Annotated in this window: 114 protein-coding genes, 2 tRNA genes and 1 other annotated feature (2 of these 117 running past the window's edge); of the genes, 57 read left to right on the top strand and 59 right to left on the bottom strand. The window is 62.7% G+C overall.

The window, feature by feature from the left end; all coding sequences use genetic code 11:
- The 3 genes in view from hydA to NN662_RS01540 are tightly spaced (each overlapping or abutting the next) and all read left to right on the top strand, a layout consistent with a single transcriptional unit that may run on beyond the window.
- Positions 1–536: the 3' end of a dihydropyrimidinase gene (hydA, locus tag NN662_RS01550; protein WP_261928560.1), read on the top strand. Its footprint begins 925 nt before the window's first position; 536 of the gene's 1461 nt are visible here — the last part of the coding sequence; the start codon falls outside the window, past its left edge; it ends in the stop codon at positions 534–536.
- Positions 533–1195 carry an aspartate/glutamate racemase family protein gene (locus NN662_RS01545; RefSeq protein ID WP_261928559.1) on the top strand — a complete coding sequence of 221 codons (663 nt, stop codon included), beginning with the start codon at positions 533–535 and terminating at the stop codon, positions 1193–1195. The genes hydA and NN662_RS01545 overlap by 4 nt, the downstream gene beginning before the upstream one ends.
- Positions 1192–2121 carry a LysR family transcriptional regulator gene (locus tag NN662_RS01540; RefSeq protein WP_261928558.1) on the top strand — a complete coding sequence of 310 codons (930 nt, stop codon included), beginning with the start codon at positions 1192–1194 and terminating at the stop codon, positions 2119–2121. Before NN662_RS01545 ends, NN662_RS01540 begins: the two co-directional genes overlap by 4 nt.
- A gap of 57 nt (positions 2122–2178) precedes the next feature.
- Here the strand turns inward: NN662_RS01540 and NN662_RS01535 are convergent, their stop codons facing one another.
- Both NN662_RS01535 and NN662_RS01530 read right to left on the bottom strand, forming a co-directional pair.
- Positions 2179–3033 carry a D-amino-acid transaminase gene (locus NN662_RS01535; protein ID WP_261928557.1) on the bottom strand — a complete coding sequence of 285 codons (855 nt, stop codon included), beginning with the start codon at positions 3031–3033 and terminating at the stop codon, positions 2179–2181.
- Between the two features lie 16 nt (positions 3034–3049).
- Positions 3050–3829 carry a LamB/YcsF family protein gene (locus NN662_RS01530; protein WP_261928556.1) on the bottom strand — a complete coding sequence of 260 codons (780 nt, stop codon included), beginning with the start codon at positions 3827–3829 and terminating at the stop codon, positions 3050–3052.
- 188 nt (positions 3830–4017) lie between these two features.
- Between NN662_RS01530 and NN662_RS01525 the strand changes: the two genes are divergently transcribed.
- The 10 genes from NN662_RS01525 to NN662_RS01480 all read left to right on the top strand — a co-directional run bounded on the left by NN662_RS01525 (position 4018) and on the right by NN662_RS01480 (position 13345).
- Complete coding sequence (locus tag NN662_RS01525; protein WP_261928555.1) at positions 4018–4998, top strand: TRAP transporter substrate-binding protein; 981 nt, start codon at positions 4018–4020, stop codon at positions 4996–4998.
- Between the two features lie 75 nt (positions 4999–5073).
- Positions 5074–5616, top strand: a complete 543-nt coding sequence (locus NN662_RS01520; protein ID WP_261928554.1) for a TRAP transporter small permease subunit — start codon at positions 5074–5076, stop codon at positions 5614–5616.
- Positions 5616–6920 carry a TRAP transporter large permease gene (locus NN662_RS01515; RefSeq protein ID WP_261928553.1) on the top strand — a complete coding sequence of 435 codons (1305 nt, stop codon included), beginning with the start codon at positions 5616–5618 and terminating at the stop codon, positions 6918–6920. The genes NN662_RS01520 and NN662_RS01515 overlap by 1 nt, the downstream gene beginning before the upstream one ends.
- Positions 6921–6930: 10 nt before the next feature.
- The gene (gene pxpB, locus NN662_RS01510) at positions 6931–7641 is read left to right on the top strand and encodes a 5-oxoprolinase subunit PxpB (protein WP_261928552.1); all 711 of its coding nucleotides are present in this window, start codon (positions 6931–6933) and stop codon (positions 7639–7641) included.
- Positions 7638–8588: a biotin-dependent carboxyltransferase family protein gene (locus NN662_RS01505; RefSeq protein WP_261928551.1), complete on the top strand. Its 951-nt coding sequence runs from the start codon at positions 7638–7640 to the stop codon at positions 8586–8588. Before pxpB ends, NN662_RS01505 begins: the two co-directional genes overlap by 4 nt.
- Positions 8585–9229 carry a GntR family transcriptional regulator gene (locus tag NN662_RS01500; RefSeq protein ID WP_261928550.1) on the top strand — a complete coding sequence of 215 codons (645 nt, stop codon included), beginning with the start codon at positions 8585–8587 and terminating at the stop codon, positions 9227–9229. Before NN662_RS01505 ends, NN662_RS01500 begins: the two co-directional genes overlap by 4 nt.
- Positions 9226–10173 carry an NAD(P)-dependent oxidoreductase gene (locus NN662_RS01495; protein ID WP_261928549.1) on the top strand — a complete coding sequence of 316 codons (948 nt, stop codon included), beginning with the start codon at positions 9226–9228 and terminating at the stop codon, positions 10171–10173. The genes NN662_RS01500 and NN662_RS01495 overlap by 4 nt, the downstream gene beginning before the upstream one ends.
- Positions 10170–11435, top strand: a complete 1266-nt coding sequence (locus NN662_RS01490; protein WP_261928548.1) for a hydantoinase/carbamoylase family amidase — start codon at positions 10170–10172, stop codon at positions 11433–11435. The genes NN662_RS01495 and NN662_RS01490 overlap by 4 nt, the downstream gene beginning before the upstream one ends.
- Positions 11432–12070: a GntR family transcriptional regulator gene (locus NN662_RS01485; protein ID WP_261928547.1), complete on the top strand. Its 639-nt coding sequence runs from the start codon at positions 11432–11434 to the stop codon at positions 12068–12070. Before NN662_RS01490 ends, NN662_RS01485 begins: the two co-directional genes overlap by 4 nt.
- 108 nt (positions 12071–12178) lie before the next feature.
- Complete coding sequence (locus tag NN662_RS01480) at positions 12179–13345, top strand: M24 family metallopeptidase (RefSeq protein WP_261928546.1); 1167 nt, start codon at positions 12179–12181, stop codon at positions 13343–13345.
- 28 nt (positions 13346–13373) lie between these two features.
- Here the strand turns inward: NN662_RS01480 and NN662_RS01475 are convergent, their stop codons facing one another.
- Both NN662_RS01475 and NN662_RS01470 read right to left on the bottom strand, forming a co-directional pair.
- Positions 13374–14723, bottom strand: coding sequence for a sensor histidine kinase (locus NN662_RS01475; RefSeq protein WP_261928545.1), 1350 nt, complete (start codon positions 14721–14723; stop codon positions 13374–13376).
- A complete protein-coding gene (locus NN662_RS01470) occupies positions 14720–15397 on the bottom strand; it encodes a response regulator transcription factor (RefSeq protein WP_261928544.1) in 678 nt (225 codons plus the stop codon). Before NN662_RS01470 ends, NN662_RS01475 begins: the two co-directional genes overlap by 4 nt.
- Before the next feature lie 429 nt (positions 15398–15826).
- Here NN662_RS01470 and NN662_RS01465 point away from each other — a divergent pair, with 429 nt between their 5' ends.
- The 6 genes from NN662_RS01465 to NN662_RS01440 are packed head-to-tail and all read left to right on the top strand — an operon-like array spanning position 15827 to position 20654.
- Entirely contained in the window at positions 15827–16408 is a 582-nt protein-coding gene (locus tag NN662_RS01465) for a thermostable hemolysin (RefSeq protein WP_261928543.1), read from the top strand.
- Complete coding sequence (locus NN662_RS01460) at positions 16392–17852, top strand: AMP-binding protein (protein WP_261928542.1); 1461 nt, start codon at positions 16392–16394, stop codon at positions 17850–17852. The genes NN662_RS01465 and NN662_RS01460 overlap by 17 nt, the downstream gene beginning before the upstream one ends.
- Before the next feature lie 23 nt (positions 17853–17875).
- The gene (locus NN662_RS01455) at positions 17876–18544 is read left to right on the top strand and encodes a TenA family transcriptional regulator (RefSeq protein ID WP_261928541.1); all 669 of its coding nucleotides are present in this window, start codon (positions 17876–17878) and stop codon (positions 18542–18544) included.
- A complete protein-coding gene (locus tag NN662_RS01450) occupies positions 18534–19346 on the top strand; it encodes an SDR family NAD(P)-dependent oxidoreductase (protein ID WP_261928540.1) in 813 nt (270 codons plus the stop codon). Before NN662_RS01455 ends, NN662_RS01450 begins: the two co-directional genes overlap by 11 nt.
- The gene (locus NN662_RS01445) at positions 19333–19995 is read left to right on the top strand and encodes a tetratricopeptide repeat protein (RefSeq protein WP_261928539.1); all 663 of its coding nucleotides are present in this window, start codon (positions 19333–19335) and stop codon (positions 19993–19995) included. The genes NN662_RS01450 and NN662_RS01445 overlap by 14 nt, the downstream gene beginning before the upstream one ends.
- Complete coding sequence (locus NN662_RS01440; RefSeq protein ID WP_261928538.1) at positions 19992–20654, top strand: class I SAM-dependent methyltransferase; 663 nt, start codon at positions 19992–19994, stop codon at positions 20652–20654. The genes NN662_RS01445 and NN662_RS01440 overlap by 4 nt, the downstream gene beginning before the upstream one ends.
- A gap of 44 nt (positions 20655–20698) precedes the next feature.
- On the opposite strand, the gene NN662_RS01435 is transcribed toward NN662_RS01440, so the two are convergent.
- Positions 20699–21172 (bottom strand): SH3 domain-containing protein, encoded by a 474-nt coding sequence (locus NN662_RS01435; RefSeq protein ID WP_261928537.1) that lies wholly within the window; start codon positions 21170–21172, stop codon positions 20699–20701.
- A gap of 328 nt (positions 21173–21500) precedes the next feature.
- Positions 21501–22409 carry a LysR family transcriptional regulator gene (locus NN662_RS01430; RefSeq protein ID WP_261928536.1) on the bottom strand — a complete coding sequence of 303 codons (909 nt, stop codon included), beginning with the start codon at positions 22407–22409 and terminating at the stop codon, positions 21501–21503.
- A 194-nt stretch (positions 22410–22603) separates the two neighbouring features.
- On the opposite strand from NN662_RS01430, the gene NN662_RS01425 reads away from it, so the two are divergent.
- The 13 genes from NN662_RS01425 to NN662_RS01365 all read left to right on the top strand — a co-directional run bounded on the left by NN662_RS01425 (position 22604) and on the right by NN662_RS01365 (position 38030).
- Positions 22604–23728 carry a BMP family ABC transporter substrate-binding protein gene (locus NN662_RS01425; RefSeq protein ID WP_261928535.1) on the top strand — a complete coding sequence of 375 codons (1125 nt, stop codon included), beginning with the start codon at positions 22604–22606 and terminating at the stop codon, positions 23726–23728.
- A gap of 26 nt (positions 23729–23754) precedes the next feature.
- Positions 23755–24864, top strand: a complete 1110-nt coding sequence (locus NN662_RS01420; RefSeq protein WP_261928534.1) for an ABC transporter permease — start codon at positions 23755–23757, stop codon at positions 24862–24864.
- Complete coding sequence (locus NN662_RS01415; protein WP_261928533.1) at positions 24861–25784, top strand: ABC transporter permease; 924 nt, start codon at positions 24861–24863, stop codon at positions 25782–25784. Before NN662_RS01420 ends, NN662_RS01415 begins: the two co-directional genes overlap by 4 nt.
- Positions 25785–25803: 19 nt before the next feature.
- The gene (locus NN662_RS01410) at positions 25804–26505 is read left to right on the top strand and encodes a cysteine hydrolase family protein (RefSeq protein ID WP_261928532.1); all 702 of its coding nucleotides are present in this window, start codon (positions 25804–25806) and stop codon (positions 26503–26505) included.
- Positions 26502–28037, top strand: a complete 1536-nt coding sequence (locus tag NN662_RS01405) for an ABC transporter ATP-binding protein (protein WP_261928531.1) — start codon at positions 26502–26504, stop codon at positions 28035–28037. The genes NN662_RS01410 and NN662_RS01405 overlap by 4 nt, the downstream gene beginning before the upstream one ends.
- A complete protein-coding gene (locus NN662_RS01400) occupies positions 28037–28696 on the top strand; it encodes a cysteine hydrolase family protein (protein WP_261928530.1) in 660 nt (219 codons plus the stop codon). The genes NN662_RS01405 and NN662_RS01400 overlap by 1 nt, the downstream gene beginning before the upstream one ends.
- Positions 28696–29040 (top strand): cupin domain-containing protein, encoded by a 345-nt coding sequence (locus tag NN662_RS01395; protein ID WP_261928529.1) that lies wholly within the window; start codon positions 28696–28698, stop codon positions 29038–29040. The genes NN662_RS01400 and NN662_RS01395 overlap by 1 nt, the downstream gene beginning before the upstream one ends.
- A gap of 14 nt (positions 29041–29054) precedes the next feature.
- Complete coding sequence (atzF, locus tag NN662_RS01390; protein ID WP_261928528.1) at positions 29055–30866, top strand: allophanate hydrolase; 1812 nt, start codon at positions 29055–29057, stop codon at positions 30864–30866.
- A 393-nt stretch (positions 30867–31259) separates the two neighbouring features.
- Entirely contained in the window at positions 31260–33662 is a 2403-nt protein-coding gene (locus tag NN662_RS01385; RefSeq protein ID WP_261928527.1) for a glucan 1,4-alpha-glucosidase, read from the top strand.
- 39 nt (positions 33663–33701) lie between these two features.
- Positions 33702–34706: a phosphogluconate dehydrogenase (NAD(+)-dependent, decarboxylating) gene (gnd, locus tag NN662_RS01380; protein ID WP_261928526.1), complete on the top strand. Its 1005-nt coding sequence runs from the start codon at positions 33702–33704 to the stop codon at positions 34704–34706.
- Between the two features lie 18 nt (positions 34707–34724).
- Positions 34725–36095, top strand: a complete 1371-nt coding sequence (gene zwf, locus NN662_RS01375; RefSeq protein ID WP_261928525.1) for a glucose-6-phosphate dehydrogenase — start codon at positions 34725–34727, stop codon at positions 36093–36095.
- Positions 36096–36123: 28 nt separating this feature from the next.
- Positions 36124–36819, top strand: a complete 696-nt coding sequence (locus NN662_RS01370) for an ROK family protein (protein WP_261928524.1) — start codon at positions 36124–36126, stop codon at positions 36817–36819.
- A gap of 110 nt (positions 36820–36929) precedes the next feature.
- Positions 36930–38030 carry an FAD-dependent oxidoreductase gene (locus NN662_RS01365; protein WP_261928523.1) on the top strand — a complete coding sequence of 367 codons (1101 nt, stop codon included), beginning with the start codon at positions 36930–36932 and terminating at the stop codon, positions 38028–38030.
- Between the two features lie 86 nt (positions 38031–38116).
- Here NN662_RS01365 and NN662_RS01360 read toward each other — a convergent pair whose 3' ends face one another.
- From NN662_RS01360 to NN662_RS01330, 7 genes are all read right to left on the bottom strand, one after another.
- Entirely contained in the window at positions 38117–39112 is a 996-nt protein-coding gene (locus NN662_RS01360) for a Gfo/Idh/MocA family protein (RefSeq protein WP_261928522.1), read from the bottom strand.
- Positions 39109–39990 carry a sugar phosphate isomerase/epimerase family protein gene (locus NN662_RS01355; protein WP_315972574.1) on the bottom strand — a complete coding sequence of 294 codons (882 nt, stop codon included), beginning with the start codon at positions 39988–39990 and terminating at the stop codon, positions 39109–39111. The genes NN662_RS01360 and NN662_RS01355 overlap by 4 nt, the downstream gene beginning before the upstream one ends.
- A gap of 35 nt (positions 39991–40025) precedes the next feature.
- The gene (locus tag NN662_RS01350; protein ID WP_261928520.1) at positions 40026–40859 is read right to left on the bottom strand and encodes a carbohydrate ABC transporter permease; all 834 of its coding nucleotides are present in this window, start codon (positions 40857–40859) and stop codon (positions 40026–40028) included.
- Positions 40856–41779, bottom strand: a complete 924-nt coding sequence (locus NN662_RS01345) for a sugar ABC transporter permease (RefSeq protein ID WP_315972607.1) — start codon at positions 41777–41779, stop codon at positions 40856–40858. The genes NN662_RS01350 and NN662_RS01345 overlap by 4 nt, the downstream gene beginning before the upstream one ends.
- 95 nt (positions 41780–41874) lie before the next feature.
- Positions 41875–43074 carry an ABC transporter substrate-binding protein gene (locus tag NN662_RS01340; protein ID WP_261928518.1) on the bottom strand — a complete coding sequence of 400 codons (1200 nt, stop codon included), beginning with the start codon at positions 43072–43074 and terminating at the stop codon, positions 41875–41877.
- A gap of 30 nt (positions 43075–43104) precedes the next feature.
- Entirely contained in the window at positions 43105–44091 is a 987-nt protein-coding gene (locus NN662_RS01335; RefSeq protein WP_261928517.1) for an alpha/beta hydrolase, read from the bottom strand.
- Positions 44088–44810 (bottom strand): GntR family transcriptional regulator, encoded by a 723-nt coding sequence (locus NN662_RS01330; protein ID WP_261928516.1) that lies wholly within the window; start codon positions 44808–44810, stop codon positions 44088–44090. Before NN662_RS01330 ends, NN662_RS01335 begins: the two co-directional genes overlap by 4 nt.
- 66 nt (positions 44811–44876) lie before the next feature.
- Here NN662_RS01330 and NN662_RS01325 point away from each other — a divergent pair, with 66 nt between their 5' ends.
- A complete protein-coding gene (locus NN662_RS01325; RefSeq protein WP_261928515.1) occupies positions 44877–45950 on the top strand; it encodes an ABC transporter ATP-binding protein in 1074 nt (357 codons plus the stop codon).
- A 187-nt stretch (positions 45951–46137) separates the two neighbouring features.
- On the opposite strand, the gene NN662_RS01320 is transcribed toward NN662_RS01325, so the two are convergent.
- Positions 46138–46211 (bottom strand) — tRNA-Met (locus tag NN662_RS01320).
- A gap of 252 nt (positions 46212–46463) precedes the next feature.
- On the opposite strand from NN662_RS01320, the gene NN662_RS01315 reads away from it, so the two are divergent.
- Positions 46464–47450, top strand: coding sequence for a P1 family peptidase (locus tag NN662_RS01315; protein WP_261928514.1), 987 nt, complete (start codon positions 46464–46466; stop codon positions 47448–47450).
- An 18-nt stretch (positions 47451–47468) separates the two neighbouring features.
- On the opposite strand, the gene NN662_RS01310 is transcribed toward NN662_RS01315, so the two are convergent.
- The 5 genes from NN662_RS01310 to NN662_RS01290 form a co-directional block, all read right to left on the bottom strand.
- Entirely contained in the window at positions 47469–48953 is a 1485-nt protein-coding gene (locus tag NN662_RS01310; protein ID WP_261928513.1) for a SulP family inorganic anion transporter, read from the bottom strand.
- 65 nt (positions 48954–49018) lie between these two features.
- Positions 49019–49074: a sequence feature (sul1 is cis-regulatory element that is thought to sense ions involved in sulfur or methionine metabolism; They are found in Alphaproteobacteria), on the bottom strand.
- Between the two features lie 94 nt (positions 49075–49168).
- The gene (locus NN662_RS01305; RefSeq protein ID WP_261928512.1) at positions 49169–50569 is read right to left on the bottom strand and encodes an efflux transporter outer membrane subunit; all 1401 of its coding nucleotides are present in this window, start codon (positions 50567–50569) and stop codon (positions 49169–49171) included.
- 122 nt (positions 50570–50691) lie between these two features.
- Positions 50692–53832, bottom strand: coding sequence for an efflux RND transporter permease subunit (locus tag NN662_RS01300; RefSeq protein ID WP_261928511.1), 3141 nt, complete (start codon positions 53830–53832; stop codon positions 50692–50694).
- Positions 53833–53878: 46 nt separating this feature from the next.
- On the bottom strand, positions 53879–55081 hold the full coding sequence (locus NN662_RS01295) for an efflux RND transporter periplasmic adaptor subunit (RefSeq protein WP_261928510.1): 1203 nt from the start codon (positions 55079–55081) through the stop codon (positions 53879–53881).
- Between the two features lie 126 nt (positions 55082–55207).
- Positions 55208–56155 (bottom strand): phosphoribosylaminoimidazolesuccinocarboxamide synthase, encoded by a 948-nt coding sequence (locus NN662_RS01290; protein WP_261928509.1) that lies wholly within the window; start codon positions 56153–56155, stop codon positions 55208–55210.
- 155 nt (positions 56156–56310) lie between these two features.
- Here NN662_RS01290 and NN662_RS01285 point away from each other — a divergent pair, with 155 nt between their 5' ends.
- Positions 56311–56958, top strand: coding sequence for a LysE family translocator (locus tag NN662_RS01285; protein ID WP_261928508.1), 648 nt, complete (start codon positions 56311–56313; stop codon positions 56956–56958).
- Here NN662_RS01285 and NN662_RS01280 read toward each other — a convergent pair.
- The 6 genes from NN662_RS01280 to NN662_RS01255 all read right to left on the bottom strand — a co-directional run bounded on the left by NN662_RS01280 (position 56942) and on the right by NN662_RS01255 (position 61686).
- Positions 56942–58210, bottom strand: coding sequence for an RNA polymerase sigma factor (locus tag NN662_RS01280; protein ID WP_261928507.1), 1269 nt, complete (start codon positions 58208–58210; stop codon positions 56942–56944). The genes NN662_RS01285 and NN662_RS01280 overlap by 17 nt on opposite strands.
- Entirely contained in the window at positions 58210–58563 is a 354-nt protein-coding gene (locus NN662_RS01275) for a YciI family protein (RefSeq protein WP_261928506.1), read from the bottom strand. The genes NN662_RS01280 and NN662_RS01275 overlap by 1 nt, the downstream gene beginning before the upstream one ends.
- A gap of 119 nt (positions 58564–58682) precedes the next feature.
- A complete protein-coding gene (rlmN, locus tag NN662_RS01270; protein WP_261928505.1) occupies positions 58683–59921 on the bottom strand; it encodes a 23S rRNA (adenine(2503)-C(2))-methyltransferase RlmN in 1239 nt (412 codons plus the stop codon).
- A gap of 244 nt (positions 59922–60165) precedes the next feature.
- Positions 60166–60669, bottom strand: coding sequence for a DUF1176 domain-containing protein (locus NN662_RS01265; protein ID WP_261928504.1), 504 nt, complete (start codon positions 60667–60669; stop codon positions 60166–60168).
- A gap of 248 nt (positions 60670–60917) precedes the next feature.
- A complete protein-coding gene (locus NN662_RS01260; protein ID WP_261928503.1) occupies positions 60918–61298 on the bottom strand; it encodes a YkvA family protein in 381 nt (126 codons plus the stop codon).
- A 91-nt stretch (positions 61299–61389) separates the two neighbouring features.
- On the bottom strand, positions 61390–61686 hold the full coding sequence (locus NN662_RS01255) for a 4a-hydroxytetrahydrobiopterin dehydratase (RefSeq protein ID WP_261928502.1): 297 nt from the start codon (positions 61684–61686) through the stop codon (positions 61390–61392).
- A 57-nt stretch (positions 61687–61743) separates the two neighbouring features.
- Between NN662_RS01255 and NN662_RS01250 the strand changes: the two genes are divergently transcribed.
- Entirely contained in the window at positions 61744–62217 is a 474-nt protein-coding gene (locus tag NN662_RS01250) for a low molecular weight protein-tyrosine-phosphatase (protein ID WP_261928501.1), read from the top strand.
- Here the strand turns inward: NN662_RS01250 and thpR are convergent.
- Together thpR and NN662_RS01240 are read right to left on the bottom strand one after the other, a co-directional pair.
- Positions 62157–62744 (bottom strand): RNA 2',3'-cyclic phosphodiesterase, encoded by a 588-nt coding sequence (gene thpR, locus NN662_RS01245; protein WP_261928500.1) that lies wholly within the window; start codon positions 62742–62744, stop codon positions 62157–62159. The two genes, NN662_RS01250 and thpR, sit on opposite strands and share 61 nt — an antisense overlap.
- 77 nt (positions 62745–62821) lie before the next feature.
- On the bottom strand, positions 62822–63457 hold the full coding sequence (locus NN662_RS01240; protein WP_261928499.1) for an arylesterase: 636 nt from the start codon (positions 63455–63457) through the stop codon (positions 62822–62824).
- A 77-nt stretch (positions 63458–63534) separates the two neighbouring features.
- Here NN662_RS01240 and NN662_RS01235 point away from each other — a divergent pair, with 77 nt between their 5' ends.
- From NN662_RS01235 to NN662_RS01220, 4 genes are all read left to right on the top strand, one after another.
- Positions 63535–64248, top strand: coding sequence for an ABC transporter ATP-binding protein (locus NN662_RS01235; RefSeq protein ID WP_261928498.1), 714 nt, complete (start codon positions 63535–63537; stop codon positions 64246–64248).
- Positions 64245–66791 carry an ABC transporter permease gene (locus NN662_RS01230; protein ID WP_261928497.1) on the top strand — a complete coding sequence of 849 codons (2547 nt, stop codon included), beginning with the start codon at positions 64245–64247 and terminating at the stop codon, positions 66789–66791. Before NN662_RS01235 ends, NN662_RS01230 begins: the two co-directional genes overlap by 4 nt.
- A 209-nt stretch (positions 66792–67000) precedes the next feature.
- Entirely contained in the window at positions 67001–67768 is a 768-nt protein-coding gene (locus NN662_RS01225) for a Bax inhibitor-1/YccA family protein (RefSeq protein ID WP_261928496.1), read from the top strand.
- Between the two features lie 128 nt (positions 67769–67896).
- Entirely contained in the window at positions 67897–68655 is a 759-nt protein-coding gene (locus tag NN662_RS01220; protein WP_261928495.1) for a sulfite exporter TauE/SafE family protein, read from the top strand.
- Positions 68656–68711: 56 nt separating this feature from the next.
- On the opposite strand, the gene leuC is transcribed toward NN662_RS01220, so the two are convergent.
- From leuC to rplS, 4 genes are all read right to left on the bottom strand, one after another.
- A complete protein-coding gene (gene leuC, locus NN662_RS01215) occupies positions 68712–70121 on the bottom strand; it encodes a 3-isopropylmalate dehydratase large subunit (RefSeq protein WP_261928494.1) in 1410 nt (469 codons plus the stop codon).
- Between the two features lie 234 nt (positions 70122–70355).
- Positions 70356–71213 (bottom strand): amino acid ABC transporter permease, encoded by an 858-nt coding sequence (locus tag NN662_RS01210; protein WP_261928493.1) that lies wholly within the window; start codon positions 71211–71213, stop codon positions 70356–70358.
- Between the two features lie 25 nt (positions 71214–71238).
- Positions 71239–72036 (bottom strand): transporter substrate-binding domain-containing protein, encoded by a 798-nt coding sequence (locus NN662_RS01205; RefSeq protein WP_261928492.1) that lies wholly within the window; start codon positions 72034–72036, stop codon positions 71239–71241.
- A gap of 157 nt (positions 72037–72193) precedes the next feature.
- Positions 72194–72730 carry a 50S ribosomal protein L19 gene (gene rplS, locus NN662_RS01200; RefSeq protein ID WP_261928491.1) on the bottom strand — a complete coding sequence of 179 codons (537 nt, stop codon included), beginning with the start codon at positions 72728–72730 and terminating at the stop codon, positions 72194–72196.
- 274 nt (positions 72731–73004) lie between these two features.
- On the opposite strand from rplS, the gene NN662_RS01195 reads away from it, so the two are divergent.
- A complete protein-coding gene (locus NN662_RS01195; protein WP_261928490.1) occupies positions 73005–73748 on the top strand; it encodes a sulfite exporter TauE/SafE family protein in 744 nt (247 codons plus the stop codon).
- Between the two features lie 13 nt (positions 73749–73761).
- On the opposite strand, the gene trmD is transcribed toward NN662_RS01195, so the two are convergent.
- Both trmD and rimM read right to left on the bottom strand, forming a co-directional pair.
- On the bottom strand, positions 73762–74436 hold the full coding sequence (gene trmD, locus NN662_RS01190) for a tRNA (guanosine(37)-N1)-methyltransferase TrmD (RefSeq protein ID WP_261928489.1): 675 nt from the start codon (positions 74434–74436) through the stop codon (positions 73762–73764).
- Positions 74433–75005, bottom strand: a complete 573-nt coding sequence (gene rimM / locus NN662_RS01185) for a ribosome maturation factor RimM (protein ID WP_261928488.1) — start codon at positions 75003–75005, stop codon at positions 74433–74435. Before rimM ends, trmD begins: the two co-directional genes overlap by 4 nt.
- Positions 75006–75125: 120 nt before the next feature.
- On the opposite strand from rimM, the gene NN662_RS01180 reads away from it, so the two are divergent.
- Positions 75126–75491 (top strand): YigZ family protein, encoded by a 366-nt coding sequence (locus NN662_RS01180; protein ID WP_261928487.1) that lies wholly within the window; start codon positions 75126–75128, stop codon positions 75489–75491.
- Between the two features lie 59 nt (positions 75492–75550).
- On the opposite strand, the gene rpsP is transcribed toward NN662_RS01180, so the two are convergent.
- From rpsP to NN662_RS01155, 5 genes are all read right to left on the bottom strand, one after another.
- On the bottom strand, positions 75551–75925 hold the full coding sequence (gene rpsP, locus NN662_RS01175) for a 30S ribosomal protein S16 (RefSeq protein ID WP_261928486.1): 375 nt from the start codon (positions 75923–75925) through the stop codon (positions 75551–75553).
- Positions 75926–75977: 52 nt separating this feature from the next.
- Positions 75978–76286, bottom strand: coding sequence for a chorismate mutase (locus tag NN662_RS01170; protein ID WP_261928485.1), 309 nt, complete (start codon positions 76284–76286; stop codon positions 75978–75980).
- A gap of 12 nt (positions 76287–76298) precedes the next feature.
- Positions 76299–77864, bottom strand: a complete 1566-nt coding sequence (gene ffh, locus NN662_RS01165; RefSeq protein WP_261928484.1) for a signal recognition particle protein — start codon at positions 77862–77864, stop codon at positions 76299–76301.
- Positions 77865–78083: 219 nt separating this feature from the next.
- Positions 78084–78515 (bottom strand): DMT family transporter, encoded by a 432-nt coding sequence (locus NN662_RS01160; RefSeq protein WP_261928483.1) that lies wholly within the window; start codon positions 78513–78515, stop codon positions 78084–78086.
- Positions 78512–79003 (bottom strand): DMT family transporter, encoded by a 492-nt coding sequence (locus NN662_RS01155; protein ID WP_261928482.1) that lies wholly within the window; start codon positions 79001–79003, stop codon positions 78512–78514. Before NN662_RS01155 ends, NN662_RS01160 begins: the two co-directional genes overlap by 4 nt.
- Positions 79004–79287: 284 nt before the next feature.
- Here NN662_RS01155 and NN662_RS01150 point away from each other — a divergent pair, with 284 nt between their 5' ends.
- The 6 genes from NN662_RS01150 to NN662_RS01125 all read left to right on the top strand — a co-directional run bounded on the left by NN662_RS01150 (position 79288) and on the right by NN662_RS01125 (position 85409).
- Positions 79288–80283, top strand: coding sequence for an MBL fold metallo-hydrolase (locus NN662_RS01150; RefSeq protein ID WP_261928481.1), 996 nt, complete (start codon positions 79288–79290; stop codon positions 80281–80283).
- Between the two features lie 76 nt (positions 80284–80359).
- On the top strand, positions 80360–81268 hold the full coding sequence (gene dapF, locus NN662_RS01145; protein ID WP_261928480.1) for a diaminopimelate epimerase: 909 nt from the start codon (positions 80360–80362) through the stop codon (positions 81266–81268).
- Positions 81265–82539, top strand: a complete 1275-nt coding sequence (mtaB, locus tag NN662_RS01140; protein WP_261928479.1) for a tRNA (N(6)-L-threonylcarbamoyladenosine(37)-C(2))-methylthiotransferase MtaB — start codon at positions 81265–81267, stop codon at positions 82537–82539. Before dapF ends, mtaB begins: the two co-directional genes overlap by 4 nt.
- A 23-nt stretch (positions 82540–82562) precedes the next feature.
- The gene (gene ftsY / locus NN662_RS01135) at positions 82563–84107 is read left to right on the top strand and encodes a signal recognition particle-docking protein FtsY (RefSeq protein ID WP_261928478.1); all 1545 of its coding nucleotides are present in this window, start codon (positions 82563–82565) and stop codon (positions 84105–84107) included.
- Positions 84108–84168: 61 nt separating this feature from the next.
- Positions 84169–84822 (top strand): septation protein A, encoded by a 654-nt coding sequence (locus tag NN662_RS01130; RefSeq protein ID WP_261928477.1) that lies wholly within the window; start codon positions 84169–84171, stop codon positions 84820–84822.
- Positions 84819–85409: a DUF2585 domain-containing protein gene (locus NN662_RS01125; RefSeq protein WP_261928476.1), complete on the top strand. Its 591-nt coding sequence runs from the start codon at positions 84819–84821 to the stop codon at positions 85407–85409. The genes NN662_RS01130 and NN662_RS01125 overlap by 4 nt, the downstream gene beginning before the upstream one ends.
- A 4-nt stretch (positions 85410–85413) precedes the next feature.
- Here the strand turns inward: NN662_RS01125 and NN662_RS01120 are convergent, their stop codons facing one another.
- The 5 genes from NN662_RS01120 to ccmA form a co-directional block, all read right to left on the bottom strand.
- Positions 85414–86031, bottom strand: a complete 618-nt coding sequence (locus tag NN662_RS01120; protein ID WP_261928475.1) for a DsbE family thiol:disulfide interchange protein — start codon at positions 86029–86031, stop codon at positions 85414–85416.
- Position 86032: 1 nt separating this feature from the next.
- Positions 86033–86203, bottom strand: a complete 171-nt coding sequence (ccmD, locus tag NN662_RS01115; RefSeq protein ID WP_261928474.1) for a heme exporter protein CcmD — start codon at positions 86201–86203, stop codon at positions 86033–86035.
- A gap of 13 nt (positions 86204–86216) precedes the next feature.
- Positions 86217–86978 (bottom strand): heme ABC transporter permease, encoded by a 762-nt coding sequence (locus tag NN662_RS01110; protein WP_261928473.1) that lies wholly within the window; start codon positions 86976–86978, stop codon positions 86217–86219.
- A gap of 69 nt (positions 86979–87047) precedes the next feature.
- Positions 87048–87707 (bottom strand): heme exporter protein CcmB, encoded by a 660-nt coding sequence (gene ccmB / locus NN662_RS01105; protein WP_261928472.1) that lies wholly within the window; start codon positions 87705–87707, stop codon positions 87048–87050.
- A gap of 184 nt (positions 87708–87891) precedes the next feature.
- Entirely contained in the window at positions 87892–88533 is a 642-nt protein-coding gene (ccmA, locus tag NN662_RS01100) for a heme ABC exporter ATP-binding protein CcmA (protein ID WP_261928471.1), read from the bottom strand.
- A 289-nt stretch (positions 88534–88822) separates the two neighbouring features.
- Between ccmA and acnA the strand changes: the two genes are divergently transcribed.
- Complete coding sequence (gene acnA / locus NN662_RS01095) at positions 88823–91510, top strand: aconitate hydratase AcnA (RefSeq protein ID WP_261928470.1); 2688 nt, start codon at positions 88823–88825, stop codon at positions 91508–91510.
- A gap of 132 nt (positions 91511–91642) precedes the next feature.
- On the opposite strand, the gene NN662_RS01090 is transcribed toward acnA, so the two are convergent.
- Positions 91643–92176, bottom strand: a complete 534-nt coding sequence (locus tag NN662_RS01090; RefSeq protein ID WP_261928469.1) for an SRPBCC family protein — start codon at positions 92174–92176, stop codon at positions 91643–91645.
- Positions 92173–92541: an ArsR/SmtB family transcription factor gene (locus NN662_RS01085; protein ID WP_261928468.1), complete on the bottom strand. Its 369-nt coding sequence runs from the start codon at positions 92539–92541 to the stop codon at positions 92173–92175. Before NN662_RS01085 ends, NN662_RS01090 begins: the two co-directional genes overlap by 4 nt.
- A gap of 263 nt (positions 92542–92804) precedes the next feature.
- Here NN662_RS01085 and NN662_RS01080 point away from each other — a divergent pair, with 263 nt between their 5' ends.
- Positions 92805–93683, top strand: coding sequence for a GGDEF domain-containing protein (locus NN662_RS01080; RefSeq protein WP_261928467.1), 879 nt, complete (start codon positions 92805–92807; stop codon positions 93681–93683).
- A 3-nt stretch (positions 93684–93686) separates the two neighbouring features.
- On the opposite strand, the gene NN662_RS01075 is transcribed toward NN662_RS01080, so the two are convergent.
- The gene (locus tag NN662_RS01075) at positions 93687–94232 is read right to left on the bottom strand and encodes a cupin domain-containing protein (protein ID WP_261928466.1); all 546 of its coding nucleotides are present in this window, start codon (positions 94230–94232) and stop codon (positions 93687–93689) included.
- 115 nt (positions 94233–94347) lie between these two features.
- On the opposite strand from NN662_RS01075, the gene NN662_RS01070 reads away from it, so the two are divergent.
- Both NN662_RS01070 and NN662_RS01065 read left to right on the top strand, forming a co-directional pair.
- Positions 94348–95076 carry a DUF1223 domain-containing protein gene (locus NN662_RS01070; RefSeq protein WP_261928465.1) on the top strand — a complete coding sequence of 243 codons (729 nt, stop codon included), beginning with the start codon at positions 94348–94350 and terminating at the stop codon, positions 95074–95076.
- A 298-nt stretch (positions 95077–95374) separates the two neighbouring features.
- Positions 95375–95773 (top strand): DUF2794 domain-containing protein, encoded by a 399-nt coding sequence (locus NN662_RS01065; protein WP_261928464.1) that lies wholly within the window; start codon positions 95375–95377, stop codon positions 95771–95773.
- Between the two features lie 14 nt (positions 95774–95787).
- Here the strand turns inward: NN662_RS01065 and NN662_RS01060 are convergent, their stop codons facing one another.
- Positions 95788–96618 carry an aldo/keto reductase gene (locus NN662_RS01060; protein WP_261928463.1) on the bottom strand — a complete coding sequence of 277 codons (831 nt, stop codon included), beginning with the start codon at positions 96616–96618 and terminating at the stop codon, positions 95788–95790.
- A 163-nt stretch (positions 96619–96781) separates the two neighbouring features.
- Between NN662_RS01060 and NN662_RS01055 the strand changes: the two genes are divergently transcribed.
- The gene (locus NN662_RS01055; RefSeq protein WP_261928462.1) at positions 96782–97288 is read left to right on the top strand and encodes a SixA phosphatase family protein; all 507 of its coding nucleotides are present in this window, start codon (positions 96782–96784) and stop codon (positions 97286–97288) included.
- Between the two features lie 6 nt (positions 97289–97294).
- On the opposite strand, the gene NN662_RS01050 is transcribed toward NN662_RS01055, so the two are convergent.
- Positions 97295–97858, bottom strand: a complete 564-nt coding sequence (locus NN662_RS01050; RefSeq protein ID WP_410010954.1) for a L,D-transpeptidase — start codon at positions 97856–97858, stop codon at positions 97295–97297.
- 136 nt (positions 97859–97994) lie between these two features.
- Here NN662_RS01050 and NN662_RS01045 point away from each other — a divergent pair, with 136 nt between their 5' ends.
- Together NN662_RS01045 and NN662_RS01040 are read left to right on the top strand one after the other, a co-directional pair.
- Positions 97995–98678 carry a response regulator transcription factor gene (locus NN662_RS01045; RefSeq protein WP_261928461.1) on the top strand — a complete coding sequence of 228 codons (684 nt, stop codon included), beginning with the start codon at positions 97995–97997 and terminating at the stop codon, positions 98676–98678.
- A 12-nt stretch (positions 98679–98690) separates the two neighbouring features.
- Positions 98691–99146, top strand: coding sequence for a cyclic nucleotide-binding domain-containing protein (locus NN662_RS01040; protein WP_261928460.1), 456 nt, complete (start codon positions 98691–98693; stop codon positions 99144–99146).
- Positions 99147–99158: 12 nt separating this feature from the next.
- Here the strand turns inward: NN662_RS01040 and xth are convergent, their stop codons facing one another.
- The 6 genes from xth to tesB all read right to left on the bottom strand — a co-directional run bounded on the left by xth (position 99159) and on the right by tesB (position 106839).
- On the bottom strand, positions 99159–99962 hold the full coding sequence (gene xth / locus NN662_RS01035) for an exodeoxyribonuclease III (RefSeq protein WP_261928459.1): 804 nt from the start codon (positions 99960–99962) through the stop codon (positions 99159–99161).
- Between the two features lie 125 nt (positions 99963–100087).
- Positions 100088–100726 (bottom strand): outer membrane lipoprotein carrier protein LolA, encoded by a 639-nt coding sequence (locus tag NN662_RS01030; RefSeq protein WP_261928458.1) that lies wholly within the window; start codon positions 100724–100726, stop codon positions 100088–100090.
- Between the two features lie 94 nt (positions 100727–100820).
- The gene (locus tag NN662_RS01025) at positions 100821–103529 is read right to left on the bottom strand and encodes an FtsK/SpoIIIE family DNA translocase (protein WP_261928457.1); all 2709 of its coding nucleotides are present in this window, start codon (positions 103527–103529) and stop codon (positions 100821–100823) included.
- A 295-nt stretch (positions 103530–103824) separates the two neighbouring features.
- The gene (locus NN662_RS01020) at positions 103825–105165 is read right to left on the bottom strand and encodes an ammonium transporter (protein ID WP_261928456.1); all 1341 of its coding nucleotides are present in this window, start codon (positions 105163–105165) and stop codon (positions 103825–103827) included.
- Positions 105166–105193: 28 nt separating this feature from the next.
- Positions 105194–105544, bottom strand: a complete 351-nt coding sequence (locus NN662_RS01015; RefSeq protein WP_315972606.1) for a P-II family nitrogen regulator — start codon at positions 105542–105544, stop codon at positions 105194–105196.
- 410 nt (positions 105545–105954) lie between these two features.
- Complete coding sequence (tesB, locus tag NN662_RS01010; protein ID WP_261928454.1) at positions 105955–106839, bottom strand: acyl-CoA thioesterase II; 885 nt, start codon at positions 106837–106839, stop codon at positions 105955–105957.
- An 82-nt stretch (positions 106840–106921) separates the two neighbouring features.
- Between tesB and NN662_RS01005 the strand changes: the two genes are divergently transcribed.
- Positions 106922–108136 (top strand): ubiquinone biosynthesis hydroxylase, encoded by a 1215-nt coding sequence (locus NN662_RS01005; RefSeq protein ID WP_261928453.1) that lies wholly within the window; start codon positions 106922–106924, stop codon positions 108134–108136.
- Positions 108137–108141: 5 nt separating this feature from the next.
- On the opposite strand, the gene NN662_RS01000 is transcribed toward NN662_RS01005, so the two are convergent.
- From NN662_RS01000 to NN662_RS00985, 4 genes are all read right to left on the bottom strand, one after another.
- A complete protein-coding gene (locus NN662_RS01000; protein WP_261928452.1) occupies positions 108142–108330 on the bottom strand; it encodes a Trm112 family protein in 189 nt (62 codons plus the stop codon).
- Positions 108331–108337: 7 nt separating this feature from the next.
- Entirely contained in the window at positions 108338–109021 is a 684-nt protein-coding gene (locus NN662_RS00995) for an LON peptidase substrate-binding domain-containing protein (protein WP_261928451.1), read from the bottom strand.
- 125 nt (positions 109022–109146) lie between these two features.
- A complete protein-coding gene (trxA, locus tag NN662_RS00990) occupies positions 109147–110106 on the bottom strand; it encodes a thioredoxin (protein WP_410010893.1) in 960 nt (319 codons plus the stop codon).
- Positions 110107–110152: 46 nt separating this feature from the next.
- Positions 110153–110674: a prolyl-tRNA synthetase associated domain-containing protein gene (locus NN662_RS00985; RefSeq protein WP_261928450.1), complete on the bottom strand. Its 522-nt coding sequence runs from the start codon at positions 110672–110674 to the stop codon at positions 110153–110155.
- 248 nt (positions 110675–110922) lie between these two features.
- Between NN662_RS00985 and NN662_RS00980 the strand changes: the two genes are divergently transcribed.
- Positions 110923–110997 (top strand) — tRNA-Gly (locus tag NN662_RS00980).
- A gap of 139 nt (positions 110998–111136) precedes the next feature.
- Here NN662_RS00980 and NN662_RS00975 read toward each other — a convergent pair.
- Positions 111137–111924, bottom strand: partial view of a CaiB/BaiF CoA transferase family protein gene (locus tag NN662_RS00975; protein WP_261928449.1) — the 3' portion only. The gene runs 382 nt beyond the window's last position; only the last 788 of its 1170 coding nucleotides appear in the window; the start codon falls outside the window, past its right edge; its stop codon occupies positions 111137–111139.

Here is a 111924-nt window from a genome sequence, read left to right as displayed (position 1 = left end):
CGTTCGAAAGCGTGTCCTCCGATCACGCCCCCTACCGCGCCGATGAGACCGGCAAGTTCCTGAACGGTGCGAACGCGCCCTACCCGAAGATCGCAAACGGCATGCCGGGCATCGCCATGCGGCTGCCCTACCTGTTCTCCGAAGGCGTCCTCAAGGGCCGGATCACGCTGCAGCAATTCGTCGGCCTGTCGTCAAGCAATGCGGCAAGGACGTTCGGGCTGACAAAGAAGGGCGCCATCGCCCCCGGCTTCGACGCGGACATCGCCATCTGGAATCCCGATGAAACGCGCACTGTCACGGCCGCCGACCAGCATGACAACATGGACTACACCCCCTTCGAGGGACTTGTCGTGACCGGCTGGCCGGAAACGGTCATCAACCATGGTGAACTGATCGTCGACAAGGGCACCCTTGTCGCAAGCCGCGGACGCGGGCGCTTCATCGCCAGGGCGCCGACCGATCTTGGCGGTCGCCCCGGTTACAAGGCGAAGGAAATGCAGGTTCTTGAGGCGCTCGGAATGGATATTCACTCATGAAACGCCCAATCGTCGTCATCAATCCCAACAGCTCGGAAACGGTAACCGAAGGCCTGCGCGAGGCCCTTGCCGGCTTCATGCATCACCCCGGCATCGCCATCGAATGCCTGACGATCGCCGAGGGGCCACCCGGCGTGATCACACAGCGCCACCTCGACGAGGCGGCGCTCAATGTCGGCAAGGTCGTCGAGGCACGGCCGGATGCCGGCGCCTTCGTCATTGCCTGCTATTCGCAGCCCGGGCTGGATCTTGCCCGATCGCTGACCAAGGTCCCGGTCTACGGCATCCAGGATGCCGGCGCGCTGACCGCGCTTGCCGCTGCCGACAGTTTCGGCGTGATCGCCGTCTCTCCGGCATCCATACCGCGTCACCTGCGCACCCTTCGCCGGCTGGGCGTCGAGCAAAGGCTTGCCGGCGAAGTCGCGCTCAGCGGCAATATCAGCGTTGCCGATAGCGGTCATGGCGAGGAAAGCTTTGCCGGCCTGCTGGAAGCCGGCGAAGAGCTGAAAAGGATGGGGGCCGGCGCGATCGTTCTCGGCTGTGCCGGCATGTCCGGACATCGCCAGAGGCTCGAAGCCGCACTGTCGCTGCCCGTCATCGATCCGACGCAGGCTGCGGTCGCCGTGGCCTTCGGCGACATGGTAACCAGGCTCCCATGAAGGACGATACCCCGGACACCGACGTTTCGCTGAGACTGCTCGAAATCTTCGGGGCGATGATGCGCTGCGAGACGACGGTGGAGGCGGCCGAACAGCTCGGCATTTCCCAGCCGGCCGTTTCGAACGGCATCCGACAGCTGGAAAGCCAGCTCGGCGTCACCCTGTTCGAACGCCTTCACCGGCGCCTGCAGCCGACGGAAGAAGCGCTCCAATTGTATGAGGAAGTGCGGCCGGTCTTCGGCCTGCTGCGATCGTTTTCGAACCGCGCGCGCAGCATCCGCCAGGGTCTTTCCGGCCGCCTGAGGATCATCGCCACGCCGCCGCTTGGGCATACGGTCGCGCCGCTTGCGCTCAAGCACTTCCTCTCCACCCGTCCGGACGTGATGGTGTCCTATGACGTCCGTCGGCTGGAGCATGTCATCGAAGCCGTGCAGAACGGGACGGCAGACCTCGGGCTCGGGCTGGCGCTCGACCGGAAGAACCCCTCGGTCAATATCGAGCAACTATCCACGGGACATCTCGTCGCGCTGGTGCCGAAGGAGCAGCCGCTCGCCGGGGAAAACAGCATTTCGGCCAGGAACCTCACCTCCGGGTCCTTTATCGGCCTCGAAGCGGAATCCCGCATAGGCCAGATGCTGCGGCAGGCGTTTGAACACGACGAATCGATCTACGATCCCCGGGTGGAGGTCCGCTACTGCTCTACGGCCACGGTCCTTGCCGGCGCCGGGCTCGGCATCGCGGTCGTCGATCCCTACAGCGCCGCCGCCCGCGACGCCGACCGGGTCACTCTCCTGCCGTTCCAGCCACCGGTCGAAGTCGCCGCCTGCCTGATCACCCGCAAGGGCGTGCCGCGCTCGCGTCTGGTCCACGCCTTCATCGCCGACCTCAAACGGACGATGGCGGAAGCGACGAGCTTCGGGCACTGACGGTCTTCGCATGCATTCGGACGTGTCACCGCCGCCCGGGGACGACGGCGACAGTCGTCAGATAGCCCCCCTGCGGCGGCTTTCGATGTAGAGATTGCGGAGGTTTGCCGCCGCCTGTCCGGGCTTTCCGGTGCCGATCGGAACACCATCGATTTCGACGACGGGAAGCACGAAGTTGGTCGCCGAGGTGATGAAGGCTTCGCCGGCGCTTTTTGCCTCGTCTGGTGTAAACGCGCGTTCCTCGACCGGCATCCCGGCCTCACGGGCGAGATCGATCACGGATGACCTTGTGATTCCAGGCAGGATTTCCCGTCCCAATGGCCGCGTCACCAGCCGTCCGTCGCGGGTGACGATATGCGCGGTCGCCGAGCTCGCCTCCGTCACCAGACCATCGGCGACGAGCCAGGCGTCGTCGGCGCCTCGGCGCTTTGCCTCCATCTTGGCAAGGCTCGGATAGAGCAGCTGAACCGTCTTGATGTCGCATCGCTTCCAGCGCTGATCCTCGAGCGTCACGACGGAAATCCCGGTCTTCGCCTTGGGATTGTCGATCACCGACTTTGCCTGGGTGAAGAGGCTGAGCGTCGGCTGCATGTCTTCCTCGAAGACGAAATCGCGGTCGGCAACCCCGCGCGACAGCTGCAGGTAGATAAGGCCTTCCCGCAGGCCGTTGCGTTCGACAATCTCGCGGTGCACGGCCAGCATGTCGTCGTCGGATAGCGGGCTGCTGATGCCGATTTCGCCCAGCGACCGCTTCAGGCGGGCGGCATGGCCGGCGTAATCCAGCAGCTTTCCGTCGAGCACGGCCGTCACCTCGTAAATGGCGTCGGCAAACAGGTAACCCCGATCGAAGATCGAGACCTTGGCCTCGCCTTCGGCCAGCCAGTCACCGTTCAGGTAGACGATACGCGTCATGGAATATTCTCTTTTCTTACAGTGTTGAAGGCAATGCGAACGGCTTGATGTCTATGCCTTCGGCTTCGAATGAGGTGCGCAACATGCGGGCGGTGTCAACCGCGCCGGGCGTGTCCCCATGGACGCAGACCGTTGCCGCCTCCACCGGCAGGCGGGTTCCGTCCGTGGTCGGGATGTAGCCGTCCTTGACCATCGCGAGCGCGTGGTCGGCACTGCGTTGCGGATCATGGATCACCGCGCCTTGTACCTTGCGGGAGGTCAGCATGCCGTTGGCGGTATAGGTGCGGTCGGCGAAGACTTCGCAGGCGATCGTCAGCCCGGCCTTCTGCGCAGCCTTCATCGTCTCCGAATAGGGGAGCGTGACGAAGACCAGGGACCGGTCGACCGCCGCGATGGCGCGCACGCAGGTCTCGGCGAGACCTTGGTCTTCCGCCGCCATGTTGCCAAGCGCGCCATGCGTCTTCACATGCGTCATCGGCCAGCCGAGCGCTTGCGCCATGCCCTGCATCGCGGCGATCTGATAGATGAGCTGCGCTTCCAGATCCTCGGGACTGTCGCCGATGATGCGCCGGCGCCCGAAACCGTAGAGATCCATGAAGGAGGGATGCGCGCCGACGGCAACGCCTCTCGCCTTTGCCGCCAGAATGGTATCGCGCATCACGACGGGATCGCCGGCGTGGAAACCACAGGCAACATTGGCCGTCGTGATGATGTCGAGCATGGCCGCATCGTCACCCATGGTGTAGGCGCCGAAGCTCTCTCCCATGTCGCAGTTGAGATCAACCGTCCGTGTCATGCCGGCTCCTTTCAAGGGCCACGCCCGCAGGGCTTCCGCATATTTTCTATGCACCCTATTGCATTGAACAAAAAATCACCTTAGCGTCTTTCCCTATTGGACATACAAGCGGTATACCGAAATCGCAAGTCCATAGTTTTCCCATGACGCATTCATGCAAACAAAAATTATCGAGGGGTAGATATCAGATGAAGAACAGCTTCCGCGCGCTGCTGACGGCAGCGGCACTTGCGTTGACCACGCAGGCACACGCCGAAACCAATTGGGACATGTCGGTCGTCTGGCCGGAAAGCAATTTCCACACGCAGGACGCGATGAAGTTTGCCGGGGCCGTGAAGACGGTCACGAACGGCGACGTGGTGATCACCGTGCACGCCGGTGGCGCGCTCGGCATCAAGGGGCCGGAGGGAATGACCGCGGTCCGCGACGGGCTGGTCCCGATTGCGGATATCCTGATGAGCCAGCAGGTCGGCGAAGCGCCGATCCTGGGCATCGAAAGCCTGCCCTATCTCGCCCCGACGATGGCCGACCTGGCACTGCTGCACAAGTTCTTCCGGCCCAAGGTCGAGGAGGTTGCAGCCTCCATGAACCAGAAGCTTCTCTACATGGTGCCGTGGCCGGGCCAGGCCGTCTACTCGAAGAAGCCGATCAACACGATCGACGATCTCGCCGGCCTCAAATTGCGCGTCGTCGACGCCAACGGCCAGGCATTCTTCACCGCGCTGGGCGCTGCTCCGCTGCAGATGCCCTGGGGTGAAGTCGTGCCTTCGCTTGCGGCCGGCACCATCGAAGGCGTGACCACCTCCTCCTCGTCCGGCGTCGACGGCTCGTTCTGGGAATTCCTGAAGAACATGAGCGCCTTCAACTGGCAGGCCTCCAGCAACATCGTCACGGTCAATCTCGACGCCTGGAATGCCTTGTCGGCCGAGGACCAGAAGGCGATCGAAGAGACCGCGAAGAAAATGGAAGGCGAGTTCTGGCTCGCCAGCCGCGCCGAAGACGACGCCAAGATCGCCATCCTCAAGGAACACGGCATGGAGGTCACCTCGCCGTCTCCGGAGCTGAAGGCCGAACTGATCAAGCGCGCCCAGCCTCTCTGGGAAGCCTTCAAGCAGCGCGTGCCGGACGCCGCCCCCTACATCGACGCCTATCTCAAGGCCAAGAACTGAGCCCCAGGCCTGCCCGCGCCAAACGGTGCGGGCAGGCCCTTCAACACGATTGCCCCTGCCAGTTGGAGACGGATCATGCACTCACGCGAGGACCGGAAATTCGGCGCGATCATCGAGCCGATCGACCGCCTGACCTTTGCCGCAGGCGTCGTCGGCGGCATTTGTCTCGTCGGTATCTTCGCCTTCATCTTCGCGGAGATCATCAGCCGGAACCTCGTCGGCGTCAGCCTGCCTTTCAGCTGGGACTACGCCGCCTACATGATGGGGGCGTGCTTCTTTCTCGCCGCCGGCGCAACCCTGAAAAGCGGCGGTCATGTGCGGGTCACCGCGATCCATGACTACCTGCCGCGCCGTGGCGTCCTGCTGCTGGACGCCTGCGCAACCATGGTCGGCCTGCTGATCGCCTGCGCGATGGTCTTCGCCATCGGCGACATGGCCTACCTGTCCTTCATGCGAGGCTCGGTCGCCTCTTCGGTGGTCAGAACTCCGCTCTGGATTCCGCAGGGCGTCATGACGATCGGCGCGGTCGTCTTTGCCCTGCAGATGCTCGCACAACTTCTCGGCATCCTCGGCGGAACGCCGCTTGCAGGCGAAGCCGCCTCTGAGGATCAATTGTAATGGGTAAGCTTTCACTGACACTTCTCGGGCTGCTTGCCCTGCTGCTGGGCGCCGGCGTCTGGGTCGGACTGGGCTTGATCGGTTCCGGCATTATGGTCCTGTCGATCTTCCGACCCAACATGCCGGTCGAGAAGCTCCTGGCCCAGCAGATCTGGAATTCGGCCGTCAGTGCCGAAATGCTGGCCTTGCCGCTGTTCATCCTGATGGCCGAGATCCTGTTCCGCACGAAGCTCTCCGAAGCGCTGTTCAGCGGACTGGCCCCCTGGACACGCAGGCTTCCCGGCCGCATGAGCCACATCACCGTGCTGGCATGCACCCTCTTTGCCGCGGTATCCGGCTCCTCCGCGGCGACGACCGCCACCGTCGGACGCATCACCGCGACCGAGCTTTTGAACCGGGGCTACGACCGCAAGATGGTGATCGGCAGCCTCGCGGGCGCCGGCACGCTCGGCTTCCTGATCCCGCCATCGGTGATCATGATCATCTACGGCGTGCTGGCGGAAGAATCGATCCTGCGCCTCTTCATGGCCGGCATCATTCCCGGGGGTCTGCTGGCCGCTTCCTACATGATCTACCTAGCCGTCAGGTCCATCCTCGATCCGACGCTGGTCGGCAAGGCGCCGCCGTCGACGGGATGGTCGGAAAAGCTCGCGGCACTGCGCGGTCTCGGCCCGGTCCTCTTGCTGATCCTCAGCGTCATAGGCTCGATGTACGGCGGCATCGCCTCGCCGACAGAAGCCGCGGGCGTCGGCGTCGCCGGATCGATACTGATCGGACTTTTCCAACGATCGCTGACCGTGCGCAATCTGGCCGAAGCGGTCTATCACGCCGCGCAGACCTGCGCGATGATCGGCTTCATCATCATTGGCGCCATGTTCCTGTCGGTCGGCCTCGGCTATCTCGGCCTGCCCGCCTATATCGCCGCCAGCATCCAGTCGCTCAACCTCTCGCCCTTCGTGCTGGTGATCGTTCTCCTGATCTTCTACGCCATCCTCGGCTGCATCATGGAAGGCATGTCCGCGATCGTGATGACATTGCCGATCACCCTGCCGCTGATCCTTGCCGCCGGCTACGACAAGGTCTGGTATGGGGTCTTCCTCGTTCTTGTTGTGGAAATGGCGCAGATAACACCGCCGGTCGGCTTCAATCTGATTGTCATCCAGCGGCTGACGGGGGACAGGATCGGCACGATTGCACGCGCGGCCTTGCCATTTTTCTTCATCATGGCCGCATTTGTGCTTCTCATTGCAGTCTTTCCGGGCATAGTCACATGGCTTCCGGATACGTTGTCACAACGAAACTAGGTCCTTGATAATGCGCATACTACCGGCCGGCGACCAAGCGCTGACTGTAGAACTTTCCGATCAGGTGGACGACGCCACGAACCGGCGCGTGATCGCGCTTGCCGAAAGTCTCGCGGCTCGACCCGTCGACGGCATAACCGAAACGGTTCCCACCTACCGCTCCCTGCTGGTCTGCTACGATCCCGCAATCGTCCGCGCCTCCGCACTTGCCGACACGCTGGCAGAAAGACTGGCATCGCTCGATGTCGAACACACACCCTCGCGCCACTGGACCGTTCCCGTCTTCTACGGCGGTCCGGCCGGCATGGACCTCGAAGAGCTGGCGCGCATGAAGGGCATCGACGTGGACGAGGTGATCAGGCTTCATTCCGGTGCCGAGTACCGGGTCTACATGATCGGCTTTGCGCCCGGCTTCGCCTATCTCGGCGGGTTGCCGGAAATCCTGCACACGCCGCGGCTGACGACGCCGCGCCAGCATATCGTCGCCGGCTCCATCGGGATCGGCGGCAAGCAGGCCAGCATCAATTCGCTCGCCGGCCCGAGCGGCTGGCGCTTCATCGGCCGCACGCCGGTGCAGCTCTTCGACCCGCAGCGTCAGGAGCCCGCTCTGTTCCGGGCCGGCGATACGGTGCGCTTCGAGCCCGTCAACGAAGCCGAGTTCGAACGGCTGGAGGCGCGTGTCGCGGCCGGCGAGACGATCGCGGAGCCCGTGCTGCCATGAACAAGCTTCACATCGTCAAGGCCGGCATGATGGTCTCGGTTCAGGATCCCGGCCGAAGGGGAATGCTGCACAGCGGCATCTCCGCCTCCGGCCCGATGGACCCGGCGGCCTTCGCCTTCGCACAGGCGCTGGTCGGCAACGCCCCCGCGCTCGCCGCGCTGGAGTTTGCGCATCTCGGCGGCAGCTACCGGGTCGACGCGCCAACCCGCATCGCAGTGACCGGCGGACAGGTTGACATCCGCATCGACAGCAGGCAGGTCGCTGCCTGGGAGAGCCATTGGCTGCAGCCCGGAGAAACGCTTGCCGTCGGCGCCATGGTCGGAGCCGTATGGGGCTACATCGCCTTTTCCGGCGGCATCGACGTGCCCCCGTTGCTCGGCTCGCGCTCAACCCATCTTCGAAGCCGCATCGGCGGCCTTGACGGGCGCACCCTACAGGCTGGCGACGCCCTGTCGCTCGGATCGTCCACCGATGCCCCCTGCCTTCGCCTTGCCCTGCCCATTCATCGCGGACGCGGACCGATCCGCGTCGTTCCCGGCCCGCAGGACGACTATTTCGACGGCGCCACATGGGACATGTTCCTGCGGTCGGACTTTCGGGTCTCCTCCAAGCGCGATCGCATGGCGACCATGCTGGACGGTCCCGTAATCAGGGCATTCCGGGGTCATGACATCGTCTCGGACGGCACCCCGCTCGGTTCGATCCAGGTGCCGGGCTCCGGCCAGCCGATCGTGCTGACTGCGGAGCGGCAGACGACGGGCGGCTATCCGAAGATCGCGACCATCGCATCGGTGGATCTGCCGCGGCTTGCGCAGACGCCCTCCGGCGCCAGCATCCGTTTCGCACGCATTTCGCAGGCGGCAGCCGAAGATCTCCTTGTCGCCGAGCGACTTCGTTTGAAGGCGAGCCTTGAAAACCTTCAGCCCGTGGACACGGTGACGCCATGACCGAACCCCTCGCCAAACGTGCTCATGCCCGCATCATCGGCATGATCTTCTCCGGCGAACTGGTCGCCGGCGACGCCCTGCAGGAAGCAAAGCTCGGCGAAGCGCTCAACATGTCGCGCACGCCGGTGCGCGAGGCGATCAAGAGGATCGAGGCCGAAGGCCTAGCCGAGCGTGACGGCCGCTTCCTGCGCGTGCGACAGCTCAGCGCCGAGGAAGTGGAGGAGATCTTCTTCCTGCGCGAAACGCTCGAGGCGCACGGTGCCCGGATGGCGACGAGACTGCCGAAATCGACGCTGGAAGCGATGAAGACGCGCATCCACGCCCTGATGCAAGCCGGTCCTGGCGAAGGCGAGGAACACTGGCGCGTAGACAACGATTTCCACCGCATGCTGGCCGATGCCGCCGGCAACGAGACGTTGATCCGTACGATCGACGACCTCAGACTGCGGACCTGCATCTTCGACCATACGAGGGTGCCGCAACGCTTCCTCAAGGGGTGCGAGGAGCATCTCGCGATTATTGCGGCTCTGGAAAGTGGAGACGCCGAGCAGGCCGGCGAGCTGATCGCTGCGCACATACGAAATGCCCGCGACGCCATTCTGGAATGGCTTACGGTCTTCAATGAAGGAAAAGCCCCATGAAGTGCCTGATCGTCCAGCCGATTCACCAGGATGGCATTGCCATGCTGCGCGACGCCGGGATCACGCCGGTCCTCTGCCCGACGTCAGACATGGAAACCGCAAGCCGTCTCGTCCCGGGTTGCATCGCTGCCATCACCCGTGATGCCGGCTTTTCAGCGCAGGCCTTCGCCGCCGCCGACAGCCTGAAAGTCATCGTCGTCCACGGCGCCGGACATGACGCCGTCGACAAGGAGGCCGCGACGGCCAGGGGGATATTGGTGTGCAACACACCGGGGGCCAATTCCCGTTCGGTGTCCGAACTGGCGCTGGGGCTGGCACTCGCCGCCGCGCGCCTGATCCCGGCCGCCGACCGTGCCGAACGCGATGGCCATTCCGGTTTCCGCGAGCGTGAAAAGACGCTCGAGCTCTTCGGCAAGACCGCCCTCATCGTCGGCTGGGGCAATACGGGTTCCGAACTCGGCCGCATGCTGAGTGCAGCCTTCGGCATGCGCCTGCTGGTTCATTCTCCCCGCGTTGCCGACATCGGCGATTTCGAACGCGCGGCATCCCTTCACGATGGCCTCGCACAGGCAGACCTCATTTCGCTGCACACGCCGATGCGCCCCGAGACGAAAGGGCTGATCGGCAGGGAGGCGCTGGCGGTGGTGAAACCGGGCGCAATTCTGGTCAACACGGCACGCGCCGGTCTGGTCGACGAACAGGCGTTGGCAGAAGCCATCGCCTCCGGCCGGCTGTCCGCCGCAGCGCTCGACGTCTACAGCCATGGCGCACCGCAAGGACCGCTCGGCAAAAGCGGCCGGGTGATCTTCACTCCGCATCTGGGCGGCGCAACCGAAGAAGCCTTGCAGCGCATGGCGGTCGCCACCGTTCGCAATGTCCTGACTGCACTTTCTGGAACAAGACCGGCGACCGCGCTCAATGATCCGGCAACGGTGGCCGCATGAGCGACGTGATCCAGGAAACCATCGACCGCCTGCTCGAAGCCGTGAACGCATTGAGCGAACCCGGCCCCGGCTTCACGCGGCCGTCCTACAGCCCGCTGGAGAGCGCCGCCCACGCCATCGTCGAGCGGGAAGCCCTGGCGCTCGGCCTGGAGGTCTGGCGCGACGCGGCGCTCAATCTCTTCGCCCGCCTTCCCGGCCGCGATCGGCATGCCGTGCCCGTCTATATCGGCTCGCACCTCGATACGGTCGCCATGGGCGGCGCCTATGACGGAACAGCGGGTGTCGCCGGTGCAATGGCACTGGTGACAGCCTTTGTCAGAAACTGCGAGACGCCGCCGGTCGACCTGATCGTCACCGTCACACGGGCCGAGGAAAGCGTCTGGTTCCCGGTCTCCTATGCCGGCTCACGCGGCGCGCTGGGACGTCTGACATCGGCCGAAATGCACGCGCCCCGCAGCGATACCGGCCGCAGCCTCGCCGACCACATCCGCGACGAAGGCGGCGATCCGGAGAAGATCCTTGCCGGGTCGGACCTCGCGCCTGCCAACTTCATAGAACTGCACATAGAGCAGGGGCCGGTCCTTTTCGACGCAGGCGAACCCTTTGCACTTGTTTCAGGCGTACGCGGCGGACTGCGCTACCGCAATGCCACGATCAAGGGCGTTTGGGCGCACTCCGGGGCCGCGCCGCGCGCCAGCCGGTCGGATGCCGTCTTCGCACTCGCCGATCTGATCACCGCGATGGACAGGGAATGGGAAGCCGTGCTCGCCGCAGGGCACGATCTGGCGGTCACCTTCGGCCGTGTCGATGCCGCCACCCCGGAACATGCCTTCGCCAAGGTTCCCGGCCGTGTCGACTTCTGCGTCGACCTGCGCAGTGACGATGAGGCTGTGCTCGACCGGATCGACGCCTTCATGGCGGAAACGATCGCCACCATCGAAGCCCAGCGATCGGTTAGATTTCAGATGGGCACGCAGTCACGCAGCAAGCCCTCGGCACTCTCGCAACCGCTTGCCGACCGGATCGCTGAGGCGGCCCATGAGATAGGCTATCGGCCGCGGCGCATGCTGTCTGGCGGCGGCCACGACGCGGCCGCCTTCGCCCAGGCCGGATGGTCATCGACCATGGTGTTCCTGCGCAACTGGAACGGCAGCCATAATCCGGACGAAGCCATGGACACCAAGGATCTGGCCGCTGCGGTCCGCGCAATTCACGCCGCCTTTGCCGACAGGCAGGCCCTGCCGGGGACGCAACGGACATGAACGACAAGGAAACACTGGCGCAGAAGGCCTATCAGTCGATCAAGACCCATATCCTGGAAGCCGGCTTCGCCTCAGACCAGATCCTGACCGAGAGAAATCTCGCCGCCGCCTCGGGCATCTCGCGCACCCCTCTTCGCTCGGCCATCTCGCGGCTGGAAAAGGAAGGCGTCGTCGAACGGCTCGACAATGGCGCGCTTGTGGTCCGACGCGTCTCCGTCGAGCAGCTGCTGGAGATCGTGCAGATGCGACGCCTGCTCGAAGGCGCCGCCGCCGCCCGCGCCGCCGAACGGGGCATGACGGAAAGGCTTCGCAGCGCGCGCGATTTGATGCAGGGCTACGCCGACGGCAAGGATGCGGCCTTCGACGATTTCTGGGCGCATGACGACGACTTCCACACGGCCGTCGTCGAAGCGGCCGGCCTGCATCTTCTCCCCGACATGATAAAGGAAATGCGCGCCATCGCCAGACGCTGCACGATCACGCGCGTCCATGATCGCTTCGCCGACCAGGCTCGCGAGCATATCGCCGTCATCGATGCGATCGAGGCCGGCAACCCCGGAGAAGCGCAGAGCGCGATGGAAACCCATTTCGACAGCGTGCGCGCCCGCTTCCTTGCCTGGCTTGCCGGCCAATAGAGACCGTTCCCAATTCCGGGCGCCGGATCGGGCGCCTGCCAGCAACCGGCTTCAACCTCCCCGTGGCGCCGCGTGGCTCACACCGACACACCGACACAAGGACAACCTGTGACAGAACTCGATATTCTCAGCGGTCGTGAAGCCGCCTTTGCCGCCGGCGAATTCGAACGGCGGCAGGAACTGGCCCTTGAGAGCGTTCGGCAGGCGGGGCACGAGGCCCTGATCGTCACCTCTCCCGAAAACATCTACTGGCTGTCCGGTCGCCAGACGGCGGGCTATTTCGCCTTTCAGGCTCTCGTCCTGTCAGAGGCGGCTGCGCCCTTCCTTCTCGTCCGCCAGTTGGAAATGGCCGGTTCCCTGGCCAACACATGGCTCTCGGATATCCATGCCTATCAGGATGCCGATGACCCTTCTGCGATCCTCGCCGGACTACTGAAGCAGAACGGCATCAGGCGGCCCGCCCTTTCGCGCGACGGCTGGTTCGTCTCGGCCGGCTTCCTCGATCGCCTCGAGGCAGCCATCGGCATGGGCAGGCTCCCCGATGGCAGCGGCCTGGTCGAGGGTTTGCGGGCAGTCAAATCGGAAAGCGAACTGGACGCCATCCGTCTCGCAGCCAGCTATGCCGAAGCGGGCCTGCGCGCCGGACTGGACGCCTGTGCGCCCGGCAGCACCGAAAACACAGTGGCCGCAGCAATGCTGTCGGCCGCCGTCACGGCCGGTTCGGAAACCATGGCGATGGAGCCGCTGGTCTCCTCGGGCCCCCGCTCCGGACTGCCGCACATGACGTGGCGGCGGCGGGTGCTCGAAACAGGGGATCCGATCTTCCTCGAGATGGCTGGAAGCCATGCCCGCTATCATTCGGCCCTGATGCGCAGCGTGTGGATGGGCAATCCGCCGGCCGAGGCGCAGGCGATGATGGATTGCGCCGAGCGAGCGCTCGATGCCGCCCTGTCCACAATGCGGCCCGGAGTCTCCTGCGCTGCCGTTCACGATGCGGCACAAGCGATTATCGATGCCGCCGGATACCACGATGCGTTCCGCAAGCGCATCGGCTACTCGATGGGCATCGCCTTTGCGCCCGACTGGGGAGAAGGCGCCATCCTCAGCCTGTTTTCCAATGTCGGCCGCGTTCTCGAACCGGGCATGGTCTTTCACCTGCCGGCAACGCTGCGCCGCTACGGCCACTGGACCGTCGGCGCGTCAGAAACCGTCATCGTCACGAATACGGGCATCGACATCCTCTCCAGCCTGCCAAGATCGCTGACGGTCCGGTAGGCCGGTCTGCAGCAGGAAGGCGCCGCCGTTAGCCTGCGCCATCATCCAGCTTGAACCGCATCTCGGCGCGCGCGCCGCCTTCGGGCGGGTTCGACAGTTTCAGCTGGCCGCCATGCGCCTGCATGGTTCGCTCGACGATCGAAAGACCCAGGCCGGCCCCTTCGCGGCGATCGCTGCGCAAGGTGCCACTGCGCCGCCGTTCATCGTCCAGCGCATGCGGCGGAAAGCCGTTGCCCCGATCGGTGACGACGATTGCCGGCGTGTCGGTGATGGTGACCGAAACGAGACCGCCCTCCGGCGAATGCTCGACCGCGTTCTCGATGAGGTTTCTAACCGCGCGGAAGAGATCATCCTGACCGCCCGCCACGATCATCGGCTTGCCCGGAGCGATGACCTCGATCGTCCGCCCCCGGGCGACGATCCGCGGAGCAAGAAAGGCCGCCGCTTCGCGCGCAACCTGGTAGAGGTCGACAAAATCGCCCGGCTCGATCTTCAGCTTTCCCAGCCGCGCGCGGTCGAGAAGCTGCTCGACGAGACGACCCATCGAATCGAGGTCACGGGACAGGATCGTCGCGACGGGCACATGCAATGGTGCGAGTTGCGCCTTCATGACGGCGATCGGCGTGCGCAGTTCATGCGCCATGTCGGCGACGAACTCTTCCTGCGTCCGGATTGCCAGTCGCAAACGCCCGAAGGCCTCGTTGACGGTGCGCACGACGGCCAGAATGTCCTGCGGCAATCCCTTTTCGCTGAGGCTCACCGTGACCCCTCCCGGCTGAATGGCCCTCGCCTCTTCGACGGTCGCCGCAAGCGGGCGCAAGGCCAACCGCACCACGATGACGTTGGTGATCAGGATCAGAAGCAGGAAGGGAATCCAGAGCCAGGCGATATCCTGCATGAACTCGTGCAGGACGGATTCGAATATGGCGTGGCCGATGGGCAGTGCCACCTGTACGAAAACAGGCACATCCGCATTCCCCGCCTGGGCGGAAATGCCGAAAAGCTCCGGCGACGCGGCCGTCTTGGGAATCCAGAAAAAGCTCTCGTCCTGGTTCTGCGGCGAGACGAATGCGCCCGTCGTTCCCTCTGAACCCGCAAGCTTGGTGCCGTCGAAATCGACGATGACGAAACGGCCGCCGCGGCCGAGAATGCGCTGGATTGTCGCCTGCCTGACGGTCGGGACGGCCTTGCCGTCGACGATCTTCACATCGCGACGGATGTCTCCAGCGAAGCTTTGCAGCGTGCCTTCGTAGAAGAACGAGTGCTTGTCGTGAAAGCGCGTATACAGAAAGGCCGTGGCGAGCGCCACCGCGCAAATGCTGACGATCACCAGTCCCAGCACCAGTCTGCCGAAGACGCTGTTGGGCATGATCCTCATGCAGGTCGCTCTGCAAAGAGATAACCGATGCCCCTGAGCGTATGGATCTCGCAGTCCGCCCCCGCACCCACCAGTTTTTTCCGCAACCGGTGAACGAGCACCTCGACAGCGTTCGAGCTCACCTCTTCGCCATATCCGTAGAGGGTTTCCTCAAGCGCCGTCTTCGAGATCACCCGTCCCGGGCGTCGCATCATCGTCTCCAGCGCGGCGACTTCGCGTCGGCTGAGATCCATGACCGTTTCGCCGACGGTGGCGCGGCGCTCCGTCGGGTCGAATGCGATGTTTCCCTGCTGAAGGACGGTCTGAAGCACGGTCCCCGGCCGTCGCAACAAGGCCCGGATGCGCGCGATCAGTTCGTCGTTGCTGAACGGCTTTCTGAGATAATCGTCGGCGCCGCCGTTGAGACCGTGAACGACCGACGAAATATCGTCGCGCGCCGTCAGAAGCAGAACCGGCGTCGCGCTGCCGCCCTGGCGCACCAGCGTCAACAGCTCCATTCCGTCGCCATCCGGCAGCCCGAGATCGAGAATGAGACAATCATATTCCTGCGAGGCGAAGGCATCGCGCGCATCGCGGACGGTCGCGAACGCGTCAACGGCAAAACTCGCTCCGCCGAGAGCCTTGGCCGTCAATGTCCGCAGGCGGTGATTGTCTTCCAGAAACAGAAGCCGCATGAAATCCCCTCGAATGTCTTTCGGCCGCCCGCCTGATCCAGCCCCGCCTGCCGGTTCATGCCGCTCCCTATGTTGCGCGTCGATGCTGAACTTGCTGGAAAGGGAACGTGTCAAATAGAAGGCAGTGCCGGAACTGGACAAAGGTGAAATCGAACGGTGCGACACTTTGTCTGAGAACAGTTACCCTCAAGTCCGATGAAATGGGCCTTTTTCAAGTACAGTACGCATGTATTCCTGATTTTTATCTTCATATTATCGGCGCGTGCAAGAAAGCTGCTTGGACACATGGCATTCGAATGCTCCGGCGCCTTTTGAACCACCGCGACATCCCCGACGTGCCCAGAAAACGTCACAGCAATACCTGCATGTTGTAAGTCGTCTGTAAGCTAAGCTGCGCAGATTTGCCCCGACATCAACGAGGGGCAAGCCATGCAGGCCATCCAAATCCTGCGTCCGCAGGATCCGCAGCGCGCCGCTGCAGAAGAGCTGATCGCACGCATATTCCACGATCGCTACGGCGCGACCATCTCCACATTCCCGAGACTGCTGATCGCAGGTTTCGGCCTTGACGGACAGCCGCTTTGCGCAGCCGGACTGCGCTTTGCCGACGACGGCTTCTTCTCCGAGCAATATCTTGACTGCCCCGTGGAAGAAGCGATTTCCCGGAGCCATGGCATCGCCGTCGAACGGGACCGGGTTTTCGAGGTCACCTCGCTTGCGAGCCTCGTGCAGACGCAGACGGGCAGCTTCATCAAGGCCATCATCCGGCATGGCCAGGCGACCGGCCACGACTGGTCCTTCTTCACCCTCACCCATCTCTTCTGCCGCCGGCTTCTGCAGATCGGCCTTTTGCCGACCTACCTCGCCCGGGCCGAGCGTCACCGCATATCCGAGGCCGAGGCATGGGGCTCCTATTACGACCATGCACCCGCCGTGTTTGCGGTTCGCAATCCCTCCCATCTCACGACACCTGCCGCGACCAAAGGAACGGAACATGCAATTTCTCTTTGACAGGATTGGCGAAGAGGCCAGCCGCCGGCCCGAGACCATCGTCATGCGCGACGACGCGAACAGCCTGACCTGGGCCGAGCTTCGCAACGCCGTCGCCCATCATGGCCTGGTTCAGCAATCACTCGGCCGCCGCCTGGGTCTCCTCTGCAGCAACAACTGCGAATATGTCGTCGCGCAGCTTGCCGCCGCTTTTTCCGGTCTGACGCTGGTGCCGCTGCCGGCCTTCTTCTCGAACCAGCAGCTGATCGCAATCACTGAGAATGCCGGCCTTGACGCCATCCTCGTCGATGCGACGATGGAACCAAGGGCGGCAACACTGAAGCTGCCCTCCGCCCGCATCGCCCTCAACGAAGAGGCTGCTCCCCGCTCGAGATATCAGCCGGGCTTCGAAATCGTCACCTACACATCCGGCAGCAGCGGCACGCCGAAAGGCGTCTGCCTTGGCGAAACCCAGATCGAAGCAGCCGTTCGCGGGCTTGCCTCCGCTTCCGGCGGCAACGCCGAGGATCGCTATCTGTCCGTCCTGCCGTTGCCGATGCTGCTCGAAACCATCTGCGCGATCTTCGTCCCCCTGTTTTGCGGAGCGACCGTCCGGCTGGCGACAGCAGTTGCAGAGGAGGTGTCGCGCGGCAATCCGCAAGGCATCCTCGGCGTTCTTGTCAAGGAACAGCCGACCGCGACCGTTCTCGTGCCACAATTGCTCAAGGCGCTCCTCTTCCAGATGAAGGCAATGAATGTGGCGACACCGCAATCGCTGCGCTTCGTCGCCGTCGGCGGGGCCTCCGTCCCGCCCGCCGTCCTCGATCTCGCCGAACACATGGGCATGCCCGTCTACGAAGGATACGGGCTCTCCGAATGCGCATCGGTTGTGACCCTCAACAGGCCAGGCAACACCAGGCAGGGCACCGCCGGCACGCCTATCGGCGATGTGCAGGTGCTGATCGAGGACGGCGAAATCATCGTCGCAAGCCCGACCGTCATGAACCATTATCTGGGCGGGCCGCCGGTTGCCGGCCGCTGGCGCACCGGCGACCTCGGTTCGCTCGACGAAAGCGGGTTCCTGACGATCCACGGGCGAAAGGACAATCTCATTGTCACCGCCTTCGGCCGCAACGTCTCGCCCGAATGGGTCGAAACGGCGCTGACGGCCGACCCACGCATTGCTGTCGCCGTCGTTTCGGGGTCCGGCCGTCCCGCTTTGCATGCGCTGATCATCCCGTCCGCCTATGGCGAACAGTGGTTCACGTCCGCCGGCGCGGCGGAGATACGCGCTCTGGTCACGTCCCTTTGCACCTCGCTTCCCGATTACGCCGTCCCTGCCGATATCCAGGTCCTCGACATGCGGCGTGCGGCGGAAGCCCTGCTCATCACGGCCAACGGCCGCCCCATCCGCTGCCGCGTGCACGATTTCGTGGAGACATCGCGCGCAGTCACCACCCGCTGATCACACCCTCAAAGGAGAAAACCATGACCTTTTACGATCGCCTGAACGCGGAAACCGCCGCCGAACGCAACGCCTTCCTGCAGATCCCGCTGGTCTCCAGGGCAACGACGCAGGGCGCCGCCCGCGAAACCTATCTGGCCTTTCTCGAACAGGCCTATCACCATGTGAAGCACACATTCCCGCTTCTGGCGCTGGCCGCATCGCGGACCACCGACGAACGCTACCAGGACGCGCTGGTCGAATACATGGAAGAGGAGCGCGGTCACGAGAAGTGGATTCTCGACGATATCCGGTCACTCGGCGGCGATGCCGATGCCGTGGCAAAGGGGCAGCCGGGCCAGGCCTGCGCCATCATGGTCGGCTATACCTATTATGCCATCGAGCGCGTCAGCCCTTATGCCATGCTCGGCAGTTCGCATGTTCTCGAAGGATTGTCCGTCCTTCTCGCCGACAAGCTTGCCGATGTTCTCAAGACGCAGTTCTCGCTGAAGGACGACACCGGATTTTCCTATCTGCGGTCGCACGGGTCGCTCGACCAGGAGCATGTGGCCTTCTTCGCCAATACCGTGAACGCTCTCACGGAGCGGGCGACGCAGGATCTCATCATCGCCCAGTCGAAGATCTTCTACCGGCTTTACGGCGGCATTTTCCTCGATCTCGGAAATCGCCCGGAAGTTCGCCATGCAGCTTGAGGGGCGATCGATCCTGATCACCGGCGCCGGGTCCGGCATTGGGCGCGCGCTGGCGGTGGAAGCCGCCAGACGCGGGGCCAGTGTCTGCCTTGTCGGCCGGCGCGCGGACAAGCTCGAGGAGACGCTCCGCCTCCTCGATCGCCGCGGCACCCATCTGGTCGTTGCCGCCGATATCACCCGGGATGACGGGATCGAGCGGATACGGCAGACGGTCGCCTCCTCCTGGAAGAGGCTGGACATCCTGGTCAACAATGCCGGGCGCATCGATGCCGGCAGTCTGGAATCTGCGGCGGCGCAGGACATCGCCGACCTGTTCAGCACCAATATTGTCGGCCCCATGCTGCTGACGCAGCGGCTGCTGCCGCTGATCCGGCAGGGGCGTGAACCGCGGATCGTCAACATCGGCTCGATGTTCGGGGAAATTCCGTTCGCGCAGTTTGCCGCATACTCCGCCTCCAAGGCGGCGGTCAAAGGTTTCTCCGTCGCTCTGCGCCGCGAACTTCTCGACCAGGGCATTGCCGTCACCTATGTGGCGCCCCGCGCCACCGACACCGCCGGCGCCGCAGGCGTCGCCGATGCCATTGACGGCGCTGGCCTCGATGATCCCGCACGTGTGGCGGCAAAGGTCTGGAACGCAGTCCGCTTGCGCAAGGACCATGTCTATCCCTCGCCAAAGGAGCGGGTCTTCATGACCCTGCAGGCGATCGCGCCCCGCCTGGTCGATCGCGCGACGACACGCAAGCCGGCGAGTTCCGCTTTCAACACTCCCTCTCTCAAGGAAACAGCTCATGCAGAGAATTAAGATCCTGTTGGCCGCATTGCTGGTCTTCGCCTCCTTCGGGCTCGCCCCCGCCTTCGGCGATGACCAGTCGGCGATGATGACCGATGTCACGAAGGTTCGGAGCGAATGGGAACGGCTGAAGTTCACCATTCCTGAGGGCGCCAAGCTGACCGAGCTTATGGACCAGTTGGGCACGGTCGCCGACCAGCTGCCCCAGAAATATCCAAATAGTGCCGAAGCCTATATCTGGGACGGCATCATCACCAGCGAGCGCGCCTCCATGGCGAGCGCCTTCCATGCGCTTGGCCTTGCCAAGACAGCCCGCGACCTGTTGGAGAAGGCCTATGCGATGGATCCCAAGGCGCTGGATGCCGGCGCACCGACGAGCCTCGCGGTGCTCTATTATCGCGTGCCCGGCTTCCCCTTGGGCTTCGGCGACAAGAAGCGGGCGCGAGCCCTGTTCGAGGAAGCCATGCAATCGGCCCCGCAAAGCCTCGACACGCATTACTTCTACGGCGACTTTCTGGCCGGGGAGCACGAATACGCCCATGCCCGTCAGGTGTTGCAGGAGGCGCTGACATTGCCTCAGAATCCGGACCGGCCGCTCTGGGATCACAACCGTCGTCTCGTCATCCAGCGCCTGCTGGATACCATCCAGGCCAAGTCATGACCGCACAGCTCCCACTTCAGCGGCTGTGGTCAAAGACAGGCGAGCAACTGCGCCATCCGCAAGGCGCAGCCGGCCGTCTCATCGGACACCTCATGGCATCGATCAACTGGCGACCCTACCAGCTCGCCTTCGATGCCCTGGAGGTGCGGCCGACGGACCGCGTGCTCGAACTGGGTTGCGGTGGCGGACGAAGCCTGGGCCGACTGTGCGATCTGGCCAGCAGAGGCCAGGTCGACGCCGTCGATCACTCCAGGGCAATGATCGACATGGCCGCGCGGCGAAACGCGAACCGTGTCGCCGGAGGGCATCTCCGCCTCCACACTGGACCGTTTTCACCCCTGCCGTTCCAATCGAACACCTTCGACAGGCTCCTCGCGGTCAACGTCCTCTACTTTTTCGACAAGGAAGGACACGACATCGCCGAGTGTCACCGCATGCTCAAGCCGGGCGGCCGAATGGTGGTTTACGTCACCGACCGCTCGACGATGAGCACCTGGCCATTCTGCGAACAGCAGACGCATCGGACCTTCGACGAAGTCGATCTGCGTGCCCTTCTCGTCCAATCCGGGTTTCGCAATGATCGAATTCGCATCGAGCGGGCAAAGCTGCCGCTCAACATCAGCGGCCTTCTGGCCGTTGCCGTGAAGCAGGCGGAATAACAGCTTCCCGGGCATCCGAAGCTGGGCCCGGAAAGCTTGGCCTGTTAATGGTGATCGCGCCACCATTTGCGGCGGCGGTCGTCCCGATGTCTGCCGTCGTGGTGGCGTCGACCGTCGTGGTGACGCGGGTCCCAGTGATGGCGATTGTGATAGAAGGAACGGTCGCGATAATGACGGTTCCAGTAACTTCCGAACGAGAAGGTTATCCCGGGGATTCCGAGGGACCTGTAGGCCGGCGCCGCCAGCGGAATGCGGCGATTTCCATAATTGGCCTGAAGGTAGTTTTCGGACATCCAGCCGCGTGCGCCAGCAAACCCGACATCGCACCAGCTTCTGCCGCGAATGCAGCCGTAAATGGTGACGCGGGCGTTGTCCGGGATGACATCGATCACCGGGTAATTGGTTCCGGGTCCGCCGCGCAGATTCACATCCGCCGTCGCATAGCCGGTAGCGGCCTCAGCCACCGCCGGCGTCAGCAGGCCTGCACCGAGTGCCAGAGCCAAGAATTGCATTTTCATGACGGAACTCCCTTTTCCTGTCCTGTATTTTTTCAGTTGAAGCAACCTATCCTTCGTAACTCGGTTGACGCCGAGTTGTTCCGGCGATCTGAATGCCATCTCCAAAGAATGATGTGTCGGGCCACAAAATATACGGCGGGAACATTTACCGCTCATACTGGCCGCAGCGCAGAAAAGGAGGTCGAGTGACCATCGGCGCACGGGCGCGCTTCGCCGGAAACCGGTGACCGGGCCTCGCTGCCACGAGATGTGCTTCAAGCCTTGTTTCAAGACGTCCGGAAGATCTGATGCTACGACCATGATCTTTCGCAACCGGTCTTTCGCGCGATCAGGAGACCTCGTATCGCGCGGCTAGCGAGGCCGAAAGCTGCGCGGCAAAGCGTGCGGCGGCGACGGGAAGCGTTCGCCCCTTCAACTGCCCCATATAGAGGATCCCGGCCGGCACGTCGCGCCGATCGAGCGGCCGGGACACCATCTCGCCCGTCATTGCGCGGTCGCCAAGCCCGATCGGGATCTGAAACGTGATGATGTCTTCCGCCACCGCGTGGTTGCGAAGGAATTCGAAATTGTCAGACAGGATCACCGGCTCCAGTTTCAGCGAGGCCGACTGGACGGCGATGTCGAGAAGATGGCGGACGCCGTAGGATGCGGTCGGCAGCGAGATCGGATAGCTCAGGCAGTCGCTGAGCCGGATCGTTTCCTTCCTGGCCAGCGGATGGCCGACGGCCATCACCACGTGCACCGGCTGGTGGACCCGCATCAACGTCATGAAATCGGCAAGCCGCACCGGCTCGAAGACGATGGCGATGTCGGCCGTATGGTCGACCAGCGCCTGTTCGGCCGCTTGCCGGTCGCGCACCTGCACAGAGAAGGTCACGTTCGGGTGTCCCTTGCGGTAGAGCGCGATCTCGCTTGGCAGGAAATACGGCACCAGCGCTTGACTGCAGGCGATCGACACATGACCGCGCCGGACACCGGACAGGTCGGCGATCTGCGATCTGACCCGCTCCATATCGGACAGCTGGTTGCGGATGTGATGGATCAGGATCTCGCCGGCGGCCGACAACCTGACGCCATGCGGCAACCGCTCGAAGATCGGAACCCCCAGCTCCTCCTCGATCGACAGTATCCGGCGATTGAGCGCTGTCGAGGTGATGGCGAGCGATTCCGCCGCGCCGCGAATGGACCCCGCCTTCACAACGGCATCGATAAAACGGATCGAATTCAGGTAGCGCATCGACACTCCTAGGCTGATGCAAATTTTGCAGCGGGCTGGCCAAAACATAGCACAAGACAGAAGCACAAACATCTGGATTAGTGAGGTCCGGACTTCGGCGCGACGGGAACGAGAAAATCTGCCAGCCGCGCAATCAACAAGCATCGGTGATGAGCCCGAAGCCGGGCGACATCCTCAAAATGGGGAACTCTGACATGACGAAATTCCTTATGCCCAGCCGCCGGCAATTTCTGCAGACATCCGCCGGCCTTGCCGGACTGGCTGCCGCTTCCGGCTTTCTTCCCGCAGGCGCGGCCCGCGCCGCCGGTCTGACAGTCGGCTTCATCTACGTCGGCCCGAAGGACGATTACGGCTACAACCAGTCCCATGCAGAGGGTGCCGCCGCCGTCAAGGCGATCGAAGGCGTGACCGTCGTCGAGGAAGAGCAGGTGCCGGAAACGGTCGACGTGCAGAAGACCATGGAAAGCATGATCAACTTCGATGGCGCGACACTGCTCTTCCCAACGTCGTTCGGCTATTTCGATCCCCATATCCTGACCATGGCGCCGAAATATCCGGATGTGCGCTTCGAACATTGCGGCGGCCTCTGGAAGGAAGGCCTTCCGACCAATGTCGGCTCCTATTTCGGCTATATCGGCATGGGGCAATATCTCAACGGCATCGTCGCCGGCCACATGTCGAAGACGAAGAAGATCGGCTTCGTCGCTGCAAAGCCGATCCCGCAAGTGCTCCTGAACATCAACTCCTTCCTGATCGGCGCGCGAAGCGTCGACCCCACCATCTCCTGCCAGGTGATCTTCACCGGCGAATGGTCGCTGGCGGTCAAGGAAGCGGAAGCGACGAACGCGCTCGCCGACCAGGGCGTCGACGTCGTCACCTGCCACGTCGACAGCCCGAAGGTGGTCATGGAAACCGGTGCCGGCCGCGGCATGTATCTGTGTGGCTACCACGCCAACCAGAGCGCACTAGCGCCCGACAAATACCTGACCGGCGCCGAATGGAACTGGGGCAAGGTCTATACCGACTTCATCAACACTACGCTTTCCGGCGGCACGATCCCGAATTTCGTGCGCGGCGGGCTGGCAGAAGGCTTCATCAAGATGAGCCCGCTCGGCCCGGCGGTCACGCCGGAAGCGGCCAAGCAGTTCGAAGCCACGAAGGCGGAAATCCTCAAGGGCGGCTTCGCCGTCATCAAGGGGCCGATGAAGGACAACAAGGGCAATGTCATTGCGACGGCAGGCCAGGCCTTCGCCGAGACCGACGTTGCGCTTGAAAGCATGAATTATCTCGTGGAAGGGGTAATCGGCTCCACCTCCTGATCGAGCCAAACGAGGGGTGACCTGTCATGAGCGTGCAAGCTGAAATGGCGACGGTAATCGCCGATAAGTCCGGCTTTTTCACCGAAGCCATGGCTCGAAAGGTGCAAGCCATCCTGCTGCCGCTGGCGGCACTGGTTGCCGGGATGATCGCTTTCGCGGTCTTTCTCCTGCTGATCGGCAAGTCGCCCCTCGAATTCTACCAGCTCGTCTACAAGGCCGGCTTCGGCACGGCCTTCTCGTGGACCAACACCCTTGCGCGCGCCGCCCCGCTTCTGCTGGCGGCACTCTGCGTGGCGCTGCCCGCCAGGCTCGGTCTCGTCGTCATTGGCGGGGAAGGCGCGATCGTGCTTGGCGGCGTGGCGGCGGGAGCCGTCGGCATGCTCGTCCCGGGCCTGCCCGGTCCGCTCGGTATCCTCGCAATGGCAATCGCCGGCGGCCTGACGGGTGCGATCTGGATCGGCGGCATCGGCGCTCTCAGACATTACCGCGGGGTCAACGAGACGATCTCGAGCCTTCTGCTCGCCTATATCGCGATCGCCCTGATGAACCATCTGGTCGAGGGCCCGCTGCGCGATCCGGCGAGCCTCAACAAGCCGTCGACGGCACCGCTGCCGGACGCCTACCGGATCGGTGATATCCCGGGCGTCGGCGTGCATTGGGGGCTGACGGTCGGCATCGTTGCCTGCATCCTCGCCTGGGTCCTCATCGAAAAGACCACGTGGGGCTTTGCCGCCCGCATCGTCGGCGGCAACGTCAAGGCAGCCCAGGTGCAGGGCCTGCCCGCCGGCCTGCTGATGATCGGCTTTACCGCCCTTGGCGGCGTCTTTGCCGGGCTTGCCGGCATGTTCGAGGTCGCTGCCGTGCATGGGTCGGCCAACGCCTCGCTCGCTGCAGGCTACGGCTATACCGGCATCCTGATCGCCTTCCTCGCCCGCCATAACGGGCTCGCAATCATCCCGGCCGCCATCCTCTTCGCCGGCTTCGAGGCGTCGAGCGGTTTGATCCAGCGCCGCCTCGACCTGCCAGACGCGACCGTCCTGGTGCTGGAAGGCATGGTGTTCATCGCCATCCTGCTTTCCGACACGCTGCAGGACCGGTTCGATCTCTTCAGCTTCATCAAGGGGAAACGGACATGACCGCCGACATCGGGCTCTGGGGTGTTCCGCTCGCGATCCTTGGCGGCGCGATCCGCGTCTCCACACCCTTCATCTTCGTCAGCGTCGGCGAGTGCCTGACGGAACGTTCCGGTCGCATCAACCTCGGCCTCGAAGGGACCCTCGTCTTCGGCGCGATGAGCGGATATGCGATCGCTTATCATACGGACTCGGCATGGGCCGGCACTCTCGCCGCGGCCTTCTTCGGAACGCTCTTCGGCCTGCTGCACGGCTGGATCTGCAAGCTGCCGAAGGTCAACGACATCGCGATCGGCATTGCGCTGATGATCTTCGGAACGGGCCTCGCCTTCTTCTTCGGCAAGCCCTACGTGCAGCCGGTCGCGCCGGACCTGCCCGCAATTTCGCTCGGGTTCTGGTCCGACATTCCGCAGGTTCAGGCCGCCCTGCACGTCAACGTCCTCTTCCTTGCCGGCATCGCGCTGTCCTTTGCCGCCTCGTGGATGTTCAAGAATACCCGCATCGGACTGACTATCCGGGTCGCAGGCGACAGCGCCGATGCCGCCCGCGCGCTCGGCATCAACGTCAACCGGGTGCGCCTGTGGTCGACAGCCGCCGGCGGCGCGCTTGCCGGGATCGGCGGGGCCTACCTCTCCCTCTACTATCCCGGAAGCTGGAACGAGGGCATTTCGTCGGGCCAGGGCCTGATGGCTGTCGCACTCGTCATCTTCGCCCGCTGGAGCCCCATCAACTGCCTGTTCGCCTCGCTCCTCTTCGGCGGCGCGGGTGCGCTCGGCCCGGCGCTGCAATCGGTCGGGGTGACCGAAGGATACTACCTGTTCTACGCAGCTCCCTACGTGCTGACGCTCGGGCTGCTGATTGCAACCAGCTCAACGACCCGGGCCATGACGTCGGCACCGGGCGAGCTCAGCATCACCAAATGAGAGACGGGAGAACCGCCACATGCTCACCATGGAGAAGAAGCCGATGACGACCGTTCAGGCCGACCCGTATCTCTGGCCCTATAATGGCGACCTGAGGCCGGACAATACGGCGCTCATCATCATCGACATGCAGACGGATTTCTGCGGGGTCGGCGGCTATGTCGACAAAATGGGCTATGACCTGTCGCTCACCCGCGCGCCAATCGAACCGATCAGGAAGGTTCTGAGCGCCATGCGCGAGAAGGGCTACCACATCATTCACACCCGCGAAGGTCACCGGCCGGACCTCGCCGACCTGCCGGCCAACAAGCGCTGGCGTTCGCAACAGATCGGCGCGGGCATCGGTGATCTCGGCCCGTGCGGCCGCATTCTGGTGCGCGGCGAACCGGGCTGGGACATCATTCCCGACCTCTATCCGCTCGATGGCGAGCCGATCATCGACAAGCCCGGGAAAGGGTCCTTCTGCGCGACGGATCTCGAACTGATCCTGCGCACCCGCGGCATCGAGAACATCGTGCTGACCGGCATCACCACCGACGTCTGCGTCTCGACCACGATGCGCGAGGCGAACGACCGCGGCTTCGAATGCCTTCTCCTCGAAGACTGCTGCGGGGCGACCGATCCCGGCAACCATGCCGCCGCGATCAAGATGGTCAAGATGCAGGGCGGCGTGTTCGGATCGGTTTCCGACAGCGAGAAATTCGTGAGCGCCCTGCCATGAAGGTTCCGCCCCCGCACCCCGCACCGACGAAGGCAATCGCCGTCTCCACCCTTGGCATGACGATGCGCTTCGGCAATTTCACGGCATTGAAAGACGCCTCGATCACCGTTCGAGCCGGGTCGTTTCATGTCCTTCTCGGCGAAAACGGCGCCGGCAAGTCGACGCTCGTCAAATGCATGATGGGCTTTTACAAGCCGACCTCCGGTCAGATGACGGTCGACGGCCTCGAGGCCGACATACCCGATCCACGTGCCGCCCACGAGCTCGGGCTCGGCATGGTCTATCAGCATTTCACCCTGGTTCCATCGCTCACCGCCGCTGAAAATCTCGTCATCAGCCGCGCCGACGTACCGGCCCGGATCGACTGGAAGAAGGAGCGCGAGGGCCTTCAATCCTTCATGACCAGAATGCCGTTCCAGGTGCCTCTCGATGTACCGGTCGGGCGGCTTGCCGCCGGCGAGAAACAGAAGCTCGAGCTCCTGAAGCAGCTCTATCTCGGGCGCCGCTTCCTGATCCTCGACGAGCCGACCTCGGTCTTGACGCCGGCGGAGGCAGACGAGCTTCTCGGCATGGTGCGGGGCCTGACAACGTCCGGCGAACTGACCTGCCTGATGATCTCCCACAAGTTCCGCGAAGTGACCGCCTTTGCTGACGAGGTCTCCGTGCTGAGGCGCGGAGAGCATGTCGGCGGCGGCAAGATCTCCGACCTCTCGACCGCCGACATGGCCGCCATGATGATCGGCGAAAAGGAACTGGTACGTCCCGCCGCGCGCATTGCCATGAACGGCCAGACGATGCTTTCGGTCTCGGGGGCGAAGTCTTCCGATCGCTCGGGCCTCAAGGAAATCGACATTGACGATCTTCAGGTCAAGTCCGGCGAGATCGTCGGCATTGCCGGCGTTTCCGGCAATGGCCAGATGGAGCTGATGGAAATGCTGACCGGACAGCGACCGCTCCTGGCGGGAGAAATCCGGGTCAAGGACACACCATTCCATGCAAGCCGCACAGAGGCTCGCAGGTTCAACGTACGATACCTGCCGGAAGAACCGCTGAAGAATGCCTGCGCGCCGAAAATGACGGTCGCCGAAAACATCTTCTTCCGCGATTTCGACTTCAAGGCGGACAAGCCGCAGGTCTGGCTGGACGGCCGCCGGATGGCGAGCGAGACGGCGAAGCTCGTCGGCGAATACAAGGTCAAGACAGCCTCTCTGTCCTCGCCGATCGCCTCGCTTTCCGGCGGCAACGTGCAGCGGGCGGTGCTGGCGCGGGAACTGACCGGCAAGGTCGATCTGCTGATCATCACCAATCCATGCTTCGGGCTCGACTTCTCCGCCGTCGCGGAAATCCGCTCCCGCATCATGGCCGCGCGCAATGCCGGGACGGCGGTGCTTCTCATCAGCGAGGACCTCGACGAAATCCTCGAACTCTCCGACCGCATCCTGGTGATGTCGGAGGGGCACATCGCCTACGAGACGCCGGCGGCCGGTGCCGACATCGGCGAGATCGGGAAACACATGGCAGGACATCACTGATGGCGACAGTCAAGGCACGCCCCTTCAATTTCGAACTCGATCCGTCGCATGCGGCCCTGATCGTCATCGACATGCAACGCGATTTCATAGAGCCGGGGGGCTTTGGCGAGACGCTCGGCAACGACGTCGCTCTCCTGCAGTCAATCATTCCGACAACATCTGAGCTGATCGCCGGCTTCCGCAGGGCGGGCCTCACTGTCATCCATACGCGCGAGTGCCATAGACCGGATCTGTCCGACTGCCCGCCTGCCAAGCGCGAACGCGGCAATCCAAAGCTCAGGATCGGGGATCCGGGACCGATGGGCCGCATTCTGATCTCCGGCGAAGAAGGCGCGGATATCATCCCCGATCTCTATCCGATCGCAGGCGAAGTCGTCATCGACAAGCCCGGCAAGGGGGCATTCTACGCCACCGGGCTCGACGACGTGCTGAAGACCAGGGGCATTCGCCAGCTGGTCTTTGCCGGCGTGACCACCGAGGTTTGCGTCCAGACATCCATGCGCGAGGCCAATGATCGCGGTTATGAGTGCCTGCTCGCGACCGATGCGACCGAAAGCTACTTCCCGAGATTCAAGGCGGCCGCCATCGACATGATTACCGCACAGGGCGCCATCGTCGGCTGGGCCGCCCCCGTCGCTGCCATCCTGGAGGCCCTCTGATGACGGCCCCGGTAATCGACAACATCAACTGGGCGGATTTCCTCACGGGTGGATGGAAGCATCTCGATTTCGAATATTTTCGGGAGGGGGTGGAAATATGCCGCCTCATCGCCGGCGAACCCGAACTGGCGCTTCTGAAATACGCACCCGGCGCCGCCGTTCCCAAGCACCTGCATCAGGGGCTTGAAACGATCCTCGTGCTTGAAGGGTCGCAGAGCGATGAATTCGGCACCTATGGGGCCGGCTCTCTCGTTGCCAACCCGCAAGGCACCATCCATTCGGTCTCTTCCGAAGAAGGCTGCGTCGTCCTCATCCAGTGGACCCGCCCCGTCAAGATCCTCTGACATCCGGACGTGAAATGGCAACCATCAAAGACCTCCCCTTCACACTCCCCAGTCTGCGCGAAGCCTATGCCGGCGGCATGACGCCCGAAACGGTGATCGAGGAAGTGTACCGGCGCCTTGAGCTTGCCGGCGATCCCGGCATATTCATCCATCTGGAACCGATTGACGACGTGATCGCCGCCGCCAACGCGCTCGGCGATCATGATCCCGCAAAGCCGCTCTGGGGCATTCCCTTTGCGGTCAAGGACAATATCGACGTCACCGGCATGCCGACGACATGCGCCTGTCCCGATTTCGCCTACCAGCCCGAAGGGGACGCCTTCGTCGTTGCTAGGCTGAAGGCGGCAGGGGCGATCCCGATCGGCAAGACCAATCTCGACCAGTTCGCGACCGGCCTCGTCGGGATCAGGACACCCTATCCAGCCCCGAAAAATGCCATCGACCCCGAAATCGTGCCGGGTGGCTCCAGTGGCGGTTCGGGCGTGGTGGTCGCCCGCGGCATCGTTCCGTTCTCGCTCGGGACCGATACGGCCGGGTCCGGCCGTGTGCCGGCAGCGCTCAACAACATTGTCGGGCTGAAGCCGACGCTCGGCGCACTGTCGGCCGCGGGCCTGGTGCCCGCCTGCCGGACGCTCGACACGATCTCGATTTTCGCGTTGACCGTCGAAGACGCCTTCACGGCCTATCAGGTGGCCTTCGGATATGACGCGACCGATGCCTATTCCCGTCCGTTTCCCCCGCCGCAGCTGCAAGTGCCGGTACAGGGCCTGGCAATCGGCGTGCCTGACCTCCAGACGCGCGAATTCTTCGGCGACCAGGCGCAGGCGAATTCCTTCGAGGTCACCATCCGCACCCTCGAAGGCTTCGGCCATCGGATCGTTCCCACCGATTTCACACCGCTCTACCAGATCGCCAACATGCTGTATGAGGGCGCCTGGGTGGCCGAGCGTTATGCGGCAACCGAAAGGATGATGGTGGATCACGAAGAGGCGGTCCATCCGGTGACGCGCGCGATCATCCGCCAGGCCGAACGCCTTTCGGCCGCGGACGCCTTCAGGGGCTTCTACCGGCTGGCCGAGCTGAAACGGGCGGCCGAACCGCTTCTGAAGGATATCGACATGCTGTGCGTGCCGACCATCCCCCGGTTCTTCTCGGTCAAGGACCTGGAAGCCGATCCCGTCGGGCCGAATTCGAAGCTCGGCACCTATACCAACTTCGTCAACCTGATGGACATGTGCGGCATTGCCGTTCCCGTCCAGACGAGAGCCGATGGCCGTCCGGGAAGCGTCACGCTCCTTGCCCCGGCCGGCGCGGACGGCAAGATCGCCGGCGTCGCAGCCTCCCTTCAGGCCGACGCGGCGGTGCCGCTCGGTGCAACGGCGTGGAAACACGAACCCGGCCCCGCCCCTCTGCCTTCCGCTGGCAGCGACGAGATCGCGGTTGCCCTGGTCGGGGCCCATATGCGCGGCCTGCCTCTCAACCATGAAGTCACCCGTCTTGGCGGTCGTTTCCTGTTTGAGGGAGAGACGGCGCCCGAGTACCGACTTTACAGGCTTGCCGGCGGACCACCGGTGCGACCCGGCCTTGTGCGCATGGAAGACGGAACGGCGATCGCACTGGAGGTCTGGGCGATCCCGCTTGCGCGCTTCGGCGAATTCATGGCCGACATCCCCTCGCCGCTCGGCATCGGAAGCCTCAAGCTTGGCGATGGCAGCCTGGTCAAGGGCTTCATATGCGAAAGCGCGGGTCTGAAGGATGCCGAGGACATCAGCACATTCGGCGGTTGGAGACGTTTCCTGGCCGCCGCAGCGAGCGCTTCGACCTGAAAAACTGATCGCCTGATGTCGCGGCTGGGGAGTTGCCGCACAAAGCTACTCGCACCTGACAACAATCGGCCTTGCTATCAATGGCAGCCATCCGGACGGACCGCTCCCATCGGGAGCCCGCGATCATCCGGCAACCGACATCCGGACAGAATTTCCCCTTCCGCCGACGTGCGGCGAGCTTCGCCATGTGACAGTCACCGCAGCAGAAATGGCCGACCCGAAGATTGCGGATTGTTAATTTGCCATGGTTCCGCAGCGCCCTAAGTTCAATCCATGATTTGATCCCGCCTCCCCAGGCTGTTCGCCGCAAAAGGCGAGCCGACTGCCATGACGATTCCGTATGTCCCGCCGAAACCCCTTTCCCGGACATGACCATGTTGCGAGGATATTGAAATGAGCCGTATGTTGGACTGCGCGCCGGGTGCGCCGGGCATTGACGGTCGATGGACCTCCAGCGCCAAGAACGGCGTCGGCACCGCACTTTCACAGGCGTCGCCGGTCTGGTTCACGCTCAGCCACGGCATCTTGAACGAGATCTATTATCCCCGCGTCGACAGCGCCTGCACGCGGGATTTCGGCTTCATCGTCACCGGCCCGGATGGATACTTCTCCGAGGAGAAGCGTGACTGCGTCTCCACCACGACGCCCTTCGATGGCGGCATTCCCGCATTCACGATTGTCAACGCCGCCAGGGACGAAACGTATCGGATCGAAAAAAAGGTTGTCACGGACCCGGCCCGCGCCAGCGTCCTTCAGCAGGTGACCTTCATCCCCCTCAAGGGCGCCGTGAGTGACTATCGGGTGACGGCGCTGCTGGCGCCGCACCTCGTCAATGCCGGCAAGCTCAATTCCGCCTGGATTGGCGAGTTCGAAGGGCGGCAGGTGCTGTTTGCCAGTGGCCGTTCGCATTACCTTGCGCTTGTCAGTGACACTCCCTGGCAGGCGGTGAGTGCCGGTTACGTCGGGTTTTCCGATGGCTGGCAGCAATTGCAGAAAGGCGGCCGTCTCAGCGAACAATATTCCCGCGCCGACGATGGCAATGTGGCGCTTGCCGGCGAGATCGGTTTTACCGCGGCGCATCGCACGGCAACTCTGGCGCTCGGATTCGGCCAGACGGAACATGAAGCGGCAGCCTCCGCCACCCGCAGCCTGAAGGACGGCTTTGCCCGGGCGCATGATCATTACATTTCCAACTGGCGCGGCTGGCAGGACAGTCTCCGGCCGCTCGACCGCGACACCCATGACGGCATCAATGCCTATCGCGTGTCGACGACGGTGCTTGCCTCGCACCGTGCCGCCGATCGCCATGGCGCGGTCGTCGCCAGCCTCTCCATCCCCTGGGGCTTTTCCAAGGGCGATGACGATCTCGGTGGTTACCATCTGGTCTGGCCGCGCGATCTGGTCGAGACGGCGGGCGGGTTTCTAGCGGCCGGCGACGCCGACGAGGCGCTGGCGATCCTGACCTATCTGCGCGACGTGCAGGAACCGTCCGGCCGCTGGCCGCAAAATCTCTGGCTCGATGGCAAGCCCTACTGGCCCGGCGTGCAGATGGATGAATGCGCCTTCCCGATCCTTCTCGCCGACATGCTCCACAGGAACGGACATCTCGACCTGCATGCGCTGAAGAGGTTCATGCCGATGATCCGCAACGCCGCCGGCTATATTCTGGCGAACGGCCCGGCCACCGGCGAGGATCGCTGGGAGGAGGACCCAGGCTACAGTCCTTTCACGCTGGCTGTCGAGATCGCCGCCCTGCTCGCCGCCGCGGATCTCCTGGATCTCGCCGGCGACGCCAAGGCCGGCCGCCATCTGCGCGAAACGGCGGATTGCTGGAACGAGCAGATCGAGAAATGGACCTTTTCCGGTGACACGGATCTCTGCTCCTCGCTTGGCATTTCGGGCTATTACGTGCGCATCGCCTCGCCAGGCGCAACGGATACGGCAATGCCGACCGGCAACACGACGATCCGCAACCAGCCTCTCGACCGCGCCACGCTGCCGGCAAACACCGTCATCAGCCCTGACGCGCTGGCGCTGGTGCGCTTCGGCCTCCGGGCCCCGGACGATCCGCATATTCTCGACACGATCAAGGCCATCGACCATTCGCTGCGGGTGGAACTGCCGCAGGGCCCGCTCTGGTATCGCTACAATGACGACGGTTACGGCGAACATGAAGACGGTTCGCCATTCGACGGCGTCGGCATCGGCAGGCCATGGCCGCTTCTGGCCGGCGAGCGCGCGCACTACGAACTGGCGGCCGGGCACCGCGCAGTTGCGGAAAGCCTGCTGACGACGCTGGAGCGCTCCGCCGGCACCGGCGGGCTGATCCCGGAGCAGAGCTGGGACGGGCCTGATCTTCCCGAACACGAGCTGTTCCATGGACGTCCCTCCGGCAGCGCCATGCCGCTCGTCTGGGCACATTCCGAGCATATCAAGCTCCTGCGCTCGCTTGCCGATGGCGCGGTCTTCGACATGCCACCGCAGGGCGTCGAACGCTATATCAAGGGCAAGACGACCTCGAACATCCGCATCTGGCGCTTCAACAACCGCCTGTCGGTCATCCCCAGAGGCAAGACGCTGCGGCTCGAATTGCCGGCCGGCGCGACCGTGCGCTGGACCCTCGACGACTGGACGACGGTCAACGATACTCAAACCGTCGAAACGGGTTTCGACGGTCAATTAGCGGATCTGCCATCGCAGGATGCCGCAGGCGGCAGCACGGTCGTCTTCACCTTCCTCTGGCGCGACACGGGACAGTGGGAAAATCAGAATTTTACCGTTCGCATCAACGAATGAAGCAATCGGCTTCGACGCTTTTGAACTGGAGTATGGAACATGCAGATTGGAATGGTCGGGCTTGGCCGCATGGGCGCAAACATGGTGCGGCGTCTTTTGAAGGACGGCCATGACTGCGTCGTCTTCGACGTCAATCAGGAGAATGTTGCGGCTCTGGTGAAGGAAGGCGCGACGGGCGCCAGTTCGCCGGACGACCTTGTCGCCAAACTCGCCAAGCCGCGCGCCGTCTGGCTGATGCTGCCGGCGGCCATCACGCCCAGGATCGCGCGCGATTTTGCCGCAAGGCTCGAAAAGGGCGACGCCATCATCGACGGCGGCAATTCCTATTATCGCGACGCCATCGATCTTGCTGCCGAATTCGCGTCGAAGGGTATCGACTACATCGATACCGGAACCTCCGGCGGCGTCTGGGGGCTGGAACGCGGCTATTCGCTGATGATCGGCGGTGCCGCGGCCGCGGTGAAGCGGCTCGACCCGATCTTTGCCTCGCTGGCACCCGGCGCAGGCCAGAACATTGCCGATGATCCGAAGACCGGCACGGCGCCGAAGGGCTATCTCCATTGCGGACCGGCCGGCGCCGGCCATTTTGTCAAGATGGTGCATAACGGCATCGAATATGGCGTGATGGCTGCCTATGCCGAAGGGCTCAACATCCTCAAGTCCGCCGATGCCGGCAAGCGCGAGCGTGAGGCCGATGCCGAAACCGCGCCGCTGGCCAATCCGGAATATTATCGCTTCGATATCGATCTCGCAGCCGTGGCTGAGGTTTGGCGGCACGGCTCCGTGATCGGTTCCTGGCTCCTCGACCTGACGGCGGAGGCGCTGAAGGACGATCCGCATCTGGACGGCTATAATGGCCGGGTCTCGGATTCCGGCGAAGGACGCTGGACCCTGCAGGCAGCCGTGGAGACGGGCGTTCCCGCCCCTGTTCTCTCATCGGCGTTGTTCGAACGCTTCTCTTCGCGCGGCGAAGCGGAGTTTTCCGGCAAGGTGCTGTCTGCCATGCGCCACGCCTTCGGCGGCCATCAGGAAAAGACGAAGTAGGGTGGGAGGGATAACATCATGGCTCAACAGAAATCCGACGTGCTGGTGGTGTTCGGTGCCACCGGCGACCTTGCCTACAAGATGATCTTTCCCTCGCTCTACGCGATGGTGGAACGCGGCAGGCTGACCACGCCGATCATCGGCGTCGCCTTCGACGACTGGTCGCGCGATCAGCTGATCGATCGGGCGCGCGACGCGGTCAAGAGCCATGTCGACAAGATGGACGAAGCCGTGTTCGCGAAACTGGCTGCCCAGCTTTTCTACGTCTCCGGCGACTATCGCAACGCCGCCACCTTCGAAAAGCTCCGCGAGGCATTGGGCAAGCACAAGCACCCGCTCTACTACCTGGCAATCCCGCCCTCGCTGTTCGAAACGGTCGCCGGCGGCCTGGACAAGGCCGGGATCGCGAAGGGCGCGCGCCTGATGGTGGAGAAGCCGTTCGGCCGCGACCTGAAATCCGCGAAGACGCTCAACAAGGTGCTGCATGCGGTGTTCGAGGAGGACGCCATTTTCCGCATCGACCACTTCCTCGGCAAGGAGGCGATCCAGAACCTCCTCTATTTCCGCTTCGCCAACAGCTTCCTCGAGCCGATCTGGAACCGCAACCACGTCGAAAGCGTCCAGATCACCATGGCCGAGGACTTCGGCATCAAGGGGCGCGGCAAGTTCTATGACGAAGTCGGCTGCATTCGCGACGTGATCCAGAACCATCTCGTCAACGTCCTTTTGCTGCTGGCCATGGAGCCGCCGGCCACCGGCGCATCCGATGATCTCGTCGACGAGAAGGTGCAGGTCCTCAAGGCGATGCCGCCGCTCGGCAAGGGCGATGTGATCCGCGGCCAGTTCGACGGCTATCTGAAAGAGCCGGGCGTTGCCGCCAAGTCGCCGACGGAAACCTTCGCGGCCGTGCGCTTCGAGATCAGGACATGGCGCTGGAACGGCGTGCCCTTCTACATTCGCGCCGGCAAGAACCTGCCCGCCCATGCCACCGAAGTCGTGGTACGCTTCAAGCAGCCACCGGTCGCGCTCTTCGACGATGGCAGGAATGCAGCCAGCAACTATGTCCGCTTCCGCCTGGGCCCGGACATCTCGATCGGCATCGGTGCGCGCCGCAAGGCGCCCGGCAGCGCCATGCGCGGCGAAGCGGTGGAACTGGACGCCGTCGACGACGGCCATGGCGACATGGCGCCCTACGAGCGGCTGATCGGCGACGCCATGGCCGGCGACCGCCAGCTCTTCACCCGTGAGGACGCGGCCGAGCTCGCATGGAAGATCGTCGAACCGATCCTCGACGACACGTCCATGCCGCCGCACTACAAGCCCGGCACCTGGGGACCGGCCGAAATGAAGAAATTCGCGCCGCCCGGTGGCTGGGTCGATCCCGCCTGAAGCCGGGTTCGCAGTCGAGGAGACGATGATGAGCGAACACATGTCGAAGGGCGCAGACCGCGTGGTGCTTGCGATCGATATCGGCGGCAGCCATGTGAAGATCCTCTCCAGCGCCGGCGGCGAGGAGAAGAAGGCCGACAGCGGCAAGGCGATGAGCGGCGCCGATATGGTTGCCGCCGTCAAGACCATGGCCAAGGGCATGACCTACGATGTGATTGCGATGGGGTATCCGGGCCCGGTCGTGCATGATCGGCCGCTCCATGATCCCGCCAATCTCGGCGAAGGCTGGGTCGGTGTTGATTACGCATCCGCCTTCGGCTGCCCGGTGCGGATCGTCAACGATGCGCTGATGCAGGCAATCGGTTCCTATCAGGGCGGCCGGATGCTGTTTCTCGGCCTCGGCACCGGGCTTGGCGCCGCCATGATCGTCGAAAACGTCGCCCAGCCCATGGAAATCGCCCACCTGCCCTATCGCAAGGGCAAGAGCTATGAGCACTATGTCGCCGAGGCCTATCGCAAAAGTAAGGGCAACAAGAAGTGGCGCAAGCGCGTGTTCGAAATCGTTGAACGCCTGACCGCAGCACTGGAGCCTGACTACGTCGTTATCGGTGGCGGCAACGTCGAGCAGCTGGACGAGCTTCCGCCGAAATGCCGGCGCGGTGACAATACCCGCGCCTTCGATGGCGGGTTCCGCCTCTGGAAGGACGAAAACCTGATCGTGTAAATTCGGGAACGCATGGCGGAAGAAGAGAACGTCAAAGGCAATCGCCATCTGATCAAAAGGTCGGACAATTTCCGGCCACACCCCGGTATGCGACCTCGCTCGAGGCTTTCATGACGCGCCTCTTTCTGGCCGGTGGCGGCCATGCCCATCTGATTGTCCTGGAATACCTTGCCAGGCATCCACAGAAGGGGCTCGACATCATCATCGCTACACCTTCGCCCTGGCAGTATTATTCGGGGATGTTACCGGGCCTGATTGCGGGGCGCTACCGGGAGGAAGATTGCAGGATCGACATCGGAAAGCTCGCCGCAAAGGCGGGCGTGCGTTTGATCCTGGAACCCCTCGTCGCCATCAATGCCGATCGCAATAACGTATTCCTTTCAGGCGGGAAAGAGGTGGCTTATGACCTGCTTTCGCTCGATATTGGGAGCGAAACCGATGTCGGATGGTTTGCGGACCGCTCCGTCAAGCTTCTGCCTGCCAAACCGCTTGATGCTTTCATCGCGCGCTGGCGGGATCTGGTGGCCTCGGCCCAAGCGCAACGAACCGTGCAACTGACCATCGTCGGCGGTGGCACCGCCGGCGTCGAACTGGCGCTTGCAACAAAGACAGCCCTCGACAGCACCTCCGTCAAGTCGGCCGTTTCTCTGGTCGTCGGCCCTTCCGGCGTTCTGGCAGCCCATGGCGACAGGGCGCGCAGGCTTGCCAGAGGCGCACTTGCCCGAAGCGGGATTTCCGTTCACGAGAGCCGGGCGACCGGCCACCCGGACGGCGTCTCTCTGTCCGACGGAAGCATGTTGAACGCTGACTTTGTGATTGCCGCGACCGGAGCCCGGCCGGCGTCGTGGCTTTCGCATTCAAAGCTGGCGCTCGACCGGCAGGGTTTTGTTCTGGTCGATGACACCCACAGAAGCGTCAGCCACCCCAACGTCTTCGCCGTCGGCGATGTCGCGTCGAGGAGCGACGTGACGCTGGAGCGCTCTGGCGTCCACGCCGTTCGCGCCGCTCCGATCCTGGCGCAAAACCTGATTGCCGCCTTGAGGGGTGAAGCGCTGAAGCCTTACAATCTCAGAAAAAGATCGCTCTACATTCTGGCGACGGGTCGCGACAGCGCCATCGCTTCCTGGGGCAAATTGAGCGTCGAGGGCCGATGGGTATGGCGCTGGAAAGACCACATCGACCGCAGCTTCATCGACCGTTTCAAGGTCTGATCGCATGAGGGATACGGCCTTGATCAGGCGAACCCGGCAGTGCCGCGAGCCTGGTTCCGCCCGCAGCCCCGATTGCCCGCCCAATTCTAGAGGTCGAGCTCCCGCCGCAACGTCTCCAGACGCTCCATTGCGATGACGCCGTCGGCGATGGTGGGAGCCGGCGTTTGCTTGCCCTGAAGCGCCGGAATGACGTCCGCAAGCAGAGAATGATAGCCCTTGGGATCCTCGTTTGCCGCCGCCGTGAAGTTCGGCTTCCATGTCAGGCTGTCGACGCCGTCGACGAGGCTCGCCTGGGGATCATCCACCTTGAAGGGCGGGTTCCGGTTCCAGCGGACTTCGATGACGTTGTCCACCTCGATGCGCTGGTGATCGCCCATCAGCTCGAGCCGTTCGACGGGAGCACCGCGCGACTGGATCGTGCCCATGGCGACCGTTCCGATCGCCCCGCATTCGAAATCGAAATTGATGTGGAAGAGCACCTTGCCGGGCTCCTTTTCCACCTTGCGCGCCGTCAGCTTGCTGACCGGCGAAACGAGGAACGAGACCAGGTCCATGTAGTGCACGCAGTGGTGCAGGAAGAAGCCGGTATAGTCGACATTGCCGACGAAATAGCCGGGCGCCGTCATGTAGTAACCGGTCAGGCCCAGCACGGAACCGAACTGCCCCGAGCGAACGATGTTTGCCGCAATCTTGTTGCCCGCCGAATAGCGCTTCATGAAACCGACGAGAAGCGGCTTGCCGGATTTTTCCGAGGCCGCGAGCAGCTCTCTTGCTCCGGCCGCACTGCCCGACGGCGGCTTTTCCATGAACACTGGCAGACCTCTTTCGAGCGCCATCTTGCCGAAGGCCAGATGCTGGTCCGGCCCGACAGCCATGCCGACGGCATCGATGCCGGGCGTGTTGATCAGGTCTTCCGCCTTGTTCGTCAGTGTCTGGACGCCGAATTGGCGGCCCGCCGACTGCAGCCGGTTACCGTCAATATCGCAGAGTGCGACGATCTCGACGTCATGGCGCACCAGTTGAGGAAGAAGCATCTGGGTTGCATGCACGCCGCAACCGATCCAGCCGATTTTCAATGTCATCTGCGAAATTCCGTAAGAGCGATGTGGGACTTGATAAAGGAGGCGCTTTCCCGAAGCCGGGCGCTCTCGTCCTCGTGCGGCGGCCGCCATTGCGCGAACGGCACGCCGAAGCGATCGTCATTGCGACGGAAAGGTTCCAGCGAGACGGGTCCGCGATAGCCGATCTCGTTCAGCGCACGGAAGACCTCGACCCAGTCGGTCGACCCGGTTCCCGGAAAGCCGCGATGGTTTTCATTGGCCTGGAAATGCACGAGGCGCGCGCCACCGAGCCGGATCGCTTCGGCAAGATTGGCCTCCTCCATTTGCATGTGGAAGGTGTCGAGCATCAATTGGACGGCTGGATGGTCGACCACGTCCAGAAGCTCGATAGCCTGCTGCGTCGTGCACAGCACATCGCTTTCGAAGCGGTTGAGCGGCTCGACGGCGAGTGTCACGCCACGTTCAGCCGCATAGTCTCCGGCCTCCTTCAGTCCAGCGACGCACCGTGCCTTGCGCGCCAGCCTTTCGTCCTCGTCGACCGGCTTGGGAGCACGTCCCGCAAAGACGAGCGGGTTCCCGGTCAACGGGCCGCCGACGATCGTCGCTCCGAGCGCCTTGGCGCTGTCGGCGGCATATTTGAGATACTCGATCCCGTTGCGATGCGCCTTCGGATCATCAGAGGAAAGGTTGCGTTCAAGGTTGACGCGAGCGGCCAGCACGACGCCCAAGCCCGCATCGTCAAGCGCGCGCCTGGCCTCGGCAGCATCGATCTCGCCGGGTTCGGGGACCAGCAGTTCGACGAAATCGTAGCCGAGCGCCTTCATGGTCCCGAACAGATGGAAGTGCTCGGCCGTGAACGGCCTGGCATACTGCATCGATATTAACCCAACGGGGTTCATTTCAGTCCTCTTTCTTCTCGAATATGCGAACAGCGTCAGCCCTTAACGGCACCCTGGGTAAGGCCACCGATCAGCCGGCGCTGGACAATCAGGAACAGTATGGTTGCCGGCATGGCGCCGACGACGGCACCCGCCGAAAGCAGGCCCCATTCGATCTGGAATTCACCGATCAGCGTCTGGATCGCCACGGTCACCGGTCGAACATTCCGCCCGCCGAGCGTGAGCGCGTAAAGATACTCGTTCCATGCCGTGATGAAGATGTAGATGCCGGTCGAAATGATGCCCGGCATGGTCAGCGGCAGGACCACGCGCCGCAGCGCCGTCAGCCGCGAGCAGCCGTCGATCATGGCGGCCTCGTCGAGGCTTTTCGGGATGGCGCCGATATAGCTGGTCAGCATCCAGACCGCGAACGGAATCGCAACCGTCGAGTTGGCGAGGATCAGTCCGATATGGGTATCGAGAATGCCCACCTTGCGCATGACCATGAACAGGGGAAGGATCAGCAGAACCACCGGGAACATGTTGATGAGCAGGAACTGCAGCATGAACAGCTTGCGCCCGGCGAAGCGGAACCGCGAGAACGCATAGGCCGCCGTCACCGAGACGATGAGGCCGAGCACCACCGTCCCGCCGGCAATGATGAGACTGTCCAGCATATTGCCGAGGAACGACGTCTGCCGCAGCAGCCGGACGTAATTGTCGAGGCTCCAGCCGTATGGCGAGAGAGAAACGCCCGTAGCGTCGAGAACCTTGCTTGGCGTCAGCGACGTCAGAATGATCCAGGCGAACGGTCCCATCGCGAACAGCACGATCAGCAGGACCGGCAGGTCGGTGGTCAGGATGCGCCTCAGCGTGGACGGCCTGTTCATCGTTCCACCTCCCGCATGGTCCGGATCAGATAGAGCGCGACGACGGCGCCAAGAAGGATCGTGAAGGTGACGGCAATCGATGTGCCGTAGCCGAAATCCAGATTTTGGCGGGCGCGAATGAAGGAGTAGAGCGGCAGGGTATGCGTGGCATAGCCTGGCCCGCCGCCGGTCATGACGAAGATGACGTCCATCGAATTGGCGACCCATATGACGCGGAGCAGGCCGGCGGTTCCGAGAACCGGAGCGATGCCCGGCAGTGTGATGTGCAGGAACTGCCGCCATGACGACGCACCGTCGATCGAGGCCGCCTCGTACTGGCTCTTGGGGATGCCTTGCAGGCCGGCAAGGATCATGACCGCAAAGAAAGGAAAACCTTGCCAGGTCAATGTCGCGATGATGGCATACAGCGCCAGATCGGGATCGGCGAGCCACGGAACCGCCTGCTTGACGATGGAAAGGTAGATGAGAATGTCGTTGAGGACGCCGGTATTGGGATCGTAGATCCAGCGCCACATCAGGGCGATCACCACGCTCGGAAGCGCCCACGGAATGATGATCAGCGCTCGGGCCAGCCCGCGCCACGGAAATTCGCGGTTCAGCAGGAGAGCGGTAATCAGGCCGAGCCCCATCTGAAGCGGGACGGTCAGCCCGATCCAGATCGCGGTATGTCCCAGCGAAATCCAGAACACCTTGTCTTGCAGCAGTTTGACGTAGTTGCCGAAGCCGACGAAGCGGCTGGCATTGGGCTTCCAGAGAATGAGATCGAAGAAACTGGTGTAGACCGCCTGAACCATCGGAAAGAGGACGATGAACAGGGTCACCACGAAAGCGGGTGCCAGCAGCGCATACGGCATGAGCCGGGATGACAGCGGCGGGGCGATCCTGGCGCCTGTGGACGATGGGTTGGCGGACGTCTGCATGTGATCGATCTTGATTTCCGGGAACGTGTGAGACGGCCGTGGCCGCCACTTCGGATTGCGGGGTCCGCAGTTCACTGCGGACCCCTCGAATGGACTTACTCGGCGAACAGGGCCTGCAGCTGTTCCATCATTTCCTTGGAGGTGATCTGGCCGGTCAGCGCCTGCTGCATGGCGGTCTGCCAGGCCGTGTTCACGAATTCCGAGGTGGCCGGGGTCTGCGGCAGAACATGTGCGAAGGGCAGCGAATTGACTGTCGCGTCGACAAAACGGCGCTGGTGCAGCGTCCAGTTTTCAGAACCGCTCTTCGTCACCGTCATCTGGCCGGTTGCCTTGTTGAACTCGACGTTGTTTTCGCCTTCCGCAAGGAAGGAGATCCATTTCCAGGCCGCATCCTTGACGGACGACGAGGAGAAGATCGCCAGCGATTCATCCCCGTACGATGTCCAGCGTCCGCCGCCGCATTCCGGAACCGGGACCGCGGACACCTTGTCTCCCAGGGCCTCAACCATGGAATTCGACGAGCCGATGTGATGAATCGTCATGGCCGTCTTGCCGCTCTTGAAGGCTCCGATGATTTCCTGGAACCCGTCATTGGGGGCGGACGGAGGAATGACCTTGTCCTTCTGGAAGAGGTCGATGAGCCACTGGTTGGCGGCGATCGCCTTGTCGGTCGTCAGGCCACCCGGCTTCAGTTCAGCGCCCTGCGAAAGGACAAAGGCGCCCCACTGATCCCAGCCGCCCTTGCCGCCACGAAGGCCGAAACCGTAGGTGTCCGGTGCATGGGTCAGCTTGATGGCGGCATTGCGAAAATCTTCACAGGTCGCCGGCGGCTTCAGGCCGGCCTGCTCGAACAGGTCGGCACGATAGTAGAGATAGAGGACCACATACTGGATCGGCAGGTAATACTGGTTGCCGTCCGAAGCCTTGGTCAGGTTGAGCAGGTTGTCGAGCAGATCGGCCTTGCCGGGCCAGGCGTCGATCCGGTCGCCGATCGGCTCCAGAGCGCCCATTTCCATCAGCCGCGGCTGGGCAAAGAGCTTGACCATCGCCGCATCCGGCGCATTGCCGCCGACGAGTGACGTGTAGAGCGTGTCGTAGTAGCTGTTCCACGGCACGTTTTCGGCCTGGATTTCGATGCCCGGATTGGCGGCTTCGAACTTCTTGACCAGATCATCCATCGGATTTTCCGGATTGTCGAAGTGATACCAGAACCGGACGGTTTCGGCGTGCGCAGCACCTGCTGCCAGCGATGCGGCGAGAGTCAGTCCCATCGCAAGTTTCTTCCAGAACGTCATGTACTCCTCCTGTTGTCGTTCGGTGAATGGCTAGAGTTTCAAGGCCATCCGTCTTGCATCCATGCCGGCCCGACGGAGCGCCTCCCGCGCCGCCTCAAGGTCGATGGTGTTCTGCAGAAATCCGTGGGTCACGCCGGGAACGATCATGAGCCGTTCGGCACGGCCCACCGCTTCGAGGCGTTCGGCCAGGCGAATGCTGTCGGAAAGAAGGGGGTCTATGCCCGCTGCCATCAGATGCAGCGGCGGCAGGGCCGCCAGTTGCGCATCGCTGGCGAGAAGCGGAGTGGCGAGCAGGTCCGGCTCCATGTCTCCCGCGTCGACATACCAGTTCCAGTATCGCTCCATCTTGCCCGTCGTCAGGCCCGGACCGTCGGCAAACTGCCGGTAGGAAGCCGTCCAGAAATCCCGGTCGTAGGTTCCGTAGAACAGCAGAGCGCCATCCGCGCCGCGCAATCCGCCCGACTGCTCATACAAAAGGGCTGCAAGGGCGAGGTTGGCGCCGGCAGAATCGCCGGCAATGAGAAGCGGCCCCGGCTCGACACCCCTGCCGGCGGTTGCCGAAAACGCCTGGCGCAATGCGGCAATACAGTCCTTGAGGCCTGACGGGAACGGGTGTTCGGGCGCAAGCCGATAGTCCGGCACCAGGACCGGAAGACCGCTTTCGATCGCCAGAATGCGGGCGCATCGTTCATGGCTTTCCGGGCTGCAGAAGGCGAAACCGCCACCGTGAACAAAGAGAATGGCGCCGGGAGCGGCGTCCTCCGGCACAATGACCTCCATGCGACGGGCAGCACTTCCGAGATTGTCGTCGACTTCCAGCATCACCGAAGAGCGCGAGGCGATCTCGGGAAGCTCCCGATTCCAGCGCCGGTTGGCGTTTTCCGCAAGGGCCCTGCCGATGGCGGGCTCCAGCGTGGTCGTATCCGGCTGCGGACCGTCCTCGGCCAGGACACGGGCCATCAGTTCCGCCATTTCGACGGACAAATCCGAAGGAAAAGTGGCGTCTACGGCCTTCATTGCGCGGGTTCCACAAATACGTCGGGGCCGAACTCGACGATCGTCGCGATATGGTGGCGCAGGGCCTCTTGCGCACGGCCAAGATCCTGCTGCTCGATCGCCTCGATGATCGATCCGTGCCGCTCCGCCGTCGCCACCAGATTGCGGGGCGTGCTGCTGCGCAGGATCTTGAAGCGGTGATTGTGGATCAGGCAGCGGTGCAGGATGGGGTCGAGCGCCGGCAGATCGGCATCATGAAAGATGCGACGATGGAACTCCCGGTCGTGGGCGGCCAGCTCGAGTTCGTCATCGGCCCTGGCGGCATCTATCATCTCCGCCAGCAGCGCCTTCAGATCGGCGACGAGCGTGCGTGAAGGATGGGTGAGCGCCCGCACAATGCCACTGCATTCGATCTGCTGGCGCACCTTGAACATTTCGATCGCTTCCGCTTCGGTGCATTCGGACACCTGCGTGCCGCGATGGCCTTTGCGAAGCACAAGCCCCTCTTCCTGAAGCTGAAGAAGCGCTTCACGGACCGTGCCCTGACTGCAGCCGAAATGCGCCGCCAGATCGAGCTCGGTCAGTGCGGCGCCCGCCGGTAGCAGGCCGAGCATGATTTCCCGCTTGAGCGCACTGAACGCGGCCGCCGATTTCGCCGGCTTTCCCGCCGCGGTTCTTCCGGTCGCTCGCTCAGAGAAATAGGACATCGATGCTGGCTCTCTAAATTGCTTGACGTGCATTTATCATTATCGATAATGATATTGATAAATGGCGTCAAGCCTGAATGCACGAGAGAGGAAACCAGATTGAGCGCGATTTCTTTGCGGCAGCTTCGCAAGGCCTACGGAGCGGTGGAGGTCATCCACGGCGTCGACATCGAGATAGAGAGTGGCGAGTTTCTCGTGCTTGTCGGGCCGTCCGGCTGCGGAAAGTCCACGCTTCTGCGCATGATCGCCGGCCTAGAGGAGATCAGTGGCGGCGAACTCGAAATCGCCGGCAAGGTCGTGAACGCCCTGCCGCCGTCCGAGCGCGACATTGCCATGGTCTTCCAGGACTACGCCCTCTACCCGCATATGAGCGTACACGAGAACATGGCCTTCGGGCTGAAGATGCGCGGCGCAGATCAGGCATCGACGGAAAGCCGCGTGGCGAACGCGGCCGACATCCTCAAGATCCAACCGTTTCTGGACCGACGGCCCGCCCAGTTGTCGGGTGGACAGAGGCAGCGCGTCGCAATGGGGAGGGCAATCGTGCGCGAGCCTTCGGCCTTCCTGTTCGATGAGCCGCTCTCCAACCTGGATGCGGCGCTGCGGGTCGAGATGCGTCTGGAGATCGCTAAGCTGCACAAGCGGATGAAGGCGACCACGGTCTATGTGACGCATGATCAGGTCGAGGCCATGACGCTGGCGGACAGGATCGTGGTCATGAATGGCGGCCGGATCGAGCAGATGGGGGCGCCTCTGGAGCTTTATCACAGGCCGGCCAGCCTGTTCGTCGCACGCTTCATCGGCAGCCCGACCATGAACACCGTCGAGGCCACAGCAACTCCGAGCGATCAGGGAGGCATCGTGATCAGCGCTCTGGGCAGGCAATTCCGGCTGCCGAACACGCAGGCCCTCTCCGGGGCCATCACATTCGGGATCCGGCCGAACGACCTGAAAGCCTGCCAGCCCGAAGACGCCTGGTTCGAGGGTGAAATCTCGGTGGCGGAACGCCTCGGCAGCCAGACATTCGCCTATGTCGAGATGGCCGACGGACAGATGTTCTCCGTCGAATTCGACCGCAACGCCGACGTCGCGGTCGGAGAACGGATCCATCTCTCGGGCAATCCGTCCGCCGTGCATCTCTTTGACACCGAAACAGGACGACGGATGAACTGACCCTCAGCCGGCGCTTGGGATCCGATGCGGAGGGCACCTGAAAACGGACGACACTGAGGCGCAACAGCCTTGGTGTCATCCATGTCCGGGATTGCCGGGTGGCACAGTTTAGCTTTCCGGCGGGTCGTCGCCCCCCTGAACGCAAAAACCGCCCCTAGCGAGGAGCGGTTATGTATTTGTGCTGGATTGGTTGCGGGGGCAGGATTTGAACCTGCGGCCTTCAGGTTATGAGCCTGACGAGCTACCGGGCTGCGTGACGCAGCTTATAAGCCCACCACCCAAATCAAGTCAACACAACTCGTCAGAAAAAATTCAAAAAAACGTAAGTGATTGAAATGGTGGGGGGATTTCGGGTTTTGGCGTCAGAGTGCTCGATAACCGACTATTAACCATAAGCCCGCGGCGAGAATACGACCCCCGGCAGGGCGGTCAGGCGGGCCGCCTCCACATTTGCCATTTGCGGCGCACGCGAGCATGGTTGGAACAGCAAAAAAGCGGGTCGCAGGGAGGCTTATGCGCAATCTCATCACAGACATCGCGGGTGTCACCGTCGGCCATGCCACGGATGTTGCGCTTGCCTCCGGCGTCACCGTCATCCTCTTCGATCACGCGGTCACCGGGTCCGGTATCACGCTCGGCGGCGCCCCGGGCACGCGCGACACCACGCTTCTCGATCCGGGCATGACGGTCTGCGAGGTAGACGCCTTCGTGCTGTCCGGCGGCTCCGCCTTCGGCCTCGATGCGGCAGGCGGCGTGCAGGCGGCCTTGCGCGCTGCCGGACGCGGCTTTCCGGTCGGGCCGGTCCGGGTACCAATCGTCCCGCAGGCCATCCTGATGGACCTCCTGAATGGCGGCAACAAGGATTGGGGCCGGCATTCGCCCTATCGCGACATGGGCGAGGCGGCATGTCTTGCCGCCGGCGGGCATTTCCCGCTTGGCAGTGTCGGCGCAGGGACGGGCGCGACGACGGCGAGCGTCAAGGGAGGGCTGGGGTCGGCGAGCGCTGTCTCATCGAAGGGATACCGGATCGGCGCAATCGCCGCCGTCAATGCACTGGGCTCGCCGACGATCGGCAGAGGCGCGCATTTCTGGGCAGCGCCTTTCGAACAGAGGAGTGAATTCGGCGGACTTGGCCTGCCGCCAACGTTCAACGAAGACCACACAGCCTTCCGGCTGAAGGGCATGCAGGAAACCGCGACGACGATCGGCGCCGTCGTCACCGATGCGGCGCTGTCGAAACAGCAGGCCTACCGGCTGGCGATCATGGCGCAGGACGGGATCGCGCGGGCAATCCTGCCGGCCCACCTGCCGCTCGACGGCGACACGGTGTTTTCGGCAGCGACCGGCGAGAAACCGCTCGAGGCAATGGCCGATTATCTGGAACTTTGCCACCTGGCGACGGCAGTCATGGCGCGGGCGGTGGCCCGCGGTGTCTACGAGGCGACCACCCTGCCCCACCCCGGCGCGCAGCCGGCATGGCGGGACAGGTTCGGTCCGTGAGGAATGCCGCAGCGGCCGCTAATGCGCGGCCGCCAGATCACTCGTTTCCTGCTTCGGATGTGCGGCGAAGCGGTCGAGCATATGGGCGCTCGCCTCGTTGAGCCCGACAACCTCCACTTCAATGCCATTGGCACGAAACTTGAAGACGATCTTGTCGAGCGCTCCGACCGAGGTGATGTCCCAGAGATGGGCCTCCGTCACGTCGATGACAACCCGCTTGACGTCATCGGCAAAGTCGAAGGCGGCAATGAAGGTCTCCGCCGAGGCAAAGAAGATCTGCCCGTCGACGTGGTAGCTGCGCACCGTCCCATCCTCGCTCAACGTCGAGCGGACATGGAAGAGCTTGGCGACCTTGCCGGCAAAGAAGATGCCGGACAGAAGCACGCCGGCCAGTACGCCCTTGGCGAGATCATGCGTGCCAACGACGGTCACGACGGTTGCCAACATGACCACCGAGGACTGCCAGGGATTGCTTCGCAGATCGAGGATCGAGCTCCAGGAGAAGGTGCCGATCGACACCATGATCATCACCGCGACCAGCGCCGCCATCGGGATGACGCGAACGATGTCGTCGAGCACGAGGATCAGGAACAGGAGGAAGGCGCCGGCGACGAAGGTCGACAGCCGGCCGCGACCGCCGGAGGTGACGTTGATCACCGACTGGCCGATCATCGCGCAGCCGCCCATGCCGCCGATCAGGCTGGCGGCGATGTTGCCCGCCCCCTGGCCGATGCATTCCTGGCTCTTGGAACTGGTGGTGTCGGTCATGTCGTCGACGATCTGCGCCGTCATCAGCGATTCCAGGAGGCCGACGGCCGCCAGCGTCACCGAATAGGGGAAGATGATCTTCAGCGTCTCGAAGGTAAGCGGCACATGCGGCAGCGAGAAGAACGGCAGGCTGGATGGCAGTTCGCCGAGGTCGCCGACCGTGCGCACATTCATGCCGAAATAGAGCGACACCCCGGTCAGCACCGCGATCGCCACCAGCGGCGAGGGGATGACCTTGGTTATGCGCGGGAAGAGATAGATGATCGCGAGCCCGCCGGCGATCATGTAATAGGTCGCGGTCGGCACGCCGATCAGTTCGGGAAGCTGTGCCATGAAGATGAGGATCGCCAGCGCATTGACGAAGCCGGTGATCACCGAGCGGGAAACGAAGCGCATCACCCGCCCGAGTTTCAGGAAACCCGCGATGATCTGCAGGATGCCCATCAGCAGCGTCGCCGCAAACAGGTAGTCGAGACCGTGCTCCTTGACGAGCGACACCATGACGACCGCGGTCGCAGCGGTCGCAGCCGAGATCATGCCGGGTCGGCCACCGGTGAAGGCCGCCGTACAGGCGATTGCGAATGAGGCGAAAAGTCCGACCTTGGGATCGACGCCGGCGATCGCGGAAAAGCCGATGGCTTCGGGGATCAGCGCCAGCGCCACGACGATACCGGAAAGGATGTCTGCCCGGATGTTGAAGAACCAGGAGCGGTAATAGGGAGTGTGTGTGTTCATATGTCCGTCAAATATGGCGAACCGGCACAAGATCTGGGGCGCCGGCATCATGCACATAGAAATGGAGTTGTCTGGCGGATAGGCGGCCAGAAGAGCCATCCGGAATTGCACCGGATCCATATGGGATGCGCTCTTATAGCCTGACGGATTGCTGCATCGCAATAAGAAAAGGCCAGATTTCTGCCGCAATGCCGGAAGGCGTGCGGCAGAAGCGCTTACTGGGTCAGCCGACCCGCCGCATAGCCGCCGCCGATGGCGACGTTGAGCGTGACGTAATCGGCCGCCATCTGGCGGACCGCCTGTGCGAGGTTCGCCTGCGCGGTGGAGACCGAGCGCTGGGCGTCGAGGACGTCGAGCAGCGAGGACGCGCCGTCCTTGTAGCTTGCGGTCGACAGATCGAGCGCCTCGCGATAGGACGACACTTCGGCACGCGATGCCGAGACCGCCTTGCCATCGCGCGACAGCGCGACCATGGCGTTTTCCACTTCCTCGATGGCGTTCAGCACCGTCTGCTTCCAGGCGAGATAGGCGCCGCGAGCAGCCGATTCCTTGCTCTGCACATTCGCCCTCAGCGCGCCGCCGTCGAAGATCGGCAGGTTGAGCGTCGGACCGAAGGACCAGCTGGTGATGCCGCCGCTGGCGGAATTCGACTTGATGTAGGAGGGCGAGATCGAGCCGCTGAGCTTGATGCTCGGGAAGAGCTGCGCCTTGGCGACGCCGATATCGGCGACAGCGGCAGCAAGCTCGCGCTCGGCCTTGCGGATATCCGGACGGTTGCGCACGAGATCGGCGGGAATGCCGGTGCGAACCGCGTCATGCGCCACCGGCTGACCGCTGGACCGGGAAAGGTCGGAGACGAGCGAGGCGGCCGGCAGGCCGATCAGGGTCGCGACATGGTGCGCCGACTTGCGGAAACTCGTTTCCAGCGTCGACATGTCGGCGAGCGTCGAATTGACAAGGCCTTCGGCCTGCACGACGTCGAGACGCGATGCGGCGCCCGCGTCGAGACGGAACTTGGTGAGCTCCAGCGTTTCCTGCCGGGACTTCAGGTTATCACGGGCGATCGCCATGCGCTCCTGGTAATAGCGCACGTCGATATAGGACGTGACGAGATCGGAGAGCAGCGACAGGCGTGCCACATCGGCGCTGGCATAGGCTGCATCGAGCGAGGCACGCGCACTTTCCTTCGAGCGGCGATATTCGCCGAACAGGTCGAGCAGCCACGAGACGGAGAGACCACCCTCGCTGGTGGAGCGGTTGGTCCGGCCCGAATAGCTGCCATCAGATCCGCTGAAGGTCTGGGAAGCGGATCCCGTCAGGCTCGGCAGCGAACCCGCGCCGGCCGAGGTGACATTGGCTTCGGAGGACTGGATGCGCTCGACCGCCTGCAGGACGTCGAGGTTCTGCGCCATGCCCTGCGCAACCAGGCTGTTGAGGCGCTGGTCGGTGAATGCCGTCCACCAGGGCTTCAGACTGACATTGCCGATGCTGGCATTGCGGCCCTCGGAAAACTTGACCGGCAGTGGCGTTTGCGGCGCCTCGTAATCCGGTCCGACCATGCAGCCGGACAGGGCGACGAACATCAGGGGCGCAAATCGACGAATGGAAAGCGTCATGTTATTCCAACTCTGGTACTGCGGATGACCCGGCGGGCCGGGATACGAATTGACCCGGCCTTATCGGCGCAGAGACTGCCCTGAATGGCGGCTTCATACAATCCCGGCAGGCCTCGACAAGGTCACTCATTGGGATCGGCTGACTTATCTGCCACACCTGCCTTGCGCAGGGCCTTCGCTCCGGCGAGCCTCCGAATCATCACGAAGAAGCTCGGGACGAAGAAGATGCCGAGCAGCGTGGCCGCCAGCATGCCGCCGAGCACGCCGATGCCGATCGAGTTCTGCGCCTTCGATCCCGCACCGCTGGCGACTGCGAGCGGCAGCACGCCGAGAATGAAGGCAAGCGAGGTCATGACGATCGGCCGCAGGCGCAGGCGTGCCGCCTCCAGCGCCGCTTCCATCAGCCCCATGCCGGATTCCTGCCGGTCCCTGGCAAACTCGACGATGAGGATGGCGTTCTTCGCCGCCAGACCAATGGTCGTCAGCAGTCCGACCTTGAAGTAGACGTCGTTCGATTGCGAGAACAGCGTGGCGGCGGCAAGCGCTCCGAACACGCCGATCGGCACGGCCATGATCACCGAGAACGGGATCGACCAGCTTTCATAGAGCGCGGCAAGGCACAGGAAGACGACCAGAATCGAAATCGCATAAAGATAAGGCGCCTGGTTTCCGGAGAGCCGCTCCTGATAGGAAATGCCTTCCCAGGCGACGGTGTAGCCGCCATCGAGTTGGGAAACGAGACGCTCCATCTCGTCCATGGCGGCACCGGAGCTGACGCCGGTCCCGGCCGAACCGCTGATCGCAATCGCATTGGTGCCGTCGAACCGCGCCAGCGACGGCGACCCCTGGACCCATTCGACCTTGGCGAAACTCGAGAACGGCACCATGTCGCCGTTCGTGTTGCGGGCGTACCAGTAGTTCAGATCCTCGGGCTGCATGCGGAAGGGCGCATCGCCTTCGACATAGACCGGCTTCAGATCGCCGTTGAGATCGAAATCATTGACATTCGTGCCCCCGAAGACGGTCGACAGCATGGCGTTGATCTCGCTCAGGCTGACGTCCATCGCGCCGGCCTTTTCCTGATCGATGACGATCTTCATCTGCGATTCGAGCGACTTCGAATTGCCACGGATCGAATTGACGAGCGAGTTCTGCGCGCCACGCTCCGCAAGCTCGTTGGCCGCATTGTTGAGTGCGGTCACGCCCTGATTGCCCGTATCGACGAGATACATGGAGAAACCGTTGGTATTGCCCATGCGGGGAATGGCCGGCGGCTGCAGCGCGAAGACCTGCGCGTCGCGGATCGTGGAGAAGAAGCGCATCGCCCGGCCGGCAATCGCGCTTGCGCTCTGGTCGGCCGCCGTCCGCTCGTCGAAATCCTTGAGCTTGACGAACAGCATGGCGGAGTTCTGGCCGGTGCTGCCGAAGCTGAAGCCGAGAGCGCCGAACACGGCCTGCACGTCGCCCTTCTCCTGGGTCAGATAATAGTTCTCGACCTTTTCCATCACCGACTTGGTGCGCTCGATGGTCGCCCCGTCCGGCAGGGTGATCATCGTCATCAGAACGCCCTGGTCTTCCTGCGGCAGGAAGGAACTTGGAATTCTGGTGAAGAGGCCCGCACAGCCGATACCGATGGCAAGGAACAGGATGAGCACGCGAATGGGACGCTTGAGCAGTCCGCCGACGGTCTTTCCGTAGCCGTTGGTGGCGCGACCGAACCAACGGTTGAACCATCCGGCCAGCGCGTTCGGCTCCTTGTCATGGTCGATCGGCTTCAGCATGGTGGCGCAAAGCGCCGGGGTGAGCACGATCGCGACCAGCGCCGAGAGAAGCATCGCCGAGACGATGGTCACCGAAAATTGCTGGTAGATGACCCCGACCGATCCGCCGAAGAAGGCCATCGGAATGAAGACGGCCGTCAGCACGAGCGCGATGCCGACGATGGCGCCGGTAATCTCGCCCATCGACTTTTCCGTCGCCGCCACCGGCGACAGGCGTTCGGTCGCCATCAGGCGCTCGACGTTCTCGACCACCACGATGGCGTCGTCGACGAGCAGACCGATCGCCAGCACCATCGCGAACATGGTGAGCGTGTTGATCGTGAATCCGGTCAGCGAAAGGATGCCGAAGGTACCGAGCAGCACCACCGGAACGGCAATCATCGGAATGAAGGTCGCCCTAAGATTCTGCAGGAAGATCAGGAGAACGAAGAAGACGAGCACGATCGCTTCGACCAGGGTCTCGACGACCTTCTCGATCGACAGCTTGACGAAGGGCGTGGTGTCATAGGGATAGACGATCTCGACGCCGCTCGGCAGACCCTTGCTGATGGTGGCAAGCGCGCTTTCGACGCGGGCAGACGTGTCGATCGCGTTGGCGCCGGTCGCGAGGTTGACCGCGAAGCCGGCGGACGGATTGCCGTTGTAGCGCGACTCGGATCCGTAGCTTTCCTGGCCGATCTCGATGCGCGCGACGTCGCCGAGCCTGACGGTCGAACCGTCCGCTTCGGTCTTCAGGATGATCGCCTGGAAATCGCTGACCGACTTCAACTGGCTCTGCGCGGTCACGGTGACATTGATCTGCTGCCCCTCGACGGCCGGCAAGGCACCGAGCGAACCGACGGCAACCTGCTTGTTCTGCGCCTCGACCGCGGATGTCACATCGCTCGGAATCAACTGGTACTTGTACATCTTCAGCGGATCGAGCCAGATGCGCATGGCGTAGCCCGAACCGAAGACGTTGATCGATCCGACACCCTCGACGCGCTGAATCTGGTCTTCGATGGACGTCGACATCAGGTTGCCGAGCTGTGCCGAGGTCCGCTTGCCGTCGGTCGATACCAGCGCGCCAACCATCAGGATCGACGTCGATGACCGGGTGACGCGCACGCCCTTCTGCTGGACGCTGTCCGGCAGCTGCGATTCCACCAGCTGCAGCTTGTTCTGGACCTGGACCTGGGCGATGTCCGGATCGATCGAATTGCCGAAGGTCAGCGTCACCGACGCCGAGCCCGTCGAAGACGACGAGGTCATGTAGGTCAGGTCGTCAAGGCCGGTCATGGCGTTTTCGATGACCGTGGTCACCGAGTTCTGCACCGTGTCGGCGGACGCACCGCTATAGGTGGCGGAAATGCGCACGGTTGTCGGCGCGATGTCCGGATATTGCGATATGGCCAGCGTATAGATCGACAGCGCGCCGCCGAGCATGATGACGATCGCGATAACCCAGGCAAAAATCGGCCGTCTGATGAAAAAGCTTGCCATTAAAAAATCCTGTATGGGAATGCCGTCATGAAAGCGAGGTCAGGACCTATTTGGTCGGCTTCGCTGCCGCGCCGTCCCCTTGCGCTTCCACGTCATGCGCCACACCGGTCTTGTCCAGTGTCACGTCCTTGGTCTTCACGGTCATGCCGTCGGATATGGATTGCAGTCCGTCGATGATCAGCTGATCGCCGTCGGCGATCTGCGACTGGACGAGCCAGCTGTTGCCGGAGGCTGTGGCCTTGTTGAACGTTCGGGTCTCGACCTTGCCGTCCTTGCTGACGAAGCGCGCGGTGAGGTTGCCTTCCGAATCGCGGCTCGCCGCCCGCTGCGGGATCAGGTAGCCCTTCTGTTCGCCGATCTCCAGGGTCGCACGGACAAACATTCCCGGCACCAGCATGCGCTTCGGATTGGGGAAGGACGCTCGGATGGTGAAGGACCCCGTCGCCTCGCTGACCGTCGATTTCGGCACATCGAAGGTTCCGGTCTGGTCATACTTGTCGCCGTTTTCGAGCGTAAGGCTGATGGGAGCCTGACGAACATTGCCGCTGAGCGCTCCCGACTCGATCGCCGTGCGGAAGCGCAGCAGATTGACACTCGAATCGCTGAGATCGACATAGATCGGGTCGGTCTGGCGAATGGTGGTCAGCGCATCGCTCTGGCTTGCCGTCACGAGGTTTCCGATGCTGAAGGCGGAAACATCGGCAATGCCGTCGAAGGGCGCCCGGATTTCCGTATGCTGGAGATTGATCTTGGCAGATTGCAGCGCGGCCTGGGTCGAAGAGACGTCTGCCTTCGCCTGCAGCAAGGCCACCTGGGCATCGTCAAGGGCGATCTCGGTTGCCCCGCCGCTTTTGACCAGCCGCTGATAACGCTCGTAATTGGCCTCGGCGGACGGCACACTCGCCTGCGCCTTGGCCAGAGCCGCTTCGGCTTCCGCCACGGCCGCAACGTAGGTATCGTCCTCGATCTTGAACAGCAGGTCGCCCTGCTTGACCGGAGTGCCCTCCTTGTAGGCGATCTCCTTGATCATGCCGCCGACCTGCGGCCGGATGTCCGCGGAGCGATACGACACCGCCCGACCAGGCAGCACGATCGTCACCGGAGCCGTCCCGCTCTCCATCTTGATGACGCCGACCGTGACTTCACGACCGCCCCGAGCCCCCCCGGCTTTTTCACTGGAACCTGAATCACTGCAGGCCGACAGCGCAAGCAGAAGCGGAGCAAGGGCGAGGAAATAGCGTCTTTTCATGAAAATCCCGGGGCAATGCGCAATCCAACAATATGACATGCGCTAACATGTCACATCGGGGACCGCCAATTAATTTCCGGTAATCTAGCATCAATCATCGGCATGACCAGCACGCCGACGTCTGCTTTATTTCACAAACAGATGCTGCAAGTGGGCGCGAACCCGCGCAAGCGGCGTATCAAAGCTGTCATCGGGAACGAACCGGCTGCCCGTGATCATCTCGTAAGCCTCGATATAGACCTTCGACGCTTCCTCGATCAGCGAGGCCGGAATTTCCGGAATATCGTCGTTGTACGGGTCGCAACGTTCGACGACCCACGAGCGGATGAAATCCTTGTCGAAGCTCTGCGGCCGCTTACCGGCCTGGAATGCGTCTTCATAGGCCTCGGAAAACCAGTAGCGAGAGGAATCCGGCGTGTGGATTTCGTCGGCGAGGATGATCGTGCCGTTTTCGTCGGTCCCGAATTCATACTTCGTGTCGACCAGGATGAGACCGCGTTCGGCGGCGAGTTCCTGACCACGGGCAAACAGCGCCAGCGCGTAGCGGGAAACCGTGTCCCACTGCTCCTGGGTCAGCAGTCCCTTTTCGATGATCTCGGCCGGCGTCAGCGGCTCGTCATGGCCGCCATCGAATTCCTTGCTCGTCGGCGTGATGATCGGCGTCGGCAGCACCTGATTGTCACGCAGCCCATCGGGAAAGGTCACTCCGTACATCTGGCGCTCGCCCTTCTTGTAGAGGGTGAGGATGGACGTCGAGGTGGTGCCGGCTAGATAACCGCGCACGACGATCTCGACCGGCAGGATATCGAGACGCTTGCCGACCACGACATTGACGTCGGGATAGTCGATGACGTGGTTCGGGCAGATGTCTGCAGTCTTCTCGAACCAGTAACGCGCCGTCTGCGTCAGCACCTGACCCTTGTAGGGAATGCAGGTCAGGATGCGGTCGAAGGCGCTGATGCGGTCGGTCGAAATGATGACGCGGCTGCCGTCCGGAAGGTCGTAGTTCTCGCGCACCTTGCCGCGATAATAATTCGGCAGTTCCGGAATATAGGCATCGGTCAGGGTGCGCACATCGGCCTCGCATCATGTCTTTGCCGCAGCGCGGCGATTGCTGATCCGCGATAGCAAGAAGGCTCGGGGTTGGCAAGGATCGCGGCCGCCATCTTCCCCCGCGTCCGGGCCCGGTGTAAGAGGGGCGCACCATCTTCGAACCTCGAGAGCAAACCATGGACTTCGTTCCAAGTCTCCCCACCCTGCTGACCTTCGCCGCCGCCTGCATGCTGCTGACGCTGACGCCGGGACCGGACATGACGCTGCAGATCGGCAGGGCGCTGAAGGAGGGCCGGAGTTCCGCCTTCATGGTGCTGCTCGGCACAAATATCGGCCTTGTCATCCATACGGTGCTTGTGGCGTTCGGCATTTCAGCCCTGATCGTTGCCTCGCCGGCCGCCTTCTTCGTGTTGAAGACCGGTGGCGCGGCCTATCTCTTGTGGCTGGCCTTCCACGCCATTCGCAAGGGATCCAACTTCGTCATGGCGGCAGAAGCCGGCGTCGAAAGGCGTGGTTCGCACATGGAGGCGCTGCTGAACGGTTTCTGGGTCAACCTGCTCAATCCGAAGGTCATCATCTTCTTCATGACCTTCCTGCCGCAATTCGTTCAGGCCTCCGATCCGCATGTGACCGGCAAGCTGCTGTTCCTCGGCTTCTATTTCATCGCCCTGGCCCTGCCGGTGACGATCGCCATCATCCTGGCCGCCGGCTGGCTGTCAGGATGGCTGATGGCCAATCGCCGCGTCCTGCGCTGGATCGACTACACCTTTGCCGGTGTCTTCTCGATTTTCGCGGTCAAGATCTTCTTCACCCACGCCCGCTGACAGCAAGGACGGCAAGCCGCCGCTCCAGGAACCGTTTCTCCGCACCCGACTGCGACAGGTCGATGGCGCTGCGATAGGCGAGCCGCGCCGCCTCGATCTCTCCGCATCGCACGAGAAGATCGGCATGCAGCGCATGAAACGGCTGGTACTGTACGAGCGCCGGCGCAATCGGTTTCAATAGGGCGAGCGCCTTTTCGGGTCCCTGATAAAAGGAGACCGCCGCAATCCGGTTGAGTTCGAACACTGGATTGTTTGCCATGGATGTCAGAACGCCGTAAAGAAGTGCGATCTGCCGCCAATCGGTGCTCGCAAAGTCCGGCGCCTCGGCATGCAGCGCGGCGATCGCCGCCTGGATCTGATACTGCCCCGGATTGCCGCGTCGCATCGCCATGTCCAAGAGCTTCGTGCCTCGGGAAATCTCCTCGCGATCCCAAAGGCTCCGGTCCTGCTCTTCGAGCGACAACGGTATTCCGTCGGGCGCAGTTCGCCCATGCCGTCGGGCATGATGCAAGGTCATCAGCGCGGCCAGCCCTTCCACCTCCGCCTCGCCGGGCAGCAGGCCCATCACAAGATGGGCAAGCCGGATCGCCTCCTCGCAAAGATCGGCGCGAAGGATCTCGTCGCCCGCGGCGGCATAGCCTTCGTTGAAGGTGAGGTAGATGACGGCAAGGACGCTCTCCAGCCTCTCGGCCCAGCTCTCGGGTCCCGGAACCTCGAACGCGATCCCGGCAGCGGCAATCTTCTGGCGGGCCCGGACCAGCCGCTGCGCCATGCCCGTCGGACTGTCGACAAATGCGTCGGCGATTTCCTCCGTCTTCAGGCCGCTGACGGATCGCAGGGTCAGCGCCACGCAGGTCTTTCGGTCGATCGCCGGATGGCAGCAGGCGAAGATGAGCTTCAGCCGGTCGTCCTCGATCGGCTCGTCCCGCCGTTCATTGGCCTCCGCAATGGCATTTTCGAGGAGGAAGGCGACCTCGCCCGCCTTGCCGTCGAAATTGGCCGTCCGCCGCAGCCGGTCAATGGCCTTGCGGCGCGCTGCCTGCAACAGCCAGGCGGCAGGCGACTGCGGCACTCCATTGCGCCGCCAGTGCACAAGCGCCGATTCCAGCGCATCCTGGAGACTGTCTTCGGCAAGCTGGAAATTGCGCAGCGAGCGCACCAGAACGGCGAGCAGCCTGCCCTGGTCTTCGCGCGCGATCCTGTCGACCGCGCGCGATACCGCATCGGCGCCTTCGCCGCTGCCGCCGGACATCAGCGATCGAACACCATGATCGGGCGCACTTCAACCGAACCGGTCGCGGCATGCGGGATCATCGCCGCATAGCGAATGGCATCGTCCAGCGTCTCGCAATCGAGGATATAGAAGCCGCCGAGCTGCTCCTTGGTCTCGGCGAAGGGACCGTCCATGGTTTCGGTCTTGCCGTCGCGCACCCGGACGGTCGTTGCCGTAGTCGCCGGCTGCAATGCGTCACCGGCCACATAGACGCCGTCGGCGTGATAGGTCTTGTTGCAGAGTTCGTAGCCGCCCATCATGCGGCCGAAGTTTTCCGTGCCCGGAGCGGGCGACGTCTGGGGATCAGAATAGATCAAGGCAATGTACTTCATGGTGAACCTCCGTTCGGGTCAGCCTGCGCGACTGCCGCACAGGTCACCGCCTTGACGAACAGGATTAGCTCACATCGACATCGCCGACGAATATTTTTTGAAAGCCGCGAAAACCGGTCTCAGTCGTCCTCGCCGTGGCCGGCGATCATCATCGCCTCGAAGGCCAGTCGCTCGGTCTTGCGCATGCGCTCCGACTCCGACTTCAGCTGACCACAGGCCGCCAGGATATCGCGACCGCGCGGCGTGCGGATCGGCGAGGCATAGCCGGCGCTGTTGACAAATTCGGCGAAGGTCTCGATCGTCTCCCAGTCGGAACACTGGTAATTCGTGCCCGGCCAGGGATTGAATGGAATGAGGTTGATCTTGGCTGGAATGCCCTTCAGGAGCTTCACCAGATCGCGAGCGTCTTCCAGGCTGTCGTTGACACCCTTGAGCATGACATATTCGAAGGTGATCCGGCGGGCATTCGACAGCCCCGGATACGCGCGGCAGGCCTCGATCAGTTCCTTCAGCGGATACTTCTTGTTGATCGGCACCAGCATGTCGCGCAGCTCGTCGCGAACCGCATGCAGCGAGATCGCCAGCATCACGCCGATCTCCTCGCCGGTACGATAGATTTCCGGCACCACGCCGGAGGTCGACAACGTAACGCGCCGCTTCGAAAGCGATAGCCCGTCGCCGTCGGTCGCAATGAGCAGCGCGGTCTTGACGCTCTCGAAATTGTAGAGCGGCTCGCCCATGCCCATCATCACGATATTGGTGACCTTGCGGTCGCTCGACGGGATCATGGCGCCCTGCGGCACATCGCGATCCGGGAAATCGCCGAGTCGGTCGCGGGCAAGCAGCAGCTGCGACAGGATTTCCTCGGCCGTCAGGTTGCGCACCAGGCGCTGTGTGCCGGTGTGACAGAAGGTGCAGGTGAGCGAACAGCCGACCTGGCTGGAAATGCAGAGCGTTCCGCGACCCTCTTCGGGAATGTAGACGGTTTCGACCTCGACCGGACGGCCGGCGCCGCGCGGCGGAAACCGCAGCAGCCACTTGCGCGTGCCGTCATTGGAGATCTGTTCCTCGACGATTTCCGGCCGGGCGATCGAGAAGTTCGCCTTCAGCATTTCGCGCATGTCTTTCGAGACATTGGTCATCGCGTCGAAATCGGAGACGCCGCGCACGTAGATCCAGTTCCACAACTGCGCCACGCGCATCTTGACCTGACGCTCCGGTACGCCCTTTTCGGCCAGTGCTGTGCCCATTTCCTCGCGCGTCAGTCCGATCAGCATCGGCTTTTCAGCACTGCCGAGGCGAACGGGGCCGCCTGTCTTCACAACGTCGGATACGAGTACTGCGCTTTCGCCGCTCATGATCGGCAATCCTGTCTCTTCAAGAATTCGAAAAATGCTGTCGGGCCGGTCACGGTCGCGGATCAGGACATCAATCCCTGCCGGACAGTCGCCAGCCTCGTTGGGCTGCGGCCTTGAAGGGCGCCCTTTAGCACCAAAACGCCGGTCCGTCACCCCCGCCGCTGTTCGGGGCACTCGGACAAAGGAAAAGGCCGGGAAGCCCGGCCTTTTCGAAACGCCTGAACGCGGTCGCCCGCGTCAGCGATTACTTGCAGCTTTCAATCTTCTGCAGCGCCGCGGAAATACCCGACAGCGAATAGGAATAGCTGGTGCCCGTACCGCGCAGCGAGGTCGCCTTGACGGTCATCGAAGAGCCGGCCTTCATCGCTGCGACGAGCGACGGCTCCTCGGCCGCGTTCTCAAGCCAGGCGGCCTTGTCCTTGACGAACATGACGAAGGTCTTGCTGTCGATGGTGACATTGACCTTGGAATCGGGCTTCAGCGTATATCCCATCATTGCCTGCGGCTCGTAGGCGATGTTCTGGCCGGGACGCTGGGACACAATGAAGAAATTGTCGCCATGATCGACATTGGCCGGCTCCTTCTTGGTCGGAACCGAAAGAACATAGCAGACCGTGCCGTTGCCCGACTTGTAGGAATAGGCGCCCCAGGCCTTGAACTGGTCGATACGGGTCGGCTTCTCAGCCAACGCACCGGTTGCGGTGACGAGAACGATCGAGAGTGCTGCGGAGAGACTTCTTACAAACATGGATTTCCTGCCGGTTGGTATCTTGGTCCCGGGAACGGAGGCCCAGGCAGACAGTTAAGCGGTCTGGTTCATTTTGGATTCATCCTGGTTACCAAACCGTCAACGAGAACGATAAAATCTGATGGCAAGGCCGCGCCCACCGGCCGTTCGGGATGTCTTTGCGATCTGTCCCACTACCATCTGATGCCCAAAGACAGAACAAATCTGGCGAGAGTTTGGCGCATTTCGCCAAACTCTCGCCATCATCGCTACGGCTTCGGAGTTTCATCCGAAAGAGCCCGGTCCGCCGCCTCGTAATGTCCCTCTTTGATATGACCGCTGACCATCGCGATGGCGGCCGTCAGCACCGCCATGTCATCGGAAAAGCCGATGACGGCGAAGAAGTCGGGAATGATGTCGGCGGGCATGACGAAATAGGCAAGGGCGGCCAGCAGGATGCCCTTGACCTTTCGCGGCGTCTTTGGATCGGTCGCGCAATAGAAGGCAGCAACCGCGTCCCGGCCGAACGGAAGGTGGCGAACCGCCTTCTTCATCGTCGGCCAGAACTTGTCGCGCACCCGCTTCTCGCGCCGATCCTGTGTCTTTTCGTCGCCCGGAAGCAGAATTTCGCCATACTTGATGTCGTCCATCGAAATCCCCCTTTCTGAAAGGTTTCGACCTTCAGATGGTGACTTTCGCCCGGTTTCGCCACAGAAATCGGACAGCGACCATCCGAAATCGTCAGTCTCCGGCGGCGGCATCCATTTCGGAAGCGAGCATGAAGTCGAGATCGGTCAATCCCTTTGCCGAATGCGTCGACAGCGTCACGTCCACCTTCGAATAGACATTGAACCATTCCGGATGGTGGTTGAGCTTCTCGGCCTTCAACGCCATCCGCGTCATGAAGGCAAAGGCTTCGGTAAAGTCGGCAAACTTGAAACTCTTAGAAATGGCCGTACCGTCGGCATTGACCTCCCAGCCCGACAGCCCTTCAAGTTTCGATGTGATCATGGCCGGTTCCAGTCTGTCATGTTTCATGGATGTTCTCCCGCTTCTGCCGCAGCCTTCGCAACGATCTAAGGGACCGCCGATCAAATGACTGCCTGCAACGTGCTTTTCGTCTGTCTTGGCAACATATGCCGTTCACCGCTCGCAGAGGGCGTCTTTCTGAAAACCGTCGACGAGGCAGGTTGTTCCGCCCGCTTTGCCGCCGATTCGGCCGGCACCGGCGCCTGGCATCAGGGTGAGCCGCCGGACCGCCGCTCGATCGCGGTCGCCCGCAGACACGGCATCGACATTTCCAATCAGCGAGCCAGACAGGTACTGACCGAGGATTTCGAGGGCTTCGACCTGATCCTGGCCATGGACCGCAGCAATCTGGACAACCTCACGAGAATGGCGCCGGCCATGCCGCCACTCGGCACCCACCTGTTCAACGACTACGCGCTCGGCACGTCATCGGACATTCCCGATCCCTATTATGGCGGCGCCGATGGCTTCGAGACCGTCTACAGCATGCTCTTGAACGGTTGCGCCTCGCTCGTCGAGAAGCTCGGGAACCGGTCGTGAAGCGGGAAGACCTCTTCGGTCAGGTACGGCCCGCCGCCGACGGACTCCTTCGACGACAAAAGCACGAAGCGTGAAACGACGAAGGGCGCGGTGTGAAAATCGCCGCGCCCCGCAAGATAATGTACTACGTCATCGAGCCGCGACGCGCGCAGCCGCGCCAGCGTCACGTGCGGCGAAAACTTTCGCGGATCCGGCGGCAGCCCGATCCGCTGGCAGATGCGCTCGATTTCGGCCTGCAGCTGGAACATTTCCGGCGCCTGCGTCACACCCGCCCAGACCGAATGCGGCTTCTTGGACCCGAAGGACCCGATGCCGTTCAGACTGATTTCGAATTCCGGCCGGTCGATCCGGTCCAGCCGGTCGACGATCTCGTCGGCCGTGCGGCCGTCGACGTCACCGATGAAGCGGAGTGTGATGTGATAGTTCTCGACGTCGATCCATCGAGCTCCAGGCAATCCTCCGCGCAACAATGAAAGGCTCATTGCCGCATGACGCGGAATTTCGAGGGCGGTAAACAGTCTCGGCATGGCGAGCTCCCCGAATCTATGACTGGTATAGACAACCGATCATGCATTCAAATGGTACGCAAGTCCTTAATTTTTATTCACGGAATCGCCTTGATGAATTTTTCGGCAAACGGAAGCGACTTCTCCACCATGATGTCGACGCCCTTTGCGTCGGGGTGCATTCCGTCCGACAATTGCGTGCCTTTCACGGTCACCACGCCATCGAGAAAGAACGGATAGAGCGGCAATCCGTAGGTCTCGGCAAGCTGTGGATAAATCGCATTGAAGCGCTTGGCATAATCGTCCCCCATATTCGGTGGCGCCATCATCCCGACGAGCATGACCGCGATACCGCGCTCCTTGAACCGCTCGATCATGGCGACCAGGTTCTTCTCCGTCTCCTCCGGTGCGATGCCGCGCAGCGCGTCATTGGCGCCGAGCTCGAGGATGACGCCATCCGTCCCGTCCGGCACCGACCAGTCCGCCCGCGCCAGACCGTCACGCGTCGTGTCGCCGGAAACGCCGGCATTACTGATCGAAACGTCGTAGCCCTTGGCTTTCAACGCCGCCTCGAGCTTTGCCGGATAAGCATCACCTGCGGGCAGCTGGTATCCCGCCATCAGGCTGTCTCCGAAGCCGACCAGCTTTATGTCTCTGGCCTCCGCCGGTCCGCCGACGCCCGCAAACAGGGCGGTCATGACAAGGAATTGAACGACGGCGGCTTTAAATGACATAGCGGCTTTCCTAGATTGACTTGATCTCGGGCCCTGGAGCACCGGATTTCCTTGGCAACAATATAGGGCGCCGCGTCGTGAGTGAAACCATCATCGAAATGCGCAAGGCGGATCTGACGCTCGGCAATGGCGCGGTCTCCGTCCATGTGCTGAAGAATGTCGGGCTGCAGATCGCCAAGGGCGAATCCGTCGGCATCGTCGGACCGTCCGGCTCCGGCAAGTCGACGCTGCTGATGGTCATGGCCGGGCTGGAGCGCCTGGACAGCGGCGAAATCCGTGTCGGCGATGCCGCTCTCCAAGCCATGCGCGAGGATGAGCTGGCCGATTACCGCGGCCGCAACATCGGCATCGTGTTCCAGTCCTTCCACCTGATCGCCAACATGACGGCCTTGGAAAACGTCGCCGTCCCGCTGGAACTCGCCCGGGTCAAGGATGCCTTCGACATTGCCCGGCGGGAATTGACCGCCGTCGGCCTTGGCGAACGCATGAACCACTATCCCGGCCAGCTGTCGGGTGGCGAGCAGCAGCGCGTCGCCATCGCCCGGGCGCTGGCACCGTCCCCGGCGGTCCTGATCGCCGACGAACCCACCGGCAACCTCGACACCGAAACCGGACGCCAGATCGCCGATCTCCTGTTTGCCCAGCAGGCAGAGCGTGGCATGACGCTGGTTCTCGTCACCCATGATCCCGCACTTGCCGCCCGCTGCTCGCGCCAGATCCGAATGCGTTCCGGAGAAATCGAACCGGCGGACGCCAAAGCCGGCGCCGGCGCGGAGGCGGCGCTCGCATGAACCAGCTGCAATTCCGTCTCGGTCTCGCATGGCGACTGGCATCGCGGGAACTGCGCGGCGGGCTGAAAGGCTTCTACATCTTCCTCGCCTGCATCGCGCTCGGCACCGCGGCGATTGCCGCCGTCAATTCCATTTCCGGCGCCATTACCGGCTCGATCTCCTCGCAGGGGCGCGAGCTTCTGGGGGCCGATCTTCGCTTCGAACTGAACAACCGGGAAGCCTCGTCTGACGAACTCTCCTATCTGCGGGGTCTTGGTGACGTCGCCATTTCCACCGGCACGCGCTCGATGGCCCGCAAGGCGGACGGCTCCGACCAGTCGCTGGTCGAGGTCAAGGCGGTCGACGACGCCTATCCGCTTTACGGCAAGCTCGAAACCACGCCGGCAGCACCAACCGCGCAACTGCTCGCCGAAGCCGACGGCAGCTATGGTGCCATCGCCGCGCCGATATTGCTCGACCGCCTCGGTCTGAAAGTCGGCGACCCGCTTCTGCTCGGCGACCTGAAACTCGTCATCACGGCGCGCCTCGACAATGAGCCGGACGCCCTCTCCGAAGGCTTTGGCTTCGCGCCGCGCCTGATGGTCAGCCGTCAGGCTCTGACGGTCTCAGGCCTCGTGCAGACGGGAAGCCTCGTCGAAACGGCCTACAAGGTGAAGCTGCCTGCCGGTCACCCGCCGCTTCCCCGCATCATCGACGCCGCCAAGGCGAAGTTTCCGGACGCCGGCTGGTCGATCCGCTCCAGCACCAACGCCACGCCGGCACTCACCAACAACATCGAGCGCTTTACCCAGTTCCTGACGCTCGTCGGCCTCACCGCACTGATCGTCGGCGGCGCCGGCGTCGCCAATGCGGTCCGCGCCTTCCTCGATTCGAAGCGCACCACGATTGCCACCTTCAAGTGTCTCGGCGCGCCCGCATCCGTCGTGGTGATGATCTATCTCATCCAGATCATGATGATCGCCACCGTCGGTGTCCTCATCGGCCTTGTCATCGGCGCGATTGCGCCGTTCATCGCGCTCCAGTTTCTCGCCGGCATCCTGCCGGTCAGCAGTGAGGCAACGCTCTATCCCTCTGCGCTGGCGATTGCCGCCGTCTTCGGCTACCTGACGACGCTCGCCTTCGCCATCCTGCCGCTCGGGCAGACCCGCGAAATCCCGGCCACAGCACTCTTTCGCGAGCAGGGCTTCGAGGACCGCCGCTGGCCGTCATGGCCCTATCTCGCCGTTGCCGCCGTTTCGCTTGTCGCGCTCGCCGGTCTGGCGCTGCTGATTGCCGACGACCGCTTCATCGCCGCCGTCTTCATCATCGCTACCGCCTGCGCCTTCGTCGTCCTACGCGTGGTCGCCGCCGGCATCGCGGCGATCGCCCGTCGTGCACCGATCGTCAGTTCGCCGGCACTGCGCCTCGCGATCGGCAACATTCACCGCCCCGGCGCGCTGACTTCCCCGGTCGTCCTGTCGCTCGGCCTCGGCCTGGCGCTTCTGGTCACGCTCACCATGATCGACGGCAATCTGCGCCGCGAACTGACTGGCAAGATCCCCGATCAGGCGCCGAACTTCTTCTTCGTCGGCATCCAGGGCAGCGAGATCGATGCCTTCCGCACGCTGGTGAAGGAGAAGGCGCCGGAAGGCAAGCTCATGGAAGTGCCGATGCTGCGCGGACGCATCATGGCCTTCAACGGCGAGGATGTCGCCAAGATGAACGTGCCGCCCGGCGGCCGCTGGGTGCTGCGCGGCGATCGCGGCATCACCTATGCGGATGCGCTGCCGGAAAACTCGACCCTGACCGAAGGCAAGTGGTGGGCGCCCGACTACGCAGGCGAACCGCTCGTTTCCTTCTCGGCGGAGGAGGCGCGCGACCTCGGCCTGAAGCTCGGCGACACCGTCACCGTCAATGTGCTCGGCCGCAACATCACCGCCAAGATCGCCAATTTCCGCGATGTCGAATGGCAGTCGCTGTCGATCAACTTCGTCATGGTCTTCTCGCCCAACACCTTCCGCGGCGCGCCGCACGGCTGGATCGCCACGTTGACGGATCCGGGTGCAAGCGGCACCGACGAGGCCTCGATCATGCGGGAGGTGACCAATGCCTTCCCCGCCGTCACCACCGTACGGGTGAAGGATGCGCTGGACCTCGTCAACAAGCTCGCCGGCCAGATTGCCACCGCGATCCGCGCCGCCGCCGCCTTCGCGCTTGTCGCGTCGATCCTGGTGCTCGCCGGCGCGCTGGCAGCCGGCAACCGAGCACGTACGCACGACGCCGTGGTCCTGAAGACGCTCGGCGCGAAACGGACAATGCTGATCCGGGCCTTTACCTACGAGTACATGATCCTTGGGCTCGCCACCGCGATTTTCGCGCTTCTGGCCGGGACCGCCGCCTCCTGGTATGTCGTCGACCGGATCATGCATCTGAACGCCGTCTTCCTGCCGGAAGCCGCGGTCACGACGCTCGTCATCGCGCTCGTCCTGACCATCGGCGTCGGCCTCGCCGGCACCTGGTCGGTGCTCGGAAAGAAGCCTGCCTCGGTCCTGCGGGAACTCTGACGACGGCCGGGCTACGTTAACCAGAGCATTAAATATCGGTAAGGTTCGCCCCACCCCGATAAAATCGGAGTGATCGGGTCTTGTATCGGATGAAATGTCACCTCATATTTCGAGGTGAAATAAAAGTTCCCCGCGCGGGCGCATGCTGACAATGCTTAAGGCGCATATGTCGAAACGCATTGCCGGGCTTCACCAAAGAGAGGAAAACTATGGCAGATCTTCGCAATTTCCAGACCCAAGCCGGCGTACGCGCCGACGCGGCCGTGGATCAGGGCCTGCGCGCCTACATGCTGAAGGTTTACAACCTGATGGCAGGCGGCGTTGCGCTGACCGGTGCCGCAGCTTACGGCCTTTCGGCGTTGGCAACGACGTCTGATCCGTCCCAGGCCGCCGCACAGATGGGCAACATCATGCTGACCAGCCTCGGTGTGGCCATCTACACCTCGCCGCTGCGCTGGGTCATCCTGCTGGCACCGCTGGCTCTGGTGTTCTTCCTGAGCTTCCGCGTCCAGAAGATGAGCGCTTCCGCCGCGCAGACGACCTTCTGGGTCTATGCCGGCCTGATGGGCCTGTCGCTCTCATCCATCTTCCTGGTCTACACCGGCGCATCGCTGACGCAGACCTTCTTCGTGACCGCAGCCTCGTTCGGTGCCCTGTCGCTCTACGGCTACACCACGAAGCGTGACCTCTCCGCCATGGGCTCGTTCCTGGTGATGGGTCTGTTCGGTCTGATCATCGCGTCGCTGGTCAACCTGTTCCTTGCCTCTTCGGCGCTGAACTTCGCGATCTCCGTAATCGGCGTACTGATCTTCGCCGGCCTGACCGCGTGGGACACCCAGAAGATCAAGGAAAACTACTTCGAAGCCGATGGTCACGAAGTGGCCAGCAAGAAGGCGGTCATGGGTGCGCTCACCCTGTACCTCGACTTCATTAACCTCTTCCTGTTCCTGCTTCGCTTCATGGGCGACCGCCGCTAACAGCGAACGGACCAGACGGAATGACGGAGAAGGCGGCCCCACGGGCCGCCTTTTTCTTTTGTGATAGACGACAGTTCGGATCAAGCGTATGTGGCGTGCAATGACAATCGATTCGTACCGGTGATTGCATGACCGAAATGGCAGGCGCGAGCATCTATCAATATGCCATCGTCGCCGCCGTTGCCTTCTTCGCCTCCATCCTCGGCGGCGTTTCCGGTTACGGGACCGGCCTCCTTCTCCCACCCGTTCTGATCCCGATCATTGGCGCTCAGGCCGTCGTGCCGGTCATCGGTCTCGCTTCCATCCTGACCAATCTCGGCCGGCTGACGGCCTACCGTGACAAGATCGAAATGAAGAAGGCCGGGCTGGTGCTTGCTGCTGCCCTGCCGTTTGCGCCGCTTGGAGCCTATGCCTACACTTGGCTGTCGGGCGCCGCCGTCACCATGCTGATTGGCTGCATGATCATCATCCTCGTTCCCGCACGCCGCCTGCTCGCCCGACGCAAGGCCGTTCTGCCGCCGGCAGGGCTTGCCGCAGCAAGCGCCGGCTTCGGATTGATGGTCGGCGGCACGGCCGGCTCCGGCGTCTTCCTCATCTCCATCCTTCTCGCTGCAGGCCTCAGCGGTGCGTCAGTGATCGCCACCGATGCCGGCGTCTCATTCCTGCTCGGCATCGCCAAGACGCTCGTCTTTCAGGCGTCAGGCTTCCTGCCGGCCGCCATGTGGATCATGGCGCTGGTCATCGGCGTCTGCGCGATACCGGGCGCTTTCGTGGCGCGAAGGTTGACCCGGCACATGTCCGACCTCCAGCACATCTACCTTCTTGATGCGGTCGTCGTCTTGGGTGGCGCGCTGATTGTCATCGAAGCCATCCGCTCCGGCCTCTGACATGCAAAAAGGCCGCCCCGAGGGACGGCCTTTCGATCAGATCAGGCTTTCGCCGCTTACTTCCAGTCGCGGATGTCGACGAAGTGGCCGGCGATCGCCGCTGCGGCAGCCATGGCCGGCGAGACGAGATGCGTGCGGCCCTTGAAGCCCTGACGGCCTTCGAAGTTGCGGTTCGAGGTCGAGGCGCAACGCTCGCCCGGCTTCAGCCGGTCGTCGTTCATCGCCAGGCACATGGAGCAGCCCGGCTCGCGCCATTCGAAGCCGGCGGCCTTGAAGATCTTGTCGAGGCCTTCGGCTTCCGCCTGCTCCTTGACGAGACCGGAGCCCGGCACCACCATGGCGTTGACGGTCGAGGCGACCGTCCTGCCTTCGACGACCTTGGCGGCAGCGCGCAGGTCTTCGATGCGGCCGTTCGTGCAGGAGCCGATAAAGACGCGATCGACGGCGATGTCGGTCATCTTGGTTCCGGCCTTCAGGCCCATGTAGTCGAGCGCCCGCTTCTTGGAAGCGCGCTTGTTCTCATCGGCGATATCGTCCGGGTTCGGAACGACGCCCTGGATCGAGACGACGTCTTCCGGCGACGAGCCCCAGGAAACGATCGGCGGCAGGTTGGCGGCATCGAGAACGACGACGCGGTCGAAATGCGCACCTTCGTCGGAATGCAGCGTCTTCCAGTAGGAGATCGCCTGCTCCAGCGCTTCGCCCTTCGGCGCGCGCGGCTTGCTGGCGATATACTCGAAGGTCTTTTCGTCCGGCGCGATCAGGCCGGCGCGGGCGCCGCCTTCGATCGTCATGTTGCAGACGGTCATGCGGCCTTCCATCGACAGCGAACGGATCGCTTCGCCGGCAAACTCGATCACGTGGCCCGTGCCGCCGGCCGTGCCGATCTCGCCGATGATCGCGAGAATGATGTCCTTGGCGGTCACGCCTTCCGGAAGCTGACCGTCGACACGCACCAGCATGTTCTTGGCCTTCTTCTGGATGAGCGTCTGGGTGGCGAGTACGTGCTCGACTTCCGACGTGCCGATGCCGTGCGCGAGAGCGCCGAAGGCACCATGCGTCGAGGTGTGGCTGTCGCCGCAGACGATCGTCATGCCGGGCAGGGTGAAGCCCTGTTCCGGACCGACGATGTGGACGATGCCCTGACGCTTGTCCTTCTCGGAATAGTATTCGACGCCGAAATCGGCGGCATTCTTGGCAAGCGCCTCCACCTGGATGCGGCTTTCCTCGTTCTTGATGCCTTCCACACGATCCGGGGTCGTCGGGACGTTGTGGTCGACGACGGCGAGCGTCTTCTGCGGAGCGCGGACCGGCCGCTTGGCCATGCGCAGACCTTCGAAAGCCTGCGGCGACGTCACTTCGTGCACGAGGTGACGGTCGATGTAGAGAAGACAGGTTCCGTCGGGCTGTTGATCAACCAGATGGTCGTCCCAGATCTTGTCGTAGAGGGTGCGGGGTGCGCTCATGGCTTCATATCCGTCTTGTTTTTTAAGAATGGGAAGTGCAGTCGACCGCAGGGGTTGCGGCAGTCATTGCGTCAGGATAGGCGGCTGGTGAGCGCCCCGGAGACGCGCGCGAAGAACCGTGCCGGCAGACGCTTGTGGTCCTGCAGCACGTAGATATGAGGCGCGAGACATCCGAATTTAGATCCCATGGGCCGGGCTCATACCAATTTTTCGCCGGAGTGGCAATTCTTATCGTCAGCTAGGGCGGGCCGTCTTGTCGCGCCCGCCCTCGCTACGCGACGGCATCGCGCTCATCTTGCGCTCCAGCCTGCGCAGGAGAAGCGACAGCCCGATCGTCAGGATGAGGTAAATGTAGGTGACGATCGAATAGGTCTCGAAGAAGCGAAACGATCCGGACGCGTAGACCTTGCCCATCTGCGTGATGTCGGCCACCCCGAGCACGGAGACCAGTGACGAGTCCTTGACCATCGAAACGAAGTCGTTCGAGAGCGGCGGCAGGATGATGCGGACCGCCTGCGGCAGCACAACGAGCCGGAAACGCTGGAAGCGAGAGAGCCCAAGCGCCTCGGCCGCCTCGATCTGCCCCTTGTCGACGGACTGGATGCCGGCGCGGAAGATCTCGGCGATGAAGGAGGCGTAACCGAGCGTCAGCGCGATGATCGCCCGCCACATCAGCGAGACATCGCGCACCAGGAGCGGCTCCATCACCCCGCGGTCGATCAAAGGCGCCATGACGAAGTTGAAGGCCGCAACGATGCCCGGCGCGCCGACGAAGGCGACATAGAAAAGCAGCACCAGCATGGGAATGCCGCGCACCACCTCGACATAGAAGCGGGCAATCTGCCTAAGCGCCACATGGCCGGACATGCCGAGAAGCGCGATGCAAAGGCCGAAGACGGTGGCGAGGCTGAATGCGACGATCGTCACGAACACTGTCGTCCAGGCACCCTTGAGGACCACCTGGAACACCTGCGCATAGATGTCGTTGACCGCAATGACCGCGGCCAGCGCAAGTCCGTTCAGGACAAGCGTATAGAGCCACCAGGGACGATCGCCCTTGTCCTCTTTGCCTGACGATGTCTGCGAAATCATGGACGAACTTTCGAAATGGGCGGGATCACTCGCCCATCTTGTAGTCGAGGAACCACTTCTTGTTCAGCGCGTCCATCGTGCCGTCAGCCTTCATCGCGGCAATCGCAGCGTTGACGGGTGCGACAAGATCCGAACCCTTCTTGAAGATGAAGCCGAAATCCTCGGAACCGAGCGGACCACCGACGATCTTCAGCCCGCCATTCGACTGGTTGACATAGCCCTGGCCGGCGGTGTTGTCGGTCAGCACCATGTCGACGTCGCCCGTCTTCAGGGCCTGGACGGTGGCACCGAACGTTTCGAAGAGCTTGATGCGGGGGTTCTGCTCGTTGCCGTCCAGCACCTCGTAGACGGCCGTGTAGAACTGCGTCGTGCCCGGCTGCGAGCCGATCAGCAGCTTGTCATTGGCGCCGAACGACTTCGCATCCGTAAAGCGGTCCTCGTCGCCGCGCACCAGCATGAACTGCTCGGAGCGCATGTAGGGATCGGAGAAGTCGACCTTTTCCTTGCGGTCGTCCTTGATGGTGATGCCATCCATGCCGATGTCGAACTGGCCGTCGGAGACGGCCTGGATCATCGCGTCCCAGCTGGTGTTCTGGTAGGAGACCTTGGCGTTCAGCCGCTTGGCGATCTCGTTCATCGCATCATATTCCCAGCCGATCTGCTCGCCGGTCTTCGGATCGACGAACTGCAGCGGCGGATAGGCATTTTCCGTGACCACCACGATCTCCTTGCCGCCGAGGTCCGGCAGGTCGTCGGCATGGGCGGCGAGCGGAAGAAGGGAAAGGGCGGCAAGCCCGGCAAGAAATGCGCGTCTGAGCGGCATGGAAATCTCCTGAATGGTAGCGGCGAAACACTGTCACAACAGAACGGTCGATTGCAAGGCGAACCGGTATGCGCGCCTGCCATAGTACCTGTGGCCAAAGAAAAAGCCCGGGGGCGCTGTGCCACCGGGCTTTCGATACGGGATAGGAATGCAGAAATTATTCTGCAGCGCCGTCCTTGGCTGCTTCAGCTTCTGCTGCAGCCGCTGCTTCGGCGGCTTCAGCTGCTGCCTTTTCGGCGGCCAGAGCCTCTGCTGCTGCGATCTTTTCAGCTTCCAGACGTGCCTTCTCATCGAGAACGGCCTGGCGCTCGGCTTCGTTGAGCTTGCGGGCGCGGACGTTGGTGTTTTCGGAGATACGGGCAGACTTGCCGCGACGGTCGCGCAGGTAGTAGAGCTTGGCGCGACGGACCTTACCGCGGCGGACGACTTCTACGCTCTCGACGAGCGGGGAGTAGACCGGGAATACGCGCTCGACGCCTTCGCCGTAGGAGATCTTGCGGACCGTGAAGCTTTCGTTGATGCCGCCGCCGGAGCGGGCAATGCAAACGCCTTCATAGGCCTGTACGCGGGTACGGTTGCCTTCCGTAACGCGAACGTTGACGCGAACGGTGTCACCCGGGGAGAATTCCGGAAGCTTGCGCTTGGCTTCAATCTTGGCGGCCTGTTCGGCTTCCAACTGCTCGATGATGTTCATCGCTTAAACCTCTGATTTCTTCTAAAACAGCCAGAGCGCTCGACACTGTGTCCCTTGGCGTTTTGCCTCCGGACATGCCCTTGCGGGCGGGAGCGGGTTCGCGGTTCTTTGTTGCTGGTTTACGGGGTTTTCCCCATGTCCGCGTGGGCCTCTACACGAGAAAAGGTCCTTTGTCATCCCCCTGTCACCATTTTTGCCGTGAACCGCCTGGAATTGAGCGGTTGCGGCGATCCGAGCGCCGGTCTATTCATCCATGGTCGCATGAGGGGGGATCATGACGCTCATTTCCATTTGCCTGCTGTTTCTCGCCGGCCTGCTGTCGGGCATGGTCAATGCCATTGCCGGCGGAGGCACGTTCCTGACCTTCGGCGCCATGACGCTTGCCGGCCTGCCGCCGATCACGGCGAACGCCACCTCCTCGATCGTCCAGTTTCCGGGCTACATCACCTCGGCGCTCGCCTATGGCCACGAAATCCGCAGCATGTGGAAGGCAGCCGTCATCCTTGGCATCGTCTCGGCCATCGGTGCGCTTGGCGGCTCGCTCATTCTCCTGTCGCTGTCGAACCCGTCCTTCCGCAACCTCGTGCCCTGGCTGCTGCTTGCCGCAACGGCGCTCTTCGCCGCGGGACCGAAACTGAAGCCGAAGACGGAGAAGGAACATCCGCCGCACAATGCCAAGGGCATCGTCAGCCAGTTTTTAACCTCCATCTATGGCGGCTTCTTCGGTGCCGGCATGGGCATCATGATGCTGGCATCGCTGAGCATCGCCACGGGCGGCGACTATCATCGGCTGAACGCGCTGAAGAACTTCCTGTCGATCGTGATCGCAGCCATCGCCATCATCGTCTTCACCGCCGGCGGAGCGATCAACTGGCTGTATGCGATTGTCATGCTGCCCGGAGCGGCGCTTGGCGGCTATTCCGGCGTCTGGGCGGCAAAACGCGTGCCGCAGCACATCCTGCGCTGGCTGGTTGTCGCCGTCGGCCTGTTCCTGGCGGTCTATTACTTCCTGAAGTAACCGGCCCGCATGCCTATTTGAGAAGGTCCGGACGCCGCTCTTGCGTCAGCTTGCGGGCTTCCGCCTCGCGCCATTCGGCGATCTTCTTGTGATTGCCGGACGTCAGCACGTCAGGAATTTCCCGGCCTTCGAAGACCTGCGGACGCGTATAGTGCGGATGCTCCAGCATGCCGCCCTCAAAGCTTTCATGCGTGCCGGATTCGTCATTGCCCATGACGCCCGGCAGAATGCGCACGACCGCATCGAGCAGCGTCAACGCCGCCGGCTCGCCGCCCGACAATATATAGTCGCCTATGGAAACCTCTTCGAGCCCTCGCGCGTCGATCACGCGCTGGTCGACGCCCTCGAAACGGCCGCAGACGATCACCACGCCTTCGCCTCCCGCCAATTCCCGCACGCGGGCCTGGGTCAGCGGCTTGCCGCGCGGGCTCATCAACAGGCGCGGCCTCGCATCATCCGCGATCGAATCGATCGCGGTCGCGAGCACGTCAGCCCTCAGCACCATGCCCGCGCCGCCGCCGGCAGGCGTATCGTCGACGCTGCGGTGCTTGTCGGTGGCGAAATCACGTATCTGCACCGCCTCCATCGACCACTGGCCGCGCTCCATCGCCTTGCCGGCGAGCGAGATGCCCAGATGGCCCGGAAACATCTCCGGATAGAGCGTCAGAACGGTGGCCTTGAACGTCATTCGTCGTCCCTTGAGGGGCGGCGCTTGCGGCTGCCGGGACCGTCAGTGTCCGTATCCACCAGACCGGCGGCGATCGGGTCGATCAGCAGCTTGCCGTCCTCGAGATCGATCTCGAGAACCGCGGCTTCCGAAAACGGAATGAGGACGGGCCGCTTGCCCGGACCCTTGACCTCCAGCAGGTCGCCGGCACCGAAATCGAAGACCGCGCTGACGGTGCCGTAGGAGGTCCCGGCGTCGTCCATGACCTCGAGTCCCTCGAGATCCGCATAGTAGAACTCGTCGTCGTCCAATTCCTCGTCCGGCAGGTTTTCCCGCTCGATATAGAGTTCCAACCCGTTCAGCGCCTCGGCGGCATTGCGGTCGTTGATGCCGCGGAACCGCACGATCGCGACATTCTTCGCCGACCGGATCTCCAGCACCTCGAACACGCGGCCGTCCTCGGCATGCAGATTACCGTAATCGCCGAGCGCCAGCGGATCGTTGGTGTAGGATTTCACACGCACTTCGCCGCGGATGCCCTGGGCACCGCCGATCGTCGCCATCAGAACCGGATTTGTCAGCTTCGCCATGAAGCCCCCTTCATTCTTCAATTTCGCCTCTCTTAATCCGAGCGCGCCCCGCTTCACAAGGAAAACCGTATCGGCGCGGGAGAGTTGCACAGGCGGCCTGCCGGCCTTATGCCGGAAGACATGCTCGTTCTCGAAAACATCATCGCCGATCGCGGCTCGAAATATGCCGTCTCCGGCGGCCCGTGCAAATCGGCGGATGAGGCCAAGGCCTTCATCGCCGAACTGAAGCGCAGCAAGAAGTTCGCCAAGGCGACCCACAACACCTGGGCGCTGGTCTGTGGCGACGGCGCGATCAAGTCAGACGACGGCGAAAGCGGCGCCGGCATGATCATCCTGCAGATGCTGCAGCACGAAAACCTCACCGACCACATCGTCGTGGTCACCCGCTGGTATGGCGGCAAGCATCTGGGTGGCGACCGGTTCCGGCACGTGCAGTCTGCCGTGCGCACCTATCTGGCGGAACTTGGCGCAAGCCCGCAAAGATAAAGGCTCCCCCGCACATGGCGGAGGAGCCTGCATTCGGATGATCCGAAAGCGCGAATGGCTTACTCGGCAGCAGCGTCCGCAGCAGCGGCAGCGGCTTCAGCAGCCTTCATTTCCTTTTCCTTCTGGCGCTCGACAGCCTTCTTGCCCGGCTTTGCCTTTTCCGGGTTGTTGCGGGCGTCGCGCTTTGCGAGACCGGCTTCGTCGAGGAAGCGCAGAACGCGGTCGGTCGGCTGTGCGCCCTGCTCGATCCAGTGCTTGACGCGCTCGCCGTCGAGGCTGATGCGCTCGGCATTATCCTTGGCCAGCATCGGGTTCCAGTGGCCGATCTTTTCGATGAAGCGACCGTCGCGGGGCGAACGGGCGTCAGCGACGACAACGTGGTAATACGGGCGCTTCTTGGAGCCACCGCGGGCGAGACGAATTTTCAGTGCCATTTCATTTCTCCTTCAAGGCATGTCTGACCGCTTCGTTTAAGCGGCATGTTGGTTACTTGCCGTTATGTTCGGCAGCGATTGCTTCATGGTGCCGGATCACTTCCCTGATGATGAAGTTCAGGAACTTCTCGGCAAAGTCCGGGTCCAGATTGGCCTCCTTGGCGAGCCGGCGCAGGCGGTCGATCTGGTATTCTTCGCGCGCCGGATCAGACGGCGGCAATTCGTGCGTGGCCTTCAGAACGCCCACGGCCTTGGTGCAGGCAAAGCGTTCGGCCAGCATGTGAATGAGCGCCGCGTCGATGTTGTCGATCGACTGGCGGTATTTGGCGAGCTGGTTCCTGATTTCAGGATCGATCGTCATTCAGTTACCCTCTCACTTCTTCTTCGGCAGGCCCGGAAGCCCCGGCAGGCCGCCACCGCCAAGTCCGGGCAGCTTGCCGCCACCGAGACCGGGAAGGCCACCCGGAAGTCCGCCCATGCCCTTGCCAAGACCGGAAGCTTCAGCCTGCTTGGCCAAGGCTTCGAGCTGCTTGGGATCCATGCCAGAGAGGTCCGGCATGCCGCCGCCCATCATGCCGCCAAGGCCCATCTTGCCGGCAAGGCCGCCCATCATCTGCTTCATCATGCCGCCGCCCTTGCCCTTGCCGCCCATGGCTTTCATCATGTCGGCCATCTGGCGGTGCATCTTCAAAAGCTTGTTGATGTCGGCGGCATCGGTGCCGGAGCCGGCGGCGATACGCTTCTTGCGCGAATGCTTGAGAATATCCGGGTTGGCGCGCTCGGCCTTGGTCATCGAAGAGATGATGGCGAGCTGGCGCTTGAAGACCTTGTCGTCGAGGCCGGCGGCGGCGATCTTGTCCTTCATGCCGGACATGCCGGGCATCATGCCCATGATGCCGCCCATGCCGCCGAGCTGCTGCATCTGCTTCAGCTGTTCGGAAAGGTCGTTCAGGTCGAACTTGCCCTTGGCCATCTTCTGGGCCATGGCCGCCGCCTTTTCGGCGTCGATCGTCTCGGCGGCCTTTTCGACCAGCGAAACGATGTCGCCCATGCCGAGAATGCGGTCGGCGATACGACGGGGATGGAATTCCTCCATCTCGTCCATCTTCTCGCCGGTACCGATCAGCTTGATGGGCTTGCCGGTGACGGCACGCATCGAAAGGGCGGCACCGCCGCGGCCGTCGCCGTCCATGCGGGTCAGGACGAGGCCGGTAATGCCGACACGCTCATCGAAGTTGCGGGCGAGATTGACGGCGTCCTGACCGGTGAGTGAGTCGGCAACCAGCAGGATTTCGTGCGGGTTGGACTTCTTCTTGATGTCGGCCATCTCCACCATCAACGGTTCGTCGATGTGGGTACGGCCGGCGGTATCGAGGATGACGACGTCGTGGCCGCCGAGCTTGGCGGCCTGCACGGCGCGGGCGGCAATATCGGTCGGCGACTGACCGGCGATGATCGGCAGCGTATCGACGCCGGTCTGGACGCCGAGCTGGCGCAGCTGTTCCTGGGCAGCCGGACGACGGGTGTCGAGCGAGGCCATCAGAACCTTCTTGCGCTCGCGATTCGTCAGGCGCTTGGCGATCTTGGCCGTGGTCGTGGTCTTACCGGAGCCCTGCAGACCGACCATCATGACGACAACCGGAGCGGCCGCATTGAGATCGATCGTCTTGCCTTCGGTGCCGAGCATCTCGACCAGCTCGTCATGGACGATCTTGACGACCATCTGTCCGGGCTTGATCGACTTCAGCACCGCGGCGCCGACAGCCTTCTCGCGCACGCGGTCGGTAAAGGAGCGCACGACTTCGAGTGCGACGTCGGCTTCGAGCAGCGCGCGGCGGACTTCGCGCAGCGCTGCCGAGACATCGCTTTCCGACAGGGAGCCACGTCCGGTCAGTCCATTCAGAATGGCGCCAAGACGGTCCTGGAGGTTTTCAAACATCAGCTCTTCCTTTTCGCATCCGGGGGAATCGGTTCCCGGAAACGTGGTTTACCGTGACGCGTAAAACAAGGCGCAAAGCCAAAAAGCACCCGAGGGCGCAACGCGCTGTCGGGTGTTGACCTCCGGGATCTCTTTATACCTTCACGGGTCCCGGTCGGCGGCTTCAAGCTTGTCACTTGTCAGCAGATGGCGCGGGTAAACAGGAATTGCCGCCGAAAGTCAAGGCTTGCCGCGCTTCTGGGTCAGAAGCACGCCCGCGACGATGAGGACGACCCCGAGCCCGGCCGCCCAGAAAGCCGGAGGATGACCGCCGGCCGCATCGAAGGCGATGCCAGAGACCATCTGCCCGGCAATCACCAGAAGCGCCGTGTTCGCCGCACCGATACGGGCGATCAGCCAGCTTCCGGAGGCCACGAAGATAACCCCCAGCGGCCCGCCGATATAGGCATAAACCGGCGCATCCGCCGTTCCCGGCAGAAAAAGCTGTCCGAGAAGCAGGCCGATGACGGTCAGAAAGGCAAAGCCGACCAGATGATTCCAGAACGAGGCGATCAACGGCGAGGTCGAGAGGCTGAGCCGGCCGTTGATCTGGCGGCTGACGACCACCAGCATTCCGGCGAAGATGGCGAGCAGGACAGGCAGGATCGTCATGCCGCCGCTCCGAAGACGATGATGAGCAGGCTACCGGCGGAAATCAGCACCACGGACAGGATGTCCTTGAGGCCGATCCTGCGCGCCACCATGCCGAACATCCCCCAGTGATCGGCTGCAAGACCGAACATCACCTGCCCGGCAAGGCCGAGCGCCAGCGTTCCGGTCAGCGCCACGGGCGAATTGACCGTGATGCCGCTCAGCATGACGGTGACCGCGCCGGACAGGCCGCCAAGATAGGCCCAGAGCGGCGCCCGCCCCACCGTCGCCCTGCCGTCAGGCCGCGGCCAGCGACCGCGATTGAGCATCAGCAGGTAGGCGATGGCGGCTATCGTGCCCGTGCCATGGGCGCACCAGGAAGAATACAGCGGCCCGCCGAAATGCGCGAGTTCCGCATTGAAATGGATCATGAGCGTCAACAGCCCACCGGACGCGAGGGCGGCAAGGATGTGGAGCGGGTTCATCCGCCCGATAGCGGAATCGGTCATTCAAGGTCACCAATGAAAGAAGGATATGAAATGCAATTGGCGGCAAATTGCCTTCGTGGACACGCCAGAACAAGCCCGCACGGCAGGAGAGAAATCATACCAAAATAAAACGTATTATTATCAATACCTTGGATCGGATGCGGGAGCCGCATAAATTATGCATGCCTGATTGCGGACCAAACCGCCGTCTTGAGGCTGAGGGCAATAATCGATCAGATGATTGAAAACTACTCCGGAGAGCCCCAGTTTAACCCATCGACGACAACGATTGAGCCGGATGTTTCATGCCCAAGAACCCCTATTATACCGGTCCGGAGTCGGACCATTTCGACGGGACGCGATTCTTCAATCCGCAAGGCGTGGAGCCCGGCGGACTGGGCGCGCTGCTGAAATGGCAGTTCTGGGAAAACCGGTCGAAGTGGCCGGCACAGCTGGAAAGCCCCTTTCCTCGCAGCCGGCCTGCAGCGAGGATCGATGGCGACGCGCTCCGTGTCACCATGGTCGGCCATGCCACCTTTCTCATCCAGGTTGCCGGGCTCAATATCATCACCGATCCCGTCTGGTCGAAGCGGGCAAGTCCGCTGTCTTTTGCCGGGCCGAAGCGCGTCGTCGAGCCGGGCATCCGGCTGGAAGACCTACCGGACATCGACATCGTTCTCGTCACCCACAACCACTACGACCATCTCGACATTACCTCGCTGCGCAAGCTCCATCAGGCCCACGCCCCGCACGTCGTCACCCCGCTCGGCAACGATACGATTATCCGGAAGGCCGCACCGTCATCGAAGATCACCGTTATGGACTGGGGTGACCGCCTGGAACTCCCGAACGGCGTGACGGTGGATGCCGAGCCTTGCCACCACTGGTCGGCCCGAGGCATGGGCGACCGGCGCATGGCGCTGTGGGCCGCTTTCGTGCTGACCACGCCCGCCGGCAAGATCTACCATGTCGGCGACACCGGCTTTCACGACGGCATCAACTATCGTGCGGCGGCGGACAAGCATGGCGGCTTCCGGCTCGCCAACCTGCCCTTCGGCGCCTATGAGCCGCGCTGGTTCATGAAGGGCCAGCACCAGAACCCGGAAGAGGCGGTCAAGGGCATGCAGCTCTGCAATGCTGCGCATGTCGCCGGCCATCATTGGCGCACATTCCAGCTGACCAACGAGGCGATCGAGGCGCCGAAGGAAGCGCTCCACCGCGCCCTCGACCAGGCAGGCATAGCGCGCGAGCGCTTCCGCCCGATGCATGCCGGCGAAGTCTTCGACGTGCCGACGGCCTGACCGGCGGCGAAATCACTGGAAATTCGCGGTGATATCCGCCATATACAGGCCGAAATCCAACAGGTTCCGGTAAACGATGACTGACGACCGCGTAGAATTTGCGAAGATGAACGGGCTTGGCAACAAGATCCTCGTCGTCGACATGCGCGGCCGCAAGGATCAGGTGACGCCCGAGGCGGCGATTGCGCTGAATGCCGATCCCGACACCCGCTTCGACCAGATCATGGCGATCCATGATCCGAAGGCGGCCGGCACCGACGCCTGGATCGACATCCTGAATTCCGACGGCACCAAGGCGCAGGCCTGCGGAAACGGCACGCGCTGCGTGGTGCAGGCGCTCGCCGCCGAAACCGGAAGGAAGGCATTCACCTTCCAGACCGTCGCCGGCATCCTTAATGCCCGCGAGCACGAGGACGGCCTGATCTCGGTCGATATGGGCGAGCCGGTCTTCGAATGGGACAAGATCCCGCTCGCCGAGGAATTTCACGACACCAGCCGGATCGAACTGCAGATCGGCCCGATCGACAATCCGGTGCTGCATTCGCCCTCGGCCATGTCGATGGGCAATCCGCATGCCGTCTTCTGGGTAGACCGCGACGTCAATTCCTTCGATCTCGAGCGCTTTGGCCCGCTGCTCGAAAACCATCCGATGTTTCCGGAGAAGGCCAACATCACCATTGCCCAGGTGACGTCGCCAACCACCATCACGACGCGGACATGGGAGCGCGGCGCCGGCCTGACGCTCGCCTGCGGCTCAGCCGCCTGTGCTACCGCGGTCTCCGCCGCGCGCACCGGCCGCACCGGCCGCAAGGTGACGATTGCCGTCGCCAGCGCCATTCCGCCGGGTGTGCTCGAACTCGAATGGCGCGAGCGCGACAACCACGTGATCATGACCGGCCCCGCCGAATGGGAATGGTCCGGCGCTGTCAGCCCGAAGACCGGCGACTGGTCGCGCGACGCTGAAAATGGAGCCGAGGCGCGGTGAGCGGCGTCGAGGTCATAACCTTCGGCTGCCGTCTCAATACCTATGAATCCGAGGTCATGAAGGCGGAGGCCGAAAAGGCCGGCCTGAACAATGCCGTGCTGATCAACACTTGCGCGGTGACGGGTGAAGCCGTCCGCCAGGCGCGCCAGGCGATCCGCCGCAAGCGCCGCGAACACCCCGACGCCCGCATCATCGTCACCGGTTGCGCCGCACAGACCGAGAAAGACACCTTCGCCGCCATGGCCGAGGTCGACGCCGTGCTCGGCAATGAGGAAAAACTCAAAAGCGCGTCCTACCGGTCGCTTCCCGATTTCGGCGTTTCGGCGGAAGAAAAGCTTCGCGTCAACGACATCATGAGCGTCACCGAGACCGCGCCGCAGATGGTCCGGCACATCGATGGCCACGTGCGCGCCTTCATCCAGGTGCAGAACGGCTGCGATCATCGCTGCACCTTCTGCATCATTCCCTATGGCCGCGGCAATTCCCGCTCGGTGCCGATGGGCGCGGTTGTCGATCAGGTCCGCAAGGTCGCCGACAGCGGCTACCGCGAGGTCGTGCTGACCGGCGTCGATGCGACCAGCTACGGCGCCGACCTGCCGGGCGAGCCGACGCTTGGCCTGCTCGCCAAGACGATCCTGAAGATGGTGCCGGAGATCCGCCGGCTGCGGCTGTCGTCGATCGACAGCATCGAGGCAGACCGGCACCTGATGGATCTGATCGCCGACGAGCCCCGCTTCATGCCGCACCTGCATTTGTCGCTGCAGCACGGCGACGACCTGATCCTGAAGCGCATGAAGCGCCGGCATTCGAGCGCCGATGCGCTGGCCTTCTGTCGCGATGTGCGCAGACTGCGCCCGGAAACGAGCTTCGGCGCCGACATGATCGCCGGCTTTCCGACAGAAACGGAGGAAATGTTCGCAAACGCCGAACGCCTTGCCGAGGAGATCGGCATCGCCCATCTGCACGTCTTTCCCTATTCGCCGCGCCCCGGCACCCCGGCCGCCCGCATGCCGCAACTCGACCGCGCTCTCGTCAAGGAACGCGCCGCCCGCCTGCGGTTTACCGGCGAGCGTCTGCACGCGGCCCATCTCGACCGCCTCGTCGGCACCCGCCAGACGATCCTCGTCGAAATGAACGGCATGGCGCATACGGAAGACTTCACGCTTGCCGACGCCGGCGAATTTATGCCGCGCGATTTCGTTTCGGTGCTTGTCACCGGCCACAATGGCAAGCATCTTGAAATAAGGACGGCCGCCGCCTCGGCGGCCTGATCATCGAATAACACGGACACTGCATGGCTCTCGGTTTCATCAAGAAGGTCTTCACATTCGGCAAGGACAAGCCGGTTCAGGCGGTCGAAAAGCCGCATGACGACGTCACCGCCGAAGACGTGCTGGCGGAAGCCGAGGCGGTCGCGATCCTCGACACGAGCGAGGAAGCGCCGGCGGAAGCCACTAAAACGGCGGCCACAGAGGACGCGACACCCCCCTCTGTCCCTTCGGGACATCTCCCCCTCAAGGGGGGAGATCAGCCGGAGGATGTGGCTTCATCGGAACATCAAGCATCGGAGCCGCACACGCCTTTAGCAGCTGTTGCGGAAGAAGAACTGGCTGCAGAGCCCGAGCCCACGGAATCACCGGTCGAAGAGGATCTGTCTAGCTCTTCAGCCGTCGCGGCAGACGAAGAACCCACCGCCCCACCAACGGACTCGGTTGAACCGGATGCCGCTCCTGAGACTATCGATGACGAGCAGGACCCCACCCCTTCGATCTCCCCCCCTGTGGGGGAGATGTCCGGCAGGACAGAGGGGGGTATGCCCGAAGAGGATGCGGCCACACCCTCCGCCCCCGCCCTCCCCAAGGGCTTCGCCACCGCCGACAAGACCGTTCAGCCGGACGCGCCCCTCGTGCCGCCGCCGAAGCTTTCCTGGTTCCAGCGCCTGCGTGCCGGCCTCGCCCGCACCTCGCAGCAGCTTTCCGGGCAGATCGCCGCGCTGTTTACCAAGCGCAAGCTCGACGACGACACGCTGCAGGAACTGGAAGACCTGTTGATCCAGGCCGATCTGGGCGTCGAGACGGCGATGCGGGTTACAGATACGCTCGCCTCCGAACGCTACGGCAAGGATGTGAGCGGCGAGGATGTCTCGCGCATCATGGCAAGCGAGATCACCAAGGTTCTGTCCCCGGTCGCCAAGCCGCTGGCGCTCGACCTGTCGCACAAGCCGCACGTCATTCTCGTCGTCGGCGTCAACGGCACCGGCAAGACGACGACCATCGGCAAGCTGGCCGCAAAGCTCTCCGGCGCAGGCCTCAAGGTCATGCTGGCCGCCGGCGACACCTTCCGCGCGGCCGCGATCGAGCAGCTGAAGATCTGGGCCGACCGTACCAAGTCTGGCTTTATCGGCACCAAGCTCGGCGCCGATGCCGCGGGTCTGGCCTTCGACGCCTTCAAGCAGGCGAAGGAGAACGGCTCCGACGTGCTGATCATCGACACCGCCGGCCGGCTGCAGAACAAGACCGAGTTGATGGCGGAGCTCGAAAAGATCGTCCGCGTGCTGACCAAGCTCGATCCGGATGCGCCGCACACCGTGCTGCAGACGCTGGATGCGACGACCGGCCAGAACGCCATGAACCAGGTCGAGATCTTCAAGAACATCGCCGGCGTCAACGGCCTGATCATGACCAAGCTCGACGGCACGGCGCGCGGCGGCATCCTCGTCGCCATCGCCGCCAAGCACAAGCTGCCGGTCTATTTCATCGGCGTCGGCGAAGGCGTCGACGATCTCGAGCCCTTCGAGGCGGCGGATTTTGCCGAAGCCATTGCCGGATTGACACCATAATGCCCAAAATGGGCTTCAAGCAGCCCCGCATATCAACACGATCAAGCGGAGCATCAAGGAAGTGCAGAGCGTGACGAACGTCGAAAACAGGCCCGCAACCAAGGAAAACCCGCTGCTCAAGCTGGCGCTTGAACTGGGGCCGCTGATGGTCTTCTTCTTTGCCAACCTGCGCGGCGCCTGGCTGATCAAGACTTTCCCGGCACTCGACGCGCTCGGCGGGCCGCTGTTCGTTGCCACCGCGCTGTTCATGGCCGCGACGATCATCTCGCTCGTCTGCTCGAAGATCATCGTCGGCCACCTGCCGATCATGCCCTTCGTCTCCGGCATCGTCGTCCTCGTCTTCGGCGGTCTGTCAATCTACCTGCAGAACGAAACCTTCATCAAGATGAAGCCGACGATCATCAACACGCTGTTCGGCGTCGTCCTGCTCGGCGGCCTCTTCTTCGGCAAGACCCTCCTCGGCTACGTCTTCAACGCCGCCTTCGAGCTGACGGAGGAGGGTTGGCGCAAGCTCACCATTCGCTGGGGCATTTTCTTCCTGTTCCTGGCAGTGCTGAATGAAGTCGTCTGGCGCAATTTCTCCGACGACACCTGGGTCGCCTTCAAGGTCTGGGGCACGATGCCGATCACCATCCTCTTCACGATGGCGCAGATGCCGCTGATCATGAAGCACACGGTGGAGACCAAGGACGAAGAAACCGGAGCTGCCGAGTGAGCGCAGCGGGCACGACGTCCGGAAGGAGCAATTCGGCGAGCTTCTGGTTCATCGTCTTTCTGGCGCTGATCGCCGCGCAGGCGATCAGCCTGTATCTGATGGGCCGCGTACCGATCTGCACCTGCGGCTACGTCAAGCTCTTCGAACCGGGCGTCAATACGCCGGGCAACTCCCAGCATATTTCCGACTGGTACACGCCGTCGCACATCATCCACGGCTTCCTGTTCTATCTCGCCGGCTATCTCATCTTCCGCCGCCGGTCGTTCGGCTTCCGCCTGACCTTTGCCGCCGTCGTCGAGATCGCCTGGGAGCTTCTGGAAAACTCGCCGATCATCATCGACCGCTATCGCTCCGCAACGATCGCCAACGGCTATGAAGGCGACAGCATTCTGAACTCGGTGATGGATACCGTCGCCATGGCGATCGGCTTCCTGTTCGCCTCAAGGGCGCCGATCTGGCTCACCGTCGTAATCGCGATCGGATTCGAGCTCCTGACCGGCTGGATCATTCGCGACAATCTCACGCTGAACGTGTTGATGCTGGTCTGGCCAGTCGACGCCATCCGCGAATGGCAGGCGGCACTCTAGGAGGTCAGCTTCCGGTCTTCGCTCCGCCGAGAGCCTTCTCGATCGCCGGGAAAAGCCCTTCCTTCAGGCTGAGGTCATCAAACGGGCCGACGCGCTTGTAGACGATCGTGCCGTCGGCGGCCACCAGATAGCTTTCCGGAATGCCGTAGACGCCCCAGTCGATTGCCGCCTGTCCCTTGGGATCGACGCCGATCGCCGCAAAGGGATTGCCGAGTTCGCCGAGGAAGCGCAGCGCGTTGTCCGTCTTGTCCTTGTAGTTGATCGCCACGACGTTGAGCCGCTGGTCATTGGCGAGCTGCATCAGGATCGGGTGCTCCTGGCGGCAGGGGACGCACCAGGAAGCAAAGACGTTGACAAGCGTCAGCTTGCCCTTGATCGCCGCATCCGTCAGCGCGGGCCGGTCGGAACCGTCGAGCGGCGGCAGGGCGAGCGAGGGTGCCCTCGTGCCGATCAGCGCAGACGGGATCGTCGAGATGTCCTTGCCGTTGACGTCCTGATCATAGAGCATCTTCGCCGCCGTACCGGCAATGACCGCGAAGACGGCGAGCGGCAGAAGGGCGAGCACGTAGCGGCTCAAGCCGCGCTTCGGCTGTTCGCTCGGAGCTTGGGTTTCATCGGCCATGTCAGGCGGTCTCTTTTTCCTGTTGCGCCGAGCGGCGGCGGATGCCGGCCGCTTCCAGCGCCTTCAATTCGCGCTGACGCGCCCTGCCGTCTGCGAAAATCCATGCGATGATGATGGCGATGATCGCAACCGTCAGGCCGTAGGCCCAGTAGATATAGAACGCGTGATCCACCGGCGCTCCCCCGTCAGTTTCCGTTGTTGGCCATGCGCGCGGCAATCCGGCGCTGGGCGGAGACGCGGCGGCGCCAGATCTCGTTGCGCATTGCCATCAGGTGCAGCGTGAAGAACAGGAAGGTGAAGGCGAACGCCATGGTGAACAGCGGCCACAGGAATTCCGGATCGATTGCGGAACCGCCCATCCGCATCACGCTTGCCGGCTGGTGCAGCGTGTTCCACCACTCGACCGAGAACTTGATGATCGGGATGTTGACGAAGCCGATGAGGATCAGCACCGCGCAGACCTTGGCTGCCTTGGACGGATCGTCCATGGCGCGGTTGAGCGCGATCAGGCCGAGATACATCAGGAACAGGATGAAGACCGAGGTGAGCCGCGCATCCCACACCCACCATGTGCCCCACATGGGCTTGCCCCAGAAGGAGCCGGTAATGAGCGCGATCAGCGTGAAGGCGGCCCCGAGCGGCGCGGCAGTCTTGTGGGCGACATCGGCCAGCGGATGGCGCCAGACGAGCGTACCGATCGCCGACAGGGTCATGATCGTGTAGCACATCATCGACAGCCAGGCGGCCGGCACGTGAATGTACATGATCCGGACCGTATCGCCCTGCTGGTAGTCGCCTTCGGTCGTGAAGCTCAGATAGAGCCCGACGGCCATGAGGACGGTGGTGATGACCGCCAGCCACGGAATGAGCCGTGTCGCCAGCGCCAGAAAGCGGGTCGGGTTGGCGAGATCGCCGATCTTGGAAAGGGAGAGGCTTGTTCCGTTCATGGCCGCTTCATACCCCGATACGGGAAGCCCCGCAATTGATCCTGGTCAAGCCTGGCGTTCAAATCCGCGTTAGTCGGCAGCATGCCGGAGCGCCAGCGCCGCGCCAAGCGGACCGATTGCCGCAAAGAACAACATGATCGCGGTCAGGAACATGAACGGCGGCAGGAAGGGCGCCGGGTCTTCCACGGCCGCATAGGTCGCCGATACGCCGAAGATCAAGACCGGGATCGTCAGCGGCAGCACGAGGATGGAGACGAGCAGACCACCGCGCGGCAGCGCCACGGCGACAGCCGCCCCGACCGCACCGATGAAGGTGATCGCCGGCGACCCTACGAGCAGCGTGACGAAAGCCGCCGCGATCGCCGTCTCGCTCATGTTCATGAACAGACCGAGCAGCGGAGAGGCGATGACCAGCGGCAGAACGGTCGCTGCCCAGTGCGCCAGGCACTTGACGAAGACGGTCAGCGCCAGCGGCGTTTCCTGCATGAGGATGAGGTCGAGCGATCCGTCGTCACGGTCGGCCTGGAACAGCCGGTCGAGGCCGAGAAGTGCTGCCAGCAGAGCGCCGATCCAGATGATCGCCGGCCCGATTCGCGAAAGCAGATTGAGATCGGGCCCGACCCCGAACGGAATGACGGCAACCACCGTCAGGAAAAACAGGATGCCGATCAGCGCCCCGCCGCCGGCCCGGATCGACAGTTTCAGATCGCGCAGGAAGAGAGCGGTCATGGATGTGCAAATCCTTTTGGCGAAGGCCCCTCCCCAACCCCTCCCCACAAGGGGGAGGGGCTTACCCCAGACACAACGCTTGTGGCGGCGTAATGCGCCGCCGCAAGTCTTCTCCCCCCTCGTGGGGGAGATGCCCGGCAGGGCAGAGAGGGTCTTTTGGCGGCAAGTGAAAAGCTGGCCAAGATCAATCCTCCCCCTCCAGATACTCGAACCCCTTCATCGTCAGCTCCTTGGTATCCTTGAGCCCGAGCGGCTGGTGCGTGGCGGCGATCACTATGCCGCCGATGGCGAGATGGGTTTCGACGAGACGGGCGAACATCTGGTCGGCGCTTGCATCGAGTGCCGCCGTCGGTTCGTCGAGAAGCCAGACCGGCCGGTAGGCGGTGATGAGCCTCGCCATGGCGAAGCGCCTTTGCTGCCCCGCCGACAGATAGCCGTAGGGAAGATGCAGGATACCCGACAGACCGATGACTTCGGCAGCGGCACGGATGTCCGTGCGCATGTTTCCGTCGAAATCGCCCATGAAGGATTGCCAGAAGCGGAGGTTCTCCTCGACCGTCAGTTCCTGCTTCATGGCATTGCGGTGGCCGAGATAATGGCTCGCCTCCCGAAGCGGATGCTCGGTCGAACCGTCGATGCCGGTAAAGACGACACTCCCCGTCTCCGGCCGGATGAGGCCCGCCAGCACGCGGATGAGCGTCGACTTTCCCGAACCGTTCTTGCCGGTCAGCAGCAGCGCCTCGCCGGATTGCAGTTCGAACGCGATATTGCGGAACAGCAAATCCTCCCCGCGCCGGGCGGAAACATTTTCGACGGTGAGCTTCATGAGCGAAGGCGTATCCTGTCTCGGTCCTGCGGCAAGCGATTTTGCGCATTGCAAAAAATTATAGAAATTGACCGCTTATTGGTCTGGCACCTTTCTTAGAAATTATCTATAACGCCCGCAACCACGCCAGCGGCCGGCGTGTTCATTATCCAAGCGCCGAACATGAAAACCTTTCTGGTTCTCACGTGCGGACAGCGGAAATGGTCGCACCCGCATCCCATTTGCGCATCAAATGCGCCGGGCGTTCGCACGTCAGTTTTGGCTGATCAGACGAAGCGGGGTTCTATCCGTGGCTAAATCACTGGACAGTTTCAATTGTCGCACCACCTTGTCCGTCAACGGCAAGGACTATGTCTATTTCTCGATCCCGAAAGCCGAGGCCAACGGTCTCGCCGGCGTTTCGAAGCTTCCCTATTCCATGAAGGTTCTTCTGGAAAACCTGCTTCGCAACGAAGACGGCCGCTCGGTCACCAAAGCCGACATCGAAGCTGTCGCCGCCTGGCTTGCCAACAAGGGCAAGACGGAACATGAAATCGCCTACCGCCCGGCCCGCGTCCTGATGCAGGACTTCACCGGCGTGCCGGCCGTCGTCGACCTCGCCGCCATGCGCGACGCAATGGTCAACCTCGGCGGCGATCCGGAAAAGATCAACCCGCTCGTTCCCGTCGACCTCGTCATCGACCACTCGGTCATCGTCGACGAATTCGGCACCCCCACCGCATTCGCCCGCAACGTCGAGCTGGAATACCAGCGCAACGGCGAGCGCTACCGCTTCCTGAAGTGGGGCCAGCAGGCGTTTGAAAACTTCCGCGTGGTTCCGCCCGGCACCGGCATCTGTCACCAGGTCAACCTCGAATATCTCGGCCAGACCGTCTGGACGAAGGACGAGGACGGCGACACCGTCGCCTACCCCGACACCTGCGTCGGCACCGACAGCCACACCACGATGATCAACGGTCTCGGCGTTCTCGGCTGGGGCGTGGGCGGCATCGAAGCCGAAGCCGCTATGCTCGGCCAGCCAGTTTCCATGCTGCTGCCGGAAGTCATCGGCTTCAAGCTGACCGGCAAGCTCAAGGAAGGCTGCACGGCAACCGACCTCGTCCTGACCGTCGTTCAGATGCTGCGCAAGAAGGGCGTTGTTTCCAAGTTCGTCGAATTCTTCGGCCCCGGCCTCGACAACATGACGCTCGCCGACCGCGCAACGATCGGCAACATGGGTCCGGAATACGGCGCGACCTGCGGCTTCTTCCCGGTCGACGGAGAAACGGTCAACTACCTGACCATGTCCGGCCGCACCGAGGAGCGCATCGCGCTCGTTGAAGCCTATTCCAAGGCTCAGGGCATGTGGCGCGAAGGCGACGGCTCCGACCTCGTCTTCACCGACACGCTGGAACTCGACCTCGGCGACGTCGTCCCGTCCATGGCCGGCCCGAAGCGTCCGGAAGGCCGCCTGCCGCTCGAAACGATCGCACCGAACTTCGCGACCGCTCTCGAGAACGACTACAAGAAGCCGGGCCAGCTCTCCAATCGCTACGCGGTTGAAGGCACCGACTACGATCTCGGTCATGGCGACGTCGCGATTGCCGCGATCACCTCCTGCACCAACACGTCGAACCCGAGCGTTCTGATCGCCGCCGGCCTTCTCGCCCGCAACGCCGTTGCCAAGGGCCTGAAGACCAAGCCGTGGGTCAAGACCTCGCTCGCACCGGGATCGCAGGTGGTTGCCGAATACCTCGCCAATTCGGGTCTGCAGAAGGACCTCGATACGCTGGGCTTCAACCTCGTCGGCTTCGGCTGCACGACCTGCATCGGCAACTCCGGCCCGCTGCCGGGTCCGATCTCGAAGACGATCAACGACAAGGGCCTGATTGCCGCCGGCGTTCTCTCCGGCAACCGCAACTTCGAAGGCCGCGTGTCCCCGGACGTCCAGGCAAACTACCTGGCCTCCCCGCCGCTCGTCGTCGCCTACGCGCTCGCCGGTTCGGTCCAGATGGACCTGACCTCCGAGCCGATCGGCGAAGGCAAGGACGGCCCGGTCTATCTGAAGGACATCTGGCCGTCGTCGAAGGAAATCCAGGAATTCGTCATGAAGTACGTGACCCGCGAGCTTTACGCGGCCAAGTACGCCGACGTCTTCAAGGGTGACGAGAACTGGCAGGCCGTGCAGGCACCGTCGGGCCAGACCTACACCTGGGACAATGATTCGACCTACGTGCAGAACCCGCCCTACTTCGTCGGCATGGGCATGAAGGCCGCTGGCGTCACCGACATCAAGGGCGCCCGCGTCCTCGGTCTCTTCGGCGACAAGATCACCACCGACCACATCTCGCCGGCAGGCTCCATCAAGGCGGCATCGCCGGCCGGTGCCTACCTCACCGAGCATGGCGTCGGCGTGGCCGACTTCAACCAGTACGGCACGCGCCGCGGCAACCATGAAGTCATGATGCGCGGCACGTTTGCCAACATCCGCATCCGCAACCACATGCTCGGCCCGAACGGCAAGGAAGGTGGTTACACCATCCACTACCCGTCGAAGGAAGAGATGTCGATTTACGATGCGGCCATGAAGTACAAGGAAGAGGGCGTTCCGCTCGTCATCTTCGCCGGCGTCGAGTACGGCAACGGCTCGTCGCGTGACTGGGCTGCCAAGGGCACCAACCTCTTGGGCGTCCGCGCCGTCATCGCCCAGTCCTTCGAGCGTATCCACCGCTCCAACCTTGTCGGCATGGGCATCGTGCCCTTCGTCTTCGAGGAAGGCACGACCTGGGAAAGCCTCGGCCTGAAGGGCGACGAGACCGTATCGATCGAAGGCCTCGACGGCGTCAAGCCGCGCGAGAAGAAGATCGCCAAGGTCACCTATGGCGACGGCACGGTGAAGGATATCCCGATCATCTGCCGCATCGACACGCTCGACGAAGTCACCTACGTCAACAACGGCGGCATCCTGCAGACGGTTCTCCGCCAGCTGGCCGCCTGAGACAAACGGCATCCTCCATCCCCGGGCCTGTTCCGGGGATAAGGAGAGACCCATGAATAACAAAACCGCCGGGCGAGAAATCACCCGGCGGTTTTTTGTTGGACATCGCTGTTTGTGTTTTCAGCATCGGCCTCACTTCGGAATCCGCGCCTCATACTCCTCCTTCAGCGCGAGCCAGTGATCCCAGAAGGGCTCCGGCCGGGTGCCCGAAATCCGGGCGGCGAGGATGTCGAGATGGGCGTGCCAGCCGGCGCCGATCATAACTTCGTTCCTGCGGTCGGAGATGCGCTTGTGCACCAGCGTCAGCAGCACCTTGTCGCCCCGCGGATCCAGATCGATCACCACCTCGCCCCGCTCGCCCCAGGCAAACGCAAGCCGATAGGGCGCATGCAGCTCGGTGATGCGGGTCTCCATGCTGTGTTCGTCGCCGAAATCGGCCGGCTTGTTTCCCGGCGGATCGGTCAGCTCGTTGTTGCGCCATGTCAGCTTGAACGGCGCGCCGACCGCCAACGTCATGTCCCCGGCAGCAAGCCATTGCCGGCGCTTGTCGCTGTCGGTGAGATAGGCCCAGACCCGCTCGACGGGGCCGGGAAGCAGCCGTTCGATTTTCAGTGTCGCGGGCTCGGTCAGCATGCCATAGGCATCCAGGGTCGGGGCATCGGTCATTCTCTCTCTCCTTTTTCGGGGTCGTTGGCGTTGCGCTGATCTTCCTCGCGCAAGAGCTGCTCCAGCACGTCGAGGCGGCCGGTCCAGAAGCGCTCGTAGACGCTCAGCCATCGGCTGGCGGATGCGAGCGGGCCAGGATCGAGGCGGCAGATATGGACCCGCCCGCGCACTTCACGGCGGATGAGTCCGGCATTTTCCAGCGCCTTGATGTGTTTCGAGGCCGCGGCGAGCGACATCGAGAAGGGTTCCGCGAGCTGGCTCACGGTCTTCTCGCCGTCGATCAGATCGCCGAGCATCCGGCGGCGCGTGGCGTCGCCAAGGGCATGGAAGACGATATCGAGTTGGGGGTCTGTTTGCTTAACCATACGGTTGAATATACAGGGTCACCGCCAATAGTCAACCATATGGTTTAATATTGCACTGATGCTGCGAACGATGGCTCGCCGGAGGATGACTGGGGAGAGATGAAAACAATGAACCGATCGCTAAAACTGCCCGTACTACATTAGCATTTCGGTAAATACCCGTGCCTAGGTTGCAGCGGCGGCAGGGATTGGGACGAAAGAGAACACGGGAAGGTCACGAGCATAGCATGCCAGTTTTGAGTCCGGCCACGCGCATCCTTCGCATGTCACTGACACTGAAGATATTCGCCACCTGTTTCGTCTGCATTCATCTGCCCCTGATTGCCACCATCGCCTATCTGTCGTTCGACGACGAACCCAGGGCAAAAGGCATCCTCGTATTGCTGACCGGGGCGACACTGCTCGGTACGGTCTGCTGCCTCGTCATCCTCAACCTCTATCTTCGCCCCTTGCGCGCCATGGCATCGGCGCTCAGCGCCCACCAGGCCGGCGGTCCCGGATGGAAAGGCATGCACGGCGGCAGGCGGGACGAAATCGGCATTCTGTCCGACGCGATCACATCCATGACCCTCGAAATCGGGTCGACGGTCAGGAAATTGAGCCAGCAGGCGCTCTCCGACGACCTCACCGGCCTCGGCAACCGCCGCTGGCTGACGGAAAGATTGCAGGAGGAGATCGCCAAGGCCGCAAGAAGCGGCAAGCCCTTGTCGGTCGTTCTGCTCGACCTCGACAATTTCAAGACGATCAACGATCGCCACGGTCATGATGCCGGCGACGGCGCGCTGACCGCCACAGGAGAGGTACTCAAAGGCAGCCTGCGCAGCTTCGACATCGCCGCCCGCTTTGGCGGCGAGGAATTCTGCCTGGTCCTGCCGGAGACATCGCTGGAAGAGGGCTGGCGAATTGCCGAGCGGGTGAGGAAGGCGCTCGAAGACGTGCGGATGGAGCCCTTGCCGCGCGGCGGCATCACGGCAAGTTTCGGAGTGTGCGAGACGTCAGGCGAGGAACAGATACACGACATCTTCAAGCGCGCCGACGAGGCGCTCTATGCCGCCAAGGCGGCCGGGCGAAACCGGACAATCCGGGCGCGCATGCCGGGAAGCCTGCCGGAAGAGCACTGCGAAACCAATGTCGAAGACTGACGACTATCGCTTCACCGGATTTCCGGCGCGGTCGGTCAGGACCTTTTTGCCGGCGGTTTTTGTCAGCAGCAGGTCCTTGGTTGAATAATGCACCACGTCGTCCGGCGAGCGGGTGCCGACCACCAGATACCGCGCTTCGGCGGCCGAACGGTTTTCCAGCCGGTGGCCCAGCGCCACGCCGGCCTTGAAGGTCGCGGCATCGCCGGGCCGCATCGCCACCTCGCCATCACCCTCGACCAGAGTGACTTCACCGTCCAGCATGTAAACGAACTCGTCCTCGCATTCGTGCCAGTGCTGGTGCGACGACTTGGAACCGGGCGCCAGCACTTCCAGAAACGCCCCGAACTGCGTGAGACCACCGGTGTCGCTGAAGAGCGCCGCCCAATAGGTCCCGAGCTCCGGATCGGGTCTGGCGGGATCGGAGCGTTCAACAATGGCATCGGCAAGACGGATGACGGGCATGGCGGCTCGGCCTTTATCACGGGGTTTCGGACTTTCGCCGAAGGTGGACGATCGACGCGCCGCGTGCAAGGCAGCGGAATCCAGCATTTATCGCGTCCTGCTCACCCCAAAGTGAATTCCTGTTGAAGCCCGGCTTCACTATGTTCAGGATAATCATCTAGACAGAAGAGGCAGCGCCGGACGCGCCTCGCAGGGAATAGACATGAAGACGATTTGGACTGCACTGGCGGCGATTCTGCTGTCGGGCGGATTGGCAAATGCCGAGAGCGCACCAAAGGGTGTGGTGGAGCTGTTTACCTCTCAGGGGTGCTCTTCCTGTCCGCCTGCCGATGCGGCGCTCGGCAAGCTGATCCAGCAGGGCGACGTGGTCGGGCTCTCCTATCACGTCGACTACTGGAACTCGCTCGGCTGGCCCGACACGATGAGCGCTCCCGCCTTCACGGCACGCCAATACGGCTACGCCAAGATGCTCGGTCGCAGCGGCGTCTACACGCCGCAGGCGATCCTCAACGGCCGCGACCACATCATCGGCTCGGACGTACCGGGCATAAACGCCAAGCTGGCGGAGCAGAAGGCCGATGGCAAAGGCATGACCGTTCCGGTTCGCGCTGTCATGAACGGGGATGAGCTCGACATCGAGATCGGAGCCGGCTCCGGCAAGGCCGATGTCGTCGTCGTCTATTTCAACGACAGGAACACCGTCGAGATCAAGGCCGGCGAAAACAGCGGCCAGTCGATCACCTACTGGCACAGCGTCACCGACGTGCAGACGGTCGGCATGTGGAATGGCAGCGACCTGAAGATCAGCCTGCCGAAAAGCGTGTTCAAGAACGTCAAGGGCAATGGCTGCGCTGTGCTGCTGCAGAAATATGCCGACGACGGCACGCCACGCGCCATTCTCGGCGCGACCACCGTGATGGCGAAAAACTGAAGCTGATTGTCACTGAAGGTATTGCCGCGGACCTGAAATGAAGTGGTCCGGCCTTGGCTCATTTTGGGGCTGGGGTTGGGGGCAATGAACCAGGACCGGACCATGATTGGCGCTAGGGCGCCAGGCAACATGGATACTGTCACCCCGAAATGCGGCTGAGTTTTGACTGAAATGCGGCGTGTCAGCGATTAATCGGCCTCACCCGCCCCGCCGTTGCGGCAATGATCGCTCCCCTTGCATTTTGCAGCATCTGGGGCAAACTGACATGACGTTGTCATGTTCACGCCGCGGGAGAGATATGACTGATTCGACAGAAGGGCCTTACCGCTCACAGACCATGTCGGGCGATGCGTCGATCGTTGTCGATCTCCAGGAGTACCGCAAGGCCAAGGACCCGCTCCCTGTTACCTTCCACCGCCGCGAACTCGATCTGATCCTCCGGATCTACGGCCGCATGGTCGGTGAAGGCGAGTGGCGCGATTACGCAATCGATCACCTGAAGGACCGCGCCGTCTTTTCGATCTTCAAGCGGTCCGGCGAACTGCCGCTCTACCGCGTCGAGAAGAACCCGAAGCTTGCAGCCAAGCAGGGCGCGTATTCGGTGATCAACACCGATGGCCGCATCCTCAAACGCGGCCATGAATTGCAGCAGGTTCTGAAAGTCTTCGACAAGGTCCTGAAGCTCGTCGACAAGTAGGCCTTTCCCGGCGATCAGAACGTGGCGGTTACCGGGTCCGGTCCGATGCGGGCGGACGCCGAATCGAGACCGTCCAGCGTCGCCATGTCGTCGGCATCCAGCGAGAAATCGAATACCTTGAAATTCTCGGCGATTCTGTCCGGATTGACCGACTTCGGAATGACCACCAGGCCGTTCTCGATATGCCAGCGGATGATGATCTGCGCCGCTGTGCGGCCATGCTTCTCGGCGATGCCGGCAATCGTGTCATGCGACAAGAGCTTGCCCTGCCCCAGCGGGCTCCAGGATTCGGTGGCGATGCCGAGCGCGGAATGCACGTTGCGAAGGGCGCGCTGCTGGAAATCCGGATGCAGTTCGACCTGATTGAGCACCGGCGTGACACCGGTTTCCGAAATGATCTGCTTCAGATGCTCGGCCCCGAAATTCGACACGCCGATCGAACGGACACGACCTTCTTCCTTGAGCTTGACGAAAGCCTTCCATGTGTCGCCGAAGAGACCGCGATGCGGCGACGGCCAATGAATGAGATAGAGGTCGACATAGTCGGTCCCGAGCCGCTGCAGGCTTTCATCGAAGGCCTTCATCGTCGAATCATAGCCCTGACGATCATTCCAGAGCTTGGTCGTCAGGAAGATTTCCGACCGTGCGATGCCGGATGTCTTGAGACCTTCACCCACGCCGCGCTCGTTTTCATAGACCGCCGCCGTATCGACATGGCGATAACCCGCTTCGATTGCCGCACGCACGGCAGGTGCTGCCGTCTCGTCCGGCGTCTGCCAGACGCCGAGGCCCACCTGCGGAATGGAATTGCCGTCATTGAGCGCGATTGTTGGTTGACTGCTCATGCTGATCCTCCAGATTGTCTCTTGAGTTTTCCACCGGAATGGTGGCACCGGCAGTCGGATTGACGCCGGCAGGGATTTCAGATCGACCCTATACCTAGGGCAAGACAGGAATTTGGTAACCCCTGGCGCAAATCCTGATCAAGGTTGGAACGAGAGGTATTCAATGCCACGACTGATGCTGTTGCGCCACGCCAAATCCGCATGGCCCGAAGGGATCGACGACCACGAGCGACCGCTCGCACCGCGCGGTCAAAAGGCCGCGCCGGCAATGGGCGCATATATGGCCCGGGAAGCCCTGATGCCGGATCGGGTGATCGTCTCGACGGCCGTGCGCACTCGTCAGACGTGGTCGCTGCTTCAGCCGCATATCGCAGGAGAGCCTGACGCCGGATATGCACGCGATCTCTACGAAGCCCCGGCAGAGCGCGTCGCCAATGTCATCCGAAGCCAGACACCGCGCTGCGCGTGCCTGCTGGTGATCGGGCACAATCCGGGACTTCAGGATCTCGCGCTGGCGCTGCTTGGTGATGGCGAGGCGACGGAAGATCTCACCCGGAAATTCCCGACCGCGGGCCTGGCCGTCATCGATTTCGTCGATTCGGACTGGCTGAACCTGGCGGCTGGTACGGGCCGGCTGGAACGCTTTGTCACGCCCCGCGGCCTGCCCTAGCGAGCCTCATAACACCTTCACGACAGTTCCATAGCGGGCAATGGACAACAGTCGGCGCATGTCCGGAAGGCTGACGGCGACGCAGCCTTCCGTCGGGCTGTATCCGGGGCGCGCGAGATGTAGGAAGATCGCCGAGCCGCCGCCGCGCTTGCGGCACTGGATGTTCCAGTCCATGACGAGGCAGACATCGTATAGATGATCGTCGCGCATCAGCGTCTCGTGGCTTGCCGAAAGCGGGCCAGTCACCATGCTGTTATAAGCCGGATGGTTCGGCGCGTCGCACCATAGCATGCCCGGCTTCAGCGCCAGCATCGGCAGTCGGGTTGCAGGCCGCGCGATACGGTCGACGCGATAAAAGCCGTAGAGAAGCCGCATCGCCGACCGAGGCGTCTTGCCATCGCCCTCGCGCTTGCCGCTGCCGATCCCGGATCGTCCAAGGGCCGTTGGGACAGTCAAATGCTCCAGTCTAAGGAGACCGCGGCGCGCATCGAGCGGACTGCGACGGACGGTGATCACGCTGTTTTGTCTTGGCTTTATCATTCCGCCGGCTGTATTGACCCGTTTGTTCACAGACTTTCGCCCTTGCTGGCTCCTCAATTGGGACAGGCATTTTGCCTTATCCCGCAAAAACCGGTACACCATTCCCTGATTTGCCAGAACGACTTTTCGTCCGGCGGTCAGCCATTGCTCGAGAAAAGGCGCACGCATGACAGCCCGTACCATCTTGCTGGTCGATGACGATGACGATCTCAGGGAGACGCTGACGGAACAGCTCTCCCTTTATGACGAGTTCAACATCCTTCAGGAAGCAACGGCAACGAAGTGCATCCAGACTGCACGCGCCAATCCGGTCGATCTCCTTGTCATGGATGTCGGCCTGCCGGACATGGATGGCCGCGAGGCGGTCAAGCTCTTGCGCAAGGGTGGTTTCAAGGCGCCGATCATCATGCTGACCGGCCATGACACCGACGCAGACACCATCCTCGGCCTGGAAGCCGGCGCCAACGACTACGTCACCAAGCCGTTCCGCTTTGCCGTCCTGCTGGCCCGCATCCGCGCCCAATTGCGCCAGCACGAGCAGAGCGAGGACGCGACCTTCAACATCGGGCCCTATCTCTTCAAGCCGAGCCAGAAACTCCTGACCGACGAAGCCGGCAAGAAGATCCGGCTGACGGAAAAGGAAGCGGCGATCATCCGCTTCCTCTATCGGGCGGAACAGAAGGTCGTCACCCGCGATGTGCTGCTGGAAGAGGTCTGGGGCTACAACTCCGGCGTCACCACCCATACGCTGGAGACCCACGTCTATCGCCTGCGCCAGAAAATCGAGCGCGATCCTTCCAATGCGGAAATTCTCGTAACCGAAAACGGCGGTTACAAGATCGTACCGTAGGATCCCCGCTGAATGGCGCTCAACACCGATATCAACATTCTGTCGAAAGTGCCGCTGTTCAAGGGCCTGAACGGCGACCAGCTGCGGCTGATCGCGTTCGGCGCCGAACACCTGCAGTTAAGCGCCGGCGGCGTTCTTTTCCGACAGAATGAACCGGCCGACTGCGCCTATGTGATCGTCCACGGCAGCCTGCAGATGATTGCGGTCGACCGCGCCGGAAATCAGGAAGAACAGGCCGTCGCGCTGCCGGGATCGCTGATTTCGGAACTGGCGCTGATATCAGCGGTCAGCCGTAAGCTGACCGCCGTGGCGCGGGAGGACTGCGAGCTCCTGAAGATATCCCGCGCCCTCTTCTATCGGCTGGTCGAGGAATATCCGGATATCGGCGCCATCGTCGAGCAGCGCCTCCGGGAAAACTTCAGCGCCCTGATCGGCCGCATCGCCTCGATGCGGCATCGCTTCCAGTAACGGTCTATCCGCTCACATATCGAAGTGCGCCGTAACCGGCACGTGGTCGGACGGCCGGTCCCAGCCCCGCGCTTCCTTCAACACATCGACCCGCGCCAGTGCCGGCGCCAGATCCGCCGATGACCAGATGTGATCGAGCCGCCGGCCGCGATTGGCCGCCTCCCAGTCCTTGGCCCGGTAGCTCCACCAGGTGTAGAGCTTCTCCGTCATCGGCACGTGCTGGCGCATCAGGTCGACCCAGGCGCCCTTCCGCATGACTTCCAGAAGGCCTTCGGTCTCGACCGGCGTGTGGCTGACGATCTTCAGAAGCTGCTTGTGCGACCAGACGTCTTCCTCAAACGGCGCAATGTTGAGATCGCCGACGAGAATGGACGAGACGCCTTCATCCGCCTCCGCGTGCAGCAGCTTCATCTCCTCGACGAAATCGAGCTTGTGACCAAACTTCGGATTGATCGACCGGTCCGGCTCGTCGCCGCCGGCCGGCACATAAAAATTGTGCAGGCGGATCTTGCGGCCCGCCTTCTCGAAAATGACGGACACGTGCCGCGCATCGCCGACCTGGCAGTAATCGCGGCTGACGATTTCGGTGATCGGTATGCGGGAGGCGATCGCCACGCCGTGATAGCCCTTCTGGCCGTGGATCGCGAGATGCTGATAGCCGAGTGCCTTCAGCGGCTTGGACGGAAACTGGTCATTGGAGCACTTCGTCTCCTGCAGGCAGATGATATCCGGCTGATAGGCATTGAGGAACTGCTCGACGATCGGCATGCGCAGCCGTACGGAATTGATGTTCCAGGTGGTGATCGAAAGTGTCATGGGCAGGCCTCGTCGGATTGTCCCAACGGTTTAGGCAAATTTGCCGGCCTTGAACAGAAAAGGCGGTGCAGCCATGTGGCGCACCGCCTCTTATCCACAGGGGCGTCGTCGAAACCGCGCAGCGATCAGCGACGAACCTCGTCATAGGGAATCTCGAATACCCGCCGGCCGAAATCGACACCGGTCTGGACATTGATGATCATCACCGTCGTGTCCTTGCCCTGCGCGTCGCGGATCGTCCACTGACGCAGGTCGTAGGTCTTGGGATCGAACATCATGGTGATCGTCGAATCGCCGAAGACGGTCTTGTTGCCCATGACGATCGTCGTCAGGTCCTTTTCCGTCTTCACACCTCGGACCATGTCGTCGGACAGGTCGATGTGATCGGCGAGCAGCAGGCTGAGCGGGGTCTTCGAGAGCGGATAGAGCTCCCATGTGCCAAGCTTCATGTTGCCTATGACAACTGCCTTGCCATCGGAAATGACGCGCATCGGCGACGGGTCGGCATAGTTGAACCTGAGCTTGCCCGGACGCTCGATATAGAACTTGCCGCCGGTCTGGTCGCCGCGCGGGCCGAACTGCACGAATTCGCCCATCATAGTTTTGACGGAAGAAAAATGATCGGCGATCTTCTGGGCGGAGGCTTCGTCCGCCGTCGCAGCGAAGGTCGGACGGACAGACGCCAGCACGGCAGCAGCGGCCAGGCTTCCTGCGAACTGACGCCGGGTAAGACTATAATCCGGAAGACTTTTTGTGTTTTTCATATCGTTTTCCTTGCACAGACCCACCGTTTGCCAACGAAACTAGGCTTCTTCGTGACATCGGCAAGGCGCCCGCCTCACCTTTTCGTGTCCGCGATCAGTTGTGGCCTTCGATGATATCCCGCTCCGTCGGCACCAGGATCTCACGCTTGCCGGCGTGGTTCGCCGGACCGATGATGCCCTCCTGCTCCATGCGCTCGATCAGCGATGCGGCGCGGTTGTAGCCGATGCCCAGTCGCCGCTGGACGTAGGACGTCGAGGCCTTGCCGTCGCGGAGAACGATGGCGACCGCCTGATCGTAGGGATCGTCCGAATCGGCGAGGTTGGACGTACCGGACGGACCGCCACCCTGATCGTCATCTTCGTCGTCGGCAGTGATGGCATCGAGGTATTCCGGAGCGCCCTGCGTCTTCAGATAGCCGACGATCTCCTCGACTTCGGTGTCCGAGACGAACGGGCCGTGGACACGCTGGATGCGGCCGCCGCCGGCCATGTAGAGCATGTCGCCCATGCCGAGCAGCTGTTCGGCACCCTGTTCTCCGAGAATGGTGCGACTGTCGATCTTCGACGTCACCTGGAAGGAGATGCGGGTCGGGAAGTTCGCCTTGATCGTACCGGTGATGACGTCGACCGACGGACGCTGCGTCGCCATGACGACGTGAATGCCGGCGGCACGCGCCATCTGCGCCAGACGCTGCACCGCGCCTTCGATATCCTTGCCGGCGACCATCATCAGGTCGGCCATTTCGTCGATGATAACCACGATATAGGGCATGGGCTGCAGGTCGAACTCTTCCGTCTCATAGATCGCCTCGCCCGTTTCGCGATCGAAGCCGGTCTGCACGGTGCGGGTAATCTGCTCGCCCTTGGCCAGCGCCTGCTCGACGCGGCTGTTGAAGCCATCGATATTGCGCACGCCGATCTTGGACATCTTCTTGTAGCGGTCTTCCATCTCCCGCACGGTCCATTTCAGCGCGACGACCGCCTTCTTCGGATCGGTAACCACCGGCGACAGCAGATGCGGAATGCCGTCATAGACGGAGAGTTCCAGCATCTTCGGGTCGATCATGATCAACCGGCACTGTTCCGGCGACATGCGGTAGAGCAGCGACAGGATCATGGTGTTGATGGCAACGGACTTGCCGGAGCCGGTGGTACCGGCAACGAGCAGGTGCGGCATCTTTGCGAGGTCGGCGATGACACTTTCGCCGCCGATCGTCTTGCCGAGCGCCATGGCGAGCTTCGCCTTGCTGCTTTCGAAATCGCGGCTGGCGATCAGTTCACGCAGATACACCGTTTCGCGCTTCTGGTTCGGCAGTTCGATGCCGATCGCATTGCGGCCCGGAACGACGGCGACACGGGCCGAGATCGCGCTCATCGAGCGGGCAATGTCGTCGGCGAGGCCGATGACGCGCGACGACTTGATGCCGGGCGCCGGCTCCAGTTCATAGAGCGTGACGACGGGGCCGGGGCGAACGTGGATGATCTCGCCCTTGACGCCGAAGTCTTCCAGCACGCCTTCCAGCATGCGGGCATTCTGTTCCAGCGCTTCGGGAGAAAGCGTCACATCGCGCGCTATGCTCTTCGGCTCGGCCAGAAGATGGACGCTCGGCAGCTGGAAGCCGTCCGCATCGATGAAGGAACGCTGTGCCTCGCGCACCAGGCGGTTGCCGGGCTTCGGTGCGGCGGCAGGCGCAACAACACGGGCAACGGAGGGAGCGGCGGCGGCAGGTGTCGCCGGAGCAACGCGGGCGGGCGAAGGCGCCGGCTGGGACTGGATGCGCGGCGCCACCCGCTGCGGCTCCACATCGAACGGCGGATCGTCGTCATACTCGTCCTCGTCATCGACCGAGATCGACGGCGCGGACACCACCTGGCGTGCTGCTGGGACATATCCAGCGTCGAGTTCCGGTTCGCGGCGGTCGAAGCCGCCGCGCACTTCGGGCTCGACGACCGGCGGCGCGTTCAGCGTCGCGAATTCCTCGTCGTTGAAGTCGTAGGGCTCACCCGGATCGAAGGTGGAGCCGCCGCGGCGGAACTTCATGCCAAGGCGGCGGGAGAACCAGGCGCGGACGGTGTAGGCATAGTGGGCGAGCGCTCCGAGCGCCAGAAGACCCGTTCCTTCGCGGTCGTCGTCTTCATCCTCGTCGTCGTCGAGGCTGCTCTGGGCGATGGTCCGTGCCTGCGGCTTGGCGCTCGGCATTTCGACACGCTCTTCGCGGACCGGGGCTTCCTTGCCGACGAAGCCGGCGGCAAAGGCATAGAGCCACAGGGCCGGTACCGCAAAGATGGTGGCGAGCACCATGGCGAAGGTGCCGGTCGGATAGCTTCCAACGAACAAGGCAGGGAAACGCAGGATCATGTCGCCGAGGAAGCCGCCGGTTCCGTTGGGAATGGGCCAGGTGACCGGCGCCGGGAAGCAGCCGACGACTGCGGCAACCAGAATGGAGCCGACAATCCAGGCGATGACGCGAGCCGGAACGCGATTGACCGGACGGCCGGCGATCAGCGCCAGCGACCAGGAGAGTACCGGCAGCAGGGCGAAGACGCTGGCAAGGCCGAGGGACTGCATGACCAGATCGGCGAACACCGCACCCATGGAACCGAGAATATTCGTCGGCCGGTTATCAGTCGCATAGGACAGGCTTGGATCGTCCACGTTCCATGTCGCCAGCGCGGCGACCGCCAGTGCCAGCGCGATGAAGATGCCGAGCCCGGCAAAGGTCTTCACCTGCCGCAGGGCGAACCCGGAGAGGGAAAACCGATCCGCGCGACTGTCCATTGCTGCCGAAGTGCTTCTGCCCATACCTACAATCCACTTTTACTCAAAAACGGTCGGGTGGGGGCGAGCATGCCTATGGCGGTCCGCATGGTTGCGGCGGCGACGGCACGATCTCGAGACCCCAGCCCGGATTCCGGGATATGATAGGGACCGTAAACCACGGCGGTTAATGCGACATTAACCATGCATGCGAGGCGAGCCGGAGGGCAAAAAAAGACCCGGACCTTTATTAGAGGCCCGGGCAAGGAAGCTCCGGGTGAACCGGAACCGCTTATTGCAGATGTGCAGACGGCGCGGCCAAGGCCGCGCCGTCCAGGCATTAGGAGTGATAGGCTGCTTCGCCGTGCGACGAGAGGTCGAGACCTTCGCGCTCTGCTTCCGGTGCTACGCGCAGGCCGATTACGATATCGGTGATCTTGAACAGGACGGCAGAGCCGATACCCGTCCACAGGATCGTGACGACGACGCCGAACGCCTGGGAGTAAAGCTGGCCGCCCATGGTGACGCCGTCGGCATAACCAACGCCGCCGAGAGCCGACGAGGTCAGGACGCCGGTTGCAAGCGCACCGAACATGCCGCCAACGCCGTGGACGCCGAAGACGTCTGCGGTGTCGTCATAGCCGAACTTGTTCTTCACAACCGATACGAAGAAGTAGCAGAGCGGAGAAACCAGCGCGCCGAGGACGATCGCACCCATCGGGCCGATGGTGCCGCAAGCCGGGGTGACGGCAACGAGGCCGGCGATCATGCCGGACGCTGCGCCCAGCATCGAAGCCTTGCCGCGGGTCATCTTTTCGACGAGCGACCAGGAGAGCGTTGCGGTTGCCGTGGCGACGAAGGTGTTGACGGCAGCGAGCATCGCACCGCCCGAAGCTTCGAGGTTGGAGCCGGCGTTGAAGCCGAACCAGCCGAACCACAGCATGGCAGCGCCGATGAAGGTCATCGTCAGCGAGTGCGGAGCCATCATGTCGCGGCCGAGGCCTTCGCGCTTGCCGATCATCAGGGCGCCGATCAGACCGGCAACGCCGGCGTTGATGTGAACGACCGTACCGCCGGCGAAGTCGAGAGCGCCGACGTTGAAGATCAGGCCCGAGCCGTCCCAGACCATGTGGGCGACCGGGAAGTATACGAAGGTGACCCACAGGGCGCAGAACAGAACGGCAGCGCCGAACTTAATGCGCTCAGCAAAGGCGCCGAGGATCAGGGCCGGGGTGATGGCTGCGAAGGTCATCTGGAACAGCATGAAGATGTATTCCGGAATGACCGCGTCCGAGAAGGTCGCAGACGTCGTCTCCGGCGTCACGCCGGCGAGGAACATCTTGGCGGTGCCGCCCCAGAAGGCGCTGGTGCCGCCGCCGAAAGCGAACGAATAGCCGTAGAGAACCCAGATGATCATGACCGTGCAGGCGACGACCGTGCACTGCATGAGCATGGACAGCATGTTCTTGGTGCGCAGCAGGCCGCCATAGAACAGGGCGAGGCCCGGAATGATCATGAACAGCACGAGCAGGGTGCTGAGGAACATGAAGGCGGTGTCGCCCTTGTCCGGAACGGGAGCGGCGGCTGCGGCATCCTGGGCAACGGCTACGACGGGCGCAAGAAGGGCGGCGGAAGCAAGGCTTACACGGCCGAGAATGGAAGAAATTTTGGAAAACGACATAGTGAGAAAACCCCCTTGTGGCCGTAACTTATAGCGCTTCGGAATCGGTTTCGCCGGTGCGGATCCGGACAGCCTGATCCAGCGTGTAGACGAAGATCTTGCCGTCGCCGATCTGGCCGGTCTTGGCAGAGGAGCCGATGGCTTCGATGGCCTTTTCGACCATGTCCGAGGAAACGGCGACTTCGATTTTCAACTTGGGCAGAAAGCTGACGGCATATTCGGTGCCGCGGTAGATTTCGGTATGCCCCTTCTGGCGGCCGTATCCCTTAACTTCGGTAACGGTCAGGCCCTGAATGCCGACAGCCGTGAGAGCTTCACGCACTTCGTCGAGCTTGAACGGCTTGATAATGGCCATAATGATTTTCATCTGACATCCCATCCTTTTCTTGCATCGCAATTGCGGTGCAGTCTGATCCAGCCGCGCAATCACATCTGCAGCCAGCCGGATATATCCATACAAGCGGCGTGCCAGTTTTCGCTCCAGTGGCCTCAGGACGGAAAAAAGATTCGATTTGCGCCTCGGGAGGGCCGGAGAATCGGGGTTCTGTCGATAAGGAAAGCTTAAGAGAATATGAATTCGAACAATCCGCCAGGCGCGACCAAAGTTGCCTTATCGATAGGCAGCATCATGCAGATGTCGTAAATTTGCCATGTTATTGCCTGCGAATTAGGCAGATTGATTATTCGCTGCGCATGACGACGCCTTCGGCGCCTTTCATAGCGCCATGGCGTGGCCGACATATGCCGACCGCATCTCGAAAGACGGCAAAATGGCTGCAGCGTCGCTCGTCAGGCCTGTGCCCTGCGGCGAATGAGACCTTCCTGGGCGACGGAAGCGATCAGAGTTCCGTCGCGGCTATAGAGACTGCCCCGCGTCATGCCGCGGGCGCCGAAGGCCGAAGGACTGTCTTCGACATAGAGAAGCCAGTCGTCGAGTGTGCACGGGCGGTGAAACCACATGGCATGATCGAGGCTCGCGGCCTGCACGGACGGATCGAAGACCGAAACGCCGTAGGGAAACAGCGACGTATCGAGCAGCGTCATGTCGGAAAGATAGGCGAGCACCGCCGCCTGGAAATGCCGCTTGTTCGGCACCGGTCCGGTGGCCCGGACCCAGACATCCTGGAAAGGCGACAGCTTCTCCTTGGAAATGTAGTGCTTGAGCGACACCGGCCTCAGTTCGATCGGCCGTTCGCGCGCCCAGTAGCGCCGCACCGGCTCCGGCGCCTGATCGAGATAGAGTTCCTTGAACTGCTGTTCGGCGATGAGGTCTTCCGGCTGCGTGACCTGGGGCATGTGGAACTGGTGATCGAATCCCGGCTCATCGATGTGGAACGAGGCCGACATGGAGAAGATCGGCTTGCCGTGCTGGACCGCCAGCACCCGGCGGTTGACGAAGCTTGCGCCGTCGAGCGGCCGCTCCACCTGGTAGACTATCGGCACCGACGGATCGCCGGGGCGCATGAAATAGGCGTGCAGCGAGTGAACGAACCGGTTGTCCGGCACCGTGCGCTGCGCCGCCATCAGCGCCTGGCCGATCACTTGGCCGCCGAACACCCTTTGCCAGCCGACCTGGGGGCTGCTGCCGCGAAACAGGTTTTCCTCGAGCTTTTCGAGATCCAGCGTCGCGATCAGGGTTTCCATCGCCGTGGGTTTCTCGTCATCTCGCGACATTTTGGATCGTCTCCATGCAATAGGAACTTCTACGGGTTTCATCTATATAAGACAGCAACGCATTCTCAAGAGGAGCAGACCGATGCTGGATATCGTGATCGCAGGTGGTGGCTATGTAGGGCTTTCCGTTGCTGTGGCAATCAAGCAGGCGGCCCCCAACCTCGCGATCAAGGTCATCGAGGCGGCGCCGCCCGGCGTCTGGCAGAAGGAAGAGCGCGCCTCGGCCATCATCGCCGCGGCATCGCACATGCTGGAAGTGTTCGGCGTCTGGGGCGATATCGAGCCGGAAGCCCAGCCGATCGAGAAGATGATCGTCACCGATTCGAAGACCGGCGATCCGGTGCGCCCGGTATTTCTCACCTTTGACGGCGACGTCGAGAAGGGTCGCCCGTTCGCACACATGATCCCCAACAAGGTGATGGTCGGCGCGCTGCTGAAAGCCTGCGAGCGGCTGGACATTTCCGTCATCTACGGCACCACCGTCGCCTCGTTCCAGAACGGCGATGCCGACATCACGGTTCAGTTGAGCGATGGGCAGGAGCTCAAAAGTCGGCTTCTGGTCGCCTGCGACGGCGCCCGTTCGAAGCTCCGGGACATGGCCGGTATCAAGATCGTGCGCTGGGATTACGGCCAGTCCGGCATCGTCACCACGGTCGAGCACGAGCGTCCGCACAATGGATGCGCGGAGGAGCATTTCCTGCCCGCCGGCCCCTTCGCCATCCTGCCGCTGAAGAACAACCGCTCCTCATTGGTCTGGACCGAGCGGACGGATGACGCCAACCGGCTGGTGGCGTCGGATGATTTCCTTTTCGAAGAAGAACTGGAGCGCCGCTTCGGCCACAAGCTCGGCGCGCTCAAGGTCGTCGGCGACAAGAAGGCCTTTCCTCTTGGACTGACGCTCGCCCGTTCGTTCATCGCACCGCGTCTGGCACTTGCCGGCGACGCCGCTCATGGCATCCATCCGATTTCCGGCCAGGGCCTGAATCTCGGCTTCAAGGACGTCGCAGCGCTGGCGGAAACCGTTGTCGAAGCCTCGAGGCTGGGTCTCGATATTGGCTCGGTTAACGTGCTGGAGCGCTATCAGACGTGGCGCCGTTTCGACACGTTCCGCATGGGAGTTACCACCGACGTCCTGAACCGCCTGTTCTCCAACGACATAGCCCCGGTGCGCATCGCCCGCGACTTCGGTCTCGGACTGGTCGAACGCATGCCTATGGTCAAAAACTATTTGATCGGCCAGGCCGCCGGCGTCAACGAGAAGGGCAATCCCCGCCTCCTGGTCGGCGAGCCCATCTGAGGTCGCTAGTCCTCGATCGTCCGGGCTTCCGATACCAGCATGATCGGAATGCCATCGCGGACAGGATAGGCAAGTCTCGCCTTTTCGGAAATCAGCTCGTTGGCCTGGCGGTCGAACGTCAGCCTGCCCTTGGTCAGCGGGCAGACCAGAAGCTCCAGCATTTTCGGATCGACGTTGGAAAGCTTGTCGGCCATGTCGATCCTATTGAAGCAGGGGATCGCCGCCGCCGCATGTGCGGGCGAGCAGGATTTCGGTGATGGCGATCAGGGTTTCGGCCCGCGTCTTCAGGTCCGGCGCTTCCAGAAGCGCCTGCTTTTCCGCCGGGCCGAACGGCGACATCATCGACAGGGAATTGACGAGGCTGCGATTGCTCGCATGCGAGATGCTGTCCCAATCCGCATCAAGCTTGTTGGCGTCGAGATAGGCGCGGAAGGCAGCCAGCAGCCCCTTGCGGTCGACCAGCTTGTCCTCGTCATCCGACATCGAAAGGTCCGAAACGAACGGCATGCAGTGGACGCGCCGGTAAGGCCGGCCGCCCTGGATTTCATCCATCACCCGAAAGCGGCAGATGCCGGTCAGCGATACGATGTAGCGCCCGTCGCCCGTCTCCGCAAACGATGTGATGCGGCCGAGGCAACCGACCGAACAGAGGTCCGGCTTGTCGCTGTTCTTGTCCTTGATCTCTTCGCCGCAAAGCGCCGGCTGGACCATGCCGATCAGCCGGGAGCCGGCGAGCGCATCGTCGAACATCGACAGATAGCGCGGCTCGAAGATGTTGAGCGGCATCTGCCCCATCGGCAATAGCAATGCGCCGGAAAGGGGGAAGACCGGAACCGTCTCGGGAAGGTCTTCGCGCTTTATATACCGTGCGTTGCCCGCATGCATTGCATGACGTCCTGTACTGTTCCTCGTGTGATCTCGACGCTGTTGTCGTTGCAGCGTGTCACTGCAAAGATGGCCCTTGCCGATGAAAAAACAAGGGCCGCCGGATCAGGCCCGTTCGCCCATTGTCAGGAGAACAGCATCGTCGAAAGCTTGCGCCGGGCGGCGATGGTCGCCGGATCCTTGATGCCCCAGGCATCGAAGAATTCCAGGAGCTGGCGGCGCGCGGCGTCATCGCCGAAGGTGCGGTCCTTGCGCATGATCAGCAGCAGGTGATCGGCTGCCTCGTCGCGATTGCCCTGCACATTCAGGATCTTGGCAAGCTTCATGCGCGATTCGTGGTCGTCTGGATCGAGCGCCAGCTTGTGCTCGAGTTCCGCCGGATTGCCGAGCTTACGCGCTTCTTCGAACTGTTCGAGCTTCTTGATCACCGACTGGATGTCCGCATCGGCCTTAAGCTCGTCGCCGATCTGGTCAAGCAGCTCCCTGGCGCGCTCCTGCTGCCCGGAGGCAATCATGCAGCGAGCAATGCCGGCAATCGCCTTGGCATTCTCCGGATCGGCCTGCATGACGGCGCCATAGAGCTGGCCGGCCGAGTTGAAGTCGCCATCCGCGAGAAGCTGGTCGGCCTCTTCCAGCACGCCGGCGATCTCGGCAGCCTGATCGGCGCCCTCCGGTCCGGCGATCTTGTCGATAAACTGGCGGACCTGGCTTTCCGGAACGGCACCCATAAAGCCATCCACCGGCCGACCGTCGACGAAGGCAATCACGGCCGGGATGGACTGCACGCCGAGCTGCCCGGGAATGGCGGGGTGGTCGTCAATGTTGAGCTTGACGAGCTTGACCCGGCCGCCGGCTTCGGCGACGACCTTCTCGATGACCGGCGCCAGCTGCTTGCATGGGCCGCACCAGGGCGCCCAGAAGTCGACCAGAACCGGCTGGTTGCGCGATTCCTCGACGACGTCCTTCATGAAGCCGGCCGTCGTCGTGTCCTTGACGTGACCGCCCGCCGGCGCCGTGCCGCTGTTGACCTGTCCGCGCATCACGCCATTGCCGTACCCGCCATAGGGATTGTCGAAGCCGCTCATTGGAATCTCCCGTACCGACCCATCTGGGCCGCTTTAAACTTGGCCTTTAGATGTTGATCTCGCCGGTCACTTTCAAGACGAGCGGCTCGTGTCCCGTCGCCCGCATGAAGGCCATGAGGTCATCGCGCCCTATCGACGTCGTGGCATCGTTCGAAAGCGGATGGCAGTTGATGATATCATGCTCCATCAACTCTTCATCGAGAATGAAGGTGACATTCTTGCCCTCGTCGTTGATCGCACCAAAGGCCGTGACCGAACCCGGCACCACGCCGAGATATTCCATCAGCTTTTCCGGCTTGCCGAACGACACGCGGCTCGAGGCGCCGATCACCTTGTGCACGGCCTTCAGGTCGACAACTGCATTCTCTTCTACCGTCAGAAGGAAATACTGATCCTTCTTGTCCTTGACGAACAGGTTCTTGGTGTGGCCGCCGGGGATCTCGTCGCGCAGCGAGACGGACTCGGACACGGTGAACACCGGCTCGTGCGTCTTGGTCGAATGTTTTATCCCCAGATCGTCGAGGAAGCGGAAAAGGTCGTTGGCTGTTTTCGGCATGCGTTCGTTCATTCGCTCTTGGTTCGCGCCGGTCTTCCGGCTCGTCGTTCTCTGATACGAGCCCCGCCGGTATTTGGCAATCGCACTTTGCGGCAAACCCCAAAACCCCTGCCGCTCAACGGCTCACGCCGACCGCAGAAAATTTCTTCGCCAATTTGTCTTTTCCCTGTTGCATTTGGAAATTGGTTGAGCCATATAGCGCCCGTCGCCGCAAGCGACACACCTCGCAGCCAACGACTTACCCCGGCTGCGAACGATGAGCGGGTGTAGCTCAGGGGTAGAGCACAACCTTGCCAAGGTTGGGGTCGAGGGTTCGAATCCCTTCGCCCGCTCCAGTTTCTCCAAAAAATCGAGACTGATAGACGAGTGCGTTAGCGCGCATATATCGTCGTTTTGGCACGCCTTATCCATACGTCGCATGCCGACGCACAGATTTTGCGCGGCCCTCTGACGGCCGCGCTCCAATTCAATTTCTCAGCGTTTGTCCTTGTCCGAAGCAAACCCCCATTCTCCCGCACCGAGGGCCGGAGCGGCCTTGTCGAGCGCCATCGGGCTGCGTGAGAGCTGGATGGGCGTCCTGAGGCCCGGCAGGCCTTCGGATTCGATCTTCAGGCCGCGGGCGGCGATCTGCTTGTCGCCAAGCGCTTCGGCGACCGTGTTGATCGGCCCGCCGGGTACGCCGGACGCCTCCAGCGCAGCGATCAGATCCTCCTTGGTGCGGGCCGACGTCTTTTCCGAGATCATGGCGGCAAGCGCCACACGGTTTTCCACGCGCGCCGGATTGGTCGCATAGGCGGGGTCGGCGGCGAGGCCGTCGAGCCCCAGCATCTTGCACAGCGCGGCAAACTGCCGGTCATTGCCGCAGGCGATGATCAGATGGCCGTCCGAGGTCGGGAACACCTGATATGGCACGATGTTGGGATGCGCGTTGCCCATGCGGTGCGGTATCTTGCCGGCGGCAAGGAAGTTCATCGCCTGATTGGCGAGAACGGCCACACCGACGTCGAGCAACGACAGGTCGACGTGCTGCCCGAGGCCGGAGCGCTCGCGCTCGGCCAGGGCCGCCTGAATGCCGATCACGCCGTAAAGCCCGGTGAAGATGTCGATCCAGGCGACGCCCACCTTCTGCGGCTCGCCGGAGGGCTCGCCGGTCAGGTCCATGATTCCGCACATGCCCTGGATGAGGAAATCGTAGCCGGCCGTCGCGGCGCGTGGCCCGTCCTGGCCGAAGCCGGTGACGGAGGCATAGACGAGACGCGGAT

This window comes from Rhizobium sp. NRK18 (assembly GCF_024385575.1).
Classification (GTDB): domain Bacteria; phylum Pseudomonadota; class Alphaproteobacteria; order Rhizobiales; family Rhizobiaceae; genus JANFMV01.
This window is presented reverse-complemented; position numbering and strand designations above follow the sequence as displayed.

What these genes read in the sequence shown, in the direction of transcription:
- NN662_RS01545 (WP_261928559.1), top strand. Translation starts at nt 533, where the DNA reads ATGAAACGCCCAATCGTCGTCATCAATCCCAACAGCTCGGAAACGGTA.
- NN662_RS01540 (WP_261928558.1), top strand. Translation starts at nt 1,192, where the DNA reads ATGAAGGACGATACCCCGGACACCGACGTTTCGCTGAGACTGCTCGAA.
- NN662_RS01535 (WP_261928557.1), bottom strand. Translation starts at nt 3,033, where the DNA reads ATGACGCGTATCGTCTACCTGAACGGTGACTGGCTGGCCGAAGGCGAG.
- NN662_RS01530 (WP_261928556.1), bottom strand. Translation starts at nt 3,829, where the DNA reads ATGACACGGACGGTTGATCTCAACTGCGACATGGGAGAGAGCTTCGGC.
- NN662_RS01525 (WP_261928555.1), top strand. Translation starts at nt 4,018, where the DNA reads ATGAAGAACAGCTTCCGCGCGCTGCTGACGGCAGCGGCACTTGCGTTG.
- NN662_RS01520 (WP_261928554.1), top strand. Translation starts at nt 5,074, where the DNA reads ATGCACTCACGCGAGGACCGGAAATTCGGCGCGATCATCGAGCCGATC.
- NN662_RS01515 (WP_261928553.1), top strand. Translation starts at nt 5,616, where the DNA reads ATGGGTAAGCTTTCACTGACACTTCTCGGGCTGCTTGCCCTGCTGCTG.
- pxpB (WP_261928552.1), top strand. Translation starts at nt 6,931, where the DNA reads ATGCGCATACTACCGGCCGGCGACCAAGCGCTGACTGTAGAACTTTCC.
- NN662_RS01505 (WP_261928551.1), top strand. Translation starts at nt 7,638, where the DNA reads ATGAACAAGCTTCACATCGTCAAGGCCGGCATGATGGTCTCGGTTCAG.
- NN662_RS01500 (WP_261928550.1), top strand. Translation starts at nt 8,585, where the DNA reads ATGACCGAACCCCTCGCCAAACGTGCTCATGCCCGCATCATCGGCATG.
- NN662_RS01495 (WP_261928549.1), top strand. Translation starts at nt 9,226, where the DNA reads ATGAAGTGCCTGATCGTCCAGCCGATTCACCAGGATGGCATTGCCATG.
- NN662_RS01490 (WP_261928548.1), top strand. Translation starts at nt 10,170, where the DNA reads ATGAGCGACGTGATCCAGGAAACCATCGACCGCCTGCTCGAAGCCGTG.
- NN662_RS01485 (WP_261928547.1), top strand. Translation starts at nt 11,432, where the DNA reads ATGAACGACAAGGAAACACTGGCGCAGAAGGCCTATCAGTCGATCAAG.
- NN662_RS01475 (WP_261928545.1), bottom strand. Translation starts at nt 14,723, where the DNA reads ATGAGGATCATGCCCAACAGCGTCTTCGGCAGACTGGTGCTGGGACTG.
- NN662_RS01470 (WP_261928544.1), bottom strand. Translation starts at nt 15,397, where the DNA reads ATGCGGCTTCTGTTTCTGGAAGACAATCACCGCCTGCGGACATTGACG.
- NN662_RS01465 (WP_261928543.1), top strand. Translation starts at nt 15,827, where the DNA reads ATGCAGGCCATCCAAATCCTGCGTCCGCAGGATCCGCAGCGCGCCGCT.
- NN662_RS01460 (WP_261928542.1), top strand. Translation starts at nt 16,392, where the DNA reads ATGCAATTTCTCTTTGACAGGATTGGCGAAGAGGCCAGCCGCCGGCCC.
- NN662_RS01455 (WP_261928541.1), top strand. Translation starts at nt 17,876, where the DNA reads ATGACCTTTTACGATCGCCTGAACGCGGAAACCGCCGCCGAACGCAAC.
- NN662_RS01450 (WP_261928540.1), top strand. Translation starts at nt 18,534, where the DNA reads ATGCAGCTTGAGGGGCGATCGATCCTGATCACCGGCGCCGGGTCCGGC.
- NN662_RS01445 (WP_261928539.1), top strand. Translation starts at nt 19,333, where the DNA reads ATGCAGAGAATTAAGATCCTGTTGGCCGCATTGCTGGTCTTCGCCTCC.
- NN662_RS01440 (WP_261928538.1), top strand. Translation starts at nt 19,992, where the DNA reads ATGACCGCACAGCTCCCACTTCAGCGGCTGTGGTCAAAGACAGGCGAG.
- NN662_RS01435 (WP_261928537.1), bottom strand. Translation starts at nt 21,172, where the DNA reads ATGAAAATGCAATTCTTGGCTCTGGCACTCGGTGCAGGCCTGCTGACG.
- NN662_RS01430 (WP_261928536.1), bottom strand. Translation starts at nt 22,409, where the DNA reads ATGCGCTACCTGAATTCGATCCGTTTTATCGATGCCGTTGTGAAGGCG.
- NN662_RS01425 (WP_261928535.1), top strand. Translation starts at nt 22,604, where the DNA reads ATGACGAAATTCCTTATGCCCAGCCGCCGGCAATTTCTGCAGACATCC.
- NN662_RS01420 (WP_261928534.1), top strand. Translation starts at nt 23,755, where the DNA reads ATGAGCGTGCAAGCTGAAATGGCGACGGTAATCGCCGATAAGTCCGGC.
- NN662_RS01415 (WP_261928533.1), top strand. Translation starts at nt 24,861, where the DNA reads ATGACCGCCGACATCGGGCTCTGGGGTGTTCCGCTCGCGATCCTTGGC.
- NN662_RS01410 (WP_261928532.1), top strand. Translation starts at nt 25,804, where the DNA reads ATGCTCACCATGGAGAAGAAGCCGATGACGACCGTTCAGGCCGACCCG.
- NN662_RS01405 (WP_261928531.1), top strand. Translation starts at nt 26,502, where the DNA reads ATGAAGGTTCCGCCCCCGCACCCCGCACCGACGAAGGCAATCGCCGTC.
- NN662_RS01400 (WP_261928530.1), top strand. Translation starts at nt 28,037, where the DNA reads ATGGCGACAGTCAAGGCACGCCCCTTCAATTTCGAACTCGATCCGTCG.
- NN662_RS01395 (WP_261928529.1), top strand. Translation starts at nt 28,696, where the DNA reads ATGACGGCCCCGGTAATCGACAACATCAACTGGGCGGATTTCCTCACG.
- atzF (WP_261928528.1), top strand. Translation starts at nt 29,055, where the DNA reads ATGGCAACCATCAAAGACCTCCCCTTCACACTCCCCAGTCTGCGCGAA.
- NN662_RS01385 (WP_261928527.1), top strand. Translation starts at nt 31,260, where the DNA reads ATGAGCCGTATGTTGGACTGCGCGCCGGGTGCGCCGGGCATTGACGGT.
- gnd (WP_261928526.1), top strand. Translation starts at nt 33,702, where the DNA reads ATGCAGATTGGAATGGTCGGGCTTGGCCGCATGGGCGCAAACATGGTG.
- zwf (WP_261928525.1), top strand. Translation starts at nt 34,725, where the DNA reads ATGGCTCAACAGAAATCCGACGTGCTGGTGGTGTTCGGTGCCACCGGC.
- NN662_RS01370 (WP_261928524.1), top strand. Translation starts at nt 36,124, where the DNA reads ATGAGCGAACACATGTCGAAGGGCGCAGACCGCGTGGTGCTTGCGATC.
- NN662_RS01365 (WP_261928523.1), top strand. Translation starts at nt 36,930, where the DNA reads ATGACGCGCCTCTTTCTGGCCGGTGGCGGCCATGCCCATCTGATTGTC.
- NN662_RS01360 (WP_261928522.1), bottom strand. Translation starts at nt 39,112, where the DNA reads ATGACATTGAAAATCGGCTGGATCGGTTGCGGCGTGCATGCAACCCAG.
- NN662_RS01355 (WP_315972574.1), bottom strand. Translation starts at nt 39,990, where the DNA reads ATGAACCCCGTTGGGTTAATATCGATGCAGTATGCCAGGCCGTTCACG.
- NN662_RS01350 (WP_261928520.1), bottom strand. Translation starts at nt 40,859, where the DNA reads ATGAACAGGCCGTCCACGCTGAGGCGCATCCTGACCACCGACCTGCCG.
- NN662_RS01345 (WP_315972607.1), bottom strand. Translation starts at nt 41,779, where the DNA reads ATGCAGACGTCCGCCAACCCATCGTCCACAGGCGCCAGGATCGCCCCG.
- NN662_RS01340 (WP_261928518.1), bottom strand. Translation starts at nt 43,074, where the DNA reads ATGACGTTCTGGAAGAAACTTGCGATGGGACTGACTCTCGCCGCATCG.
- NN662_RS01335 (WP_261928517.1), bottom strand. Translation starts at nt 44,091, where the DNA reads ATGAAGGCCGTAGACGCCACTTTTCCTTCGGATTTGTCCGTCGAAATG.
- NN662_RS01330 (WP_261928516.1), bottom strand. Translation starts at nt 44,810, where the DNA reads ATGCACGTCAAGCAATTTAGAGAGCCAGCATCGATGTCCTATTTCTCT.
- NN662_RS01315 (WP_261928514.1), top strand. Translation starts at nt 46,464, where the DNA reads ATGCGCAATCTCATCACAGACATCGCGGGTGTCACCGTCGGCCATGCC.
- NN662_RS01310 (WP_261928513.1), bottom strand. Translation starts at nt 48,953, where the DNA reads ATGAACACACACACTCCCTATTACCGCTCCTGGTTCTTCAACATCCGG.
- NN662_RS01305 (WP_261928512.1), bottom strand. Translation starts at nt 50,569, where the DNA reads ATGACGCTTTCCATTCGTCGATTTGCGCCCCTGATGTTCGTCGCCCTG.
- NN662_RS01300 (WP_261928511.1), bottom strand. Translation starts at nt 53,832, where the DNA reads ATGGCAAGCTTTTTCATCAGACGGCCGATTTTTGCCTGGGTTATCGCG.
- NN662_RS01295 (WP_261928510.1), bottom strand. Translation starts at nt 55,081, where the DNA reads ATGAAAAGACGCTATTTCCTCGCCCTTGCTCCGCTTCTGCTTGCGCTG.
- NN662_RS01285 (WP_261928508.1), top strand. Translation starts at nt 56,311, where the DNA reads ATGGACTTCGTTCCAAGTCTCCCCACCCTGCTGACCTTCGCCGCCGCC.
- NN662_RS01280 (WP_261928507.1), bottom strand. Translation starts at nt 58,210, where the DNA reads ATGTCCGGCGGCAGCGGCGAAGGCGCCGATGCGGTATCGCGCGCGGTC.
- NN662_RS01275 (WP_261928506.1), bottom strand. Translation starts at nt 58,563, where the DNA reads ATGAAGTACATTGCCTTGATCTATTCTGATCCCCAGACGTCGCCCGCT.
- rlmN (WP_261928505.1), bottom strand. Translation starts at nt 59,921, where the DNA reads ATGAGCGGCGAAAGCGCAGTACTCGTATCCGACGTTGTGAAGACAGGC.
- NN662_RS01265 (WP_261928504.1), bottom strand. Translation starts at nt 60,669, where the DNA reads ATGTTTGTAAGAAGTCTCTCCGCAGCACTCTCGATCGTTCTCGTCACC.
- NN662_RS01260 (WP_261928503.1), bottom strand. Translation starts at nt 61,298, where the DNA reads ATGGACGACATCAAGTATGGCGAAATTCTGCTTCCGGGCGACGAAAAG.
- NN662_RS01255 (WP_261928502.1), bottom strand. Translation starts at nt 61,686, where the DNA reads ATGAAACATGACAGACTGGAACCGGCCATGATCACATCGAAACTTGAA.
- NN662_RS01250 (WP_261928501.1), top strand. Translation starts at nt 61,744, where the DNA reads ATGACTGCCTGCAACGTGCTTTTCGTCTGTCTTGGCAACATATGCCGT.
- thpR (WP_261928500.1), bottom strand. Translation starts at nt 62,744, where the DNA reads ATGCCGAGACTGTTTACCGCCCTCGAAATTCCGCGTCATGCGGCAATG.
- NN662_RS01240 (WP_261928499.1), bottom strand. Translation starts at nt 63,457, where the DNA reads ATGTCATTTAAAGCCGCCGTCGTTCAATTCCTTGTCATGACCGCCCTG.
- NN662_RS01230 (WP_261928497.1), top strand. Translation starts at nt 64,245, where the DNA reads ATGAACCAGCTGCAATTCCGTCTCGGTCTCGCATGGCGACTGGCATCG.
- NN662_RS01225 (WP_261928496.1), top strand. Translation starts at nt 67,001, where the DNA reads ATGGCAGATCTTCGCAATTTCCAGACCCAAGCCGGCGTACGCGCCGAC.
- NN662_RS01220 (WP_261928495.1), top strand. Translation starts at nt 67,897, where the DNA reads ATGACCGAAATGGCAGGCGCGAGCATCTATCAATATGCCATCGTCGCC.
- leuC (WP_261928494.1), bottom strand. Translation starts at nt 70,121, where the DNA reads ATGAGCGCACCCCGCACCCTCTACGACAAGATCTGGGACGACCATCTG.
- NN662_RS01210 (WP_261928493.1), bottom strand. Translation starts at nt 71,213, where the DNA reads ATGATTTCGCAGACATCGTCAGGCAAAGAGGACAAGGGCGATCGTCCC.
- NN662_RS01205 (WP_261928492.1), bottom strand. Translation starts at nt 72,036, where the DNA reads ATGCCGCTCAGACGCGCATTTCTTGCCGGGCTTGCCGCCCTTTCCCTT.
- rplS (WP_261928491.1), bottom strand. Translation starts at nt 72,730, where the DNA reads ATGAACATCATCGAGCAGTTGGAAGCCGAACAGGCCGCCAAGATTGAA.
- NN662_RS01195 (WP_261928490.1), top strand. Translation starts at nt 73,005, where the DNA reads ATGACGCTCATTTCCATTTGCCTGCTGTTTCTCGCCGGCCTGCTGTCG.
- trmD (WP_261928489.1), bottom strand. Translation starts at nt 74,436, where the DNA reads ATGACGTTCAAGGCCACCGTTCTGACGCTCTATCCGGAGATGTTTCCG.
- rimM (WP_261928488.1), bottom strand. Translation starts at nt 75,005, where the DNA reads ATGGCGAAGCTGACAAATCCGGTTCTGATGGCGACGATCGGCGGTGCC.
- NN662_RS01180 (WP_261928487.1), top strand. Translation starts at nt 75,126, where the DNA reads ATGCTCGTTCTCGAAAACATCATCGCCGATCGCGGCTCGAAATATGCC.
- rpsP (WP_261928486.1), bottom strand. Translation starts at nt 75,925, where the DNA reads ATGGCACTGAAAATTCGTCTCGCCCGCGGTGGCTCCAAGAAGCGCCCG.
- NN662_RS01170 (WP_261928485.1), bottom strand. Translation starts at nt 76,286, where the DNA reads ATGACGATCGATCCTGAAATCAGGAACCAGCTCGCCAAATACCGCCAG.
- ffh (WP_261928484.1), bottom strand. Translation starts at nt 77,864, where the DNA reads ATGTTTGAAAACCTCCAGGACCGTCTTGGCGCCATTCTGAATGGACTG.
- NN662_RS01160 (WP_261928483.1), bottom strand. Translation starts at nt 78,515, where the DNA reads ATGACGATCCTGCCTGTCCTGCTCGCCATCTTCGCCGGAATGCTGGTG.
- NN662_RS01155 (WP_261928482.1), bottom strand. Translation starts at nt 79,003, where the DNA reads ATGACCGATTCCGCTATCGGGCGGATGAACCCGCTCCACATCCTTGCC.
- NN662_RS01150 (WP_261928481.1), top strand. Translation starts at nt 79,288, where the DNA reads ATGCCCAAGAACCCCTATTATACCGGTCCGGAGTCGGACCATTTCGAC.
- dapF (WP_261928480.1), top strand. Translation starts at nt 80,360, where the DNA reads ATGACTGACGACCGCGTAGAATTTGCGAAGATGAACGGGCTTGGCAAC.
- ftsY (WP_261928478.1), top strand. Translation starts at nt 82,563, where the DNA reads ATGGCTCTCGGTTTCATCAAGAAGGTCTTCACATTCGGCAAGGACAAG.
- NN662_RS01120 (WP_261928475.1), bottom strand. Translation starts at nt 86,031, where the DNA reads ATGGCCGATGAAACCCAAGCTCCGAGCGAACAGCCGAAGCGCGGCTTG.
- NN662_RS01110 (WP_261928473.1), bottom strand. Translation starts at nt 86,978, where the DNA reads ATGAACGGAACAAGCCTCTCCCTTTCCAAGATCGGCGATCTCGCCAAC.
- ccmB (WP_261928472.1), bottom strand. Translation starts at nt 87,707, where the DNA reads ATGACCGCTCTCTTCCTGCGCGATCTGAAACTGTCGATCCGGGCCGGC.
- ccmA (WP_261928471.1), bottom strand. Translation starts at nt 88,533, where the DNA reads ATGAAGCTCACCGTCGAAAATGTTTCCGCCCGGCGCGGGGAGGATTTG.
- NN662_RS01090 (WP_261928469.1), bottom strand. Translation starts at nt 92,176, where the DNA reads ATGACCGATGCCCCGACCCTGGATGCCTATGGCATGCTGACCGAGCCC.
- NN662_RS01085 (WP_261928468.1), bottom strand. Translation starts at nt 92,541, where the DNA reads ATGGTTAAGCAAACAGACCCCCAACTCGATATCGTCTTCCATGCCCTT.
- NN662_RS01080 (WP_261928467.1), top strand. Translation starts at nt 92,805, where the DNA reads ATGTCACTGACACTGAAGATATTCGCCACCTGTTTCGTCTGCATTCAT.
- NN662_RS01075 (WP_261928466.1), bottom strand. Translation starts at nt 94,232, where the DNA reads ATGCTGGATTCCGCTGCCTTGCACGCGGCGCGTCGATCGTCCACCTTC.
- NN662_RS01070 (WP_261928465.1), top strand. Translation starts at nt 94,348, where the DNA reads ATGAAGACGATTTGGACTGCACTGGCGGCGATTCTGCTGTCGGGCGGA.
- NN662_RS01065 (WP_261928464.1), top strand. Translation starts at nt 95,375, where the DNA reads ATGACTGATTCGACAGAAGGGCCTTACCGCTCACAGACCATGTCGGGC.
- NN662_RS01060 (WP_261928463.1), bottom strand. Translation starts at nt 96,618, where the DNA reads ATGAGCAGTCAACCAACAATCGCGCTCAATGACGGCAATTCCATTCCG.
- NN662_RS01055 (WP_261928462.1), top strand. Translation starts at nt 96,782, where the DNA reads ATGCCACGACTGATGCTGTTGCGCCACGCCAAATCCGCATGGCCCGAA.
- NN662_RS01045 (WP_261928461.1), top strand. Translation starts at nt 97,995, where the DNA reads ATGACAGCCCGTACCATCTTGCTGGTCGATGACGATGACGATCTCAGG.
- NN662_RS01040 (WP_261928460.1), top strand. Translation starts at nt 98,691, where the DNA reads ATGGCGCTCAACACCGATATCAACATTCTGTCGAAAGTGCCGCTGTTC.
- xth (WP_261928459.1), bottom strand. Translation starts at nt 99,962, where the DNA reads ATGACACTTTCGATCACCACCTGGAACATCAATTCCGTACGGCTGCGC.
- NN662_RS01030 (WP_261928458.1), bottom strand. Translation starts at nt 100,726, where the DNA reads ATGAAAAACACAAAAAGTCTTCCGGATTATAGTCTTACCCGGCGTCAG.
- NN662_RS01025 (WP_261928457.1), bottom strand. Translation starts at nt 103,529, where the DNA reads ATGGGCAGAAGCACTTCGGCAGCAATGGACAGTCGCGCGGATCGGTTT.
- NN662_RS01020 (WP_261928456.1), bottom strand. Translation starts at nt 105,165, where the DNA reads ATGTCGTTTTCCAAAATTTCTTCCATTCTCGGCCGTGTAAGCCTTGCT.
- NN662_RS01015 (WP_315972606.1), bottom strand. Translation starts at nt 105,544, where the DNA reads ATGGGATGTCAGATGAAAATCATTATGGCCATTATCAAGCCGTTCAAG.
- tesB (WP_261928454.1), bottom strand. Translation starts at nt 106,839, where the DNA reads ATGTCGCGAGATGACGAGAAACCCACGGCGATGGAAACCCTGATCGCG.
- NN662_RS01005 (WP_261928453.1), top strand. Translation starts at nt 106,922, where the DNA reads ATGCTGGATATCGTGATCGCAGGTGGTGGCTATGTAGGGCTTTCCGTT.
- NN662_RS01000 (WP_261928452.1), bottom strand. Translation starts at nt 108,330, where the DNA reads ATGGCCGACAAGCTTTCCAACGTCGATCCGAAAATGCTGGAGCTTCTG.
- NN662_RS00995 (WP_261928451.1), bottom strand. Translation starts at nt 109,021, where the DNA reads ATGCATGCGGGCAACGCACGGTATATAAAGCGCGAAGACCTTCCCGAG.
- trxA (WP_410010893.1), bottom strand. Translation starts at nt 110,106, where the DNA reads ATGAGCGGCTTCGACAATCCCTATGGCGGGTACGGCAATGGCGTGATG.
- NN662_RS00985 (WP_261928450.1), bottom strand. Translation starts at nt 110,674, where the DNA reads ATGAACGAACGCATGCCGAAAACAGCCAACGACCTTTTCCGCTTCCTC.